Consider the following 80,829-nt stretch of genomic DNA (forward strand, 5'->3'; position numbering starts at 1 on the left):
ACTTTTTTTAAGCTAATTGCTCCGACAACTGTGAATGAGAGCGCCGCGATAGAATGGTTTTAAATCGTAGACTCTATTACCACAGAGTGAACGTGCATGGGTTCGTGTTAACCCCAATAAAACGCCCATTTCATCCAAAAAAACCAGGTTGTCAGGGTCAATATTTTTCACTTTTTCCCAATATTCACACCTGAGAATTTGTACTCTTTCAGTGGCAGACTGACTACTGCGTACGGTCTTTTTTTTCGCGTTAAATTTTCTTTTTGTAATTCACGACACATCATGCTAGGACTGACAGCTTCCTTGTAGTTCATCAGCCAATATTCACTTGGGTTCTGACAGCGTGCTATCCGGATATTTTTATACCATCTGGGTTAATTCAGTCCGGTGCGAGTTTAACACACTTTTCATGCTTCCAAGAAAGTTTTTTGGGTTGAACGTGACCAGTCGTTTGTTTTTGTTTTTAAATTTTTTTAACAAACGCTTTACTCACATCAAAACGTTGGGCTACTTTCCTGACTGATGTATCACCTTGTTCATAGGCTTTCACTATTTTTTTACCAAACTCGATCGAATAAGCTTTCATTTTTTCTGCTGATGTACTCAATAGAGTGTACCACATATACATGGAATCTGCTGTATCTAGAACAGACTTCACATAAGAAGCAAGACTTCTATTATAGCAAATAATCAAAATTCTCGGGTTCTCTAGAATTTTATTTGCTAATAACTTAGCTCGCGATAGCAGAATTAAAGTTTTACCTGAACCGGCTACCCCATAAATAATACGATGCCCTGTACCGATCGCTTTAACTATACATTCTTGACGATAATCTAAAGTTTTAATTATCGCATAAGTATTATTTGTAGATTAAATTTCCACTTTTTTTATCGCTATTTCCGGGTAAAGGATACCCTTAATAGTTTCTATTTGCTCCGCTGTGAGAGGTGAGAAAGAGAATTTAACAGCAAAATTTTTTGTTAATCTACTAACTAATTCTCTACGATCGACCTTGCTCAATAATTGTAATTCATCTTTATAGATGACTTGGCTAGACCGTAAATTTTCATAAATATTATTTTGCGTGGCTTGCTCTTGTGTGAGATCTGGGGGGGGTAACAAAGAGGCTTAGGATATAGACCAAATAAGGGTTGCAGCCCTCATACCTTGTTCATAAAAGCGACGTTTAGAAGGAGTTAACTTCATTAACTGTTGCATCTCCAAAGCATATTGTTCTAGATAACCAACCCACTTTTCGGCATCTACGCCAACACCAAATGTACTCCGTCTACGATATTTTTTCTTGGGTTCTTTGCGACGAGATACATATTTTTGTACCTGCTTTTTTCTCAATTCAGTGCCTTGAAATATTGCCGAACTGTAGGCAAGCGTCATCAGGAGAATCATATTAATAAGTCTGTTTCCTTTGAGGCTAGTCCCTTCAAGATCGTAGCCTCCTTTTTTGCAGTCTCGAAACATTTCTTCAATGCCCATCCGCTGCTTATAAGCATTGATTGCTGCTGGCAATGAACCTAAATCCGTGAGAATAAACCAAGCTTCTTTAACTTGATATTTCCCATAATTTCTTTGCCATTTACAAGCAAGCTCAAATCCGGTTGGAGGCCCGTGTTTTTCTCACTTTTTTTCCTTGAACATACAAAGATGTTCCTGGTACTATTCCTAATTCATCTAACCGTTGCCAAATTAAATTTTCCATTTCGATACAATGATTTTTTTTGAGTCTCAAGCAAAACGACACACCCTTTGATTTAAGCCAGTTTCCTAAATCAACAGAACAAAATTCACGGTCTCCTAAAACGATAACTTTATCTGATGAAAATAATGGTAAAATTTGCTCTAAATTTTTAGTTTGTGACTCCAAGTTACTGTTTCCTAATTTTGGCAACAGCGACCAGTATAATGGAATTGCTCTTTTTTCCCAGATTAGGCTAACCATAAAAAGATTAATGCGCCCCCATTGACTGCGGTCAATTGCGATTGATAAACGAGTACCAACACGACAATAAGTTGTCAACCAATAAGTAATTAATGGGAACCAAATTAATGAAATAGTTAAGTTTGGCAAATCCAAAAATCTTTGTAACTTACGTCGCCGAGTTTCGCTGGTAATTAGAGAGGGAAATACGCGGGAGAGCCGTTCTAATCTGATTTGTTTTTCGGATTGTATCACGGGTAACAAGATTTCAATCAGCTTAAACTGAGCTAACGTTAGTTTTTTTTCTCTCAGGAATGCGGTAGAATGTTGGTATCATTATTTTTTGGATAGGCAAGCGTATAACAATTTTGCTGCCTATCTTTTTTGAGCAGCGGATTGGCTCAATCCTTACTCCCTCTTTGTTTCAGCCTGGTTGTTACCCCCCCAGGTGTGAGATTAGACATTACGGTGCAAGTACCCACCGGAAAATTTATATTTTCTGGGTTTGTTGAATCAGTTAAAATAGAATATTCTTGGAATTGAGATAAAATTGGATCTAAATGATTGTTTAAAGCTTTAGTAGGTGAAGGTAAAATATCTAATTCTTCCGTTACTTCAGCCGTTTGAGGGGCGCGCTTACGGGTACGCCTACCTTCTCTATTTTCGAGGTTTGATTGCTAAATTTGTAGGTTTTGATTCGTTTGTTGCTGAAGCTTAATTTTAAAGTTATGGCTATCAACCTCCACTATCTGATAAAAAAAATTGCAAAGTGCTATTATAAGTAACCCAAAGTCAGGTGCAAGTATAGTAAAATATGAATAAGGCAAACTTCCTTGAATACTTGATTCATACCAGACATAAAAATCATTTGGCAAGTTATCACGCAATACTTCATATAAAGTGAATTCTCCTTGATTCATGCTTTTTGTCGTTGAATCAGGAACCATAAGAGCCATAACCTATCCTCACATACTTAGATTGAGTGCAAATTCTGATTCTTTTCAACAAAGAACCTAATGGAAAAATAAGTGTAGGGGTCTATTCCCCTACACTCATTTATAACCCTATTCTACTCCCTCAATCCGGTCTTCAACCTCCTGATAAAGTTCACGCAAGCGATCCAAATTGTTCTCCGAAGTTTCCCAATAACCCCGGCCATTCACCTCCAGCAAAGTGCTGACAATCTTGCGGAACGAATGAGGATTTAAGTTCAGCAAACGCTTCTGCATCTCCTCATCTTGGATAAACGTAGTGTTGACATCCTCATACACCCAATTATCCACAGCGCCCGCCGTCGCACTCCATCCAGTCGTATTCACCAGACGCTTAGAAATCTCCCGCACACCTTCATAGCCGTGCGACAACATCCCCTCGTACCACTTCGGATTCAGCAGCTTAGTCCGCGAATCTAAACGCACGGTTTCTGATAGCGTCCGCACCTGCGCGTTGGCTGTCGTCGTATCAGCAACAAAGGATGCCGGTTTCTTCCCATCTGCGCGCAAACTGCCGATCAATTTAGTCGGGTCGGAGTCGAAATAGTGCGACACGTCGGTTAGGGAAATCTCGGCAGAATCCAAGTTCTGGAAAGTGACTTCCGCAGTTTTTAAGGATGATTCAAAAATCTTCCGGTCTTGTTCCATTGTTCCGGGGTTGTCGGAAGAAAAGGCGAAGGATTTGCGGGTTAAGTACATTTCCTGCAACTCGGCTTCGCTTTCCCAAGTGCTGTTTTCCACCGCCAAGTTGACGTTAGATGAATAGGAACCAGAAGCATTGGAAAATACCCGGGTTGCTGCTTGTCGCAGGTTGATTCCCATTTCTTCCGCTTGCTTCAGGGCGTGTTTGCGGACGAAGTTCATTTCTAACGGTTCGTCGGCTTCCGCTGCCATTTTCACGGCTTTATCTAACAAATTCATTTGGTTGATGAACAAGTCGCGGAATACACCAGAACAGTTAATTACTACGTCGATCCGAGGGCGTCCCAACTCTTCTAAAGAAAGCAATTCGAGTTTGTTTACCCGGCCCAATGCGTCGGGAACTGGCTTCACTCCCACCATCCACATTACTTGGGCGAGGGATTCGCCGTAAGTCTTGATGTTGTCGGTTCCCCACAACACAACGGCGATCGTCTCTGGGTAATTTCCGCCGTTATCAACGCGCTGTCTTTCTAACAGCCGATCGACTACAAGCTTAGCAGACTTAACCGCCCCCGTTGTTGGGATTGACTGCGGGTCTAAAGCGTGCATATTCTTGCCAGTCGGCAAAACATCAGGGTTGCGAATCGGATCGCCACCGGGGCCAGGCAGAACATACTCGCCTTCTAACGCGCGCAACAAAGCGCCTAATTCGTTGTCGGCACAAACTTGCTGCAAGCAGAATTCCAGATACTCAAACAGCGGTTTAATCGGTTCTGGATCGATTTTTTTGTAACCGGCGGCGTACAAGGCATCAATCCAAGGTGTTTTCTTGCCCATGTTGAAGAAATTCAACTTAGAAACAAGGGAAACTCTACCCTCAGCATCGGTTTGTTCCTTCACTAAAGCGCCAACGGCATCCCGACAGGCTAAAGTGATGTTTTGCAGCAATTCGACATCACTTAAAATGCCTTTGTCGCTGTTGGTGTAAATTTCGCCGATATCGCGTCCGAGACTGTTAGCGATAATTCGCGGCAAGCTGATCAGCCCGTCTTCTTCGCGGTCTAAATTGGCTATATTCACCAAAGTTGCGATCGCCTCTTCCGCAGTCGGCGGCTTACCGATAACGTGCAAACCGCAAGGTAACAACCGCGACTCAATCTCCATCAACTTGCGGTAAACCAAGCCAACTAAATTGTCGCGTTCCTCCGGAGTCATTCCCGCAGCAACCCCTCTTTCTTGTTCGGGAGGTAGCGCAATATCTTTGTCCAAATTCACCAAACGGCATTTTTCGACGATCGCATCAACAATCGGCACACCGCGCCCAGTCTCTTTCAAAGTTTGATAAGAAGCAATTAACTCGCTGAGTTCCTGCAAACCTTTGTACAAACCAGCATTTTCAGCCGGAGGAGTCAGATAGCTGATTGTTTCAGCATAACTGCGGCGCTTGGCAATTGTTGCCTCGCTGGGATTGTTGGCAGCGTAATAATAGATATTGGGAATTTTGCCGATCAGACTGTCGGGATAACATTCCCCAGACATTCCCATCTGCTTACCGGGCATGAATTCTAGCGAACCGTGAGTGCCAAAGTGCAGCACCGCATCCGCACCCCAAATGCGCTCCAAATATGTGTAGTAAGCAGCAAAACCGTGGTGCGGGCTGGCGGAACGAGAGAATAACAACCGCATCGGATCGCCTTCGTATCCAAAAGTAGGTTGCACTCCGATAAACACATTGCCGAAATGTTTGCCGAAAATTAGCAAATTTTGTCCGTCGCTGTTCAAATGTCCCGGAGGCGGGCCCCAATTTTCTTGCAAGCGTTCCGAGTAAGGAGTGAATTCTTCGTATTCAGCTACGGACATCCGGTAAGCAATATTCAATTCCGGAGTTTGGTATTGGGCTGTTGCGTCGTGGATGACTTCTTGCATCAGTTTTTCAGCGGAATCCGGCAATTCAGGCAAGTCGTAACCGTTGCCTTTTAAGGCTTTCAATACTTGGTAAATTGAGCCGAAAACGTCTAAATAAGCGGCTGTTCCGACGTTGCCTTTGTCGGGCGGGAAACTGAAAACTGTGATCGCAACTTTTTTATCTAATTTTGGTTTGCGGCGCAGCATTGCCCATTTCATGGCGCGCTGGGAAATTGCTTCGATTCTATCTTGCAAGGCGATCGCCTTGCCAGTTGCGCCGTCTCTTCCCGACAAAATAATCGGTTCGATCGCGCCATCCAACTCGGGGATGGCAATTTGCAAAGCAACTTGAATCGGGTGCAAGCCTAAATCGCTATTTTCCCACTCTTCCGTCGTTTGGAAAACCAGTGGCAAAGCCACCATGTAAGGGCGATTTAATTTTTTCAAAGATTCGATCGCCTTCGGGTGATCTTGTCTCGCCGGGCCGCCCACCAGCGCAAAACCTGTCAGAGAAACTACTGCATCAATTATTGGCAGCGGTGCAACACCTTTCGCCCCAACTTCCAAGAAAAAAGTTTCGACGGGTTTCGAGAAGTCCAAACCGCCTGCAAAAATCGGCACCACCCGCGCCCCCATTGCCTCCAATTCCTGCACCATTGCTACATAGTGCGCGTCATCTCCCGTGACTAAGTGAGTCCGCTGCAACACCAAGCCGATGCAAGGTGCGAGGGGGTCTTTGAGGTCTGCCGAAATATCTTTGCGGGCGTTGTACCAGGTGAGGTATCCTTTGACATCCTCAAACATCGACGGTGCCAAAGGATGCCAAATTCCCATGTCCGGGTAGACAACGGGCTCTTCAAAAGTTAACTGTTCCTGTCCTTTGAAAACATATTTATGTGACAGCATCAGCAAAAAGTTTTCCAAGTTTTCTTGGGAACCGCCCAGCCAATACTGGAAACTCAGCATGAAGTTTCGCGCATCTTGGGCTTTGTCGATAGGCAAATATTTCAGCACTTTCGGCAAAGTTTGCAGCAGTTTCAGCATTCCGTCTTGGAAGGAACTCCCGGATTTTTCCTTCCGTTTTTTCATGAATTCGCCGATCGCACTTTTGCTTTGTCCCAACTGTGCCATCGAGAAACTGCCCATTTTATTTAGCCGCATCACCCCTGGCATCGACGGGAAGACGACGGCGACATCCAAGCTGTCGCGCAGCGGTTCAACTGCCGCTACCACTTTTTCTGCCAAATCTTCGATGAAAATTAGAGAAGCAATAAATACATTGGCATCTGCCACATCCCGCTTGAAGGCCTCGTAATTTTCAGGGCTGCGGAGTTCCTCGATCAGGTAGCCGCTGATTTCTATTGCCAAATTCGGATTTTTCTGGTTTATCGATCGAACCGCTGCCGACAGGGCGCTTTGATACTGCGGTTCCAGTACGACATAGACCACCTTCATGAGCGATCGCCCCTGCAAGTTTTCCGGCACAACGTGGCGAATGGTGGGCTTGACGTGAGTGAACATCCGGTTAGGCTCCTTTAAGATGCTGTTTTCGGGAATCGGGAATTTTTTTATCCCATAAGCATTTTTACCAGAAAACGCTTGCCATTAGGCGATTTGAGCCTGCACAGTACACAATTCGACAAATTTCTGGCAACTTTTCGTTACATTTTTTTATAAATTCCTTGAGCAAATACTCCATATTTTATTTACAAAAATTTACTTGACATTTTTTTTTTAGTATGTATAGGATTAATGAGTTGGATAAAAATAATTAAAAATTAATCAACGATTGAGAAAGAAATCCTGAAAAAAGTTCCAAGTTTTGTAGAACCGATCAAACTTGCGATCGAGCAATTAACAGATGGAAAGAAGGCATAATTTGTGAAGGCAGAATGTAGTCTTCGGATAATTGCTGAGTCAAAAAATTTGACATTTTACCAGGAACTTAAAACCATTTCATAACATCTGTTTTGTGTAAATTCCCGATCTGCGATCGAGTTTATGGAAAGCTAATTGCTATAAACTCTCAAACTCATCAAAACCTCAAGGGGGAAACATGGCTAACTACGCAATTTTCGACGAACAATTCTACCTCGCCTCATATCCTTGGGTCAAACCAGCCATTGACGCAGGAGTAATCTCATCTGGGAGAGAACACTTTGAAAAATTCGGGCGAGAAGGCGGTCTAACTAAAGTATCGCGTTATTTTGACGAAAATGCTTACCTTGCTGGGAATCCAGACCTCGCACCTTTCGTCCGCACAGTCAATCCAAACGCACCTTTTGCGACCGGCCTAGATCACTTTATCCAGTTCGGTTACGATGAAGGACAGCGCCGCGCCCAAGTATCACCCGAATACAACGAAAGCTTTTATTTAGCAAACAACTCTGAACTCCAACCGTTCGTTCAGAACGGAACTTTCAAATCAGGGTACCAGCATTTCGTTCAATTCGGCTCAAAAGAAGGTCGTTTTGGAACTTCATTTTTTGAACCGGAATACTTAAAAGAAAACCCCGACATCGTGCCGTTTGTCAACTCTGGAAACTTGAAAACAGGCCGGGAACACTTCTTCAATTTTGGACAATTTGAGCCTGCCCGCGACGCGACTTTTGTCGGCACCCGCAGCAACGATGTTATAACTGGTGTTGGCGTGGGCGATGTCGAACTTGTGGGAGTGGAAGTAGGTATAGATCCCCAAGGCAACCGTCAGTATGAAAGCTTTGGCACCAATGAATTCGATGTGCTGATTGGCGCCCCGGGAACTAATACATTCGTACTCGGAGTTCCTACTACAGCCGGGAATGTCACCCCGACACCGCTGTATTTGGGTAACGGTCAAGCTACGATTCGCAACTTCGACATAGAAAGCGATTTTATCCAACTGCAAGGAACTTCTTTAAGCGGTTACAACCTGATTCCGGTTGGCAACAATTTGTCAATCCAGCGTTTTGGAGATGTGCTCGGCGTGATTGAAGGAGGAGCAACCTTGGGTTTGAGCTTCCAAGAATCTAACGGTAACGGTACTTTCTTGATTGGTTAGTCATTGGTCATTGGTCATTAGTCATTAATCATTAGTTAATACTGATGATTAATGACTTTTTTATGTGGAGCAGTTAACGGATAGAAAAAAGTATAATTGCCCCAACAAAAATAAAGTTTTAGCATAATTAGTGTTCACAAAAATCAATGTTTCACTAGGAACTTAAAACCATTTCATAAAGTCTGCATTGTATAAATTGTTGATAGCCGATCGAGTGAATGGAAAGCGGATGGGTATTCACGCTCCAAATCATCAAAACCGTAGGAGGAAAATATGGCTAACTACGCAATTTTTGACGAACAATACTACCTTTCGCAATATCCGTGGCTGAAACCAGCGATTGATGCAGGAATCATCAAATCTGGAAGAGAACACTTTGAAAAATTTGGTCAAGCCGCCGGCCTCACAAAAATATCGCGGTATTTTGACGAAGATACTTACCTTCAGGGAAATCCAGACCTTAAACCCTTTGTCCGCACAGTCAACCCAAACGCGCCTTTTGCTACAGGCTTAGATCACTTTATTCAGTTCGGTTACGATGAAGAAATTCCTCGTACTCAAGTATCCCCTGAGTACAGCGAAGATTTTTATTTAGCAAATAATTCAGAGTTGCTACCGTTTGTAGGCCCCAATGCACCGTTCAAATCGGGATACCAGCATTTCATTCAATTCGGCGTCAAAGAAGGTCGGTTTGGGACTTCTTTCTTTGAACCCGAATATTTAAAGAAAAACCCTGACATTGTACCGTTTGTCAACTCTGGAGCCTTGAGAACTGGTCGGGAACACTACTTCAATTTTGGGAAAAATGAGCCAAGCCGCTCTGCTACTTTTGTCGGCAGCCGCAACAACGATGTTCTCACAGGCATTGGCGTGGGAAATACCGAACTGATTGGAGTGGAAATAGGTATCGATCCCCAAGGCAATCGGCAATTTGAAAGTTCTGGACTCAATGAGTTTGATGTCCTGATTGGTGGCCCGGGAGTTGATATATTCGTACTCGGCAGTCCTCCTACTACTGGCGGGAATTTCAGCTCGTTCCCGCTCTATTTGGGTAACGGTCAAGCTACTATTCGGAACTTCAACGCAGAGGATGATTTGATTCAGCTTCAAGGAACTTCTTTAACCAGCTACGACTTGATTCCCATTGGCAACAATTTATCAATCGAGGCTTTTAAATTTGTGCTAGGCGTGATTGAAGGAGGAGCAAGTTTGAATTTGACCTTCCAACAATCTAACGGTAACGGAACTTTCTTGATTGGTTAGTCATTAGTGAAACAATTCTGGATTTGCGATTTGGGATTTGGCATCGTCCCCGTCAGTATAGTTATTAGTCATTTGTAATTAGCGAATGGTGATGATTGATAAGTTTTTATTTGTTTTGGATGATTGTGCTATGAAAAAGTACGATCGCACTTTACGTTTTTAAAGGAGTAACGATGAATTACGATATCTTCGACGAACAATACTACCTTTCGCAATATCCTTGGGTCAAACCAGCTATTGATGCAGGAATCATCAAATCTGGAAGAGAACACTTTGAAAAATTCGGTCAAGCCGCCGGCCTCACAAAAATATCGCGCTATTTTGACGAAGATACATATCTAGCTCAAAATCAAGATATTGCACCCTTTGTTCGCACCGCCAACAACCAAAACCGACCCTTTGCTTCAGGTTTAGACCACTTTATCCAGTTTGGTTACGAAGAAGGCCGCACGCGAGTATCGCCTGACTACGACGAAGTTTTTTATTTAAAGCGCCACCCGGAAATAACTCCCTTCGTGCAGAACGGAATTTTTAAATCCGGCTTTCAACACTTTATCCAATTTGGAAAAACAGAAGGTAGGTACGGGACAAGTTTCTTGGAACCGCGTTACTTGGGAGATAACCCAGATGTGGCGGCAGTTGTGGAGGCTGGAAGTTTAAAAACTGGTCGAGAACACTATCTAAAATTTGGGCAATTTGAGTCAAATCGATACGGATTTTTTACAGGAACCAACGGTAATGATATCGTCACGGGATTTACAGCGGGAAAAAATCAAATTATCGGAATGCAAGTAGCTTTCGCCGGCCCAAATCCACCTTTTGGCATTAATAAGAATAAGTATGACGCTTTGAAATTGGATGACATCACGAGAGAGCCTTTCCTGACTACTACTGAATTCGATACATTGATTGGCACTTCTGGCATTGATTACTTCGTTATCGGAGATGCTGTTCCCAACAACCGACGTAGTTTGCTCAGCCGGGTAGATTTCTATACGGGCAGTGGGGAGGCCAGGATTGTCAATTTTGAAAAAGGAAAAGATTTTATTCAGTTGGTGGAAAACGTTAATGAACTGAGTATATTTCCATCAGGGGCGGACTTATTAATTCAAAAATCTGGAGATACACTTGCCAGAATTCAGGGCGGCTCAAATCTAACTCTGCAACCGATTGAGATGATAAATCCATTTAGTCCTCCAGTCAGTCTCACTTTTTTCGGCTAGAAAGTATAGAGCTTAAGTGAGATTTGACACTTGGAAAAAATCACCCGATCGGGTATTGTGTTAGTTCTTGATGATTGATAAATTGCATAAACATCTCATTGAAGCCCCAGTAGGAAAACATGGCTAGTTACGCAATTTTTGACGAAAAATACTACCTCGATCAATATCCTTGGGTCAAACCAGCCATTGATGCAGGAGTCATCAAATCGGGACTAGAACACTTTCAAAAATTCGGTGAAGCAGGCGGCTTAACCAAAGTATCGCGGTATTTTGACGAAGCTACTTACCTCGCTGGCAACCCAGACATCGCTGCCTTAGTCCGCACCCCCAACAACCCAAACGCCCCTTTTGCAACCGGGCTAGACCACTTTATTCAATACGGTTACGAAGAAGGTCGCACTCGCGTATCGCCTGAGTATGACGAAGCGTTTTATGTAGCAAATAACCGACAGTTGCAGCCGTTTATTCAGAATGGAACTTTTAAAAATGGCTACCAGCATTTCATTCAATTCGGCCTCAAAGACGGTCAGTTTGGGACTTCATTTTTTGAAACAGAATACTTACAAAAAAATCCCGATGTTCGGCCGTTTGTCGAATCGGGAGCCTTGAAAACAGGTCGGGAACACTACTTCAATTTTGGCAAAAGCGATCCAAGCCGCTCTGCGACTTTTGTCGGAACTCCTGGGAATGACATCATTACCGGTCCTGGGGTGGGGAATAGCGAATTAATTGGAGTTGAAGTAGGTTTACGTGCAGGTAATGGCTTTGGCGAAGGCCGAGTGTATGAAGGTGACGGCAGCAATGAATTCGATACTCTCATTGGCGGTAGCGGCCGCGATATATTCGTACTCGGAGACCTTATAGAAGGCGGTAAAAGTTCTGCGCCCGGAACCGAAAAATTCTATATTGGGCCGGGTTTTGCGACAATTCGGAACTTTACAAAAGGTCAGGATAGCATCGTGCTAGGAGATGCGTTTTTACCTTTCTCAGATCAATACTTGATATTGCCCATCAACAACAATCGAGATTTAGCTATCCAATACAAAACTTCACTTCTCGCTGTTCCCGGAACGGCTCCGTTTGACACTATCGCTGTTATTGAAGGTGGCGGAAATCTCAAGTTGAATGTATTACCAGAATCTAGAGTTAGTAGATTTTCACTTGGGTAGAAATCTAGAAGCTATTGGGGATTTGGCTTGGGCTGCTGTCGGTGCGATCGCACATTTGCAAAAAGGGCGATCGCACTTTTGTGTTTCCCATAAAAATAGTAAAAGAGGCTTAACAATAATTAACTTGACAGAGTGAGTTAGTAGAGTTAGTTATAGTGGGTCAAGTTTAACCGACAAGTAAGCAGACTAAGCTTGGAGCAATAATTATGACAAATTATGACATTTTTGACGAACAATACTACCTTGCTCAATATCCTTGGGTCAAACCCGCCATGGATGCAGGAGTCATCAAATCGGGATTAGAACACTTTGAAAAATTCGGTCAAGCCGGCGGATTAACCAAAGTATCCCGGTATTTTGACGAAGCTACTTACCTCGCTGGCAACCCAGACATCGCTGCCTTAGTCCGCACCCCCAACAATCCAAACGCCCCTTTTGCAACCGGACTAGACCACTTTATCCAATACGGTTACGAAGAAGGTCGCACGCGCGTATCGCCTGAGTATGACGAAGCGTTTTATCTGGCAAATAACCGACAGTTGCAGCCGTTTATTCAGAATGGAACTTTTAAAAATGGCTACCGGCACTTCATTCAATTCGGCATCAAGGACGGTCAGTTTGGGACTTCATTTTTTGAAACAGAATACTTACAAAAAAATCCCGATGTTCGGCCGTTTGTCGAATCGGGAGCCTTGAAAACCGGTCGGGAACACTACTTCAATTTTGGGAAAAACGAGCCCAGCCGGTCTGCGACTTTTGTCGGAAGTTCTGGGAATGACATCCTCACCGGTTCCGGGGTGGGGAAAGTTGAATTAATTGCAGTTGAAGTAGGTTTAGGTACAGGTAATGGCTTTGGAAGCGGTCGAGAGTATGAAAGTGACGGTAGCAATGAATTCGATATTCTCATTGGCGGTAGCGGCCGCGATACATTTGCGCTTGGTGAGGAGAACATAACCAGTAGGGGGACGCCACTAGGATCGACACAGTTTTATATCGGGCCGGGTTTTGCTACAATTCGGAACTTTACTCAAGGTCAGGATACTATTCAGCTAGCAGGAGCTATCGCACAATCAGAGTCTTACTTAGATATATTCTCGGTGTTCCCCATTAACAATGGTCGAGATTTAGCTATCCAAACGAAGGGCTTTAGTAACCCTAGAAATGGAGTGCCATCAATCAGTAACTTTGACACGATCGCTGTTATTGAGGGCGGCGGAAATCTGACCTTGAATCAATTATCATTATTTGGAACTTATACATTTTCAATTGGATAGAAATCTCGAAGATATTCAGGATTTGCCCGATCGCTGCTGAAAGTACGATAATTAATTGTACCCTCCAGAAACCGGGTTTCTCGAATAAACCCGGTTTCTAAGTCTTTAATGGCGATCGCGCGCTAGCTTCAAAACCTCAACCGCATCTTTGTGACCCTCAGAAGACGCCCAAATTAACGCAGTCCAAGTATTATTATCCTTAGCTTTGATATCAGCTCCTTTATCGATTAAAAATTCCACAACTTGAGTGCGCCCGCTACCTGCAGCACTCATCAAAGCCGTCAAACCAAAATTAGTTTTAGCATTCACATCCGCCCCCGCCTCCAGCAAAAGCTGTACAATCTCGCTATGTCCCGCAGCAGTGGCACTCATTAACGGCGTCCACCCGTCATTATCCTGACTGTTGACATCCGCACCTGCCGCCAGCAATTTTTTGACGATCGCCGAATTGCCAGCCTCAGCCGCAGCCGTCAAAGCCGTCTCACCTTGCTCATCTTTGGCATTGATCTCTGCACGCTGTTCGATCGCACTTTCTACAGCCGCAACATCACCCGTCTTGACGGCATTAATTAAATCTGTCATAAAATCTCCCTTGCATCCTCTCAAATATTAAATCCTATGGCAGTAGATATTTTAATCCTCTCCAACGGCCCCGGAGAATTGGCAACTTGGGTGCGTCCCGCCGTGCAAGCTTTGCGCGAGCAATTGGCAAACGCGGGCACTCAAGCGCGAATCTCTGTGGTGCTGTCCCCCTGTCCGCACGCCACCGGGAAAGAAGCACAAATCGCATCTTCCTACCCAGAAGTGGACAGAGTGCAGGCGCCGGAGCATTTTTTTCCATTCTTATTATCGGGCAAAACTGCGGAAAATTGGGATTGGTATGAAACAGGAGTTGTTTTGTTTTTAGGCGGCGATCAATTTTTTACAGTTGTGATTGGCAAAAGGCTAAAATATCGCACTGTTATTTATGCTGAATGGGACGCGCGGTGGTATCGCTGGATTGATAAATTTGCGGCGATGAAATCTGAAGTTTTTGCTAAAATTCCCCAAAAATATGCTAATAAATTTACAGTTGTCGGAGATTTGATTTCCGAAGTAGGGAATGGGAAATCGGGCAGGGCGGGCACGGGGGAACCGCCCCTACGGAAAATAGAATTAATTGGATTGTTGCCCGGTTCTAAAGCGGCCAAATTAGCTTTAGGTGTACCGTTATGTTTGTCGATCGCCCAATCCATCCACCGCATCCGCCCTGAAACTCGCTTTGTAATTCCCGTTGCTCCTACCTTAGATCTGCAAACTCTAGCACGTTTTGCCGACCCTGAACAAAATCCTTGCCTGCATTTATTTGAGAACGCTAGCGCCGAACTTCAGTTAACAGAACCGCCGTTTTTGCAGACAGCAAATAACTTGCAAGTAGAACTTTGGACGCAGACGCCCGCCTACGATTTGCTATCAGAATGCAGTCTTTGTTTAACTACTGTGGGAGCGAATACTGCCGAATTGGGTTCGTTAGCTGTACCGATGATTGTTTTGATTCCGACGCAGCAATTGGATGCGATGAAAGCTTGGGACGGATTGCCGGGATTGCTGGCAAATTTGCCGTTAGTCGGTTCAGTTTTTGCGACGGGAATTAATTGGCTAATCTGGCAATTGGGAAAGGGAAAGCTTTATGCTTGGCCGAATATTTGGGCACAGGAAAAGATTGTGCCGGAGTTAATTGGGAAGCTGGAACCGGAAGTAATTGCTCAATTGGCGATCGACTATTTGAGCCATCCTGATAAATTAGCACAGATGGGCGATCGTTTGCGTGCGGTTCGAGGAGAATCGGGGGCGGCGAAAAAAATTGCTGAATTGGTGTGTGAAGAAATTGAGGTGCAATCTGATTCTCAGAAGAATTAGATTTTTTTATTTCTAACCGCAGATGTAGGCGCTTCGCCTTCGGGAAGGGTACGCGGATGAACGCAGATTTAATACAGATTAATTGGTGAAAACAGGCGAAAGAAAATAAATTTTCTCTAGCCTGTTTATTATCCAAAAACTGGATTTTGCCTCAAGTTAAGGTCGATCGTGCTTAGCAATGACCCAAACAGCGTGAATGATCCCGGGAATAAAGCCCAAAAACGTGAGAACCAGGTTGATCCAAAAATCAGTACCGATGCCAACAGTCAAAAATACGCCCAACGGGGGAAGAAAAATGGCAGCGACTATGCGAATTAAATTGTCCATCTCAGTTACTCCAAACTACTTTTCTCTTCCAATTTAACTTCACTGACCGACAGAGCCTTTCCCGAAAAACTTAGGTGGTGCTGCGATAGTGTAAACTTCGGTTTCAGCGGCGATTACCTGCCGTAAGTGACCGGGAACTTGCATCAACCCCAACATTGTAATCCCGTCGAACATCCGCAACCCGCCAGTTGTTTTCTCGGCGAGTAATTTGTCAGTCTCTTCAGGTTCTGGCCGGGTATTTATTTCTTGAGTAGAAGCTACCGCAAAACCCCAAGGAGCTCCGTAAGTAGAAATAAAGCTGGTGCAGGATTGAACGTTGGGGAAAACCGATTTCAGGGTATTGACAATGCGAGCGTGCATTTTCATTTCGGCAGGAGAAACTGGCCCCGCTTGCACTACGAAATACCCGTCAGGCGACATTACGCTGCGAACTTTCTCAAAATATTCCTTGGTAAACAACTGGAAAGATGGGCCTTCTTCAATGGGGTCGGACAAGTCAGAAATGACAATATCCCAATCTTTGTCTGTGTTGTCTAAATAGTCCAAAGCATCGCCGATTACTACTTCGCAGCGGGGGTCGTCAAAGGCGTTTTGGTGCATTTCTGGGAGGTGTTCGCGGCAAGCTTCTACTACTTCGCCGTCAATATCGATCATCACGACTTTTTCAACTGTTTTCCAGCGCAGCACTTCTCTAATTGTAGCTCCTTCTCCGCCACCGAGAACTAGCACTTTTTTGGGGGAACCGTGACTAATCATGGCTGGGTGTACCAGGGGTTCGTGGTACAGAAACTCGTCGCCTGTACAAGATTGCCATTTGCCGTCCAGAACTAAGCCTTTGCCGTAGGTACCGGTCTGAACTACGTACATTTCTTGATAGGCTGTTTTCTTGTAAGCGAGCACGCCGATGATGCCGTGAACGTAAATATCCCAAGGGGTAATGTACTCGCTCATCCAAAAGTCTGCACGAACTTCGCTACCTGACATCAATTACTCTCCAAATATAAACTGCTGTGTGGATGTTGTCACAAGTAGTAGTTCTTAGCACAAAATGGTGCGGCTGTGTGAGTACGATCGACACATGGGATTCAGATTTCTCAGCAATGGTATAGTGGGATGGCGTTCTGGGAGAGCGCTATTGGCTTGGTACTTGAGATTGCTTGCCCGATCGCGCGCCCAGTCGATCGTACTTTTTCAGTCGCCCCCGGTCGATCGCAGTCACATTTAATATTTTCCCCAGCGAAGCCGGCGAGTTTTGTAGAAATGTTGTCCGAATCGGGCAAATTTTCGCGTTCAGCCCGCCTTTATAAGTTTGCGATCGGCCTGCTTATTTATCAATAATCGGATGAAAACCCGCAAATCCGAGTGCGGAGAAGAAAAGTTGCGATCGGTCTTAACCAGATTTATTATTAATAACTTGACATTGTGAATATATCTTAGATAAGATTTTTAGATCGAGCCAAATAAAAGAAGTGTTAAAATTTTCGGACAAATTTGCCGAGGTGATGGGCGTTGAGATTCTAACTAGGTAAAGGGTGCAATTAGATTTATTTATAAAACTGTTATGACACTATTTTTTTTAGGTTCAAAATAATAGCCGATGGAACCAACAGACTGGGAAAACAGAATCAAAGAGCTGGAAAAGGAAAATCGAATCCTGCGGGAAAAACTCGAAACTTCGGAAACCGAACGCAGCCAATTAGAAACCATTAATCAAAAAAAAGAATCTTTGCTAAAAATAGTCACTGAGGAATTTAGAGATTCCGAAAATATTTTAAAAGCAAAAATGTCTACACTACAAAAAGCTCTGGAAAACCAGCAAACAATGCAGATCAAATTGATCGAAGCCGAAAAAATGTCTGCCTTGGGAGTTTTGGTAGCTGGTATCGCCCACGAAATAAACAATCCCGTCAACTTCATTTACGGCAATATTACCTATGTCAATGACTACGCTGGCGACATTTTAAAATTGCTCGCAATGTACCAGGATCGGTATCCTGAAACAGATGCAGAGATTGAAGATTTTCTTGAAGAAATTGACCTCAACTTTCTGCGCGAAGATTTGTTAAAAACTCTTTCGTCAATGAAAGTTGGCTCCGAGCGCATCCGCGAAATTGTGCTGACTTTACGCAACTTTGCGCGGGTAGATGAAGCTGAAAAGAAACCAGTTAACATTCACGAAGGAATTGACAGCACCTTGTTAATTTTGCAGCACTTAACTAAAGAGAACCCAGGGAACCCAGCTATAAAAATTGTTAAAAACTATGGAGATTTACCGAAAATAGAATGTTATCCGGGGCAATTAAATCAGGTATTTATGAATATCATTAATAATGCTGTTGATGCCCTGCGGGAGCGAGACAAAAAGCGTTCCCTAGGCGAGATAAAAGCCAAGCCAAGCCATATTGTAATTACTACTTCTCTTGTTTCCGAAAAATGGGCTAAAATTAGCATCAAAGATAATGGTTTGGGAATGAATGAAGCTGTAAGAATGAAAATTTTTGATCCGTTTTTTACCACCAAACCAGTCGGTCAAGGGACGGGTTTGGGACTGTCAATTAGCTATCAAATTGTTGTAGATAAACACGGTGGGAGGTTGGAGTGCATATCCGCAATTGGAGAAGGGACTGAATTGGCGATCGAAATTCCGATCGCCAATTCCCGCAGCTAAGATCGATCGATCGAGCTAAACTGAGGGATAATGAAAACTCCCTTTGACCGCGGCTCCTCCTAGTTTGATGTGCAACCCTATGTCTACTGTCACTTTTGGTTTGTCAACCCCTGTAGCGGCAGAGCCCGGGGCATCCTACGGCAGCAGCGAACCGCCACAGCGCCCCACCGTGCAAGCAGAGTGGATCGAGGTATTGGTGGACTCTCCTTTCAGGGTTGCGGGGGACTCCCCAGGGGAGGAAAACAAGTTATTTACCTATGGTTTACCTGCGGAACTTACCGTGCAACCAGGGGATATTTTGAGTGTACCCTTTGGCAGTCAACAGGTAGGGGCGATCGCGATTCGGTTCATTTCTCAACTGCCGCCAGACTTAGATCCCACAAGGGTTAAAGATGTCGAAGATGTTGTCAGTACGGGATTTTTCCCACCGACTTACTGGGAATTGCTCGATCGCACTGCCACCTATTATTGCACACCATTAATTCAAGTAATTAGAGCCTCGCTGCCGCCCGGTTTGTTAAGCCGTTCCGTGCGCCGAATTCGCTTAATTAAGGATGCTATTTCTCCGAATGCCGAAACATTTCTCAATCCCGCCGCTAGTCAAATTTTACAATTGCTGCAAGCTCAAAAAAACGGCGATTACACTTGGCAATACCTCCAGCGCCAAGTTAAGGGAAGTTATCGGGGATTGAAAGATTTATTGAAACGCGGTTGGGTAGAAAGTTATTTAGAACCTCCCAATCCTCCCAAACCACAACTCAAACCGGCAGTGACATTAATTGCTAGTGCATTTGTCACAGATTTAACTAAGCGGCAACAAGAAGTATTGGAAGTTTTGCGGCGCGGCGGCGGTGAAATGTGGATGAACGATTTGCTGAGAATTTGCAGCGCAAGTTCTTCTGTTGTCAAAAATTTAGAACAAAAAGGTAGCGTTGTAATTGACCAAAGGGAAGTGCTCAGAGGCGATCGCGGAATTTCTCAATTGCCCGATGCACCCAAAACTTTAACTCATTTTCAAGCTGAAGCTTTAGCGTTTATTAACTCTTTTTCGGGATTCCGCCAAGTGCTGCTGCACGGTGTTACAGGTTCCGGGAAAACCGAAGTGTATTTGCAGGCGATCGCCCCAATCTTAGCCAGCGGCAAATCCGCCCTGGTACTCGTTCCCGAAATCGGTTTGACACCGCAACTTACAGACAGATTCCGCGCCCGTTTTGGCGAGCAAATTTGCGTGTACCACAGTGCCCTATCCGACGGCGAACGTTACGATACATGGCGTCAGATGCTGACTGGAACCCCGCAAATTGTCATCGGCACGCGATCGGCCATTTTCGCGCCATTACCTCACCTCGGCTTAATTATCCTCGATGAAGAACACGACAGCAGCTTCAAACAAGACCAACCAGCCCCCTGCTACCACGCCCGCACCGTTGCCAAATGGCGCGCCGAATTAGAAAATTGTCCTTTAATTTTAGGTTCCGCAACCCCAGCTTTAGAGACTTTGGTGGGGACGCGAAGAGATTATTACTCGTTACCAAATATCCATTATTTATCCTTGCCCGAGCGCATTTATTCCCGCCCCATGCCGCCTGTGGAAATAGTCGATATGCGCCAAGAATTGCGGCAAGGAAACCGCTCAATTTTTAGTGCTTCCCTGCAAAACGCGCTGGAACAATTGCAAGCAAGACAACAGCAAGGTATCCTGTTTATTCACAGAAGAGGACACAGTACCTTTGTGTCTTGTCGGAGTTGCGGCTATGTGATGGAATGCCAGAACTGCGATGTTTCTCTGTCTTATCACCACGTCGGCGAAGGAACCGCAGAAATATTGCGCTGTCACTACTGCAACCACACGGAACGACACCCCCAAAACTGCCCAGAATGCAGTTCTCCTTACTTCAAAAACTTTGGTAGCGGCACTCAGCGAGTCGAACAGGAATTAACGAGATTGTTTCCAGAATTGCGGGCAATTCGGTTTGACAGCGATACGACTAGAAATAAGGGCGACCACCGCAGATTGTTAACGCAATTTGCTAACGGGGAAGCTGACATTTTGTTGGGTACGCAAATGCTGACGAAAGGGTTAGATTTAGCTGGAGTCACATTGGTGGGAGTTGTGTCTGCTGATGGGTTGTTGAACTTATCAGATTATCGGGCAAGCGAACGAGCTTTTCAAACATTAACTCAAGTCGCGGGACGTGCGGGCAGAGGCGACGATCCGGGGCGGGTAATTATTCAAACTTACACTCCCGAACACCGGGTTATTGAAGCAGTTAGGCGGCACGAATATGCGGGTTTTGTGGAAACAGAATTAGCAGAAAGAGCGGCGCTGAATTATCCACCTTCGGGGCGGCTGGTTTTGTTGCGGTTGAGCAGTGTAGATGCGGCGGAAGTTGCGGTGACGGCGGTACAATTGGCGTCTGTTTGTCAGGAGTATATTGAGCGATTGTCTGTACCGGGGTGTGAGTTGTTGGGGCCTGCACCTGCGGCGATTATGCGGGTGGCAAATCGTTATCGGTGGCAGATTTTGCTGAAGTTGCCTTTGGATGAGTCGGTGGATTTGTCGGATTTGATCGGATTGCGCGATCGCACGCCGCGTTCTGTTAGTTTAACTATTGATGTCGATCCGTTGAATTTTGGTTGAGGGTTATTGGTTGGGTGGGGGCGGGTTTATATAGATGGTTTGTCAGCATCAAATATTGTTGGTAAAACCCGCCCCTACAGGCTATCCTCGGGGCGGGTTTCACCAACTATCTATGCCTGAAACCAACAATATAATAAACCCGCCGCCGCCCAACGAACAACTGTTTTATGGGGACAAAATTATGAAATACGATCCTAACAAACACCACCGCCGCTCAATTCGCCTGCCAGGATATGATTATAGGACTCCCGGCTCGTATTTTATCACTATTTGCAGTTGGCAGCGCGAATGTCTATTCGGGGAAGTTATTAATGATAAAATGCAATTGAGTCCCTATGGTAAAACTGTTTTATTCAATTGGAGCCTTCTTCCCAAACGTTACAAAAACGTAGCATTAGACGATTTTATTGTGATGCCAAATCACGTTCATGGAATTATTGTTTTGAAAGGCAGCCCAGAAATAAATTATACAGAATCCGATAAATTTGGGCACAGAAAATCAACAATCCATCCTTTGTCGGAAATTGTGCGGGGTTTAAAAACATCTTCGGCGCGGCGAATTAACCAAATGCGATATTTGAGAGGCATATCGGTGTGGCAGCGGGGTTATTACGAACATATCATCCGCAATGAAGAATCATTAGTTGCCATTCGTGAATATATTGTTAATAATCCTGTGTTGTGGGGAAAAGATGAATTGTATCCTCATAATTCAGTCAAAATTAATGAATCTAGTCGGCTGGCGATCGAATGGAAGGGCAAATCTTATATACAGTCGATCGTCGTGTAATATTATGTCGATCGATTTGTAGGGGCGGGTTTCACCAACCATCTATGCCTAAAAAAAACAATATAATAAACCCGCCCCGCCCAACGGTAAATCCGAATCTACATTTTTTTTATGCGATCGAACATCAGGTTAATCTGGGTTATTGGTTGGGTGGGGGCGGGTTTATATAGATGGTTTGTGAGCATCAAATATTGTTGGTAAAACCCGCCCCTACAGCCCATCGTAGGGGCGGGTTTCACCAACCATTTAGGTGAGAAACCAACAATCTAATAAACCCGCCCCTACCCAAGGACTAAGGCAAATCAGTGCTCCCCATCAGATAAAGGTCGCACTCCCGGGCCACGCCCCGCCCTTCATTAATCGCCCAAACCACCAAACTTTGTCCCCGGCGACAGTCACCAGCCGCGAAAACTCCGGGAATGCTGGTTGTATATTTTTCGTGCTCGGCTTTCACGTTGCTGCGGGCGTCGCGTTCCAATCCCAGGGCATCCAGCAGCGGTTGTTCGGGGCCGAGGAAGCCCATCGCTAGCAACACAAGCTGTGCCGGCAACACTTTTTCGGTGCCCGGGATGTGGTTCGGAATGAACTGCCCTTTCTCGTTTTTCGCCCACTCCACCTCAACGGTGTGCACAGCTTTGACATTGCCGTTTTCGTCGCCCTCGAACTTTGTCGCCGTGGTGAGATAGCCGCGGGGGTCGTCGCCGAATTTGGCTGCTGCTTCTTCTTGGCCGTAGTCGAGACGGTAGACTTTCGGCCATTCGGGCCAGGGATTGTTGGCCGCCCGTTCCGAGGGCGGTTTGGGCAGGATTTCTAGCTGTACCAGGCTTTTGCAGCCGTGGCGGATGGAGGTGCCCACGCAGTCGGTGCCGGTGTCGCCGCCGCCGATGATCGCGATATCTTTGCCTTCGGCGGAAATGAAGTTCTCGTTGGTGCTCTTGTCTAAAACTGCTTTGGTGTTGGCTGTCAGGAAGTCCATTGCGAAGTGGATGCCTTTTAATTCCCGGCCGGGGATGCCCAAGTCGCGGGGTTTGGTGGCGCCGGTACAGAGGACAACGGAGTCGTATTCTTTTAGCAGTTGTTCTGCTGGTAAGTCTTTGCCGACTTCGGTGTTGCAGATGAATGTCACGCCTTCGTCTTCGAGGACTTTCAGGCGGCGCATTACGACTTGTTCTTTGTCTAGCTTCATGTTGGGGATGCCATACATTAGCAGGCCGCCTGGTCGATCGGCTCTTTCGTATACAGTTACCCAATGACCGGCTTTGTTGAGTTGCGCGGCGGCGGACAAACCGGCGGGCCCGGAACCGATGACGGCGATTTTTTTGCCGGTGCGTTTGGCTGGCGGTTCGGCAGTAATCCAGCCTTCATCCCAGCCTTTATCGATAATCGAGGCTTCGATGTTTTTAATCGTGACAGGCGGGTTGTTGATGCCGAGCACGCAAGCGCCTTCGCAGGGTGCGGGACAGACGCGGCCGGTGAATTCAGGGAAGTTGTTGGTTTTGTGGAGTCTGTCTAGGGCTTCTTTCCACAGTCCGCGATATACTAGGTCGTTCCATTCGGGAATCAGGTTGTTGATCGGGCAGCCGCTGGCCATGCCGCTAATCAGGTTTCCGGTGTGGCAAAACGGAATGCCGCAATCCATGCAGCGCGCGCCTTGGGTGCGGAGTTTGTCCTCATCCATCGGCAGGTGAAATTCGTCCCAGTTGTGGACTCTCTCGACTGGTGAGAGTTCGGAGGGCAATTCGCGCAAGAATTCGATAAAGCCTGTTGGTTTTCCCATAGTGGTGTTCTGGTTAGAATTTACTATTCTGTCAGTTTCTCAAAGGTGAAGCTGGCTGGCTTCTGAATTAACTATTGTGATCTAAATTGTGTGCGATCGCACCTCAGATTGAGCAATTCCTACGTGAAATCTTCAATATTGCCGGGACTGGCGAATTTTCGGGAGTCTGGGAATCGTCAGGCCAGCAGACTACCGCAAAACAGCCATTGCTGCTAAGCTGTTGGGCATTTAACCTGCATACTGCGGGCGAGGACATTTAATTTTTCCCGAATAGACTGACGATCGCATTTATCGCATTTACCGCTACAGCCACATCTGGAAACGCTCGCGGGTTAACTCTTCCGGCCCGCCAGCCTCAACTTTGAAGCGCAGTCCCCATCAGGAGGGCCTCGAAATAAAATACAAAAAGTTACAGACCTTGCAGAATATTATTTATTTTCAGGATATACTACTGTAAATCTGTCAGATAAGTGGAGTTTGCTTTTTTAACTCCTCAAATAAGTAAATAGACTCATGAGCATTACAATTCAGAACGTATCAAAACACTTCGGCTCCTTCCACGCAATTGACAACGTGAATTTGGAAATTAAAAGGGGCTCTTTAGTGGCGCTGTTGGGGCCTTCCGGTTCCGGGAAATCGACTCTGCTGAGGATGATCGCGGGGCTAGAACCGCCGGACAGCGGTCAGATTTACCTGACGGGTGAAAATGCTACTCATCAGTCGGTGCAGGAACGCCATATCGGTTTTGTGTTTCAGCACTACGCTTTATTCAAACACATGAGTATTCGGAAAAATATTGCTTTTGCGATGGAAATTCGCAAAGTTCCTAAAGGCTCGATTAGCAGGCGGGTTGAGGAACTTTTGAATTTAGTGCAGTTGACAGGTTTGGGCGATCGCTATCCTTCGCAACTTTCCGGGGGCCAGCGGCAGCGGGTGGCTTTGGCGAGAGCTCTAGCAGTTCAACCCAAAGTGCTGCTGCTAGACGAACCTTTTGGAGCATTAGATGCTAAAGTCCGCAAAGAATTGCGATCGTGGCTGCACAACCTTCACAAAGAAGTTAACATCACTACAGTTTTTGTGACTCACGACCAAGAAGAAGCTATGGAAGTAGCCGATGAAATTGTGGTGATGAACAAAGGTAAAGTCGAACAAGTTGGCACTCCTGCTGAAATTTATGACAAACCGGCATCAGCTTTTGTGATGAGTTTTATTGGGCCGGTCAATGTGCTGCCGAATGCTGCGGGTTTGTTCGCCAGCAACGGTACAACGGCTCACAATAATGGAGCCGCCCATTCTGATTTAGTGTTTTTGCGCCCCCACGATGTGGAAATTAAAACTAGGCCGGAGTCTGGTTTTGCATTAGCAACAGTCAGCCGCATTATTCATTTAGGGCGGGAAATACAAACCGAGTTACTGTTAGAATCGCAGCAGGTAGTAACAGCTTACGTGAGTCGCGAGCGCTTCGATTCTCTAAATTTAACGCGAGATCAGCAGGTTTACGTCAAGCCCAAACACGCCATGACTTTTCCTGCTTATTCAATTTAAATCAGCGGCTGCATCTTACTCAAAATACTATCGGGGAGCTTTTACAAAACACTGCTCCCACATCGTTACCAGGCACGTGCCTGGTAATGCTGTCTCGTGGCTCTAAATCGGAGGCAGAGCCTCCTGAAATTCATTCCCAGGCAGAGCCTGGGAAGGGGAAAAAGCTTCCTCCTGAAATTTTGAGTGGGAACCATAAAAAAAGGTCAGCGAAGAATATGAATGCTAACAAATTGTTCAATTTAGCAACTAGCACTTTACTTACTTATCGCCGTTACATCCAGGCAGGATTAACACTTTGTGCAGGATTGGGACTTTCTGCGATCGCCTCTTCAGTTGCGTACAATTGGGAATACAAATCCATGCAAGCCGAACTGCAAGACCGGCTGGACAAAATAGCTACAGACATTCAGAGAGATGTTAGCGGCAATTTAGAAATAATTCGTGCTGCTGGAGCCTTTTACAGCGTATTTGACGGCGTTAAACAACCAGAAATGAAGACATTTGTTGGTCCTGCCCTCTACCGCCATCCGAGCCTGAAGGCGATCGCTTGGCTGCCCCGTGTTTCTGACTCTCCGCAATTCCTGACAGAGGAAATAGATTTAAGTTTAGATTTAACTGCCAATCGGGTAGCGTTAGAAAACGCCACAAAAAGACAAGAAATTATCGCGACTGACCGCCAAAAATTGCCCTCACAAAATTCCCCAAGCTTCTTCGTCTTTCTGCCAATTTTTAGTCAAACGTCTCCTGGCGATACCGCAGCCTTGCCACAAAATTTACCTGCGAGCAAACCAGAAAATTTGAAAGGTTTTACTATGGGAATTTTGCTCATTGATGCTATTGTTAAATCGGCTTTACAGGAAACTCAACTTAACTTTGTTAACGTGTATCTTCAAGATCCTATGGCTCCTGAAGCCGAAAGATTTCTCGCTTTTTACGAAGCGAAGACTAAAAGAATAATTACTGACGAAAACATTAAAAATAAACTCTATATAGGGGAAAGAGCTTACTGCCCGGACGGCAGCAGTTGCACCCGCATTCTCAATATTGAAAATCGCAGGTGGCTGCTGCAACTGCGGCTGACGCCAGAGTACATTAATCCTCTAAGATTTTGGCGTTCTTTGACTGTTTTAATATTGGGTAATATCTTAAGCTTGGCTGTGACACTTTATCTAATGAGCTTGTTGAATTATACAGATAAACTTGAACAAGTAGCAGCAGAACGCACGGCTAAATCTCAACAGCTAGAGCAAACGTTGAAAGAATTGCAGCAAACTCAAACTCAACTGATTCAGCAGGAAAAAATGTCTAGTTTGGGTTTATTAGTTGCTGGTGTAGCCCACGAAGTTAACAATCCTATTAGTTTTATTTACGGCAATATTCAACACGCTAGCGCATATAGTAGGGATTTGTTGGAGTTGGTAAAACTCTACCAAAAACACTATTCATACCCTCCATCGGAAATTTCAAAGTATTTAGAAAATATTGACTTTGAGTTTCTCAGCAAAGATTTGCCGCAACTGCTGTCATCGATGAAAATAGGAGCCGATCGCATTGTTCAAATTGTCAAATCTTTGCGTAATTTCTCTCGCTTAGACGAAAGCGAAATGAAACCTGTCAATATCCATGAAGGCATTGACAGCACTCTGCTAATTCTCCAAAGTCGCCTGAAAGCTACAGCCGATCGCCCCGCGATCGAGATTGTTAAAAACTACAGCAATTTACCTTTAGTAGAGTGCTATGCCGGACAATTAAATCAGGTGTTTATGAATATTCTGGCTAATGCAATCGACGCCCTTGAGAGTTACAACCTCGATCGCGGGCCCAAAGCAGCCAAAGCCAATCCGATCGCGATCGCCATAACCACAGAATATTCGAGCCCCGATAAAATAATTGTGCGGATATCTGACAACGGCCCCGGTATGGCAGAAAATGTCAAAAAACTGCTGTTCGACCCGTTCTTTACGACTAAACCTGCCGGAAAAGGGACGGGATTGGGACTGTCAATCAGCTATAAAATTGTCGTAGAAAAGCACAAGGGTGCGCTGCGCTGCGATTCGACACCGGGATTGGGGACGGAATTCTCGATCGAGATTCCGCTGCGGCAAGAAGTCAAACAAGCTGTACCGTTTGTTTCGCGAAAAATATCGGAGGCAGCTTAGAAAGGGCTGGGGAAGAAAAAATTTTTTTCTTGTTAACTACTGTAATTCGGTCGGATTATAGTATTATATGTAATAATGCCAAAACCAATACTGCTTTATGCAGCTTAAACCCTTGGCACTGCCGATACTGTATAACCCAAACACGGCGAGACTAAATATGTTCAGTGACTTGCAAATTATTTACGAACGCGACCCCGCGGCGCGCAACTGGCTGGAAGTATTATTTTGCTATCCCGGACTGCAAGCACTTTTTTTGCACCGGATAGCAAACTGGCTTTATTCCGCTGGCCTGCCGTTTGTACCCCGCTTGATTTCCCAACTGAGCCGCTTTTTAACAGGTATTGAGATCCACCCAGCAGCAAAAATTGGTAGGGGCGTGTTTATCGACCACGGCATGGGGGTGGTAATTGGCGAAACTGCGATCGTTGGAGATTATGCTGTAATTTATCAAGGAGCGACCATTGGCGGCACGGGTAAAGAAATAGGAAAACGCCATCCAACGCTGGGAGAAAATGTAGTCGTGGGAGCCGGTGCTAAAGTTTTAGGCAATATTCAAATTGGCAATAATGTTCGGATTGGTGCGGGTTCGGTAGTGCTGCGGGATGTCCCTAGCGATTGCACAGTTGTGGGAATTCCCGGTCGCATCATCCCTCGGAAAAAGCAGGTAGAAGATGCTCAAAATTCTCAAGACATACCGGATTTGGAAGCTCAAGCGATTCGAGCTTTGTTCGATAGGATTAAGGATTTAGAAGACCAGGTTGATTTTTTAAAATCTCAAGTCTCTCCGCTCAAAGCAAATGAATCCGAGCAAAAAGAAGCCGAGAAACATAAGTTATTTATGTCTTCTAATTTATTCATTACAGACTTTTTAGACGGTGCAGGAATCTAGTAAAGCTTTAATTTATATAGATTTTTGCCAGCCACACTATCCTGCTGTCATCGGACAAACTAACTTTTATTCTTTCAGTAACTGGCTATGACTATTGCTTCTCTTTCCACTAAAACTTTTGATGAAACGAGCCAACATATATTTTCTCGTCGCTCGCACTTGCCCAACAGAAGCAATGCTCTGTGGCGAATTGAAACTGGAGTAGTGCGAACTGTAACGTGGCTTGAAGATGGCACAATTATCACCTTGGGATTGTGGGGGCCTGGTGATACGATCGGCAAACCGATATCAAAATGCGATCCTTTTCAAATTGAATGCCTCACTAAAGTCGAAGCAATTTTACTATCTGGCGATCGCTGGCTAAATAGAGATATTTTGCTCAGTCACATTCAGCAGGCTGAAGATTTTATGGTAATGCGAGGTTACAAAAGAGTTGATTTTATGCTCTATCAACTCTTAACTTGGCTGGCTAAGAGGTTTGGTTCCGAGGTAGAGCGAGGACATCTGATCGATATGATTTTAACGCATCAGGACATTGCAGAAATCCTCGGTACAAGTCGCGTAACTGTCACTCGCACCCTCGGTAATTTTGAGCAGCAAGGCTTAATTAATCGTCTGCCACTCCACCGGATTATTCTGCAACCTTCTGAGGTGTGGCACTACGAAATATAAAAGGATATTAACTGTTAATGGTTTACGGTTGCTGATTTAGGTGGTAGGAATGCGGTGCCAAAAAAAATCTTCGCTGACAGTGCGATATTCGAGCCAATTCACAGTTCTCTAGAGAATAAATAATTTCGATCGAATGTGCGTTAATTAAATGTTTTCATCGACTCGTCAATAGGTTCAAAAGCGAGTGCGATCGTCGCCCTTGCTTTTCTCTTTCTCGTGATTTCTTTCTTCTCACTGCCAACAGATGCGATATCTCGCACCTGTTGACTGCCGCCAAGTAGGTGAGTATTAATAAACTTAACGATGACACAGCATATATCCGCCTACCTACTTAGCAGTTACTTTAAGGCGGGGGTATTGCCTGTAAAATAGTTGCTCCCTGCAACATTTGAGACTTTCGGGATCTACCCGCTTCTGGGTGTTCCCAAGAGGGTGCAAAGGGCGGAACCAAGAAGGGGCAAGCTTTCCACCCACCCTGTACCGCCACGCCGAGCATCTGGCAGTTTCCGCCCCTGTGTCCGTGCTGCTCGTAATATCGACAGTGCCGACAGCTTAAACCTACATTTACGTTGCTCACGGGATTTCTCCAACCGTTTTTGTAATAAAAAAATACTAACACCTGTACATCTACCGGAATTGTGTACTATGATATAATCTACAATTTAAACTCGATCGCCAGTGGGGAATGTGGAACTATCTTCTAGAGTAGAATATGCCCTGTTAGCGCTCTTGGAACTGGCGAGCCACCACCCGAAGGATTCGCCCCTAACAGTGAACGAACTTACTGCTTCTCAAGAGATACCAGAACGCTATCTAGACCAAATTCTTGCCGTGCTGCGGCGTGCAAGTATCGTCCAGAGTTTGCGGGGCGCTAAAGGCGGTTATTTGCTGGCAAAAGAGCCTTGGCAGATTACTTTGCTAGAGGTGTTTTCGACACTCGAAGGCGACGGCAGCAGCCAGACTCAAAAAGTTTCGGAATCTGTAACAATAGAAAAAACTGCGGTGCTAGAAATCTGGCAGGAAGCTCAACAGGCATCTTGGGCTGTTTTGGGCAAATACACATTACAAGATTTGTGCGAACAGCGGGATGTTCGCAAACAAGCACATCCCATGTACTACATTTAAGGGGAGAGAAATTAAACCATGAGAATTGCTAAGGATGTTACAGGAATAATTGGCAGAACTCCTTTAGTTCAGCTCAATAAAATTCCCCAAGCCGAAGGAGTAGTTGCTCAAATTGTGGCTAAATTGGAAGGGATGAATCCGGCTGCTTCGGTGAAAGATCGGATTGCGGGCAGCATGATTCAGGCGGCAGAAGATGCGGGGTTAATTCAACCGGGGAAAACTATTTTAGTTGAACCGACTTCAGGCAATACAGGAATTGCTTTGGCAATGATCGCGGCGGCGAAAGGCTACAGTCTGATTTTAACTATGCCGGATACGATGAGTTTAGAGCGCCGATCGATGCTGAAAGCTTACGGAGCTCAGTTGGAATTGACTCCGGGACATGAAGGGATGTTAAGCGCGATCGCCCGTGCGGAAGAAATTGTAGAAGAAACCCCCGATGCTTTCATGCTGCAACAGTTTCGCAACCCCGCTAATCCAAAAATTCACCGGGAAACCACGGCCGAGGAAATTTGGGAAGATACAGAAGGTAAAGTAGATTTTTTAGTTGCTGGAGTTGGCACCGGCGGCACAATTACTGGAGTTGCTGAGGTAATTAAACAGCGGAAACCGAGTTTTAAGGCGATCGCAGTTGAACCAGCCACCAGCCCCGTCCTTTCTGGAGGTAAATCTGGTGCTCACAAAATTCAAGGGATTGGTGCAGGATTCATCCCGGAAGTGTTGAAACCAGAGTTAATTGATGAGGTGATCGCAGTTAGCGACGCAGATGCGATCGCCTACAGTCGCCGACTAGCCAGAGAAGAAGGATTGTTGTCAGGAATCTCAGCAGGCGCGGCTTTATTTGCCGCAATTCAAGTCGGCAAGCGTCCCGAAAATGCTGGGAAATTGATAGTTTTTGTGCAGCCTTCTTATGGCGAACGCTACCTCAGTACAGTCTTGTTCAAAGACTTAGAATTGCCGACAGTCAGCGAACTCGAAGCATTAGTCAGCAATTATTAATACGTAGTAGGGCATTGGTGAAAACTTAACGTCAAACCGACCGTCTCTCTTGTTGTATCGAAGTCTAGATCCCCCCTCACCCCCTTAATCAGAGGGGGGGACAAAATTCTTCTCAAAGTCCCTCTTCTTAAGGGAAATTTAGGGGGATCTAGACTCGGTGATAAACAAGATATACAAAGGTTTTTATCGGATTGTTGACACCAATGGGCGGGCACTACCCCTACTTTTCAGACTTGATACAACTTCCAACTAGCCATCGCCAACATTCCGTAAATCACAAATTTTAGCGGGCGTTGAGGCATAATTTGGCAGAATTTAGCCCCTACCAAAACTCCGGGCACCGAACCCAACCAAATTGGCAATACCAAACTCCAGTTTACTGTTCCGAGGCTGAGGTGTCCCAGAGATGTAAACATCAACAAAATTGCCGCCTGGGAAATATCTGTACCCACCAATTTAGAAGTATCCAAGCGGAAAAAAGCAATCAGCAACAGTGCAAACATCGAACCGGAAGACACGCTAGTGATTCCCACTATGCAGCCTAAAACTGCTGCCGCACTCACAGTACAAATACGGCCATAATTAGTATTTAAGTCCCATTTAGGCTGCGGAGGCAATTTAAAATTAGGGAAAAATGTTTTGACCACTAATTGGGTCAGCGATAAAGCGACAATTAGGGCAATCGCTACTCCGAGAAATCGCAGCAATATGCTGTCTAAGTCTTGACTTCCGCTGGATTTGATGCAGTGTAAAATCCACACGCCCGTCAGCGAACCGGGCACGCTACCCAAAGCCAGCCACTTAACTACTTGCAAGTCTAGGGTCTTTTGCTGCCAGTGTTTGAAGCCGCCAACAACTTTCATAAGTGTGGCCGCTACGACATCCGAACTAATAGCAATTGATGCTGGAACCTGGAAGACAAAAATTAACATTGGGGTGATGAGCGACGCTCCGCCAACTCCGGTCAAACCAACGATAATGCCCACGAAAAAACTGAGAAATGATAGTAATAAGTAGTTCACGGTTATGCCCAAAAACTGTGTATTTAAGCGCTGCCAACCAACAAATAGATAACTTTCGTGGCTCATGCAACACAGAAACACAGGCAAAATATAACTCGCATTTCAATATTCACCGCTATAAGTTTTGCTTTTCAACGCTTGAAATTTTCCGTGCGTTCAACTACAAAAATTTTGGTAAAAGTAAGTAAATGCAAACAAATAAACCTACAAAAATTGTAGTATAAAAGCTCCCTGATTTTCTTAAATTCACCTGTGTAACTGATTGAAAATTCTCGATTAATTTATGGTTTAAATTCTGCTTTCTACCTTGAAGTGACGAGCGTCACAGGTAAAGCAGAGCTGAGGTTAACCGACTGCTGGCTGGAAAACAAATCGGGAGTATCGAGAACATTAAAATGAATTAATGCCACAACGACAATAGTGAAGGCGGTTGAGGAAACTAAACCCGTCAATAACTCTTTTTTGAGGTTTTTTTCCTTGGTTTTGTCTGCAAAAACATCTACAGCCCCGAATTGCATCAACAGAATTCCCGCAATATTGGATAGCCAGTAGCCGACAATTGTGCAAGGAAACAGTAAATCTGGGGAAAGCCCACTACAGATATACCCAAAGGCGTAGGCAATTGGCAGATTGAAAAATATGTCGTTCCACCAACACAGCGGTGATAGCAAATATCCAATTGCCAGAAGTAGCCCGCCTCTGATTTTTTTAAACCAGACTTCCTTAAAGCCCTTAGCTTGTGGCAACTGTTGGGTCAGTTGTTTTGCAAGCTGGTACTCTTGAGTGACTTTTTTAGCGTTTTCCACGTTAACAGCTCATAACTCGATCGACTTACCGTAGTTTAGCATCCCAACAGATCTATGTCTAGTAAGTCGATCGAGTTACCGTATTTTATTGTCGATCGGCTTAATATACTTTGTTTCCGATACAAAAATATCTATCCGGGAGAGGTTGTTGAGAATGCTGACTGGTGTATGTTTAGGCGCCCATTGAGAAATTAAAAGCTTCAGGCAAATGCTTGACTGTTTGCCAAAGATAGGCAGTGTCGATGCCCCAGTAAAATTGCAGGTAAACGAGCAAAAGCCCGATCGCGACTGTCACGCCCAGCAATTTAGGGAATATTTTCGCGACACTCTCCAGCACTGCGAATGCTGCCCAGATAGCAGCAGCTAAGATGATAATGGAAGCGATTGTGGCAACTATATCGCTGTTCATGGTTAACTCCTGTTGACAATCAATCGGGTATTACAGAACTACTTGGGCTGACGGCGGCTGCAAAGATCAAATAAATTACTCCAATCCCCAATAAGCCGACAGCCGAACTGAAGAGGAATATCAACCAATCTGACGGTTCGTAGGTATGCTCGTCAATTTGGCGGCGAACGATAAAGTATTTTCCAGTTGAGATTAACACTGTCGCCAAACCTATGAGAGAGAAGATTAAACCTAACTTCCACCCCATCACCTGGCGGTACTGCACGGGCAGTTGCCCGACGCGAAGTCGGACGATGATGACGCCAAAACCCATGAGTGCGACCGCGGCCCGCATCCACGATAAAAAGGTGCGTTCGTTTGCCGATCGATCGATCGCCCGCGACAGATTTTGCTGCGTTTGTTTCTCATCATCTACTTGCATCGGTTTGAACGATAATTGCACGCGCTCCAACTCTTTAAGATTAATATAAAACTAGCGCCATTATTCTGGTGCCATCAAACCTTCTAAGCTAGAAGGAATGGTGAACATATAATAAATTACCCCAGTCCCTAGGATGGCGATCGCGAGGCTGAAAAGAATTACCCAGCGATCGGTAGGTTCATAAGTATCGTAATCGATATCGTGGCGGACGCCGAAGTAGTGCTTAGTTGATAAGAGCACTGTCAGCAAACCCACTATTGAAAAAAGCAAACCCAACTTCCAACCATTGCCGGGACTTGGCAGCAGAGGGGGATGGAAGGCGCGAAGGCGCACGATAACTACGCCAAAACCCATCAGCGATATTGCTGTCCGCATCCATGCTAAATAAGTGCGCTCGTTTGCCAAGTGATCCCGCACCCGCGACGGATTTGGTCGCTTAATCTTTTCTGTATTTACTTTCGTGGATTTCCAATTTAATAGCATAGATCGACCTTTTAATATTAACTCCAAATATGAAGGTAAACCGATATATTTTCGCTGGGACGATTATCCGCCGGGGTTCGATCCCCGGCTGGTTCTTGCGTTGCCACGGGCTTTACACAGCCGATCGCATTACAAGTTCACCAAAACTAATCATTTTCCTCAGTAGGTGCGTTGGGAAGTTGCGAATCTATGTAAGCCTGAGTCACGTCAGGAACAAACCAATTCGCATCCCCAGGCTGGAAAACTTTAGCAGTAGGAACGTTGAATTCTACAGCCCCCGTATCGGGATTAGCTCTCGCTACAAATTGAGTTCCGTCAACTATCTTAACAGCTAGACCGCCAGTCAATTCTTCTGAAGGTTGATCGGTCGTTCTTAAATCGGTTGCATTGACATCGCTGGGTAGAAAAATCCCATCGCAATCCCATTTATGTTCAGTTGTTTGGCCGTCAGCTAGAAAATACAGGGCATTATCGTAAGAAGAGTCCGCTGCTTTTTTGCCTTTCGGACCGTAGACAGCCAGGGTTTTCCCTGTCTCGTTGCGGCACTGACCCCAAGGTTTTCCCGTTTCTAAAGTGTATTTTTGAAACTCCAATTGAGAGATTTTTTTGTGGAGTTCTTTAGGGGTATAATTCTGGGCGCTATCGGGTGAGTCTTTCGCAGCCTTGAGAGTGTTCAGAGCTTCAGTCAGAGCTTCACTCACCTCTATGTAGTCGGGATTGCTCGCATATCTCGGCGTTTTTGGAGCGTCGGCCCAGGAGGGAGGAACGAATACTAAATTGGCGACCATTACCAAGAGCACTAAAACAAATTTGAACATTTTCACAATTTTTCTCCTTTTCTAGATTGTCAGGTTTTTTCCAACTTTCTGTTTGCTTGCTATTTTAGGACTTAGGCAAAAACCAGATCTCTTTAACTTGTTTGCCCGATCGACCAAATTTTGCAGAATCGAAAAATCTGGTTTTTTAGCGTTCTACCTATTGTCAAAGCCGAGCTGCGTGGGGTATTGGCGAAGTGTTCGGGCGATATTTTAGCGATTCATCCTCAAGTTTTTAGCTTTGTTTGACTCACCACTACAAGATTTATTGATACCACAGGTATCTTGTTGCCTAAGTCGGACAATTAACTAGCTCAAAAGATGGTTTCAACTTTCGTGAATACTTGAGGCTAAATTACTTTGAAGCTGCTTTTAGCTTGATTACTCACTTCATCATTAACTTAGCATATTTCTTAATATATTTCAATCGATTTAGCGCTATTTTTAAGCAAATAATTGTTAAGGTGAAAATGATGAGTTAGGACTTATGGTCTGGCAATTTATCTACCTATAGAGGGATGCAAATAGCGAAGGGCTAATTATTAGTTAGATTGAAATTGCGGGAGCAGGCGATAAGTACCGCTTTCAATCAGAATAAATATTCCCAAACCAATCAAAACAAAAGGAACAACAACCTTGCTATAGCGAGTCAAAATACGGGCGATCGCCCTTTGGCGAGTTAATCGGTAAGCGAGATAAGACCAAACACCTACCATCACCGAGAAAACCGCCAAAATCACCACCAAGCTCGGCAAATCGATGCTAGCAAACAGCGGCAAATAAATACCGATGTTGTCACCCCCGTTGGCTATAGTAACAGCAGCCACATTCAAAGTTTGGGGGTTGAAAAGATTTGCTATTTTTGACACAAGTGAATTAGATTTCCGGTTAAATTCGCCAGATACGGCTTGTACGTCATTTTCCTCATTATCTCTCTTGACTAAGTGACTGATGCCGATCGCGATCGGAACCAAACCCAGCAAGCCAATCCAAGCTGTCGGCACAATTAAACCGCCAAAAAAACCCGGCAAACTAGCAGCGATGAGTGCTGCAAATCCGAGGTACTTACCGACAAAGATATGCCGGGGGCGGAAAGTATCGTTTACCTGGGCGAAAAACAGCATGGAAAGCACCATATCGTCTATATTGGTTGCGGCGAAAGATGTAATCCCGGCAATAATCGCTGCTGCAATCCAATTCATGTGCTGTCCCTGCAATTTTTCTAAACTTCAGTTTCCCTGGCGTTACCTCTGCTCATAGTTATCAAACAGAAACAGCAACCAACTAAAGATATTATACTTAAAGTTGGGCTTGCCAGAGTGCCGCTTTCCACCAGAATCGCCATTCCCAATCCGATCAAAACAAAAGGCACAAGCTGATTGCCGTAGCGAGTCAGAGTATCTGCGATCGCCCGCATCTGAATTAACCGATAAGCAGCGTAGCACCAAACGCCCACCATCGCGAAGAATACAGCGAGAATCACCGCCAAACTTTCTAAAGTATTGCTAGCAAAAAGCGGTACATATATCCCGATATTGTCGCCCCCATTTGCCACCGTCACCCCTGCTACGCTGTAAGTTTGAGGAGACAGAAAATTGCTAAAAAAAGATTTCTCAGATTGCTCTAATTCTGCCTCAGCTTCCGAATCGTCAGTTTCTGGATTCAGCAAGCGGCTAAGCCCGATCGCAATTGGCAGCAAACCCAGCATTCCGATCCAATCTGGCGGAAAGATTAAGCGGCCAAAAAACCCCGGAATGCTAATCAAAACCAGTGCCGTAAAGCCCAGAAACTGACCGAAGACGATATGCCTGTGCCGAAATACTGCATTCACCTGCGAGAAAAACAGCAGCAGAATCAGAATATCGTCAAGATTCGTAGCTGTAAAAGCTGTCATACCCGTAGAAATTGCTGTTAGTAATTCATTCATTTCTGTATCTCCTTAATTTTTTTGCTGGGTTTTTACGCCTGCTTTTTTTACTGCGTCAAATCTTTGAATCAAATCAATGTAGGGTAGGCACTGCCCACCAGGGCCTGTAACAGGGTGAGTTGCAAATGTTTTGGTGGGGGGAGTGCCACCCTACAATTACTAATTAAAGGCTTGTTAGAGCGTAAGTTGCCAATGTTTTGGTGGGCCGTGCCCACCCTACAATTACTAATCAAAGCCGTTGTTGTCGATCGATACTGTATTCAATCGAACACCGCCGTAAATTGCATTTTATACCTCGAATTTGGCGTGAATTGCGTCAATAACCTGCTCCATCGAACCAACAAGTTCAGGATAGCGCCGCCGCTGCAAGAAAAACCATCCGCAAGTAGCCACCAAGTACATCAAGAACAAGTAAGGAAACGCATCGTAAGGAGCTTCGGGAACTGGGAACATAGTGCTGCCTGGAATGCCCACGCTGCCCGCAATCGGAATCATCATAAATGCGATCGCCGCCACCGAAAACGCTACATCTCGCACGCGCAATTTACCAATTTTGTGCAGGTAAACCGGAGCTGCGATCGAAATCAAGATGTATACCGTTAAAAATCCGTAGCTGCAAATTGCCCCCAAATAACCCATACAATCGAACAGTTTGATGTTAAACATAGACATGACAGCAGGCACCAAAAATGTCATAAATGTACACATCGTTACTGCAACGTGGGGAGTTCTATTAGATGAATGCGCTACACCTAATGAAGAGTGAAACAAACCGTGGCGCGCCATCATAAAAAACACTCTCGCCGCTGGATTGATGCTGCCGAGCACGCAAGCAAAAAAGCTAAATAAAGCGCCCAAAGCCACTAACTCTCCCAGCCAACCCATGCCCACTTGTTGCGCCAGAAAACTCAGAGGTTCTTCAGTATTAGTAATAGAAACTCCAGTACCGCTAAAACCCAAAACCTCAATATAGGTCATCAAAATGAAGAATAAGCCTGCCATGACAGCACTGCCCATAACAGCCTTGGGGATATTTTTTAAGGGTTTTTTCGCTTCGTCGCCCAGAGATGTAGCACTTTCAAAACCAGAGAAACCAAACATTACTAATACAAGTCCCGTCGCTATGTTGCCGGGAGTTACGCCTTCTAAAGTTAATTGGGACATATCTAAGGCAAAACCTTTGTGCGCCCAGATGATAATTCCTAAAAGTGCGATCGCCGCCACTGATGCCCCCTCTAGCCACAGCATCGCCATAGCTGAAAGCTGGATATCTTTGTAACCTGCATACCAAGCAACCCCGGCCCCGATCGATAACAGCGTAATCGGTGACGGATGGATGCCTAAATGACCGATGAAACTACCCGTAAAGTTGGCAAAACCACACAAAACGGACATCGCAGTAAATAGATAAGCTAGTACCAAACTCCAGCCGCAAATTACGCCGGCAGTAGGGCCAAGTCCTTTAACAATGTAAGAATAAAGAGAACCAGCAGAAGCCGATCGACTCGCAAATTGGTTGATATTGATGCTGACAAATACTAGGCCGATCAAGCCGATCGCAAAACTCAGCCAAGCCCCGTTTCCTGAAAGAGCGACGATTAAACCTATATTAGATGCTGGTATAGTTGTAGGTGCAATGACGGCAAAGGATTGAGCTAAAACCTCCCCGAAGGAGAGGCAGTCCGGCTTTAAGCCGTGTGCACTGTGATTTTTTTGCGTTTTCTTGGTCATTTATCTTCTCTATTTTTGTCGATCGACTTTTGGCGATCGGCTTCAAATTGTCGGTTCTGCTTCAGCCTCGGGCAGAGTGTTCTGACGCTTGAGTCTAACTGTAAGACCCTTGAGCCGTAAAATCAAATGTTGTTTTTTATCGAATTCATAAATGCAAGTGATGCAGTGCCGCGGCAAAAGAACTGTTGGAAGACGGTACCTATCTGTCGCCACAAGCTCAAACCCTTGACGTTAAGAGGAAAATTGAAATAGCGGCTGCTAACCGTGCTTTTTGGGGAATTCCAACCTGTACAATAGAGTCGATGGAAAAGTTCAGGTCAAAGCTTAGCCGCCAGAGATTTTAATCTCAAAAAATAACTGTATTTAGTAAAGGGGCACTCAGAATGGCCGGAATGACGCTTGACCAACTGCGAGTTTTTATAGCTGTAGCCGAACACCTGCACTTCAGTCGCGCGGCGGAGGAACTTTACATCACTCAACCCGCTGTCAGTGCGGCAATCCAAAGCTTAGAGGCACAATATGGAGTAAAACTATTTCACCGCATCGGCCGCCACATCGAAATCACTGAAGCCGGGAAGTTGCTGCAAGTTGAAACGCAGAAAATTCTCGACCAAGTTGCTTTGACTGAGAGAGGTTTGCGGGAGTTAAACGATTTGCAGCGAGGCGATTTAAAATTGGGTTGCAGTCTGACCATTGGCAATTATTGGCTGCCTGATAAAATTAGCAAGTTCAAACAGAAATATCCTGGTATTTGCGTGAATTGTACTCTGGCAAATGCCGAAGAAATTTGTGCGGGTACGGCGACGGGAACATTTGATTTGGGTTTAGTGACCGGAGACATCAAAGCTTCGCTTAAGAACACTCTGGAGGAAGAAGTTATAGGCAGCGAACGCTTGCTGATTGTTGTTGGCAAATCTCACCCTTGGTTTGAACGGGCAGAGGTGAGTTTAACGGAAATTGCGCAAACGGATTGGGTAATGCGAGAAGCTGGTTCTGGAGTTCAGCAAATGTTGGAACAAGCTTTGCAAAGTTGGGGCATTAATCCCCATGAATTGAATGTCACTTTAGTTTTGAACAGCAGTGAAATGGTCAAAGCAGTGGTGGAAAGCGGCACAGGTGCAGCGGCGATTCCTGAATTGATGGTAAAAAAAGAATTGCAGCTATCCACACTGCGATCGATTAAAATTATAGATAGTCAACAAAGTTCTAATGTATCTTTTGAAATAATTAAACCAGTTTTGAAACTGAAGCACAAACAGCGTTTTCAAACTGGAATTACTAAAGCTTTTGAACAGATCTTAAGTCAAGATTCTGATAATTGGTAATTCATAAATTACGCAGGAATACTCAAGAAAGCTGGTTTTTTACCGACATAAAAAGCTAAACGCCGTGTATTTTCGTAAAGAAACCCGGTTTCTGGCCACCAGCGCGTCCAGGATGATAATTATCTCTCAACCAATTTCCTCAAGTCCAATAAATTTTTACCTCCATCACCAACAATCATCGGCAATTTCCCATTCCATTTTTCTATAGCCTGCCTTTCCAAAAATTCCGGAGTCAAATTGTCCCGCAGCAACCTTTGCACTTCGGCTTCTCCCTTGGCTAAATTTACCTTAGCCTCGGCCTCTTTTACTGCCTTCAGCGCTAAAAACTCCCCTCTTTTTGCCTCCTGTTCGGCAATTTGTTTCGCCTCCACTGCATCGCTAAACCGCTCAGAAAAATGAACGTGTACTAAAGAAATATCGTCAACGGCAATATGATATGTAACCAGTCTCAAGGTCAAATAATCATCAACTGCGGCTTTAACTTCTCCCCGTTTAGTAATAATTTCTTCAGCCGTGTATTTTGCCATAACTGCTTTTAATACTTCTTCAACTGCCGGATCGATAATGCGAGTAACTACTTCTTTTTCGTCACCTATTTGTTGAAAAATAGCATTAGCTTCTTCTGGAATAATGTGCCAGTTCAGCGCTACATCCGTGAAAACATCTTGCAAATCTTTTGAGGAAGCTTCAGCGGAACTTTCCTGTTTTTGCACCCTGACGCTCAACTTTTTTACAGTATAAACTATGGGGACTATTACGTGAATTCCTTCTCCGAGTACCTGTTCTTCCACTTTACCAAACTGCATCATCACGCCCCGTTCTCCAGCGTTGACAATGACAAAAAATCTGGACATAATAGCTAAAAACACTATCACTAGAGCTAGTATAACAGCTCTGTCAAATTCCTTATTTTTTTTATTGCTTGATTTGAGTGAGTCAACGTTACTGCTGGATTCTCCCACCATATTCTACCCCGACGATAGCACTTAATTATAGGACAAATATTGACTTAACCGATATTCTATTTGCCTTCCACCAGCAACTGTTCAAAATCTGCGGCAGGCACAGGAGGACTGAACAAATATCCTTGCATTGTATCGCAATTGTAGCGCCAGAGAAAATCTTTTTCGGCTTCCGTCTCAACTCCTTCGGCAATTACCTCAAGACAGAGAGTGTGCGCCATTTCAATAATAGCTTTTACAATCGCTGCATTGGTGCAACCCTCGGTGATATTGCTGATAAAACAGCGGTCAATTTTTAAAGTATCGAATGGGTATTGCGCCAGATAGCTTAAAGAAGAATACCCAGTTCCAAAATCGTCAATAGATATACAAACTCCCAAATTTTTCAATTGTTGCAAAGTAGCGATCGCACTTTCGGCATCCTCCACCATCAAACTTTCAGTCAGCTCTAATTCCAAACTGCTCGGTTCCAAACCAGTTTCTGCTAAAATTTGAGCAACTCTGCTGCTGAGCTCCGGTTGGTGAAATTGGCGCGGCGACAGATTCACCGCTACCCGCAGCGAAAAACCTGCATTTTGCCAAACTTGCATTTGCCTGCAAGCTGTGTGCAAAACCCACTCGCCTAACTGTACAATGAAGCCAGTTGCTTCCGCAGACGGAATAAATTCTGCGGGCGAAATCAGCCCTTTTTCTGGATGCAGCCAGCGTACTAAAGCTTCTGCGCTCATAATTTTACCAGTCTGGACATTGACCTGCGGCTGATAATAAACTTGGAATTCTTCTCGTTCCAATGCGTCGCGCAAACTTGTTTTTATCTGGTCTAATTTGTCGGCTGCATCTTGGATCAATTCGCTGCTTGGCCGCAAAGTATTGTACTTTTCGGCGACAGCTTCTTGTTTTTTCAAGCGGCTCGATATCGCCCCCACAAGTTCAGCTTTAGTAAAAGGTTTAGTCAGATAATCATCTGCTCCCAATTCCATACCTTGCCGCATTTCAGAGCGATCGGCTTTACCGGTGAGAAAAACAAAAGGCAGTGTAGCAGTAACAGGATTAGATCGCAAGGCCACCAGCACGCCGTACCCGTCAAGTTCCGGCATCATCACATCGCAAAGAATCACGTCGGGAAGATTTGACACCGCCGCATTTAAACCTTGCGCTCCATTTTCTGCACCCGTCACGTCGAAACCTTCAGCTTTGAGGAGTTTGAGAATATTCTCCCGGATTATTTGCTCGTCCTCAATCACTAAAATCTTTTTCATACGTCATTCCCTGAAAGCGATATAATTGACCCTCTAGCTGAAAGCGATAAGCGTGGCAATAACTGAGAACGCACAGCTCGGCTAAACAGCCGAAGCTTTTCCGACCAAAATAGCAGACTCCCCTGAAAAACGGTAATTTTTCAAAGATAACTAGATTAATGTTTCTCTGTTTACTCAGCGCCGTCCGTATTATTACAAGCTTAATTAATAATGTCTAAACTAATTCTAGGCGATCGACAGTTAGCATCGCCCTGAATAAATGCTAAACTAATTGTGCCACCTGAACGAGAGTCTGCAAACAATCTCAGCCTATTTATAACAGTTGCAAAAAATAATGCAACTGCAAGCAAGTTCCAAAGCCTTGCGGAGTCAGTCTTTTCCCATTCTTCAATGTAAAATCTCAACTTTCAAATCTCAAATGGTATTACCTACTGGATTCCCTGAACCCGCACAGATTGGGGTCATAGAAGTTAAGCAATATCCTCAGTACCGCGCTGTCACCTACACCCACGCGGGCGATTTGCGACAAGCAACTGGAATCGCCTTCAATCCCTTATTTCAACATATCAGCAACAACAAAATTGCGATGACAACGCCAGTAGAAGCGCGCTACACTGCAAATTCCGAGCAAATCGATGCGGTTCCCCAAGCAGAAGTTTCGTTCCTCTATCCCGCACCAAATATCGCCCCCAGCAGCGTTAATTCCGCTGTAGAAGTCACAGATACTTCGCCGATGACGGTTGTCAGCATCGGTGTGGGCGGGGCCTACACTTGGGAAAGCTATGAAAAGAACCTCCAGAAACTCAAAGATTGGCTTCAAGAACATCCCGAATACGAAATAGTCGGGCCGCCGCGCCGCTTTTTTTACAATTCCCCGATGACGCCGGAAGCAACTAAAATCAGCGAAGTACAAATTCCGATCAAGTGCCGCTGACGTGAACAACTAATTCGCGAATGTGACCCCGCTGGCGGTGTTCCCACAGGTAAATTCCCTGCCAAGTTCCTAACAGCAACCTGCCGCGGTCGATCGGGATTTGTTCAGAAGTATGAGTCAGCGCAGTGCGAATGTGCGCCGGCATATCGTCTGGGCCTTCAGCATCGTGAATGTAGCGATCGCCCTCCGGTACCAGTTTAGCCAAAAAGTTAGCCAAATCCTTAAGTACATCCGGGTCAGCATTTTCTTGAATCACCAAACTAGCAGAAGTGTGGCGCAAAAATAAGCTACAAAGTCCCGTTTTAATACCTGAATTCGCCACCGCATCTTCTATCTTAGGACTGATGTTACACAGAGACTTCCCTGTAGTTTGAATCTTGAGTATCTGTTGATAGTGAGTCATGCGATTTTAGATTTTGGATTTTAGATTTTAGATTTTGGATGAGACTGATGCAAAACTCTTCAGTCTGGCGTTGCGCCGACTTTGTTTGTGTAGGATCGATTTCTAATGGCCGTCTTCTATTTTAAACTTTCGATGAGACTGATGCAAAACTCTTCAGTCTGGCGTTGCGCCGACTTTGTTTGACAAGAAGCGATTTCAATCGCCGTCCTCCTTTGTTTGACAAGAAGCGATTTCAATCGCCTTATGTAAAATAGTCTACAACCGCTTGGGCGATCGCCTCCGTACCATTTTTATCCAATTTACCCGACAAACGCGGCGGATGCAGCGGTTGTCGCAAAAACTCCCAATCCCCCTCAAAAAACTCCGTCGCCGTCACAATTTGATGTTCCGCATAATTTTGAATCCCTTCCAGCAACACCGCAGCTTCTGCAAAACCTTCTCTCATTATAGAAACAACAGGTATTTGCAAGCGCAAAGCTTCCGCAAAAGTGCTGTATCCCGGTTTAGAAACTAAGCGCCCGCAGACAGGCATAATATCAACCGGACGCGGTAAAATCGGGAAAGATTGTGCAAACTTAGGATTTTTGACATTAATCAAATTCGGCAAATCGGGAGATTCCGCATCAAAAGTAATAAATTGCCAGTCGCTAAATTGCTGTAAATTTTGATAAGGAATTTCTTCTAAACCCAGTCCGCCGAAAGTCAACAAGACAGTTTTTTGCAGGGGTGTTTCGATGCCGAATACTTCCCGGACTTTATGGTTACTGTAGCGAGGATTGCCGCCAGTCAAGCCAACATCTTGAATATTTGGGAAAGCTGGCATCGGTTCGTGTAAAGGAAGACGAAAAAGCCGATCGCACATTCCGAAACACTCACCAATCCAATCTGCCATTTCTACAAATTCTCCGCCCCAATCGCGATAGATAAAATCCCACCCGAAATTGCTCATCATCCAGCAAGGAACCCCAGCCGATGCCGCCATTCGCGTTGCCAAAGGAGGAATGTCTGCCAGGATCAAACCCACCCGATTTTGCTTGATAAAATTAACTTCGCTTGCAATTAGGGAATTTTGCTTTTTCCGAATTTCCAGCAATTTTTCCAGCGTCGCGTCTTTATCCATATTCAAACTGTCAGCTTGCACGACACCCACATCAAAAGCGCGGGGACGGTGGATAAAGTCGCCGCGAATGTAAGATTCTAGCAGCCACCGAGGGGCAGTTGTTGTCATAATTAGTAAAATATCTTGATTTAATTCTTGAATTTTTGCAGCTACGGAGGAGACTCGGACAGCATGGCCGAATCCGTGATTCGTGATGGCAATATATAATGTTGGTCGAGACATTGATAATAGGGAATAGGGAATGGGGAATGGGGCATTGGGCATCGGGCATCGGGAATTGCGAATTGGAGGTAGAGACTGGAAGCCAACAAGACCAAGCTTCAAGCGACGCAGAAGGAACAATGACAAATTTAATAACTAATGACTAAGCGGTTGTGTATTTAACTTGTATATTCCTAACCTTGCTCTGAGCAACAGCCCAGAAGAGTTTTATTATTATTTTAGATGCAATTTCAATGCTGACTAGCTTATGTTACCGATTGATATTATCTCCGGTCGATTGACTATAAGAAAAATAGTTTTTAATGATGAACGCGACTCCTATCTTTATGAATAAATTAAAACTAAAATTTTTACTCCTAACTTAATTATAATTGTACAGGCATCGAATATGCAAGCACTCATCAATTGGAGGTGCTTTTAGACCAAACAGGCAATTGATTAATCTTGTCCAGGGTTATATCTACATACTTTTTACCGTCCGCCGCTTGATTTTCCCCAAAATATCCCTCATCGCCGTCGTGCTTGTGAGGGCCGCTCAAAGCTTCTGCATAGCGGCCTTGCAAACGAGCTTGGTTGAAAGGAGAAGTCGCGTACCAGTACCAGCGACTCGGAAAAACTATGCCACCAATATCCTCAATTGAATCGCGAGTGCCGCGAAAGTGGAAAATGCGATCGGCCTCTGCAAAACCATTTTCTCCCGAAAACACGCCCCCAACCGAAACAACCGTAATTTCTGCCTTCAGCCATTCTTTAAGATAGCGAGTAGCACCCAAAGCAACTTGTGCGCCGCCGCTAGTTCCAATTAAAATAACTTTCAAAGGTTGTTGAGGATTAACTGAAATGGGAGATTGAGCATTCATGCGCTCGATAATTGCATTAGCCATTCCCTGATTGTATGCAAAGCCGTAGCGATAATCTAAAGAAATTGCAAACCTCCAGAGATTGCGAATTTTGATGAATATATCCCCCGCAATCGGCCCGCTTTTTGCCTGTTCTGCAAACCGCCAAAAAGGAGCTAGCCACCGCTCTCCTCCTAAACTTTTGTTAGACGCTGAATAAGGAAAAACATCGCCCACTGCTACGCACTGCGGGTGACTTTTAACTAAACGCTTGAGAAAGAACTCTTCGCCCGGGGTTAATTCGTCCCCCGAAAAATCGCCAACTCCCGGTAAAAAGATGATATAACAATTGAGCGGTGAAGACTTGCGCGCTTCTAGATTGCCCTTGTTTGAAGGCAGTATCTCCGGCGGATTTTTCTTGAAACCCAAAGTTTCGGCACTTTGATTCAGCCACCATATAACAGTTCCCACCGGGGAAAGAATGCCCCAAATTATCAGAATTACACCTGCGACGATCAGCAAATTTAAACTTCCCCCGCGCAGCCATGCAAGTATCCTTAAAATCAATCTTAGCATTTAATAAAATCTGGTAGAATGCCAATTAATTAGCTAGTTACGTAGAAATAGTTCGGTGATTCTGCTGTATTAGAGCTTATTTTGTAAAAGTTGTCAACTATCTTGAGGAGCAGGAGTTCAACGTGAAGGGAGAAGATTCAATTGCAGGTTTGGGGGCTACCCTTTGGAACGCACTTTCTTTGAACGGCAATTTTTACGAAAAAACTCCATACACTCGCAGAACTAAGCGGATAGCTTTAACAATTGTAATTTTAGCTGCGGTGTCCCGCGTGTTGGGCAGTGCTGTCATCTTGTTAATCAACCGAACTGAGCCATCCGTATTATTTCTAGGACTTTTGATAGATGGTTTGGCAGTCGCGGGGGGTTATTATTTTTGGACTTTCACTATCTTTAAAATCGGGCAGTGGCTGAAACCGGGTCACGTAACTTATGGGGAGTTGTTGGTTCCGATCGGCTTTGCCTACGCCCCCCAAGTGCTGAATTTTTTAACGCTGATTCCCTTGCTGGGAGAAGGAATAGAGCGCATATTAGCTGTGTGGAGTTTGCTAGCTGTAATTGTTGCGGTTCGTCAAGGTTTGGATATTCAAACTCGCTGGGCGGTGTTAATTTGTTTTGTGGGTTGGCCGTTGATTCAAATTGCGATCGGCTTTGTGAAAGTATTTGAACAGTTGTTTTCACGATGGCTTTAATTAATCAATACGGAAGCAGTATAGTAAACTCGCTGCCCTCTCCAGGTGCCGACTTGCAAATTAGCTTTCCTCCATGTTGTTCTACCACAATTTGATAACTGATAGACAATCCCAAACCAGTCCCCTTACCTACCTCTTTAGTTGTAAAAAACGGGTCGAATATTTTACCCACCACCTCCGAACTCATCCCCACACCATTATCAACAATGCGAATCGCTACTTGATTTCCTTCCGCGACTTGAGTGCAAATCTGAATTGTTGGAGTCTTTGTCGAGTCAGCTTCACTCACTCTTTCGCAATAAAAAGCATCAATTGCATTGGTAAGTAAATTCATAAATACCTGATTAATTTCTCCCGGATAGCAGTTCACTAAAGGCAAATTGCCGTACTCCTCGATTACTTGAATATCAGTTAATTTCTGAGCCAAAATCATCAATGTGCTGTCGATCCCTTCGTGGAGATTAACCCATTTTTTATCTGATTCATCTAGTCGAGCAAAGTTTCGCAGCGACAGCACAATATCGCGAACCCTCGCAGCACCAACTCTCATGGAATCAATCATTTGAGTGAAATCATTTATCAAAAAACTTAAATCAATTTGCTCACTTTTATTTATTATTTCTTGCACGGGATTTGGGTAATTATTTTGGTATAACTGTAGTAAATCTAGTAAATTTTTAGAGTATTCATTGGTGTAATGTAAATTTCCATAAATAAAGTTAATCGGGTTATTAATTTCGTGAGCAATCCCCCCTACCACTTCTCCTAAACTAGACATTTTTTCGCTTTGAATTAGCTGCAATTGAGTGCGGCGAAGTTCTTCCAGTGCAGTTTGCAATTTCTCAGTTCTTTGGGCTACTCGCGTTTCCAGAATAGTATAAAAACGGGCATTTTCTAGAGAAATAGCTGCTTGTGCAGACAGGATTCCCAAAATTTCTAGCCTATCCCTAGTAAAAGCACCTTTTGTTAAATTGTTTTCTAAATAAAAAATCCCCGTAAGGTTGCCTTGATGGATAATTGGCAATACCAGGATAGATAGGGGTTGATTGGTCGCAATATAAGGATCAAATTGGAATTGCTCGGCTCGGGTAGCATCATCTAAAACCAAGTATTTTTGGGTTCTTTCTACATAGTTAATTAATGAAATTGGGAGGCTCTCGGATTCGGCAATCGGGAGAGATTGTAACACGGTTACATCATTAAACTGACCTGTTAGTCCAGCTTCTATGAATAATTGATTACCTGTCTTGGCAAGAAATAATACTTTTTGAGCGCCTGCGTTTTCCTTCACAAGCTGTACGAGTTTCTCTAGCAAGCGGCTGAGAATAATTTCGCTCGAAACAGCTTGTGATGCTTTGACAACTGTTGACAAATCCAGCACCAAACTATTGTTGATAGTAGTTTTGGCAGTCGTGACAACATTTTTAGATATTGGTTTTTGATGGCGATCGACTAAATAATGATAACGGGATTCTAAGTATTTAACTTTTGCTATAGCTCCCCAGCGAATGTAAGCATAATAAGCTTTTGTCAGATAAGATCGAGCACTGAGATCTTTATCCCAAAAGTGATAAAACTCTCCCGCTAATTCATAAGCTAATGCTTCTTCGTGGGTGTAACCGTTAGCAGCAGCTCCTTTAATAGCTAAGTCATAATAATCCATTGCTGCAAGTTTATCGCTGATAACTCGCGCTTTTTCTGCTTCGACTAACTCGTACTTGTGCTGATAATTCATGGGTGCATGGTAGGCCCACTTTTTCATAACTTGCTGATTAGAATTAACAATAGCTAGGTATGCTTCTTGATTGTCACTGTCAGGATAGTGAGCGAGGAGAGCCAGCGAATAGTAGAAATTGTGTACCCCAACAGTGATTAAGCCGATCGCCCCATCTGCATATTCTGTCGCTAATTTACCGCTGGCAACAGCCGAAGCATAATCTTTCAATAAATAAAGCAGCATCAATTTACCCACATAAGCTGCAAACAGCGACATTCGATTATTTTCTTTCTGCCAACGCGACATCACAGCAGGTTCATCCAACCTGCTACTAACTAACCGTACTTGCTCTGCTGTTTGGCTTCTTAAGCTTGAAGCAATTCCTTGCCAAATTTGAGCATAACCTATGGCAAATTCGTGTTTATTTTTCAGCAAAAACTCCATCGAAATGGTTTGTTTATCTTTGACAGATTCTAGCGGTTCTCCCACCAAAAATAAATTTGTAATATAGTGCTTACAATTATAAATTGCCCATTCTAGATCGCCAGTTTCGACACCAGAATTCATTCCTTCTCGAAAGGAAGCAAGTGTATTTTTAGTAGACTCTTTCCAGATTTTTATATGACCATTAAACATTACATAAACCTTAGCTTTTTGTTGGCTAGCATTAAATTGTTCTAGCAGCTTTAAAGCGATTAGTCCAGCGTAGTAGCCAGCTTCGATGTCGCCTTCTGTCCCGCACAGGATCATTCCATAAAGAGTATAGGGAAAAGCGGCTAATGCTGAATGACCGTGAGCGATACAAAGATTAACCATAGTCAAGACGAGGGACGACACAATTTCTGGTTTGGCAATATAAGCAGGAGGATAGAGGGCTGTCATGATTTCCATAGCTGCCAGTTGATAAGGATCAGTCATAACTGGCAGGTTTTCTAATTCCTCAATCTGAGGCAATTTTGGCACTGCAATGGTTTCGTTATCTAATAGGTTTACTCCCAGCATTTCCAGCACTTCTAGACCTGTTTCAACAGCTTTTAGCATCTGGCTTTGAGCCTGATAAAATAGGATTTTTAGCTGATACACTTTCGCTATGTCAAGCTGGTTTTTAGCCGATCGCAAAACCACTTCCGCCAAATTTTCTGCTTGCTCGAAATTGGTGTTTAAATATTCCGCTTCCAGCGTCTCTACATACAACCGCAGCGTCATGCTATAGTTGCGATCCCAGCTATCAGGTGCTAATAACGAAATTCCCACATTCAAATACTTAACAGCGGGTTCGTAAGCGTTAGCTGCTTTTGCCTTATGCCCAGCTATTAAATTTAATTGTGCTAATTCATCTTTTTCTGATTGCAGGCTCAGACAATCAATTCCTACATTTAACTGGTTGATAATATCAAAAATTTTCTCTTCTACTTTATCAGATGGCGTATTTTTAAGTAGCAATTTACCGATGCTAAGATGAGTAACTTTCTTTTCATCCTCAGAAATCAGCGAATATGCAGCTTGCTGGACGCGATCGTGCAAAAATTTATAGCCGACTCCCGAAGAATTGAAAGTTAAATTAACGGCTGATTCTCGATCTAAAAATAAAGGAATAAGGTAACTCTCATTCAATGGAAGTATTAACCCCGCTTGCAAAGCATCCCAGAGTTCCGTCGCAGTGACAGATGGAGATTTTGCGTTGACAGTAGAGAGAACATCGAGAGTAAAATTGTCCCCAACACAAGCGGCTAATTTCAAAACTTCTTGTGTAATCTCTGGCAGTTGTTGAATCCGACTGGCTACCAGTTCAACTACACTCTTATCTGTAATACCAATAGCTTGAATCTCCTCAATGTTCCACTCCCACTGCCCTTTTATTCCGGGAGACAGGACCTTGGTAAAGTCAAATTTTAAAAGTTGTTCTTGATAAAGAGTGTTGAGCAATTGCGTCACGAAAAAAGGATTACCACCAGTTTTATTCCAAATTAACTCCGCTAAGGGGTGAATTCTTTCTGAGTCATTTAAGGTCTCAGAAATTAACTCATTCACCTGGGCTAAAGAAAGAGGTTCCAGCACTAAATTGTTGAGAATAATCCCCGTTTGTTGAAGGTACTCTACTGTTTGCATTAAAGGATGTGTAGAGCTAACTTCATGGTCTCGATAGGCTCCAATCAATAGTAAATATTTGCTGTCTGGGTCAGTTGCCAGCAATTCCATTAATTTCAATGTCGCTGAATCTGACCACTGCAAGTCATCGAGAAATATCACTAAGGGATGCTCTTTCTGCGCGAAGACGTGGATAAATTCTTTGAATAGCCTGTTAAAGCGGTTTTGTGCTTCAGTTGGGGCAAGTTCGGGAACGGCAGGCTGTTTGCCAATTACCAATTCTAGTTCGGGAATCACGTCAATAATTACTTGTCCGGAATCGCCTAGCGCGGCTAAAATTTGATGTTGCCAATCTTGTAATTTTTTGCTATTTTCGGCAAGTAACTGCTGGCTCAAAGATTGAAAAGCTTGAATTAAAGATGCGTAAGGTATATTCCGCTTGAATTGGTCAAATTTACCAGAAATAAAATAACCCCGCTGTTTGGTGATGGGTTTTTTAATTTCGCTGACTACGGCCGATTTGCCTATACCTGCATAACCAGAAACTAGGAGCAGTTCAATTTGGGAAGGGGAAGAAATTTCCACGCAGGGATTAGCTACACGTTCAAATGCAGCCAATAGTTCCCTGACTTGTGTTTCCCGACCGTACAATTTTTGAGGAATCAACAACTGACTCAATATATCTAAGTTTCCGGGGGTAAAATCGACTATCTTGCCTGTAGTTTCTAACTGATTTAAACAATTTTCTAAATCTGCCAACAATCCACCTGCGCTTTGATATCTATCTTCGGCATTTTTTGCCATCAATTTTATCACAATTTGTGAGATAGCTGGTGGAATCTCTGAATTAATTTGATGGGGTACAATTGGTTGAGAGGCTAGGTGACTGTAAACTATTTCTAAGGGGTCGTTACTCGGAAATGGCAATTGACCTGTCAGCATTTCATACAAGGTAATTCCGAGGGAATAAAAGTCGGTGCGGTAGTCGAGGGTGCGGTTCATTCTCCCGGTTTGTTCCGGAGACATATAAGCAAAAGTGCCGACTATCGAGTTATTATTAATTTGGGGATTTTCTTTGGACAGTCGCGAAGCAATCCCGAAATCTGTCAATTTAATAATTCCTGTTTGGCTGTTGATGATGATATTGCTAGGCTTAATATCTTTATGAATTATTTTTTGAAGGTGCAGATATTCTAAGGCTTTTATGAGTTGGATGCCCAACCTCAAACAGGTGATGACTTCGAGCTTTTGTCTCGACATCAGGCGATCGAGAGATTCGCCCTCAAAGTCTTCTAAAAGCAAGCCGAGACGGTTGTCAAAGGTTTCTAGGCTAATGACTTTAACTAGGCCCGGATGGTCTAAATGTTCGCGAATGCGATACTCGTGCTTGATCCGGGTAATTGCATCGAGGGTGGGATATTCAGCTTTCAGGATTTTGAGTACGGTTGTCTCCTGCTGCGTGGGGATTTTCCCTCGATAAATAATCGTTTCGCTACCTTCGTGGAGAGTGCAGTGGATTTGGTATTGCGAGAGAAATTGCATTGAGTTCTCCTCAGAGTTGAAAATATATCTGATTCGAGCCGGTGTTGGCTGTTGACTGTTGGCTGTTGGCTGAGGGCACGACCACCCTCAACCGTCAAAAGTGTTGACATGGCAACCGTCAAAAGTCTTGACATGGCAACTGTTATATGCTTAATTCAACCATGTACTTATGCCAACAAAAATCAAACTTTATTTACTCGAACAAGAATATAATTTATACATAAAATGATATTATTAATGGAATCAAGCCATTTTGCTACTATTATTCTCAATTAATATCCCACCGACAGCGGACGGCAACCACACCCCTACTATTCGGCTCTCCCCACTGTCCCTCCTCCCTTAGCAAGATACATTGTTAGAGAAGGAAATACACAAAAATTTACATCTATAATTTGTGTAGTGTTCCAAATCGCTCCTTACCAGCAGCGATACAGCCCTCGCCAAGACAGTAGGATAGAAAAAATATGTTTGAACGCTTTACAGAACAAGCCATTAAAGCAATCATGCTAGCCCAAGAGGAAGCGCGGCGCCTCGGCCACAATTTTGTAGGCACCGAGCAAATCCTCCTGGGACTCGTCGGCGAAGGCACTGGCATCGCTGCAAAAGTATTACTGGATATGGGCCTCAACTTGAAAGAGGCGCGCAATGAAATCGAAAATATCATCGGCAGAGGTTCCGGGTTCCTCCCGCCGGAAATTCCTTTTACACCCCGCGTCAAGCGCATTTTTGAGACGGCGCTCAACGAAGCCCGGCAGTTAGGCCACAATTACATCGGCACCGAGCACATCCTGCTGGGGCTGATCCAAGACGACGAAGGGGTGGCGGGGAAGGTGCTGCAAAACTTGGGGATCGATCGCCAGAGAGTCCGCACGCAGGTAATTCGTGCCGTGGGAGAAGTGGCGGCGGTACCCGGAGGCAGGGGAGATAGCGGCGATCGCAAAACCCCGACTTTAGAAGAATTCGGCACAAACCTGACCAAGTTAGCCGCAGCCGGCAAACTCGATCCCGTGGTGGGCCGCGAAAATGAAATTGAGCGCGTGATCCAAGTGCTCGGCCGCCGCACGAAGAACAATCCAGTCTTAGTAGGCGAACCGGGAGTCGGCAAAACAGCCCTCGCCGAAGGTCTAGCCCAGCGGATTGTTAATAGAAACGTCCCGGAAATTTTAGAAGACAAACAAGTAATCAGCCTCGATATGGGTTCGCTGATTGCTGGTACAAAGTTCCGAGGCGAATTTGAAGAACGGCTGACGAAAATCATGGCCGAAATTCGCGCTGCCGGCAACATCATTCTGGTAATCGATGAAATTCACACCTTAGTCGGTGCAGGCGCAATTCAAGGCAGCATGGACGCCTCCAATATGCTCAAGCCCGCCCTTGCCAGAGGCGAATTGCAGTGTGTCGGCGCAACTACCTTGGACGAATATCGCAAGCACATCGAGCGCGACGCTGCCTTAGAACGCCGCTTCCAACCGATCAAAGTCGGCGAACCGAGCGTGGCTGAAACAATAGAAATATTGTACGGCTTGCGATCGGCTTACGAACAGCATCACAGACTGACAATTTCCGACGCAGCTTTAGAAGCAGCGGCCACACTGTCAGACCGGTACATTAACGATCGGTTTTTGCCAGACAAGGCGATCGACTTAATTGACGAAGCAGGTTCCCGCGTCCGCGTGATGAATTCACAAACCCCGCCCGAAGTTAAAGAGCTCAAAAAGCAACTGCCTGCAGTAACCAAAGAAAAAGATGCAGCAGTGCGCGAGCAAGACTTCGACAAAGCTGGAAAATTGCGCGATCGCGAATTAGAAATTGAAGCCGAAATCGCCGAAGCTACGATCAACAAAAGCCAACTCAAAACTTCTCCGATCGTCACCGAAGAAGACATCGCTCACATCGTGGCTAATTGGACGGGAGTACCGGTCAGCAAGCTGACAGAATCCGAATCTGAATTGCTGCTGCACATGGAAGATACTTTGCACCAGCGCTTGATCGGTCAAGAAGAAGCTGTCACCGCAGTTTCTCGGGCTATCCGCCGCGCCCGGGTAGGCTTGAAAAATCCCAATCGCCCGATCGCCAGTTTCATCTTTTCCGGCCCCACAGGCGTCGGCAAAACGGAACTTACAAAAGCCCTGGCAACTTATTTCTTCGGTTCGGAAGAAGCCATGATTCGGTTAGATATGTCCGAATTCATGGAACGCCACACGGTTTCTAAACTCATCGGTTCGCCTCCGGGTTACGTTGGCTACGATGAAGGCGGCCAACTAACAGAAGCAGTCCGGCGCCGTCCTTACACGGTCATCTTGTTCGACGAAATCGAAAAAGCTCACCCGGATGTCTTCAACATGATGCTGCAAATCTTGGAAGACGGCCGCTTGACCGATGCGAAAGGTCGGACAGTAGACTTTAAGAATACGCTGCTGGTGATGACATCAAACATCGGTTCGCGAGTGATTGAAAAAGGCGGCGGCGGTCTCGGTTTCGAGTTTACTGAAAGTGCCGCAGACGCGCAGTACAACCGCGTTCGCAGCTTGGTAAACGAAGAACTGAAACAGTTTTTCCGTCCCGAATTTATCAACCGCTTGGATGAGATTATCGTCTTCCGCCAGTTGAACAGGGAAGAAGTGAAGCAGATTGCGGACATTATGTTGCAGCAAGTCTTCAGCCGCTTAACCGAACAGGGTATTACTTTGTCGGTGACGGAACGGTTCAAGGATCTGTTAGTTACAGAAGGCTACAATCCCAGCTATGGTGCTCGACCTTTGCGCCGCGCAATCATGCGGTTGTTGGAAGATGTACTGGCTGAGGAAATGCTGTCTGGGAAGCTGAAAGAAGGCCAAAAGGCGATCGTTGATGTGGATGAAAACGGTCAGGTTAAGGTAGTGCCCGATGGTTCATCTGAGCCGAAATTACCCGAATTCGCATTGAGCCATTAATGCGATCTACAAACGGATAAATACTGTTAATTAAAAACCCGGTTTCTCTGAGAAACCGGGTTTTTAATTAAAAAATACCAGTAAAAAAAGCAACTTATCGATGAATCTAATCCCAGGATTGCAATTGCCCAACCCAATGCTGCACGAAAGCAGAAATGCGATCGCGCCGCGTTTCAAAAGTAGCAGCAATCCAGATAAACACAATCCCAAAAGCCAAACCAATCGCCCATTTAATCAGCGGATAATCGAAGATTAAAACCACCAACTGATAGAAAACATTGATTAAAAATACAGCCGTTCCTACAAACAAAAACGCCCGAACTCGCAGCGCCAAACCCGCTGCAATAGCCACCAAACTAAAAGCTCCCGCAACTAAACCGTGGCTTTGCTGAGTAAAAAGAGGTATCCCGCAAATCAGCGCAGTTGCGACCATTCGCAGAGTGTGGCGCAGCGGTTTTTCTGCTGGTAATTTGAGAGTGCGATCGAACTGAGTAATGTAAAGTAAAGAAAATCCTAAAGGAGTAACATAAAACTCTGGCTGAGTCAATCCTATTTGCCAGAACCACCGCAGCATTATCCAGTCAATTATCGCCACGCTCACATAGGTAAAACGAACTTCCTCCCTTTCCCAAGCTAGGAAAACATAGAAGGCGGCAGCTATCAGCAAGCTAATCGGATAAAACTTAGCCGGACTTTCCAAAATAGTAACTATTGGAATCACCGAAGCAATTACCTGCCAAGGTTTTTTAGACCAACCCCAGTTGTCCCAAGGCAAAATGTAAATGAAATAAGCGAATAGAGAAGCGAGGGCAACTTTCCAAGGCCCCAGCGGCCCGGAAATATACTTAACTAAAGGCGTATTGAGCCAATAAAGCCGGATGCCAAAGGCTTCTAGCCAGCCCAAGTAAATCCAAATTTCTCCCCATTGGCGATCGAGATTATTTCGCCCTTGCAAGAAAGCATATTGAACTAATAAAGCACCAGTGACTAATCCTAAATTTAGGCCGGACTTAATATCATCGGCAGAAGCCCAAATCAGCAGCAAACTGCTCAAAACCCAGTGCAGGTGAGCAAATATTTTTAACTCTGCATTAGTTAAATGTAAATAATTGCTGAGCCAAGAAGATAAAATGCGATAGATATATGTTAAAGCTGTGCCGAGAGTTGCCAGGACAATTAAACCGTCGCCAAAAACTCCTCCCGGTGTTTGAAAAAGTTGATATAGTAGCGATTCGCAAGCAGCAACGGACACACCAATTAACCCCAAATAAACCAAAGGTTTGAATTCTGGCTCCCGCCTACCAATGCCAAGCGCAATTAAAGACGCACCCAACACAGTTAAACCAGTCCAATTAGCAAAAGTGTGCGATCGGAAAGTTAAACCCAATACCCCGTAAACCAAAGGTATAAAATGAATGCTAGGTAAATTTGTTCGATCGGGGTGGCGCCGCCGCCACCAATCCCCCAACAATTGAGTAAACAATCCGAGAGCGATATTAGCCACTGCCAAATTAATCGTAGTGCGATCGACAAAACTCAAACCGACTGCTGTCAACAACTCCAAACTCCAAGCCACAGCATAAATTGCCAGAGGGGAAAGTTGGTGTAAACTTCGGAAAATTATCGCAGCCATTATCACCAAAATAGCAGCCAAAACTTCAGTAGAGGGCGGAAAACTCAAGGTACTGCCTGCGTATAGTTCATAGGAATAAAAAGTAACAGTTGTTAACAGCAAGCCTGCAAGTAAGATTGCCCACCCATCTAAAGCTCGATCGTAAATTTCAGCTAATTGAGAAGACTCAGGCAAACGGCTGGAAAAACGAACAATCATGCTGCGAAGCAACCACAGACACAAAAGAGCGATCGCCCCGGCAATTCCCCAATCCCAACCAGACACAAAACCGAATTGATCGATCGCCGCAGCTACGAAACTCAAGCCAAACCCCACTCCAATCGCAGCCGCTGGTATCTCGACTAAATAGTAAGTATTGACCAACATCAATCCGGCTGCCAAACCCAGACCAATTAACCGATATCCCGGAAAAATAAAAATTATAACTTGTGCGAACATTAGGGCGATCGTACTAAAGGTACTGGCAACTTGTTTGTGAGGAACCTCACTATATTTAGCAACAGCAGTCAAAGCCAAAGGAGTCGCCAACCAGAGCAAACTCCACTGAGCGCGATGATTGGCAGTACCCCCAAACACATGATTTTGCAACAAGATAAAGCTGAATCCTGCTAATACTAAGCCCAAATACCAGGAACTTTGGAACCATGCAGTGTGCCAGCGGAAAAATGCAGAGTTTTCTCGGGAATTTGCCGCTTTCATCCAGACAAAAAATCCCCATTCACTCGCCATGAATGTTAATAATATTGCCGACCAAATATTGGGTGTCAGGTTTGGGAAAAATAAGTCAATTGCCGAAGCGAGCGCGCCTAAACTCATAATGTGAGTTATGGGAACCAAAATTGCCGGATTTCCTGGTTGTTCAGCCGCAGAAGCCGGCCTCGAAACTCGCCGGGAATTATTGGGAATTACGTATTTCCAAGTGATCCAACCTAAAATTAAAGTAGACACTAATAAATTGAGCGATCGCCAAAACGGATTGACTAAACTAATAACAGTTAAAACACTCCCTAAACCGAGAGCAAGGTTTTCCCCAAAACGGGCAAGTTGAAACTTTCGCTGGCGGTAGAGCCACTGCGCTGCACTTACCATTAAAATTAAATAAGGCAACAGCAGAACACCCCAAAAAGCCCAAGGAGTTTGCTGAGAGTTTGTAAGCTGAGTTAAAAATGCAACAAATTGTGTTTTAATCCCTAAAGGAAGCACTCGCCAAAACAGCCAAATACTCTGAAGCCCCACCGCCTCAAGCATTAGCAAATCAAACTCTTGCCAAAACCGCACTAAACGTTTATAAAAAAACCAAACAGCCAATCCGCTAACTGCGATCGCCTGTAGCGGAATGTCGCGAAAACAAACCAGGTATCCCAAACCCACCAAACCCATTCCCGCTAATTGCCAGTTAAAAAAGTTGCTGGGATTTGGCTGGTCGGATATATTGTTTTTGATAGTCCCAGATGCGAGGGGGTGCTGCCAATCCAGCCATGCTAAAAGCACGCCGCAGATCCCCAAAGCTAAACCCATTTCAGCGATATTTACATCCTTGACAAATATCGCCCGACCCAGTAAAATTCCTAAGGAATAAGCTACTAAAACAGCTTTTTTGTAAGTCAGAAAATCTCTGCTCAAACTGAAAGCAGCGGCGAATGTTTCAGTATTTCCCGCGCGTTGGATAGATTGCAATCGTTGTTGCTGAACTTGATAAACTGTAGCAGCAGCAGTTCCCACTGTACCTAAATAAACCGCAGCCAGGGAAAAGCCAGCACTTCCCCACCCCCAGTGCAAATAACTCAATCCCAAGTGATTTAGGGCGATCGATCGAGCGATGTTTTTTCCTGAAAAGCTTTGATATTGATCTTTTATAATCCGGGCAGTTATCCAACTCAAAATAAGTGCCGCTGCGATTGCTACCGCCCAGTCCCAAGGATACCGCCACAATCCAAGAGTATCCATTGCCCAAAAATTGATCGGCACTAGCAACAGCGTCACTTCTTGCAAAGTTTGAGCAGTCAAGTGCAAATTCTGCTGTCTGTTTGCCCAACTGCTAATCGCCCAAAAAGTTAAAGTATAAGCTAACAAAACTCCATATTGTCCGGCAGCAGGAAATCTTTCCCACTGACTGGCAGCTAAGACTCCTGAGGAGACAACTACCATGAACACTCCTAAAAACAACAGCCACACCACGCTAATTTCTGCCATTAGCGAGTGCAAAATTTGAGCGATAAAATTAGGGGTTTGAGTAGTTTCTGTAGGCGTAGCAACACTTTCTCTGCTGCTAGGTAATGCTTGAGGCGTTGATAAGGCAGGTACTTTTGGCTCGTTAACAGGAGTAATCGGGCCCTCAATTTCAGAAATATCTACAGCGGGATCTCTGAGCGGGCAGACTAAATACTGCCGGCACAACTGCTCAACCTCGGCGGGCGAAAGCAAACCCAGCCGCAGCCACGCTTCTAAACCTGTTAACAACTCAGGATGCGACGCTAAGACGCTCAATTCAATTTTGCTCGATCGACCTTTGGGAGACGACATCGGCTTAAACTTGTACTAGGTACCTTCAAGCTATAGCCTAAATTAATGTCGAGCGAACATGACCACATTCCGCCATCCCAATTGGCACAATAAGTATTTATAACTAAAAAGCTGTAGCAGCCAGTGTCAACCCATGAAAAAATCCCGCTGATGCGCCTACACCAGCGTGCATCAGCGGTTAGAAACTCCCAATTAGGACACAGCACCGAGCTTCTTACCGATCGACATATTGCAGCAAAGTGTCCACACTAGCATTGTGGTCTATGAAAGAAAATAAATGTTTGAAGAGGAGTTTTCCCTCTGCATCCAAAACAAACTGAGCGGGCAAAGGAGCACCTAAAGCCTGACCGACTTGATAAGCCCGAAACACTTGACAGCCGGGATCGGACAGCAGAGGCATTTTCAAGCCTAAATCTCTAACCACTATTTGGCTTTGGCGATCGTCGGTACTGGCAATCATCAATAATTCTATATTGCGATCGGCAAATTTTTCCCAGTTTTCATTCAAAGCTTTAATGTGAGGAAAACAGAAAGGGCAATATTGCTTTTCAGTAAAAATCCGCGTAAAAGCCAGAATTACTGGCTTATCGCCCCGATAATTCGACAGCCGTACCAACTTGCCATTATTAATATCCGGCAATTCAAAATCTGGCGTCCTATGTCCCAGCTTCAGAACATTAGTCGCCGGAACAGGCAATAAATTTTGGAAAAACCGCTGATTTAACAAGCCGCTAAAATTAGTAGAAGTCAGCATATTTCCTAATTGCGTAATTGCTAATTGGTAATTAAAAATCCGGTTAAATGAATGCCTCTGCGGGTACGGACACGGCAGGGCCGTGCCCGTACAAATAGAATGTGCTTAAACCGCAGCAAAGAATACCTTAGACTTGACCGGATCTGGAGTCATAGTCTTGTCACCGGGCTGCCAGCCGGCGGGACAAACTTCATCGGGGTGAGACTGGACGTATTGGATAGCTTGCAGAGTGCGGAGAGTTTCGTCCACGTTGCGGCCGAAGGCAAGATTGTTGATAGTAGAGTGTTGGATGATGCCTTCTTTGTCGATGATGAACAGACCTCTGAGGGCAATCCCTGCTTCTGGGTCGAGGACGTTGTAGTCAGAACTAATTGTTTTTTTGAGGTCAGCAACTAAGGGATAGTTGAGGTCGCCGACACCGCCTGATTTGCGGTCTGTTTGTATCCAAGCGAGGTGAGAGAATTCGCTGTCAACGGATACGCCGAGGATTTCGGTATCGATTTTCTTGAAGTCCTCGAAGCGATCGCTAAACGCTGTAATCTCAGTCGGGCACACAAAGGTGAAGTCCAAGGGGTAGAAGAACAGGACTACATACTTTTTGCCTTTATAGTCTGACAGCTTAACTGTCTTGAACTCCTGATCCACTACGGCTGTTGCTGCGAAATCGGGTGCAGCTTGACCAACCCGGAGGCATTCACTGGTCATAGATTTTGTTTCCTTTTTTACGAACTGTTACAAATATATCATACTCATAACGACTACAAGTATGTTCTACAGAAATCAAAAAAACACGCTCTCAAAATTGAGAGCGCGGTTTTTTTGATTAAATAATGGCTCAGGCGGGATTTGAACCTGCGACCTTGGGCTTATGAGTCCCCTGCGCTAACCACTGCGCCACTGAGCCAAATCTAGTTCACGATTTACTATCGTAGCACGGTAGAGCGAGCTATGTCTTCTTTTAAAACAACACTATTTCTAATAACTTATAGTAAAAGTTATGAGTTTTGCTAATCATTCAAAACCCATAACTTCCGACCAGTCGTTACCGAGAAGCGCTGGACGCATCGTCGGGCAGAAAAGCCATGGGATTGATAGCACCCTGTCCTGCGGGATGAATTTCAAAGTGCAAGTGCGGTCCGGTACTGAAGCCGGTGCTGCCCATTTCTGAAATCTGTTCGCCTTGAGCGACCTTCTGACCCTTTTGCACCAAAATCCGGCTGTTGTGGGCATAGACAGTCTCAGTGCCGTCTGGATGGGTAATTTCCACCAGATACCCGTAGCCGCCGTCATTCCACTGAGCATAGGTAACCACCCCGTCAGATGCTGCCACAATTGGCGTGCCGATCGGCCCTGCAATATCAATTCCCTTGTGCATCCGTCCCCAGCGCCAACCGTAGCCAGAAGTCAGAACGCCCTTAGACGGCCAAATAAACCCGTTAGCCGACTGTTTGCCGTTAGGCAGATAAGTATCAGGGCTCGAAAGCGGAGGCAGTTCTGGAGAAACCATGCGTCCCAAAGACGGGTTGCTTAGGGGATCGTAACCGTCTGCCCCCAAAGGAGCAGTTGCTACCACAGGCCGCTGCTGAGCAGAGGTCGGCGTCAGGTTGATCGGTTGCAGTTCCGCTGCGCGAGCGGGGTCTAAACGCTCTTGCTGCTGCTTCTGAACCTGCTCAGACCAGGCTCTCGATGGCGGTCTGCTGATTTCATTCTGCACCGCCTCAGTATAGTCGGGGGTGTAGAGATATGGATTTACACTTGGCATATCCTCAGACGGGTTGACCGAGGGCCCGTCCGTTGGAGTCAGGGACACCGCATTGGCGCCGATCGAATTGCGCGAGGCACGATATTCCTCTCGCAGTCTGACAACTTCTGCCCTCAAGCGTTCGGAATAAGGGTTGAGAGCTTCTGCGGTAGGGAGAGCCTCCGAATTCGACTCTGGTAAAGCGCTAGTTGGATAGGCATTTGAAGCCTGGGCGCTAGTATTTGGCACGAAGCCGATCGGCTGCGGGTATTCTCCCGTAGCGATAGCGGTAGCAGTTGCACTGGCTGGCATTGGCAGGGCACTGGTATCAACTGCACCTGTAAAGGTTGGTTCGCCTTGAAGATCCAGCTTCCCGGGGTCGCTAATGGTTTGGGAAACTTGAGTTAGCGGAATGCTGTTAATTTGGGGAACCATCGGCGCTGAAATATTGTTCAGACCTTCCAAGTTCGCCAGGGGAGAGACAACCGGCACTGTGGACGCGGGCGATCCAACGCCAGCACTGGCTATTTCCGGGGTAGACGAGCTGGGGTTCAAAGATGCGGGAACCGAAGCCGCAGACCATACAGATGTAGAGTTGGAGGCAGAATAAGAGGCTGCCGCCTGCACCGCTGGATTATTTAACCCAACTTGGGGAATTTTCAGCCGTTGATTGACGTTCAGCAAGTTGGGGTTGCCGAGCTTGTTGACGGAGATCAGCTCTTTGGGTGATACGCCGTGACCTTTGGCGATCGCATCTAGCGTATCTCCCGGACGCACGCTGTAGAGTACCCCAGCCGGCGCGGCGGTACTTCCGGCAGGGGTGACGAGCACAGCCGAAGGCAAACTCGGTGTTGCCAGAGACTGTTCAATTGACTCGAATGCTCGATCGGGCGATGTTGCTTGACCGACCCCGGCATTGGGAATTACAGGTGTCGCCCCGAGGTCGGGAATAGTTGTCTGAGTTGCAGAGCCGGGGGATGCCAGCGTCGGTGCTGACTCCGGCAAAGATGCCGCAGGTGTAGATAAATTTGCTCCCCCTTCATACCCTAACAGGGCCCGACCAGATTCTGTGGTGCGGTTTTCCTGTTTTTTCAAACTGTCGATCGCCCCGTCTGCGTTCGGGATGTCGATCGAACTTTGTTCCGGTATCGCCGTGACCAGCGGGGTCGCTGCGGTTGATGGCTGCGCTGTCAGGGCAGCACTATCCAACGGCTCGGAGCCAGCCAGATTTAACTTTTCTTCGGGATTGACCGCCGCTGCGCGCTCTAGCGAAGCCACGGCGGAGTCGGCGGCGTTCTGTTGTGGAGCGGCTCCCGGAGCCATAGGAATTGTCAGTTCTTGACCAACTTGGAGTAGGGTATCGGGTTTGATGTCGTTAGCAGTTGCTAGTGCCAACGGTTCAACTTCATAATCCCGAGACAGCTCCCAAAGGCTTTGCCCCTGCTGCACATTAACCGTCACTGGGTCAGAAGGCGATCCAGGCTGTTCGGCCCTGGAACCATCAACTTGTGCGGAGGTAGCGGGCCCGTTGGCCGAGACTGGCTGTACTTCAGCGGTGGATTCAGATGTCGGTGCGAGTTCAGACGCGCGAGCGCTGTCTCCATTTCTCGGTAGCAGGATGCCAGAAGCACCTACCGATATTGCCAGCCCGATCGTGGCGAGAGAGCGAACTCTGCCTGTGCTGAGCGTTGTCTGTTTGGACGGTTCCGCAGAACCGTCTTTGTCGATTTCACTAGCCTGAACAGGCTTGATTTGGGGATATGTTCGTTTCAAAAAAACGACCTCCTACTGAGAAGCGCTAACTGTCCTTGGAAACACTCAAGGGGATCGCATGACGCTGAATTTAAATCAACAAGCAAAAATATTCTGATTGTTGACAGCTATCATGCTTAGGCCAGATTACCTTGCTTTTTTAATTTAGACAAGCTCAAACCGTCAGAAATTTTGAAATTCTCGGTCAAACCTGCTGCAATTAACCCCAAAACCCTTACACTGCAATAGCTGGAACGAATACATAAAATCTTCGTTCCGGTAAGGCGATGACTCTCATCTATTATTCCGACTTTATGCTAATTTCCGGACAGCCTACAACCGTATATTTACTAGATATAGTGTTCAGACCCAAGCTGGTGCTCGCTCACGCCCTAAATCGCTAAAATCCTCTATTTTTGTTGCTGAATCCTCTTGCGAGTAATTTGGTGTTGCTGATAACAATCTGTTTTTGAATCAATAAAATATATTAATCTCAGCTATCTAGATTTTCACTGCTTTGATACAAATTTCTTATATAAAAAACGAGATTTGGCAGCGTCCGGCAGCTATTAAATATCTATATATTTATGTGTTGATAATGATTTATCCCAGCTCGCCCAACTGTCGTTTAGCTTCAAATAAACCTACAGCGGCGCTGACGGAGAGGTTCAAACTCCTGACTCCAGGCTGGCTCATAGGAATAAAAACTGTGGCGTCACAGGCATCTAAGACGAATTGGGGAATGCCTACAGTTTCCGAGCCAAACATCAGCCAGTCGCTGACCTGAAATTGGAATTGCGCGTAACTGTATCGCCCGCCAGTGCTGAATCCGATCGATCGTCCCCCGCGCTGCTGCCGACAGGCCAGAAAAGCTGCTAAGTCTTCGTGACAGTGGAGATTGACGTAGGGCCAGTAATCTAAGCCGGCCCGTTTCAGGTAGCGATCGCTAATTTCAAACCCCAGAGGGCCAACTAAATGCAGTTCCGTGCCTGTGGCAGCGCAAGTGCGGGCGATATTGCCAGTATTCGGGGGGATTTGCGGGTGAATCAAGACAAGTTGGGGCATGAAGCTAATTAAAAGCAGTAAATACAGCAAGTGGAAAATTTATAGAACTATCCAAAGGTAGATATACCCTATAGCTTTTATTTATAACCTTTGTCGAGCTCCATTGATTAAATATTCTGATTGCTTTTTGGGCATCGCTCTGCAACTTTTTCGCGAGGTTCCGGCTATTTCTCTTATTGGCTGAGTACGCATAGCCAGGGGGCTAGTGAAAGCCCCCCTTATAATAACGGCGGGTACTTCACGCAACTAACTGGGCGCACAAGTTGTCTTCGAGCTCCCATTCTTGGTGAGCCATGCCATTAATCCCTTGCAGAATAATACTGCGGGTGTCCGAACCGCCCTCGTGCAGCTTCAACCACTGCTGGGCGGTGTTACCTTCCCGGAGAATCTTTTTGAGCGGCGAGAGAAAGCAGCTAAAGCCTCGTTTTTTGGCGATCGGCCAGACTTCTCGGTAAATTTCCTCAATCCAATCTCGTGCCAGAATAGTTCTGCCGTCTTGCCAGTGGGTGAGTTCGGCATCCAAACTTTGCCGGGATGCAGCAATTTCGTTGGCGTCTGTGAGGGCAACTAAGTCTTGGTTGCGGGTGGCCGCCGGTAAGGTGCTGAGTTCTAAGGGGTCTAAGCTGGGGTCTTCCATCATCTGCCAAATGCGAGCTTCTAGTAAGGCAGTGATGGCCAACAAAGCCAGAGGATTTACTTCGAGGTCGCAAATTCTCAGTTCCAGGCGGTTGAGACAGTAGGGTCGGCGATCGCCATTAGGCCGCACTGCAGACCACAAATGGCGGACGTTTTGCATGGTGCCGAGTTCTAGCTGTTCTTCAGTCCACTGGATGTAATGTCTGTGACTTTCAAACAGGGGGACGATGGCGGGAGTTTTGGGAAACAAACCCCAGCGAGTGGAATGATAGCCCGTGACTTCGCCGTCGAGGAAGGGGGAAGAGGCGCTCATGGCAAGGTACAGCGGTGCTTCGACGCGGGCGAGGCGGATGGCGCGCATCAGCAGTTCTGGTTGGGAGATGCCGATGTTGATGTGAATGCTGGCGGTGACGACTTTGGTGCCGTAGGTTTGCTCTATGTAGGTGTGGTACGGGTTGTTGGGATCGGATCTGTAAAATCTATCGCTCCCCCCGAGAGACAAGGTACTTCCCGGCAGCAAGGTATAGTCGCCCAATTGTTTGAGATACTCCCGCAGCCGGACTCGCGGCTTGACTAAGGCGCACAGCAGGCGATCGTAGCTGCACAGCGGGGCGGTCGTGTACTCCACATTGCGGCTATCAGGCTCCCGCACAAATCCCTCTAGATCGGCAACTATGCGATCGGAGAGACCGACCACCTCACCTTCGGGAGTGCCGGTATACATTTCTACTTCAAAGCCTTTTGATAGCAGCACGTTTGTTCCTCAGCTAAGTTGAGTGCTAGTTTCTAGTATCCCAAAAATTGACCTGTTCATACTATCTTCCACGAGGCAGAGTTGAAATTTTTCGCGGCTGACACGGAAACCGGGCTTTTCGACGCCAGCAAATGTGAGCGTTTGTGTGTTAGCTGCGATCGGGCTGCCGCGACAAATACTGCCATCGCAAAGAGTTTACGAGGCGGTTTTAGAGTCAGAAAGAGTTTTTGTGCGATCGCGGGCGTGTTTTATTCGGCATTCGCGATCGCACGTATGGTGAAGAGAAGCCACCCCTGCCTCAGACAGAAGTTAGAAAGCACTGCCTACTGCCTTCCTTCTAGCTTCTTCCTTCGACATCTGTTTTCTGCCTTGAGGGGGATAGCCGCAGATATATCTTTAGTGCGATTCTAAATGAGCACTCTGCAATATTTTTGAGCTATTATTAACCCCTAGAAATCCCTGTGAAAGAGCCAGAAAAAACCCCTCCCAATTTTTGGAATATGCTAAGCAATTTAGCCTTAGTTCGGTTTTTGCTTTTATTTGCTTCAGGTTGGGCTGGACTGCAACTTTTAGCTTACTTTGAAACTGCCGTCGCGGTTTTCACGATTGCTGCACTCGTGGCTTTTTTGCTCAACTATCCGGTGCGAACTCTCCAGAGATTTTTACCGCGAAATTTAGCTGTCGCCTTCGTTGTCTTGCTCACCATTTTAGTTTTTGGCGGTCTCACCGTCACCGTAGGCGTCACTCTTTTATCTCAAGGGCAGCAATTAATTGACAGCATGACTGAATTTGTGAATGCTCTGGCGCCTCTGTCGGAGCGCATCGAAGCATTCCTGCGGGCGAGAAACCTGCAAGTTAACCTGCGAGTTATCGAGGAACAACTGCGAAATCAAGCTTTGGCTGGAGTTGTTTCGAGTATTGCTTTTTTACAAGTATTTTTAACCAATTTATTGAATTTAATATTAATTATGGTGGTGGCTTCTTTTATGTTAATTGATGGAGAGAGGCTCTGGCTGTTGGTTCTCAAATTTATACCCCGACACCTGCACAGGCGTTTAAGTTTAACAATAGAGCGAAACTTTTTAGGATTTTTTCAGGCACAAATTCTCTTAATGTTATTTTTGACAACAGCAAGCTTTGTAATTTTCCTGCTGTTAGATGTGAAATTTCCTTTGATTTTAGCATTTATTATCGGATTGTTTGATTTAGTTCCGGGGATCGGAGCCACCCTGGGAATTAGCTTAGTGTGTTTTATTGTATTGTCTCAAAATGTATGGCTAGCTTTAAAAGTCTTGGCAGCTTGCATTGTTTTGCAGCAAATTCAAGACAACTTTATTCATCCGAGACTCATGCAAAATTCGCTTAACCTCAATCCGGTAGTGGTGTTTTTTGCACTGTTAGTAGGCGCAAGATCGGCAGGACTTTTAGGCATATTTCTGGCTATTCCGCTAGCGGGAGTGATAGTTAGCTGGTTTGAAATTGAAGAAATGCAAGCGGAAGCTTAATTGATATAGCTATACTTTTTATATCTAATCCGGCTTAAAAGCCAGGTTTTAAGCAGCAGGCTAGAACCCCAATGCTTAAAAAACTATCCTTTTCGTAACGCCCAAGTAAAAGTAAAGAGAAAAAAGCCACGTAGGATGCACCGACCCCTGCGCACCTTACTGCGTAAATTCAATGAATAAATTGCAAGTCCGTAGGAAATCTTTCTTCTTCTGGTTCTGGATCGTAAATGTAATCGCAGTCAAAACGCAGAGATTGAGCGTGGAGGCTGATGGAAAACCCGCAGTAAGTAACCATTTCTGTAGTAAAAGTGGCCATGACTAACTCAATCAGTTTTTTGTAAGAAATGTTAGGCTGTTGAACGTAATAGGCGCGTCTGGCAAAAAATATTCTCTCATCTTTCGGTACAATTATGGCATTAATTTTGTGTGCGTGTTGAATCGGCTTGATATAGGTTTCAATAAACTGCGACTGATTTTTTTGCAGTCTCGCTAATCTTTCGTGTTGCAACCAAGTCATTTGAAACACAATTTTAATAAATTCAAATCCCAAAATGTAGTTAAAAACATTATTGCGTTCTTCTGTACTCAAGACGAAGCGGAGTGCAGATTCTAAATATTGGTCAGTTTTTCGGCACGCTTGTTGAGCTGAGTGGATATAAAATTGTTTGATGTAGCTTCTTAAATCTGATTCGTTTAATTCTTTTTTGACTCTAAATCTGATTAAATACTCTTTGACTCGGTGTAGAGTATCTACATCTTCAAACATTTTTGAGACTAAACCGTCTGCTGTGTAATCATCTAAAAATTCTGCTTGCAAGTCGGGAGTAGATGCGCACAAGATGTAGCAGAGGGACAAGACATAGCGCCGCTGGTTCCAAGGCAAGCTTTGGGCCCACTCTTTAACTTCTAGAGGAAGTTTTTCCAGCATGATATCTGTGTGTCGGCGTTGAGCAAGGTCGGCACATCTATTTTTTTCTTGAATCATTGCCTGATACCTTTATCAGTAAGTAGACAGAGTACTATATCGCAGATGATGGGAGGGGGAAGCTGCGACAGAGGGTTACAAGTTATTCTGTCATATTTTATTGCCATCTATCTAAATATACATTCTGTAGGGAACAGACGGCGTGATCTGTCTCACACTTTTGCAAATTTTAAATCACAAATGGTAATTCTTCGCATCACATTTTGGGTCAACGAGTGTCACGCATAAAACTAATTCACGTCACCCGAGCAACGGCGGGTTTGCTTGATGATTAAGAAGGGTGATTCATAACTCTTTGTTAGTAATGATTACTGAGGTTAATTATGAACTCGACTACAAGTATTTTTCCTAAAAATCAATGCCAACACTTAAGTTTTGGCGATCGCCTCGTCCAACCAGTGCGACAGTGGCTCGATCGCATTGCAGTGGGAGATCCGCAAGTAGCTCGGTGGTTGTGCCAACTTATACCAGCACAGTGTCCTTTTGAGAGAGATATCCAGCTATTGGGACATCATCTTTTCCACATACCGCCTATGTGCAAGCTGAATCCTGTGTATGAAGAATTAGTGGGGTTGCGTTTTCGGTCGCTCTCCTTTTTAGCTGATGTATGCGGGGAAGATGTAACGCCGTACTGCTGATTGAGGGGTGTCATACCTCGATCGCCATTGATTTGAATTGTGTACGGGGTGCGTGAAACTGCTAGTTGTGCGATCGCTAATTTAAGTCATTATCGTTGATAATAGCACTGGATGCCTCTCAATAGGAGCAGGCATCCATCGTCGCGGTTAAGCCCAAAATAATATCAAACGGTAACAGAAAAAACAATTATTATAAAAATAATTTAACAAGCTACTTTGGCACAGGGAAATGAATATGTTTAACGCAAATGAACTGCTAATTAAGGTTTTTGTAAATCGGCTGATTGAAGGCTACCGCCATACCTACGGCGGGTTCAAATATGACTATGCCGAGATTATTGCTTGGGTAGCGAGTATGGCTTTGGAAAATATTGCTAATAGCGATGCTCTTTACCACAATGTGGAACACACTATTTTAGTGACCTTGGTGGGACAGGAGATTCTGCGCGGCAAACACATCCGCGAGGGAGGTGTTTTATGTGAACATTGGCTGCATTTCCACATTGCTTTGCTGTGTCACGATATCGGGTATGTGAAGGGGGTTTGTCGGCAAGATCGAACTGATTTGAGACTGTATGCAACGGGGATAGAGGATTTGCAAGTGAAGCTACCTCCGGGGGCGACGGATGCGAGTTTGACTCCTTATCATGTCGATCGGGCAAAAATGTTTATTGACGAGCGTTTCGGCGGTCATAAACTGATTGATGCTGAGCTGGTTAAGCGTAATATTGAGCTGACTCGTTTCCCGGTTCCTGCGGATGAAGATTATCAAGATACTGCGAATTATCCGGGTTTAGTTCGCGCTGCTGATTTAATTGGTCAGTTGAGCGATCCGCGATATTTACAAAAGGTTGCTGCGCTGTTTTACGAGTTTGAGGAGACTGGGCAGAATCTGGTTTTGGGCTATCAGAATCCGGGGGAATTGCGGGATGGTTATCCCAAGTTTTATTGGAATGTGGTTTATCGGTATGTCAAGGATGCGATCGGCTATTTGGAACTGACGCAGCACGGGAAACAAATTGTTGCTAATCTGAGCGCAAATGTTTTCCGGGTGGAGCATTCGGATGTGCGAGAGTCTGCGGTGGCTGTAGTTAGCTAGGGTTTGGGCAGATGTAGGGCGATCGATCTTTTTTGGGATACGTAGGTCGCTCTAGCTAAACGTAAAATGTTCTTCTTTGTTTTACGAGTTTGAGGAGACTGGGCAGAATCTGGTTTTGGGCTATCAGAATCCGGGGGAATTGCGGGATGGTTATCCCAAGTTTTATTGGAATGTGGTTTATCGGTATGTCAAGGATGCGATCGGCTATTTGGAACTGACGCAGCACGGGAAACAAATTGTTGCTAATCTGAGCGCAAATGTTTTCCGGGTGGAGCATTCGGATGTGCGAGAGTCTGCGGTGGCTGTAGTTAGCTAGGGTTTGGGCAGATGTAGGGCGATCGATCTTTTTTGGGATACGTAGGTCGCTCTAGCTAAACGTAAAATGTTCTTCTTTTAGATCCCCGCACCTCTTAAAGAAGTCGGGGTTCTGCGTATCCTGTTTTTTTAGCCGTTGCTCACTTAAATCCTGTTGATATTGAAGTGCTAAATCTTCGATGAGTTCGACCATTGCGCGAACCACAGGCATTTTAGTGATAATTTCGCTCTAATACCACTGTCCGTTAGGATTGAATTCCATAAAGTAGAGGGTGTCATCCCCGTCGCGAATGATATCGAATGCACCCAAATTTAATCCAAACTCGTCAAACATTTGATGAAATTTGTTGAGGTAGTCGATCGGCCATTTGTCGGGAACGTAAAGGAGTTTTTCCGGTGCGGTAACGCGCCCATCCAAAGTCACATCTGCATCAGTGGTATTCGGCTCAGTGAATATCTGTGCGTCACCTCAAGAGTCGCATGAATTTTTGCGGGGAAAGCATGAGGCTAAAATAGAGGCGATTGCTCGCTTGCAAGCAATAGGATTGACCGATGAGCAAATCGCGCAATGTTTGGATATGACCCTAGAAGAGATTAGACAAGTAGATTTGACAGAATAAAATATAAGTAGTCGGTAGGCTGTGCGATGTTCATGTCAACCTCTGATATGATGTCCGCTCAATTACTCGTAATAAACAGTCTTTATAGTGAGGACTTTATTCTTCATAATCTGAAGAATAAAGTCCTCACTACCAACCAATTTTAGATACTACTGCATAGTAAGGGTAAAGGAATACAGCAATTAAAGGAACGGGGAATGAGAGAAAAGGCTCTGGAAATTCCTAGGCAGCTTCTCCATCTACTCGACTATCAAACAATTAGTCAAACTAACGGTTTGATAGTTGAATATATCCCAAATTTGCCAGAGAAATCAAAGGAAGGGAAAAAGTACGATCGCACAATTACTCTACTTTTTCTAGTTACCAGGCTGAGCCTGGTAGCGCAGGTTTTTGACGCTCTGGCTCTTTGATTGAGAATTACGCTAAATATTAACTCATCCACCTAATGCGTAAGGATGGGTCTGCCCTCTCTCTAAAGGAAGATTCCATTAAACGAGTAAATTCCGTATGATGCTGTAAAAGTCAGTCAGAGGAGAAAGCTATCTCCGACTCTAGCTCCGAATAACTGACCAATCTTACAATATAAAAAAATACATCTCATGACACCAGTCAGTCCCAATCAAACTTCCTCTCAATACGAAGTTAGCGAACCAGACAAAAAAATTGAGTCTCTGGTAGAAGAAGTTAAGCCAGAAAGCGAACTCGATTTAGAATTCCTCTACACCAGAGACATTGAATTCCGACAAGAAACAATTTATTTCCTTGTAGTCGATCGCTTTTACGACGGCGACCCCACAAATAACGAAGGCCCAAACCCAGAACTTTACGATCCAGAAGGCAAAGATTGGGGCAAATATTGGGGCGGCGACTTGCAGGGAGTTATCGACAAACTCGACTACTTAAAAGATATGGGTGTTACCGCAGTTTGGCTGACTCCGCTGTTCGAGCAAGTAGAAGCATTATTTGTGGAACAAGCTGCGATTCACGGCTACTGGACTAAAGATTTCAAGCGACTAAATCCCCGTTTTATTGCCAAAGGCGACAATCCTTCTGTCAACCAAACACAAGAAACCAAAGATACCGTATTTGACAAATTAGTATACGAGTTGCACCAGCGAAACATGAAACTCGTGCTCGATATTGTCTGCAATCACAGCAACCCAGATTTTAGTGGCAAAAAAGGGGAACTCTACGACGACGGCGTAAAAATAGCTGACTTTAACGACGATAAAGATAACTGGTATCACCACTACGGCGAAGTCAGAAACTGGGAAGATGAATGGCAAGTCCAAAACTGCGAACTGTCCGGTTTAGCAACTTTCAACGAAAACAATATTGCCTACCGCAATTACATTAAATCAGCAATTAAACAATGGCTAGATAGAGGTGTTGATGCTTTGCGGGTTGATACAGTCAAGCATATGCCTATTTGGTTTTGGCAGGAATTTAACGCTGACATTTTAACACACAGACCTGATGTTTTCATTTTTGGCGAATGGATTTACAGCGACCCTAGAAACGATCGTTCTGTGGAATTTGTCAACGAGTCGGGGATGACTATTTTAGATTTTGGCCTGTGCGTGGCAATTCGAGAAGTATTGGGAAAGGGTGCTGAAGCGGGATTTAGCTTAGTCCAAGATGTACTGGATCTGGATCACCGCTACTACGGGGCGACGGAGTTGATTACTTTTATTGACAACCACGATATGCCGAGGTTTCAGTCGTTGAATCCCGATCCAGAAATGCTGCGGTTGGCGATTGGTTTAATTATGACGACTCGCGGCATTCCCTGCATTTATTACGGCACTGAACAGTATCTGCATGATGATACTGAAGGGGGAAATGACCCTTACAACCGCCCGATCATGGAAAAGTGGGATACTGAGTCGCCGATTTACCGAGATGTGCGGTTGCTGTCTGGATTGCGGCGGCTGAATCCAGCTATTTCGATGGGGAGTCAGTGGCAAAAATATCTAACTCCTGATGTTTATTGTTACGTGCGCCGCTATCGCGATTCTGTGGTGTTTGTAGCGATGAATCGCGGCAATTCTGTTACACTTGAAGAGGTTGATACTGAGCTGCCTGATGGAGAGCATACGGAGGTTTTATCGCGCCGCAAGTTTGAAGTTAAAGACGGGATGCTGTACAATTTAGAGTTGGGTGCGCGGGAAGTAATGATTTTTAGCCGCGTCGGAGAGCGAGTTAAGGCGACAACTATTGTGCGGGCGCAGCTTAACAGCGTTAAAACTCAGCCTGGGGAAAGAATTGTGGTGATTGGAGATTGTCCTGAATTGGGGAATTGGGATATTAGTAAGGGTTACCCGTTGGAGTATATCAATACTAATACTTGGTTCGGGGAAATTCCTTTTAATGAAAGTGCGGGGAAGTTGATTTCTTATAAGTATGCGCTGCTACGGGAAGGACAGTCGCCATTGCGAGAAAATCTGGTTTGTCGCCGCTGGGTTTTAGTTTCTGAAGGGACTGTGAAATGGCGAGATAAGTGGGCGAGTGGACGCGAGTCTTAATAGTTTTGAGTTTTGAGTTTTGTGTGAGACAGTCAAATAATTGTTTGCGGATGGTTGGCGTGTTAAACAATTGTAGGGTGCGCAGTGCGCACCTTACGGAGGGTTGGTGTGTCAAATGATTCTGCTGGGGTGCTGCGCGCGCACTTTACCGCTAATTATGTAGTTTAAAGCGATCGCAGCTTCTGGGCCAAAACATCGACATAAGGTTCGCTGCTGTGCTGGTTCACAACCATTTCGTATCCCCGCTGCGCTTGAGATTCAGCTTCTTGAGGATTTTTTAGCAAATGGACTATCGCCTCCCGCAAACCTGCTGCATCTCCCACATCTACCACTTTGGCAATATCCGGGGCCGCTAAATAATCGACCATACCTTGAGTCCGAGTAATGACAACGGGCCGCTTGCAGGCCATTGCTTCCAGCAAACCCTGCACTCCAGCAGCATATTTATTGTCGACCAAACAAACTGCAATTACGTCTGCATCGCGGTAAAGCTGCACTAAATCCGGCCATTCGTAGAACTTGCGGGACATATTTTCTGGCATAGTATCGGGGAAAGCTTGCGATAAAGCTTTGGCATCTTTAGAAAAACCGCTAATTTTTACGTCAACATCTAAGTCAGCAGTTGCTGCTGCTAAGAGTCGGTAGTCGCGCTTTTCTAATCCGACGCTAACAACCGTTTGCCGCTTTTTCTCGCCAGAAACGGGGCCGGGTGTGAAAAACTGGGTGTCTGTCTGGTCTAGATGCACTAAAATCCGGGATTCAGGTAAAGCTAAATAACTGCGGAGGAAGTCAGTTTGAGGGCTGGCGCAAGCCATGAACACGTCAATTTTGTCAGCCAAACCAAATAGTTTCAGGGCGACGCGGCCGCGCAGCCGATCGATATTGTGGAAATGTACAACAATTTTCGGGCGATCGGGCAATTGACCGCAAACCGCCGCCATTGGAATCCCAATGTCCTCGCCGTTACAAAATATCACGTCGTCGCTGCTGACTTGCTCGGACAATTTGCGCGCGGCGGCCCAATGTTCGGGTTTAGAAGAAATTTTCGATCGCAGCTTGTCACTCAACGAGATCGCTTCGCCATCCGGGGCGTGAACGGTGGCATTTAAGCTCTCTCTGAGGGCCCGCAGGACGTGGCGAGGGCATTTGCCGAGTTGTGCATCGCGGTCAATTCCATCTAGGTCTATTTTGCGACCTAATGCCAAATGGTATTTCAAACTATTCTCCTTATAATTATCCTGGTGCTGGCACAAATTATCTAACCTCAGAAGATTCTATCCTCTGCTGTTGAAAGTGCTGGTGCGATCGATCAATTTTAGATTTTAGATTTTAGATTTTAGATTTGACTCTACAGATAAATCTCGGGGGTTCTCCCTAATGTGTGAATTTTTTTGAGTTCCACCAATCCTGTCTGGGGCTTGTATCGCAACGGCGCTGGTCGATTTTAGATTTTAGATTTTAGATTTTAGATTTGACTCTACAGATAAATCTGGGGGTTCTCCCTAATGTGTGAATTTTTTTGAGTTCCATCAATCCTGTCTGGGGCTTGTATCGCAACAGTGCTGATAGTTAGGAAACCGGGTTTATCGACACCCGCGCGCAAATCCTTTACGAATCAAAAACAGTGACACGCGCCGATCGATTCCAAGGACTTAAGCTTTTATGCTGAAGTTAGCTAAAGCATTTATGTTTAACCTCATGTATATTTCTCCAGAGCAAGACCAAAAAATTCGCTACACCCTGCGCGAGTGCGGTCAAGAAGCTTACAAGCTCGCAGCCGAACCTTTTGAAGTTTCCGAGAAAGGACCCAACGACTACGTGACGAGTATCGATCAATACCTAGACCGACAACTATCGGCAGCATTTAGCGCTTTGTTTCCTGAAGACGGCTGGATCACCGAGGAAAACAGCGCCTCCAGAGCAGCTTACCGCGCCAATTACCAGCGCCTCTGGTGCATCGATCCTCTCGACGGAACTGAAGAATTTATTCGGGGAAAACTGCACTACGCTTCGATGGTGGGGCTGCTGCTTGAAGGGGAACCGGTGGCCGGCTGGCTCTACGCCCCGGCTTTTGACCAAATGTATTTTGGCGGCAAAGATTGGGGATTGTTCCAAACTGTGGGATCTCAAGCGCCGCAGCCGATCGCCCTGTGCAAACCCCCGGCCCCGACAGCAGAAAATTGTAAAATTATTCTCGGAGACAAAGACCAGAAAAACTACGGCCGGGCGATCGCCCAAAGCATCCCGGGAGCAGAATTTTACTCGCTGGGCAGCTTTGGTTTAAAAGTGATGGAAGTTATCTTTGGTCGAGCCGGTTTGTACCTGTATCTCAACGGCAGAGTTAAAGTGTGGGATACCGCCGGCCCTCTGGCTCTAGCAAAAGCAGCCGGATTGGTTTGTTGCGACTTGCAAGGTCAACCGCTGAGGTGGACTAAAGATGCGATCGAGCCGGAGACTCTGGCCCACACGCAGTCAATCGCGATCGGCTGGCCGGACTACATAGAACCTCTGTTGGGCAAAGTTCAACAGGCAGTGACAGGCTTGTAAACCCGTTTAAGATTAAAGAATCTGCCGATTTTACGTGAACCGGGCCTCTGCACCCTTATCATCAATTAAAGGAGCAACAGATTGTTTGTGTTCCCAAACATCGATCGTTCCCTAGCTGTTGGGTATCGCCTAATCATATTTCCCACCTCCGCGAGTTTGCATGAAGACAGAAGCTTTCAGTGAGCTATTCCCTCTATTTAAGGGTGCTAACCCAGAAACCTTGGGAGGGCTGCTATCAAATGCCGTCAAGCATGAGTATCCCCCGGGCCGAGCTGTGGTGATGGAGGATTCATGGGGCAACGCGATTTACTTTGTCGTGTCTGGCTGGGTAAAAGTCCGGCGCTTGTCAGACGATCGAGCTGTATCAATGGCTATTTTAGGACGGGGTGCCTTCTTCGGCGAAATGGCTATTCTTGACGAATCTCCCCGATCTAATGATGTACTTGCTCTATCGCCCGTGCGGCTTCTGAGCGTCACAGCTCAGCGATTTATTCAAACCCTGTTTAAAGACCCGCAATTGCACCACCGGATGCTGCAACTGATGGTACGGCGGCTGCGCCAAACCAATCTCCGGTATCAACTCCGCAACCGCCAGCCAGCGGTTAAACTAGCAAATACTTTAGTCGAGCTGGCAGAAAACTACGGTCAGAAAACTGCTGAGGGCAAAGATATCTTCAATATTCCTTATGAAGACTTAGCTGATGTCACAGATATCACCCTAGATGAAACCAGCAAAATTATGGAAAAACTCGATAGTAAAGGTTGGATCAAAATTGATCCCGACCGCCAAACTATCCATTTGATCAACCTCAAGCACTTGATTAATTTGGCAAGTCAATGACTGATGTTACTTCTTTGGATACCTCGTCGGCTGCCGGCAACCGTCAGGGGCAACTAACAGCACCGACAATTCAATATTCGGTGGCGATGCCCAATCCTGAATCCCACCTGTTTGAAGTGACTTTGCGCGTGCAAGGTTGGTCGAAGCCGGTTCTGGATTTAAAAATGCCTGTCTGGACTCCCGGTTCTTACTTGGTTCGAGAGTACGCCCGCCACCTGCAAGATTTTAGCTCGCTAGGAGGCGATCGAGCTTTACCTTGGCGCAAGCTCAGCAAAAATCACTGGCAAATTGAGACCGATTCGGTATCAGATGTCACGGTTCGCTACCGCATTTTTGCCAACGAACTGACAGTGCGAACCAATCATTTAGACTCGACTCACGGTTATTTCAATCCGGCGGCTTTGTGCTTTTTCTTGCCCGGTTTTGAGCGCCACTGCTACACCGTGACAGTTGTGCCGCCTCAGCCCCAATGGCGCACCGTTTCTACTTTGCCGCCTGTTTCCGGCCAAAATCTTACTTTCGCTGCTGCGGATTTTGATACCCTTGTCGATAGTCCTTTTGAGATTGGCTGTCACGAAGTATACGAGTTTGAAGTGATGGGAAAACCCCACCAGCTAGTGGTTTGGGGAAAAGGCAATTTAGAACCAGAGCGGGCGATTCGAGACATCCAAAAAGTTATCGAAGTCGAGGCAAAAATGTTCGGCGGTTTGCCTTACGAACGCTATGTGTTTTTCCTGCATTTGTCCGGCTCTGGTTTTGGCGGTTTGGAACACAAAGAGAGCTGCACTCTGAACTATCCGCGTTTTGGCTTTCGGGCTAAAGAAAAGTACGAACGCTTTATTCAATTGGTGGCTCACGAGTTTTTTCATCTCTGGAATGTCAAGCGCATTCGACCGAAAGCTCTCGAAGTATTTGACTACGAACAAGAAAATTATACTCCTTCTTTGTGGTTCTCCGAAGGCACTACCAGTTATTACGATTTGGTAATTCCTTTTCGAGCTGGGATCTACGGCGTGAAGGGTTTCTTTCAAAATCTGGCTAAGGAAATCAATCGCTTGCAGACTACTCCGGGGCGGAGCGTGCAGCCTGTCAGCGAGTCGAGCTGGGATGCTTGGATTAAACTTTATCGCCGGGATGCTAATAGCGACAATTCGCAGATTTCCTATTATTTGAAAGGGGAAGTTGTTTCATTTTTGCTCGATTTGTTGATTCGAGCCAGACACGGTAACGAGCGATCGCTCGACGATGTGATGCGTTTGATGTGGCAGCAGTTTGGCAATGCTAATTCGGCCCAAAACGGCGATTTTGACCTGAAGTCGGAAACAGACGCCAAGGCGGCGCACCTGATATCCAACGGAGAGTTAAATTCTCCTTCGCTGCCGGCCGAAATAGGCTTTACTCCCGAAGAGTTGCAAAGTGCGATCGAGTCCGTCGCCGGCATCGATTTGAGCGACTTTTTCGCCCGCTATATAGACGGTACAGAAGAGTTACCTTACAACAAATATCTCGAACCTTTCGGGCTGCAAATTTGGGTAGATGAAACTGACCAAACGCCTCGCATCGGTTGGACGTTGGCATCGGAAAACGGGCGGGAAATGGTTAAATTTGTCGAAGTAGGATCTCCGGCACAATTGGCGGGAATTGACGCTGGGGACGAGTTGCTGGCGATCGAAGGTTTTCGGGTAAATTCAGAACAAGCGGGCGAGAGGCTTAAAGATTATCAGCCCGGGGACACAATAGAGGTGACGGTTTTTCACCAAGACGAACTGCGGACTTGTCGCGTTACTCTCGCCCCGCCGCGACCTGGCCGTTACTCGATCGTGCCGGTGGAACAGCCCACTGCTATTCAGAAACAAAACTTTACTGGATGGCTGGGAGTTCCTTTATCGAAATTGTGACATAAATGAAGGGGAAAGGGAAAGAAAAGACAAGAAGGAATCAGGCTGAATTCCCAATTCCCAATTCCCAATTCCCAATTCCCAATTCCCAATTCCCAATTACCCATTTTGATTATGCAAACCCCACCTCCTCCATCAATTACGCCCCGCCAGATGAATCTGCTGAGAATTGTTGCTTCTATGGCCTGGGCTGACGGCGAACTCGCGACAGAAGAAGTTAATTTAATGCTCGATCGCTTTTGCGGTTTGTTTGCCCCAGATACCGACGGACAACAAATGCAACAAGAATTGCGGGATTACATCATGCAAAATATCCCCCTTGACGAGTTGATCGGTCAACTAGAAACTCAAGATGAAAAGGAATTAGTCTTGCAACTCGGCTATGAAGTGATTTCATCTAGTTCTCGCACTCCGGACGAACCAAAAATTAACGCTGAAGAAGCGGCAGCTTATCAAAAATTAGTGCAGTTGCTCAATCTTCCAGAGGATGCGGTCAAGCGTATTGAAGGAGAAGCATCGCCGGGAGGTACTTCGGATGGAATTGTGGAGAAGCTGGCTAAAAAATTAGAAAAGTTCATCAAAGGTTAGTTCGGGACTTGCGCGCGCTTGGCTTAAAAACCCGGTTGATTCCTAGATTTCTCGTTACTAAACCTGAAATTTTTCGTAGAAACCGGGAATAAGCCCCCCATGCGTAAATCTTGTTAGGTAAGTATCGGAATAATAATTTTCTGAGTGCAACTATTTACAACTAAAGCTGAAGGGAAAGGAAGCGGATGGGGACTACCAATTTCCTACCATATAGGAACCCAAAAACACCAGAAAGTTAAGAATATTTTTCATCGCCGGGAACGGTAACAGAATTGGCGATCGCCCTTCCCGCGCACAGCCTTCCCCTTAACGATAATTAGGGACTTAGGCAAAGCCTAAATCCCTAATTGAGCTACCGATTTTTGGCGATCGCTGAAAGTGAATCCAAGCAGTCATTAGTGCGGTAACTTGCTGAGGGCGTGCCAAGTTCTATAGCCGACAATTCCATCTTGCGGTAAAGCCTTGCTGATTTGCAATTGTCGCACTGCTACATCTGTCATCGTCCCGAAGAATCCGTCAATCGCACCGAAATAGTATCCATTGATTTTCAAGACATTCTGAACAATTTTAACAGCATTACCAGAACTGCCCTTCATGACGATCGGCATATTCACAGGTGCACCAGAGTATAGTGCTTCCCAAGTGATAGAAGCCACAATCCCATCTTCTTTTAAAAAGACTCGGTGTTGATAGCCTTTGACGGCGTTTTGAACTTGGACGCCGAAGATACCGTCCATCGGGCCGAAATAATATCCCCAATGATATAGAAGCTGTTGTAGTTCCTTGACAGCTTGACCTGTTGAACCAATTTGTAATGTGGGTTTGTTTACTTCAGCGGTTTCAGCAAATGCAAGACTTGATTGAGCAGTAGTATCGGCGACGAGAGCCATAGTTTCATTGTTCAAGCTTCTTTCTTCGGTGTACATAATGCGGTTCCTCTCAACATTTAAGTTTTGGTCTTTGATATTTCAGGTATAACTAATAGGTTTTGCGACTGCACAGTCGCTTCTTATAGTGACACTTTTGTGTGCTAGCACATTTGAGTGTCACTCATTCGAGTTAAGTAGAACTACTTAATTAAACGTAAAATACATCGCCGATCTAAAGCATTGAGGTCGAAACAGAAAATTTGCTCAATTTCTCCTGGCTCGAAGGAATAGACATCTCCAAAATAGTAACATTTTGTGGTACAAGAAGATCGTAAAGCTTTTTTGAGACAGAAACATGAGCGACATCCTGAATCATATT

General features: G+C 45.3%; 67 protein-coding genes, 1 tRNA gene and 1 pseudogene. 33 read left to right on the forward strand and 36 right to left on the reverse strand.

Annotated features, from left to right (window positions below):
- Positions 1–463: 463 nt before the first annotated feature.
- The 5 genes from E5S67_RS34370 to E5S67_RS06510 all read right to left on the reverse strand — a co-directional run bounded on the left by E5S67_RS34370 (position 464) and on the right by E5S67_RS06510 (position 6,997).
- Entirely contained in the window at positions 464–850 is a 387-nt protein-coding gene (locus tag E5S67_RS34370; protein WP_339382773.1) for a UvrD-helicase domain-containing protein, read from the reverse strand.
- 279 nt (positions 851–1,129) lie between these two features.
- Complete coding sequence (locus E5S67_RS33145) at positions 1,130–1,528, reverse strand: hypothetical protein (RefSeq protein ID WP_246276647.1); 399 nt, start codon at positions 1,526–1,528, stop codon at positions 1,130–1,132.
- A gap of 79 nt (positions 1,529–1,607) precedes the next feature.
- Positions 1,608–2,192, reverse strand: a complete 585-nt coding sequence (locus E5S67_RS33150) for a transposase (RefSeq protein WP_246276648.1) — start codon at positions 2,190–2,192, stop codon at positions 1,608–1,610.
- 422 nt (positions 2,193–2,614) lie between these two features.
- Positions 2,615–2,893 carry a hypothetical protein gene (locus E5S67_RS06505; protein ID WP_172186256.1) on the reverse strand — a complete coding sequence of 93 codons (279 nt, stop codon included), beginning with the start codon at positions 2,891–2,893 and terminating at the stop codon, positions 2,615–2,617.
- A gap of 108 nt (positions 2,894–3,001) precedes the next feature.
- On the reverse strand, positions 3,002–6,997 hold the full coding sequence (locus E5S67_RS06510; protein WP_172186257.1) for a magnesium chelatase subunit H: 3,996 nt from the start codon (positions 6,995–6,997) through the stop codon (positions 3,002–3,004).
- Positions 6,998–7,532: 535 nt separating this feature from the next.
- Here E5S67_RS06510 and E5S67_RS06515 point away from each other — a divergent pair.
- The 6 genes from E5S67_RS06515 to E5S67_RS06540 all read left to right on the forward strand — a co-directional run bounded on the left by E5S67_RS06515 (position 7,533) and on the right by E5S67_RS06540 (position 13,445).
- Complete coding sequence (locus tag E5S67_RS06515) at positions 7,533–8,516, forward strand: calcium-binding protein (protein ID WP_172186258.1); 984 nt, start codon at positions 7,533–7,535, stop codon at positions 8,514–8,516.
- Positions 8,517–8,789: 273 nt separating this feature from the next.
- Positions 8,790–9,779 carry a calcium-binding protein gene (locus E5S67_RS06520; protein WP_172186259.1) on the forward strand — a complete coding sequence of 330 codons (990 nt, stop codon included), beginning with the start codon at positions 8,790–8,792 and terminating at the stop codon, positions 9,777–9,779.
- 173 nt (positions 9,780–9,952) lie between these two features.
- A complete protein-coding gene (locus E5S67_RS06525) occupies positions 9,953–11,002 on the forward strand; it encodes a calcium-binding protein (RefSeq protein ID WP_172186260.1) in 1,050 nt (349 codons plus the stop codon).
- Between the two features lie 119 nt (positions 11,003–11,121).
- Positions 11,122–12,171: a calcium-binding protein gene (locus E5S67_RS06530; protein ID WP_172186261.1), complete on the forward strand. Its 1,050-nt coding sequence runs from the start codon at positions 11,122–11,124 to the stop codon at positions 12,169–12,171.
- On the forward strand, positions 12,164–12,307 hold the full coding sequence (locus tag E5S67_RS06535) for a hypothetical protein (protein ID WP_172186262.1): 144 nt from the start codon (positions 12,164–12,166) through the stop codon (positions 12,305–12,307). The genes E5S67_RS06530 and E5S67_RS06535 overlap by 8 nt, the downstream gene beginning before the upstream one ends.
- A gap of 70 nt (positions 12,308–12,377) precedes the next feature.
- Positions 12,378–13,445: a calcium-binding protein gene (locus E5S67_RS06540; protein WP_172186263.1), complete on the forward strand. Its 1,068-nt coding sequence runs from the start codon at positions 12,378–12,380 to the stop codon at positions 13,443–13,445.
- Between the two features lie 105 nt (positions 13,446–13,550).
- Here the strand turns inward: E5S67_RS06540 and E5S67_RS06545 are convergent, their stop codons facing one another.
- Positions 13,551–14,027 carry an ankyrin repeat domain-containing protein gene (locus E5S67_RS06545; protein ID WP_172186264.1) on the reverse strand — a complete coding sequence of 159 codons (477 nt, stop codon included), beginning with the start codon at positions 14,025–14,027 and terminating at the stop codon, positions 13,551–13,553.
- A gap of 36 nt (positions 14,028–14,063) precedes the next feature.
- Between E5S67_RS06545 and E5S67_RS06550 the strand changes: the two genes are divergently transcribed.
- The gene (locus tag E5S67_RS06550) at positions 14,064–15,344 is read left to right on the forward strand and encodes a glycosyltransferase family protein (protein ID WP_172186265.1); all 1,281 of its coding nucleotides are present in this window, start codon (positions 14,064–14,066) and stop codon (positions 15,342–15,344) included.
- A 156-nt stretch (positions 15,345–15,500) separates the two neighbouring features.
- Here E5S67_RS06550 and E5S67_RS06555 read toward each other — a convergent pair whose 3' ends face one another.
- Both E5S67_RS06555 and E5S67_RS06560 read right to left on the reverse strand, forming a co-directional pair.
- Positions 15,501–15,671 (reverse strand): YqaE/Pmp3 family membrane protein, encoded by a 171-nt coding sequence (locus E5S67_RS06555; RefSeq protein ID WP_172186266.1) that lies wholly within the window; start codon positions 15,669–15,671, stop codon positions 15,501–15,503.
- A gap of 39 nt (positions 15,672–15,710) precedes the next feature.
- A complete protein-coding gene (locus tag E5S67_RS06560; RefSeq protein WP_172186267.1) occupies positions 15,711–16,655 on the reverse strand; it encodes a fused MFS/spermidine synthase in 945 nt (314 codons plus the stop codon).
- A gap of 129 nt (positions 16,656–16,784) precedes the next feature.
- On the opposite strand from E5S67_RS06560, the gene E5S67_RS06565 reads away from it, so the two are divergent.
- The 4 genes from E5S67_RS06565 to E5S67_RS06580 all read left to right on the forward strand — a co-directional run bounded on the left by E5S67_RS06565 (position 16,785) and on the right by E5S67_RS06580 (position 21,770).
- Positions 16,785–17,009 carry a hypothetical protein gene (locus E5S67_RS06565; RefSeq protein ID WP_172186268.1) on the forward strand — a complete coding sequence of 75 codons (225 nt, stop codon included), beginning with the start codon at positions 16,785–16,787 and terminating at the stop codon, positions 17,007–17,009.
- Positions 17,010–17,268: 259 nt separating this feature from the next.
- Positions 17,269–18,339, forward strand: a complete 1,071-nt coding sequence (locus tag E5S67_RS06570; protein ID WP_172186269.1) for a sensor histidine kinase — start codon at positions 17,269–17,271, stop codon at positions 18,337–18,339.
- Between the two features lie 79 nt (positions 18,340–18,418).
- Complete coding sequence (priA, locus tag E5S67_RS06575) at positions 18,419–20,980, forward strand: primosomal protein N' (protein WP_172186270.1); 2,562 nt, start codon at positions 18,419–18,421, stop codon at positions 20,978–20,980.
- A gap of 112 nt (positions 20,981–21,092) precedes the next feature.
- Positions 21,093–21,770: a transposase gene (locus tag E5S67_RS06580; protein WP_339382770.1), complete on the forward strand. Its 678-nt coding sequence runs from the start codon at positions 21,093–21,095 to the stop codon at positions 21,768–21,770.
- Between the two features lie 292 nt (positions 21,771–22,062).
- Here E5S67_RS06580 and gltD read toward each other — a convergent pair whose 3' ends face one another.
- On the reverse strand, positions 22,063–23,547 hold the full coding sequence (gene gltD, locus E5S67_RS06585; RefSeq protein WP_172186271.1) for a glutamate synthase small subunit: 1,485 nt from the start codon (positions 23,545–23,547) through the stop codon (positions 22,063–22,065).
- 513 nt (positions 23,548–24,060) lie between these two features.
- Here gltD and E5S67_RS06590 point away from each other — a divergent pair.
- From E5S67_RS06590 to E5S67_RS06605, 4 genes are all read left to right on the forward strand, one after another.
- Positions 24,061–25,092, forward strand: coding sequence for a sulfate/molybdate ABC transporter ATP-binding protein (locus E5S67_RS06590; RefSeq protein WP_172186272.1), 1,032 nt, complete (start codon positions 24,061–24,063; stop codon positions 25,090–25,092).
- Positions 25,093–25,307: 215 nt separating this feature from the next.
- Positions 25,308–27,251: an ATP-binding protein gene (locus E5S67_RS06595; RefSeq protein ID WP_246276649.1), complete on the forward strand. Its 1,944-nt coding sequence runs from the start codon at positions 25,308–25,310 to the stop codon at positions 27,249–27,251.
- A 157-nt stretch (positions 27,252–27,408) separates the two neighbouring features.
- Complete coding sequence (cysE, locus tag E5S67_RS06600; RefSeq protein ID WP_422614722.1) at positions 27,409–28,140, forward strand: serine O-acetyltransferase; 732 nt, start codon at positions 27,409–27,411, stop codon at positions 28,138–28,140.
- Positions 28,141–28,227: 87 nt separating this feature from the next.
- A complete protein-coding gene (locus E5S67_RS06605) occupies positions 28,228–28,812 on the forward strand; it encodes a Crp/Fnr family transcriptional regulator (protein WP_172186275.1) in 585 nt (194 codons plus the stop codon).
- A 343-nt stretch (positions 28,813–29,155) separates the two neighbouring features.
- Here E5S67_RS06605 and E5S67_RS06610 read toward each other — a convergent pair whose 3' ends face one another.
- On the reverse strand, positions 29,156–29,389 hold the full coding sequence (locus E5S67_RS06610) for a hypothetical protein (RefSeq protein WP_246276650.1): 234 nt from the start codon (positions 29,387–29,389) through the stop codon (positions 29,156–29,158).
- 110 nt (positions 29,390–29,499) lie between these two features.
- On the opposite strand from E5S67_RS06610, the gene E5S67_RS06615 reads away from it, so the two are divergent.
- Positions 29,500–29,937, forward strand: a complete 438-nt coding sequence (locus tag E5S67_RS06615; RefSeq protein ID WP_333188866.1) for an RrF2 family transcriptional regulator — start codon at positions 29,500–29,502, stop codon at positions 29,935–29,937.
- Positions 29,938–29,955: 18 nt separating this feature from the next.
- Positions 29,956–30,936: a cysteine synthase A gene (cysK, locus tag E5S67_RS06620; protein WP_172186278.1), complete on the forward strand. Its 981-nt coding sequence runs from the start codon at positions 29,956–29,958 to the stop codon at positions 30,934–30,936.
- Positions 30,937–31,163: 227 nt separating this feature from the next.
- Here cysK and E5S67_RS06625 read toward each other — a convergent pair whose 3' ends face one another.
- The 9 genes from E5S67_RS06625 to E5S67_RS06665 form a co-directional block, all read right to left on the reverse strand.
- Positions 31,164–31,958, reverse strand: a complete 795-nt coding sequence (locus tag E5S67_RS06625) for a TSUP family transporter (RefSeq protein ID WP_172186279.1) — start codon at positions 31,956–31,958, stop codon at positions 31,164–31,166.
- A gap of 302 nt (positions 31,959–32,260) precedes the next feature.
- Entirely contained in the window at positions 32,261–32,764 is a 504-nt protein-coding gene (locus tag E5S67_RS06630) for a DUF7980 family protein (RefSeq protein WP_172186280.1), read from the reverse strand.
- A gap of 172 nt (positions 32,765–32,936) precedes the next feature.
- Positions 32,937–33,173 carry a hypothetical protein gene (locus E5S67_RS06635; RefSeq protein ID WP_172186281.1) on the reverse strand — a complete coding sequence of 79 codons (237 nt, stop codon included), beginning with the start codon at positions 33,171–33,173 and terminating at the stop codon, positions 32,937–32,939.
- 19 nt (positions 33,174–33,192) lie between these two features.
- Positions 33,193–33,594 (reverse strand): YidH family protein, encoded by a 402-nt coding sequence (locus E5S67_RS06640; protein WP_172186317.1) that lies wholly within the window; start codon positions 33,592–33,594, stop codon positions 33,193–33,195.
- 60 nt (positions 33,595–33,654) lie between these two features.
- Positions 33,655–34,077, reverse strand: a complete 423-nt coding sequence (locus E5S67_RS06645; protein WP_172186282.1) for a YidH family protein — start codon at positions 34,075–34,077, stop codon at positions 33,655–33,657.
- A 146-nt stretch (positions 34,078–34,223) separates the two neighbouring features.
- Complete coding sequence (locus E5S67_RS06650) at positions 34,224–34,895, reverse strand: hypothetical protein (protein WP_216670248.1); 672 nt, start codon at positions 34,893–34,895, stop codon at positions 34,224–34,226.
- A gap of 539 nt (positions 34,896–35,434) precedes the next feature.
- Positions 35,435–36,094 carry a cadmium resistance transporter gene (locus E5S67_RS06655; RefSeq protein ID WP_172186284.1) on the reverse strand — a complete coding sequence of 220 codons (660 nt, stop codon included), beginning with the start codon at positions 36,092–36,094 and terminating at the stop codon, positions 35,435–35,437.
- 20 nt (positions 36,095–36,114) lie between these two features.
- Positions 36,115–36,819 carry a cadmium resistance transporter gene (locus E5S67_RS06660; protein ID WP_172186285.1) on the reverse strand — a complete coding sequence of 235 codons (705 nt, stop codon included), beginning with the start codon at positions 36,817–36,819 and terminating at the stop codon, positions 36,115–36,117.
- Between the two features lie 288 nt (positions 36,820–37,107).
- Positions 37,108–38,550, reverse strand: coding sequence for an APC family permease (locus E5S67_RS06665; RefSeq protein ID WP_172186286.1), 1,443 nt, complete (start codon positions 38,548–38,550; stop codon positions 37,108–37,110).
- Positions 38,551–38,942: 392 nt separating this feature from the next.
- On the opposite strand from E5S67_RS06665, the gene E5S67_RS06670 reads away from it, so the two are divergent.
- The gene (locus tag E5S67_RS06670; protein ID WP_246276652.1) at positions 38,943–39,875 is read left to right on the forward strand and encodes a LysR family transcriptional regulator; all 933 of its coding nucleotides are present in this window, start codon (positions 38,943–38,945) and stop codon (positions 39,873–39,875) included.
- Positions 39,876–39,994: 119 nt separating this feature from the next.
- Here the strand turns inward: E5S67_RS06670 and E5S67_RS06675 are convergent, their stop codons facing one another.
- Together E5S67_RS06675 and E5S67_RS06680 are read right to left on the reverse strand one after the other, a co-directional pair.
- On the reverse strand, positions 39,995–40,840 hold the full coding sequence (locus E5S67_RS06675; protein ID WP_172186288.1) for a prohibitin family protein: 846 nt from the start codon (positions 40,838–40,840) through the stop codon (positions 39,995–39,997).
- Positions 40,841–40,896: 56 nt separating this feature from the next.
- A complete protein-coding gene (locus E5S67_RS06680) occupies positions 40,897–42,096 on the reverse strand; it encodes an EAL domain-containing response regulator (protein ID WP_172186289.1) in 1,200 nt (399 codons plus the stop codon).
- A 418-nt stretch (positions 42,097–42,514) separates the two neighbouring features.
- Here E5S67_RS06680 and E5S67_RS06685 point away from each other — a divergent pair, with 418 nt between their 5' ends.
- Positions 42,515–43,030, forward strand: a complete 516-nt coding sequence (locus E5S67_RS06685) for a heme-binding protein (protein ID WP_172186290.1) — start codon at positions 42,515–42,517, stop codon at positions 43,028–43,030.
- Here E5S67_RS06685 and E5S67_RS06690 read toward each other — a convergent pair.
- From E5S67_RS06690 to E5S67_RS06700, 3 genes are all read right to left on the reverse strand, one after another.
- Positions 43,017–43,433: a secondary thiamine-phosphate synthase enzyme YjbQ gene (locus tag E5S67_RS06690; protein ID WP_172186291.1), complete on the reverse strand. Its 417-nt coding sequence runs from the start codon at positions 43,431–43,433 to the stop codon at positions 43,017–43,019. The genes E5S67_RS06685 and E5S67_RS06690 overlap by 14 nt on opposite strands.
- A gap of 241 nt (positions 43,434–43,674) precedes the next feature.
- Entirely contained in the window at positions 43,675–44,775 is a 1,101-nt protein-coding gene (locus tag E5S67_RS06695; RefSeq protein ID WP_172186292.1) for a glycosyl transferase, read from the reverse strand.
- 401 nt (positions 44,776–45,176) lie between these two features.
- Complete coding sequence (locus E5S67_RS06700) at positions 45,177–46,190, reverse strand: hypothetical protein (protein WP_172186293.1); 1,014 nt, start codon at positions 46,188–46,190, stop codon at positions 45,177–45,179.
- Between the two features lie 122 nt (positions 46,191–46,312).
- Between E5S67_RS06700 and E5S67_RS06705 the strand changes: the two genes are divergently transcribed.
- On the forward strand, positions 46,313–46,879 hold the full coding sequence (locus E5S67_RS06705; RefSeq protein ID WP_172186294.1) for a YIP1 family protein: 567 nt from the start codon (positions 46,313–46,315) through the stop codon (positions 46,877–46,879).
- A 4-nt stretch (positions 46,880–46,883) separates the two neighbouring features.
- On the opposite strand, the gene E5S67_RS06710 is transcribed toward E5S67_RS06705, so the two are convergent.
- Positions 46,884–52,226 carry a trifunctional serine/threonine-protein kinase/ATP-binding protein/sensor histidine kinase gene (locus E5S67_RS06710; RefSeq protein ID WP_172186295.1) on the reverse strand — a complete coding sequence of 1,781 codons (5,343 nt, stop codon included), beginning with the start codon at positions 52,224–52,226 and terminating at the stop codon, positions 46,884–46,886.
- A 467-nt stretch (positions 52,227–52,693) separates the two neighbouring features.
- Here E5S67_RS06710 and E5S67_RS06715 point away from each other — a divergent pair, with 467 nt between their 5' ends.
- Positions 52,694–55,162, forward strand: a complete 2,469-nt coding sequence (locus E5S67_RS06715) for an ATP-dependent Clp protease ATP-binding subunit (protein ID WP_172186296.1) — start codon at positions 52,694–52,696, stop codon at positions 55,160–55,162.
- 106 nt (positions 55,163–55,268) lie between these two features.
- On the opposite strand, the gene E5S67_RS06720 is transcribed toward E5S67_RS06715, so the two are convergent.
- From E5S67_RS06720 to gshA, 7 genes are all read right to left on the reverse strand, one after another.
- Positions 55,269–59,318 (reverse strand): hypothetical protein, encoded by a 4,050-nt coding sequence (locus E5S67_RS06720; RefSeq protein ID WP_172186297.1) that lies wholly within the window; start codon positions 59,316–59,318, stop codon positions 55,269–55,271.
- Positions 59,319–59,532: 214 nt separating this feature from the next.
- Positions 59,533–60,072, reverse strand: coding sequence for a peroxiredoxin family protein (locus E5S67_RS06725; RefSeq protein WP_172186298.1), 540 nt, complete (start codon positions 60,070–60,072; stop codon positions 59,533–59,535).
- 105 nt (positions 60,073–60,177) lie between these two features.
- Positions 60,178–60,777 carry a peroxiredoxin gene (locus E5S67_RS06730; RefSeq protein WP_172186299.1) on the reverse strand — a complete coding sequence of 200 codons (600 nt, stop codon included), beginning with the start codon at positions 60,775–60,777 and terminating at the stop codon, positions 60,178–60,180.
- 126 nt (positions 60,778–60,903) lie between these two features.
- Positions 60,904–60,976: transfer RNA gene (locus tag E5S67_RS06735), tRNA-Met, on the reverse strand.
- 138 nt (positions 60,977–61,114) lie between these two features.
- Complete coding sequence (locus E5S67_RS06740) at positions 61,115–63,586, reverse strand: peptidoglycan DD-metalloendopeptidase family protein (RefSeq protein ID WP_172186300.1); 2,472 nt, start codon at positions 63,584–63,586, stop codon at positions 61,115–61,117.
- 582 nt (positions 63,587–64,168) lie between these two features.
- Positions 64,169–64,630, reverse strand: coding sequence for a tRNA (cytidine(34)-2'-O)-methyltransferase (locus tag E5S67_RS06745; protein ID WP_172186301.1), 462 nt, complete (start codon positions 64,628–64,630; stop codon positions 64,169–64,171).
- Positions 64,631–64,868: 238 nt separating this feature from the next.
- Positions 64,869–66,020: a glutamate--cysteine ligase gene (gshA, locus tag E5S67_RS06750; RefSeq protein ID WP_172186302.1), complete on the reverse strand. Its 1,152-nt coding sequence runs from the start codon at positions 66,018–66,020 to the stop codon at positions 64,869–64,871.
- 133 nt (positions 66,021–66,153) lie between these two features.
- On the opposite strand from gshA, the gene E5S67_RS06755 reads away from it, so the two are divergent.
- Both E5S67_RS06755 and E5S67_RS06760 read left to right on the forward strand, forming a co-directional pair.
- The gene (locus E5S67_RS06755) at positions 66,154–66,300 is read left to right on the forward strand and encodes a hypothetical protein (RefSeq protein WP_172186303.1); all 147 of its coding nucleotides are present in this window, start codon (positions 66,154–66,156) and stop codon (positions 66,298–66,300) included.
- A gap of 181 nt (positions 66,301–66,481) precedes the next feature.
- Positions 66,482–67,525: an AI-2E family transporter gene (locus tag E5S67_RS06760; RefSeq protein ID WP_339382772.1), complete on the forward strand. Its 1,044-nt coding sequence runs from the start codon at positions 66,482–66,484 to the stop codon at positions 67,523–67,525.
- A gap of 169 nt (positions 67,526–67,694) precedes the next feature.
- Here E5S67_RS06760 and E5S67_RS06765 read toward each other — a convergent pair whose 3' ends face one another.
- Complete coding sequence (locus tag E5S67_RS06765) at positions 67,695–68,510, reverse strand: cobyrinic acid a,c-diamide synthase (RefSeq protein ID WP_172186304.1); 816 nt, start codon at positions 68,508–68,510, stop codon at positions 67,695–67,697.
- Positions 68,511–68,833: 323 nt separating this feature from the next.
- On the opposite strand from E5S67_RS06765, the gene E5S67_RS06770 reads away from it, so the two are divergent.
- The 3 genes and pseudogenes from E5S67_RS06770 to E5S67_RS06780 all read left to right on the forward strand — a co-directional run.
- Positions 68,834–69,148, forward strand: a complete 315-nt coding sequence (locus E5S67_RS06770) for a Mo-dependent nitrogenase C-terminal domain-containing protein (protein ID WP_172186305.1) — start codon at positions 68,834–68,836, stop codon at positions 69,146–69,148.
- A 235-nt stretch (positions 69,149–69,383) separates the two neighbouring features.
- Positions 69,384–70,247, forward strand: a complete 864-nt coding sequence (locus E5S67_RS06775; protein ID WP_172186306.1) for an Npun_R2479 family HD domain-containing metalloprotein — start codon at positions 69,384–69,386, stop codon at positions 70,245–70,247.
- Between the two features lie 64 nt (positions 70,248–70,311).
- Positions 70,312–70,563 (forward strand): annotated as a pseudogene (locus tag E5S67_RS06780) (metal-dependent phosphohydrolase); the annotation flags it as partial.
- Positions 70,564–70,791: 228 nt separating this feature from the next.
- Here E5S67_RS06780 and E5S67_RS06785 read toward each other — a convergent pair.
- Positions 70,792–70,986 carry a hypothetical protein gene (locus E5S67_RS06785; RefSeq protein WP_216670239.1) on the reverse strand — a complete coding sequence of 65 codons (195 nt, stop codon included), beginning with the start codon at positions 70,984–70,986 and terminating at the stop codon, positions 70,792–70,794.
- 10 nt (positions 70,987–70,996) lie between these two features.
- Between E5S67_RS06785 and E5S67_RS06790 the strand changes: the two genes are divergently transcribed.
- The 3 genes from E5S67_RS06790 to E5S67_RS06800 all read left to right on the forward strand — a co-directional run bounded on the left by E5S67_RS06790 (position 70,997) and on the right by E5S67_RS06800 (position 73,707).
- Positions 70,997–71,182: a hypothetical protein gene (locus E5S67_RS06790; RefSeq protein WP_172186308.1), complete on the forward strand. Its 186-nt coding sequence runs from the start codon at positions 70,997–70,999 to the stop codon at positions 71,180–71,182.
- Between the two features lie 197 nt (positions 71,183–71,379).
- A complete protein-coding gene (locus E5S67_RS32290) occupies positions 71,380–71,592 on the forward strand; it encodes a hypothetical protein (protein ID WP_216670241.1) in 213 nt (70 codons plus the stop codon).
- A 189-nt stretch (positions 71,593–71,781) separates the two neighbouring features.
- Positions 71,782–73,707 (forward strand): alpha-amylase family glycosyl hydrolase, encoded by a 1,926-nt coding sequence (locus tag E5S67_RS06800; protein ID WP_172186309.1) that lies wholly within the window; start codon positions 71,782–71,784, stop codon positions 73,705–73,707.
- A gap of 164 nt (positions 73,708–73,871) precedes the next feature.
- Here the strand turns inward: E5S67_RS06800 and E5S67_RS06805 are convergent, their stop codons facing one another.
- A complete protein-coding gene (locus tag E5S67_RS06805) occupies positions 73,872–74,924 on the reverse strand; it encodes a glycosyltransferase (protein ID WP_172186310.1) in 1,053 nt (350 codons plus the stop codon).
- 445 nt (positions 74,925–75,369) lie between these two features.
- Here E5S67_RS06805 and E5S67_RS06810 point away from each other — a divergent pair, with 445 nt between their 5' ends.
- From E5S67_RS06810 to E5S67_RS06825, 4 genes are all read left to right on the forward strand, one after another.
- On the forward strand, positions 75,370–76,254 hold the full coding sequence (locus E5S67_RS06810; protein ID WP_172186311.1) for a 3'(2'),5'-bisphosphate nucleotidase CysQ family protein: 885 nt from the start codon (positions 75,370–75,372) through the stop codon (positions 76,252–76,254).
- A gap of 160 nt (positions 76,255–76,414) precedes the next feature.
- Positions 76,415–77,095 (forward strand): Crp/Fnr family transcriptional regulator, encoded by a 681-nt coding sequence (locus tag E5S67_RS06815; protein WP_172186312.1) that lies wholly within the window; start codon positions 76,415–76,417, stop codon positions 77,093–77,095.
- Positions 77,092–78,993, forward strand: a complete 1,902-nt coding sequence (locus E5S67_RS06820; protein WP_172186313.1) for a M61 family metallopeptidase — start codon at positions 77,092–77,094, stop codon at positions 78,991–78,993. Before E5S67_RS06815 ends, E5S67_RS06820 begins: the two co-directional genes overlap by 4 nt.
- A 114-nt stretch (positions 78,994–79,107) precedes the next feature.
- Positions 79,108–79,581 carry a tellurite resistance TerB family protein gene (locus tag E5S67_RS06825; protein WP_172186314.1) on the forward strand — a complete coding sequence of 158 codons (474 nt, stop codon included), beginning with the start codon at positions 79,108–79,110 and terminating at the stop codon, positions 79,579–79,581.
- A gap of 395 nt (positions 79,582–79,976) precedes the next feature.
- On the opposite strand, the gene E5S67_RS06830 is transcribed toward E5S67_RS06825, so the two are convergent.
- Positions 79,977–80,507, reverse strand: a complete 531-nt coding sequence (locus E5S67_RS06830; protein WP_172186315.1) for a peptidoglycan-binding domain-containing protein — start codon at positions 80,505–80,507, stop codon at positions 79,977–79,979.
- Between the last annotated feature and the right edge of the window lie 322 nt (positions 80,508–80,829).

The organism is Microcoleus asticus IPMA8 (assembly GCF_013179805.1).
GTDB classification, from domain to species: domain Bacteria; phylum Cyanobacteriota; class Cyanobacteriia; order Cyanobacteriales; family Microcoleaceae; genus Microcoleus; species Microcoleus asticus.

Bases quoted from the DNA above. Each gene is read 5' to 3' on its own strand.
- E5S67_RS06765 (WP_172186304.1), bottom strand. From the start codon at position 68,510: ATGATTCAAGAAAAAAATAGATGTGCCGACCTTGCTCAACGCCGACAC.
- E5S67_RS06730 (WP_172186299.1), bottom strand. From the start codon at position 60,777: ATGACCAGTGAATGCCTCCGGGTTGGTCAAGCTGCACCCGATTTCGCA.
- E5S67_RS06695 (WP_172186292.1), bottom strand. From the start codon at position 44,775: ATGTCTCGACCAACATTATATATTGCCATCACGAATCACGGATTCGGC.
- E5S67_RS06515 (WP_172186258.1), top strand. From the start codon at position 7,533: ATGGCTAACTACGCAATTTTCGACGAACAATTCTACCTCGCCTCATAT.
- E5S67_RS06545 (WP_172186264.1), bottom strand. From the start codon at position 14,027: ATGACAGATTTAATTAATGCCGTCAAGACGGGTGATGTTGCGGCTGTA.
- E5S67_RS06635 (WP_172186281.1), bottom strand. From the start codon at position 33,173: ATGAACAGCGATATAGTTGCCACAATCGCTTCCATTATCATCTTAGCT.
- E5S67_RS06800 (WP_172186309.1), top strand. From the start codon at position 71,782: ATGACACCAGTCAGTCCCAATCAAACTTCCTCTCAATACGAAGTTAGC.
- E5S67_RS06710 (WP_172186295.1), bottom strand. From the start codon at position 52,226: ATGCAATTTCTCTCGCAATACCAAATCCACTGCACTCTCCACGAAGGT.
- E5S67_RS06560 (WP_172186267.1), bottom strand. From the start codon at position 16,655: ATGTCAGGTAGCGAAGTTCGTGCAGACTTTTGGATGAGCGAGTACATT.
- E5S67_RS06720 (WP_172186297.1), bottom strand. From the start codon at position 59,318: ATGTCGTCTCCCAAAGGTCGATCGAGCAAAATTGAATTGAGCGTCTTA.
- E5S67_RS06700 (WP_172186293.1), bottom strand. From the start codon at position 46,190: ATGCTAAGATTGATTTTAAGGATACTTGCATGGCTGCGCGGGGGAAGT.
- E5S67_RS06570 (WP_172186269.1), top strand. From the start codon at position 17,269: ATGGAACCAACAGACTGGGAAAACAGAATCAAAGAGCTGGAAAAGGAA.
- E5S67_RS06675 (WP_172186288.1), bottom strand. From the start codon at position 40,840: ATGGTGGGAGAATCCAGCAGTAACGTTGACTCACTCAAATCAAGCAAT.
- E5S67_RS06815 (WP_172186312.1), top strand. From the start codon at position 76,415: ATGAAGACAGAAGCTTTCAGTGAGCTATTCCCTCTATTTAAGGGTGCT.
- E5S67_RS06640 (WP_172186317.1), bottom strand. From the start codon at position 33,594: ATGCAAGTAGATGATGAGAAACAAACGCAGCAAAATCTGTCGCGGGCG.
- E5S67_RS06565 (WP_172186268.1), top strand. From the start codon at position 16,785: ATGGCGTTCTGGGAGAGCGCTATTGGCTTGGTACTTGAGATTGCTTGC.
- E5S67_RS06510 (WP_172186257.1), bottom strand. From the start codon at position 6,997: ATGTTCACTCACGTCAAGCCCACCATTCGCCACGTTGTGCCGGAAAAC.
- E5S67_RS06820 (WP_172186313.1), top strand. From the start codon at position 77,092: ATGACTGATGTTACTTCTTTGGATACCTCGTCGGCTGCCGGCAACCGT.
- gltD (WP_172186271.1), bottom strand. From the start codon at position 23,547: ATGGGAAAACCAACAGGCTTTATCGAATTCTTGCGCGAATTGCCCTCC.
- E5S67_RS06520 (WP_172186259.1), top strand. From the start codon at position 8,790: ATGGCTAACTACGCAATTTTTGACGAACAATACTACCTTTCGCAATAT.
- E5S67_RS06550 (WP_172186265.1), top strand. From the start codon at position 14,064: ATGGCAGTAGATATTTTAATCCTCTCCAACGGCCCCGGAGAATTGGCA.
- E5S67_RS06745 (WP_172186301.1), bottom strand. From the start codon at position 64,630: ATGCCCCAACTTGTCTTGATTCACCCGCAAATCCCCCCGAATACTGGC.
- E5S67_RS06580 (WP_339382770.1), top strand. From the start codon at position 21,093: ATGCCTGAAACCAACAATATAATAAACCCGCCGCCGCCCAACGAACAA.
- E5S67_RS06685 (WP_172186290.1), top strand. From the start codon at position 42,515: ATGGTATTACCTACTGGATTCCCTGAACCCGCACAGATTGGGGTCATA.
- E5S67_RS06680 (WP_172186289.1), bottom strand. From the start codon at position 42,096: ATGAAAAAGATTTTAGTGATTGAGGACGAGCAAATAATCCGGGAGAAT.
- E5S67_RS06530 (WP_172186261.1), top strand. From the start codon at position 11,122: ATGGCTAGTTACGCAATTTTTGACGAAAAATACTACCTCGATCAATAT.
- E5S67_RS32290 (WP_216670241.1), top strand. From the start codon at position 71,380: ATGAGAGAAAAGGCTCTGGAAATTCCTAGGCAGCTTCTCCATCTACTC.
- E5S67_RS06725 (WP_172186298.1), bottom strand. From the start codon at position 60,072: ATGCTGACTTCTACTAATTTTAGCGGCTTGTTAAATCAGCGGTTTTTC.
- E5S67_RS06770 (WP_172186305.1), top strand. From the start codon at position 68,834: ATGAACTCGACTACAAGTATTTTTCCTAAAAATCAATGCCAACACTTA.
- E5S67_RS06825 (WP_172186314.1), top strand. From the start codon at position 79,108: ATGCAAACCCCACCTCCTCCATCAATTACGCCCCGCCAGATGAATCTG.
- E5S67_RS06505 (WP_172186256.1), bottom strand. From the start codon at position 2,893: ATGGCTCTTATGGTTCCTGATTCAACGACAAAAAGCATGAATCAAGGA.
- E5S67_RS06670 (WP_246276652.1), top strand. From the start codon at position 38,943: ATGACGCTTGACCAACTGCGAGTTTTTATAGCTGTAGCCGAACACCTG.
- cysE (WP_422614722.1), top strand. From the start codon at position 27,409: ATGTTCAGTGACTTGCAAATTATTTACGAACGCGACCCCGCGGCGCGC.
- E5S67_RS06590 (WP_172186272.1), top strand. From the start codon at position 24,061: ATGAGCATTACAATTCAGAACGTATCAAAACACTTCGGCTCCTTCCAC.
- E5S67_RS06540 (WP_172186263.1), top strand. From the start codon at position 12,378: ATGACAAATTATGACATTTTTGACGAACAATACTACCTTGCTCAATAT.
- E5S67_RS06650 (WP_216670248.1), bottom strand. From the start codon at position 34,895: ATGTTCAAATTTGTTTTAGTGCTCTTGGTAATGGTCGCCAATTTAGTA.
- E5S67_RS06605 (WP_172186275.1), top strand. From the start codon at position 28,228: ATGACTATTGCTTCTCTTTCCACTAAAACTTTTGATGAAACGAGCCAA.
- E5S67_RS06775 (WP_172186306.1), top strand. From the start codon at position 69,384: ATGTTTAACGCAAATGAACTGCTAATTAAGGTTTTTGTAAATCGGCTG.
- E5S67_RS06525 (WP_172186260.1), top strand. From the start codon at position 9,953: ATGAATTACGATATCTTCGACGAACAATACTACCTTTCGCAATATCCT.
- E5S67_RS06595 (WP_246276649.1), top strand. From the start codon at position 25,308: ATGAATGCTAACAAATTGTTCAATTTAGCAACTAGCACTTTACTTACT.
- E5S67_RS06555 (WP_172186266.1), bottom strand. From the start codon at position 15,671: ATGGACAATTTAATTCGCATAGTCGCTGCCATTTTTCTTCCCCCGTTG.
- E5S67_RS06715 (WP_172186296.1), top strand. From the start codon at position 52,694: ATGTTTGAACGCTTTACAGAACAAGCCATTAAAGCAATCATGCTAGCC.
- E5S67_RS06690 (WP_172186291.1), bottom strand. From the start codon at position 43,433: ATGACTCACTATCAACAGATACTCAAGATTCAAACTACAGGGAAGTCT.
- cysK (WP_172186278.1), top strand. From the start codon at position 29,956: ATGAGAATTGCTAAGGATGTTACAGGAATAATTGGCAGAACTCCTTTA.
- E5S67_RS06810 (WP_172186311.1), top strand. From the start codon at position 75,370: ATGCTGAAGTTAGCTAAAGCATTTATGTTTAACCTCATGTATATTTCT.
- priA (WP_172186270.1), top strand. From the start codon at position 18,419: ATGTCTACTGTCACTTTTGGTTTGTCAACCCCTGTAGCGGCAGAGCCC.
- E5S67_RS06830 (WP_172186315.1), bottom strand. From the start codon at position 80,507: ATGTACACCGAAGAAAGAAGCTTGAACAATGAAACTATGGCTCTCGTC.
- E5S67_RS06660 (WP_172186285.1), bottom strand. From the start codon at position 36,819: ATGAATGAATTACTAACAGCAATTTCTACGGGTATGACAGCTTTTACA.
- E5S67_RS06655 (WP_172186284.1), bottom strand. From the start codon at position 36,094: ATGAATTGGATTGCAGCAGCGATTATTGCCGGGATTACATCTTTCGCC.
- E5S67_RS06665 (WP_172186286.1), bottom strand. From the start codon at position 38,550: ATGACCAAGAAAACGCAAAAAAATCACAGTGCACACGGCTTAAAGCCG.
- E5S67_RS06645 (WP_172186282.1), bottom strand. From the start codon at position 34,077: ATGCTATTAAATTGGAAATCCACGAAAGTAAATACAGAAAAGATTAAG.